Source organism: Staphylococcus schleiferi, from assembly GCF_025558325.1.
Lineage (GTDB): Bacteria > Bacillota > Bacilli > Staphylococcales > Staphylococcaceae > Staphylococcus > Staphylococcus schleiferi.
Genome location: NZ_CP094712.1, coordinates 1,095,758 through 1,211,100, shown reverse-complemented (window position 1 = coordinate 1,211,100; position 115,343 = coordinate 1,095,758). Strand labels below are relative to the sequence as shown.

General features: G+C 35.6%; 98 protein-coding genes, 4 pseudogenes, 1 riboswitch and 2 other annotated features (2 of these 105 running past the window's edge). Of the genes and pseudogenes, 20 read left to right on the top strand and 82 right to left on the bottom strand.

What is annotated here, in order from left to right; genetic code table 11:
- A protein-coding gene (gene mreC, locus MUA40_RS05645; protein WP_262570028.1) for a rod shape-determining protein MreC crosses the window boundary here: on the bottom strand, positions 1 to 566 show its 5' portion. The gene continues 271 nt to the left of window position 1, outside the view; the window shows 566 of its 837 coding nt (coding positions 1-566); it begins with the start codon at positions 564 to 566; its stop codon lies beyond the left edge, outside the window.
- 577 nt (positions 567 to 1,143) lie between these two features.
- On the opposite strand from mreC, the pseudogene MUA40_RS05640 reads away from it, so the two are divergent.
- Positions 1,144 to 1,380 (top strand): annotated as a pseudogene (locus MUA40_RS05640) (transposase); the annotation flags it as partial.
- A gap of 334 nt (positions 1,381 to 1,714) precedes the next feature.
- Here the strand turns inward: MUA40_RS05640 and MUA40_RS05635 are convergent.
- Positions 1,715 to 1,846 (bottom strand): hypothetical protein, encoded by a 132-nt coding sequence (locus MUA40_RS05635; protein WP_262570026.1) that lies wholly within the window; start codon positions 1,844 to 1,846, stop codon positions 1,715 to 1,717.
- 83 nt (positions 1,847 to 1,929) lie between these two features.
- A complete protein-coding gene (locus MUA40_RS05630) occupies positions 1,930 to 2,406 on the bottom strand; it encodes a DUF4930 family protein (protein WP_126496609.1) in 477 nt (158 codons plus the stop codon).
- Positions 2,407 to 2,578: 172 nt separating this feature from the next.
- Between MUA40_RS05630 and MUA40_RS05625 the strand changes: the two genes are divergently transcribed.
- Positions 2,579 to 2,740: a hypothetical protein gene (locus MUA40_RS05625; protein WP_016425284.1), complete on the top strand. Its 162-nt coding sequence runs from the start codon at positions 2,579 to 2,581 to the stop codon at positions 2,738 to 2,740.
- A gap of 161 nt (positions 2,741 to 2,901) precedes the next feature.
- Positions 2,902 to 3,363: an ISL3 family transposase gene (locus tag MUA40_RS05620; RefSeq protein WP_016426333.1), complete on the top strand. Its 462-nt coding sequence runs from the start codon at positions 2,902 to 2,904 to the stop codon at positions 3,361 to 3,363.
- 214 nt (positions 3,364 to 3,577) lie between these two features.
- Here the strand turns inward: MUA40_RS05620 and MUA40_RS05615 are convergent.
- The 11 genes and pseudogenes from MUA40_RS05615 to MUA40_RS05565 form a co-directional block, all read right to left on the bottom strand.
- Positions 3,578 to 3,718: pseudogene (locus MUA40_RS05615) on the bottom strand (JAB domain-containing protein); the annotation flags it as partial.
- A gap of 156 nt (positions 3,719 to 3,874) precedes the next feature.
- On the bottom strand, positions 3,875 to 4,492 hold the full coding sequence (locus MUA40_RS05610; protein ID WP_000562107.1) for a CadD family cadmium resistance transporter: 618 nt from the start codon (positions 4,490 to 4,492) through the stop codon (positions 3,875 to 3,877).
- Between the two features lie 80 nt (positions 4,493 to 4,572).
- Positions 4,573 to 6,987, bottom strand: a complete 2,415-nt coding sequence (locus tag MUA40_RS05605; RefSeq protein WP_262570023.1) for a cadmium-translocating P-type ATPase CadA — start codon at positions 6,985 to 6,987, stop codon at positions 4,573 to 4,575.
- On the bottom strand, positions 6,980 to 7,345 hold the full coding sequence (locus tag MUA40_RS05600) for an ArsR/SmtB family transcription factor (protein WP_029055691.1): 366 nt from the start codon (positions 7,343 to 7,345) through the stop codon (positions 6,980 to 6,982). The genes MUA40_RS05605 and MUA40_RS05600 overlap by 8 nt, the downstream gene beginning before the upstream one ends.
- 237 nt (positions 7,346 to 7,582) lie before the next feature.
- Positions 7,583 to 7,960, bottom strand: coding sequence for a DUF6262 family protein (locus tag MUA40_RS05595; protein WP_115855985.1), 378 nt, complete (start codon positions 7,958 to 7,960; stop codon positions 7,583 to 7,585).
- Positions 7,961 to 7,966: 6 nt separating this feature from the next.
- Positions 7,967 to 9,859 carry a site-specific integrase gene (locus tag MUA40_RS05590; RefSeq protein ID WP_029055690.1) on the bottom strand — a complete coding sequence of 631 codons (1,893 nt, stop codon included), beginning with the start codon at positions 9,857 to 9,859 and terminating at the stop codon, positions 7,967 to 7,969.
- Positions 9,856 to 10,941: a phage lytic cycle repressor MrpR family protein gene (locus tag MUA40_RS05585; RefSeq protein ID WP_029055689.1), complete on the bottom strand. Its 1,086-nt coding sequence runs from the start codon at positions 10,939 to 10,941 to the stop codon at positions 9,856 to 9,858. The genes MUA40_RS05590 and MUA40_RS05585 overlap by 4 nt, the downstream gene beginning before the upstream one ends.
- 118 nt (positions 10,942 to 11,059) lie before the next feature.
- Positions 11,060 to 11,620: a RadC family protein gene (radC, locus tag MUA40_RS05580; protein ID WP_228480297.1), complete on the bottom strand. Its 561-nt coding sequence runs from the start codon at positions 11,618 to 11,620 to the stop codon at positions 11,060 to 11,062.
- The gene (locus tag MUA40_RS05575) at positions 11,617 to 12,336 is read right to left on the bottom strand and encodes a prepilin peptidase (protein WP_016425286.1); all 720 of its coding nucleotides are present in this window, start codon (positions 12,334 to 12,336) and stop codon (positions 11,617 to 11,619) included. Before MUA40_RS05575 ends, radC begins: the two co-directional genes overlap by 4 nt.
- Positions 12,337 to 12,533: 197 nt before the next feature.
- Positions 12,534 to 13,802 (bottom strand): bifunctional folylpolyglutamate synthase/dihydrofolate synthase, encoded by a 1,269-nt coding sequence (locus tag MUA40_RS05570; protein WP_262570015.1) that lies wholly within the window; start codon positions 13,800 to 13,802, stop codon positions 12,534 to 12,536.
- 11 nt (positions 13,803 to 13,813) lie between these two features.
- Entirely contained in the window at positions 13,814 to 16,444 is a 2,631-nt protein-coding gene (locus MUA40_RS05565) for a valine--tRNA ligase (protein ID WP_016425288.1), read from the bottom strand.
- A 38-nt stretch (positions 16,445 to 16,482) separates the two neighbouring features.
- Positions 16,483 to 16,697 (bottom strand) — a binding site (T-box leader).
- A 58-nt stretch (positions 16,698 to 16,755) separates the two neighbouring features.
- Here MUA40_RS05565 and MUA40_RS05560 point away from each other — a divergent pair.
- A pseudogene (locus MUA40_RS05560) lies at positions 16,756 to 17,304 on the top strand (DNA-3-methyladenine glycosylase I).
- A 107-nt stretch (positions 17,305 to 17,411) separates the two neighbouring features.
- On the opposite strand, the gene MUA40_RS05555 reads toward MUA40_RS05560, so the two are convergent.
- From MUA40_RS05555 to MUA40_RS05380, 36 genes are all read right to left on the bottom strand, one after another.
- Positions 17,412 to 18,494, bottom strand: a complete 1,083-nt coding sequence (locus tag MUA40_RS05555) for an AbrB family transcriptional regulator (protein ID WP_262570013.1) — start codon at positions 18,492 to 18,494, stop codon at positions 17,412 to 17,414.
- 105 nt (positions 18,495 to 18,599) lie between these two features.
- Positions 18,600 to 19,895 (bottom strand): glutamate-1-semialdehyde 2,1-aminomutase, encoded by a 1,296-nt coding sequence (gene hemL, locus MUA40_RS05550; protein ID WP_016425291.1) that lies wholly within the window; start codon positions 19,893 to 19,895, stop codon positions 18,600 to 18,602.
- A 14-nt stretch (positions 19,896 to 19,909) separates the two neighbouring features.
- Positions 19,910 to 20,887 (bottom strand): porphobilinogen synthase, encoded by a 978-nt coding sequence (hemB, locus tag MUA40_RS05545; protein ID WP_016425292.1) that lies wholly within the window; start codon positions 20,885 to 20,887, stop codon positions 19,910 to 19,912.
- Positions 20,887 to 21,564 (bottom strand): uroporphyrinogen-III synthase, encoded by a 678-nt coding sequence (locus tag MUA40_RS05540; protein WP_016425293.1) that lies wholly within the window; start codon positions 21,562 to 21,564, stop codon positions 20,887 to 20,889. The genes hemB and MUA40_RS05540 overlap by 1 nt, the downstream gene beginning before the upstream one ends.
- A 14-nt stretch (positions 21,565 to 21,578) precedes the next feature.
- Positions 21,579 to 22,502 (bottom strand): hydroxymethylbilane synthase, encoded by a 924-nt coding sequence (gene hemC, locus MUA40_RS05535; RefSeq protein ID WP_016425294.1) that lies wholly within the window; start codon positions 22,500 to 22,502, stop codon positions 21,579 to 21,581.
- Positions 22,503 to 22,527: 25 nt separating this feature from the next.
- Positions 22,528 to 23,364 carry a cytochrome C assembly family protein gene (locus MUA40_RS05530; RefSeq protein ID WP_016425295.1) on the bottom strand — a complete coding sequence of 279 codons (837 nt, stop codon included), beginning with the start codon at positions 23,362 to 23,364 and terminating at the stop codon, positions 22,528 to 22,530.
- A 14-nt stretch (positions 23,365 to 23,378) separates the two neighbouring features.
- Positions 23,379 to 24,719, bottom strand: a complete 1,341-nt coding sequence (hemA, locus tag MUA40_RS05525) for a glutamyl-tRNA reductase (protein WP_167732799.1) — start codon at positions 24,717 to 24,719, stop codon at positions 23,379 to 23,381.
- A gap of 227 nt (positions 24,720 to 24,946) precedes the next feature.
- Complete coding sequence (yihA, locus tag MUA40_RS05520; protein WP_016425297.1) at positions 24,947 to 25,540, bottom strand: ribosome biogenesis GTP-binding protein YihA/YsxC; 594 nt, start codon at positions 25,538 to 25,540, stop codon at positions 24,947 to 24,949.
- A gap of 166 nt (positions 25,541 to 25,706) precedes the next feature.
- Complete coding sequence (gene clpX, locus MUA40_RS05515; RefSeq protein ID WP_016425298.1) at positions 25,707 to 26,969, bottom strand: ATP-dependent Clp protease ATP-binding subunit ClpX; 1,263 nt, start codon at positions 26,967 to 26,969, stop codon at positions 25,707 to 25,709.
- Positions 26,970 to 27,392: 423 nt separating this feature from the next.
- Positions 27,393 to 28,712, bottom strand: a complete 1,320-nt coding sequence (tig, locus tag MUA40_RS05510; protein WP_016425299.1) for a trigger factor — start codon at positions 28,710 to 28,712, stop codon at positions 27,393 to 27,395.
- A gap of 87 nt (positions 28,713 to 28,799) precedes the next feature.
- Positions 28,800 to 29,723, bottom strand: a complete 924-nt coding sequence (locus MUA40_RS05505; protein ID WP_262570009.1) for a hypothetical protein — start codon at positions 29,721 to 29,723, stop codon at positions 28,800 to 28,802.
- Positions 29,724 to 29,732: 9 nt separating this feature from the next.
- Positions 29,733 to 30,344 carry an NUDIX domain-containing protein gene (locus MUA40_RS05500; RefSeq protein ID WP_016425301.1) on the bottom strand — a complete coding sequence of 204 codons (612 nt, stop codon included), beginning with the start codon at positions 30,342 to 30,344 and terminating at the stop codon, positions 29,733 to 29,735.
- A 151-nt stretch (positions 30,345 to 30,495) separates the two neighbouring features.
- Entirely contained in the window at positions 30,496 to 30,852 is a 357-nt protein-coding gene (gene rplT, locus MUA40_RS05495) for a 50S ribosomal protein L20 (protein ID WP_016425302.1), read from the bottom strand.
- A 73-nt stretch (positions 30,853 to 30,925) separates the two neighbouring features.
- Positions 30,926 to 31,126: a 50S ribosomal protein L35 gene (rpmI, locus tag MUA40_RS05490; RefSeq protein ID WP_016425303.1), complete on the bottom strand. Its 201-nt coding sequence runs from the start codon at positions 31,124 to 31,126 to the stop codon at positions 30,926 to 30,928.
- Positions 31,127 to 31,151: 25 nt separating this feature from the next.
- Positions 31,152 to 31,679 (bottom strand): translation initiation factor IF-3, encoded by a 528-nt coding sequence (gene infC, locus MUA40_RS05485; protein WP_081635164.1) that lies wholly within the window; start codon positions 31,677 to 31,679, stop codon positions 31,152 to 31,154.
- 24 nt (positions 31,680 to 31,703) lie between these two features.
- Positions 31,704 to 31,840 (bottom strand) — a sequence feature (ribosomal protein L20 leader region).
- Between the two features lie 41 nt (positions 31,841 to 31,881).
- Positions 31,882 to 33,390: an amino acid permease gene (locus MUA40_RS05480; protein WP_016425305.1), complete on the bottom strand. Its 1,509-nt coding sequence runs from the start codon at positions 33,388 to 33,390 to the stop codon at positions 31,882 to 31,884.
- Positions 33,391 to 33,532: 142 nt separating this feature from the next.
- Positions 33,533 to 33,704, bottom strand: a riboswitch (Lysine riboswitch).
- 56 nt (positions 33,705 to 33,760) lie between these two features.
- A complete protein-coding gene (gene thrS, locus MUA40_RS05475; RefSeq protein ID WP_167732795.1) occupies positions 33,761 to 35,698 on the bottom strand; it encodes a threonine--tRNA ligase in 1,938 nt (645 codons plus the stop codon).
- Between the two features lie 314 nt (positions 35,699 to 36,012).
- Complete coding sequence (dnaI, locus tag MUA40_RS05470; RefSeq protein ID WP_262570006.1) at positions 36,013 to 36,936, bottom strand: primosomal protein DnaI; 924 nt, start codon at positions 36,934 to 36,936, stop codon at positions 36,013 to 36,015.
- The gene (locus tag MUA40_RS05465) at positions 36,936 to 38,315 is read right to left on the bottom strand and encodes a replicative helicase loading/DNA remodeling protein DnaB (RefSeq protein WP_126496236.1); all 1,380 of its coding nucleotides are present in this window, start codon (positions 38,313 to 38,315) and stop codon (positions 36,936 to 36,938) included. Before MUA40_RS05465 ends, dnaI begins: the two co-directional genes overlap by 1 nt.
- Positions 38,316 to 38,318: 3 nt before the next feature.
- Positions 38,319 to 38,786, bottom strand: a complete 468-nt coding sequence (gene nrdR, locus MUA40_RS05460; RefSeq protein WP_050330704.1) for a transcriptional regulator NrdR — start codon at positions 38,784 to 38,786, stop codon at positions 38,319 to 38,321.
- A 229-nt stretch (positions 38,787 to 39,015) separates the two neighbouring features.
- Positions 39,016 to 40,029 carry a glyceraldehyde-3-phosphate dehydrogenase gene (locus MUA40_RS05455; RefSeq protein ID WP_167732793.1) on the bottom strand — a complete coding sequence of 338 codons (1,014 nt, stop codon included), beginning with the start codon at positions 40,027 to 40,029 and terminating at the stop codon, positions 39,016 to 39,018.
- 350 nt (positions 40,030 to 40,379) lie between these two features.
- Positions 40,380 to 41,015 (bottom strand): dephospho-CoA kinase, encoded by a 636-nt coding sequence (coaE, locus tag MUA40_RS05450; protein WP_016425311.1) that lies wholly within the window; start codon positions 41,013 to 41,015, stop codon positions 40,380 to 40,382.
- Between the two features lie 14 nt (positions 41,016 to 41,029).
- Positions 41,030 to 41,902 (bottom strand): bifunctional DNA-formamidopyrimidine glycosylase/DNA-(apurinic or apyrimidinic site) lyase, encoded by an 873-nt coding sequence (mutM, locus tag MUA40_RS05445; protein WP_126496235.1) that lies wholly within the window; start codon positions 41,900 to 41,902, stop codon positions 41,030 to 41,032.
- A 19-nt stretch (positions 41,903 to 41,921) separates the two neighbouring features.
- Positions 41,922 to 44,549: a DNA polymerase I gene (gene polA, locus MUA40_RS05440; RefSeq protein WP_016425313.1), complete on the bottom strand. Its 2,628-nt coding sequence runs from the start codon at positions 44,547 to 44,549 to the stop codon at positions 41,922 to 41,924.
- Positions 44,550 to 44,843: 294 nt separating this feature from the next.
- A complete protein-coding gene (gene pnpS / locus MUA40_RS05435) occupies positions 44,844 to 46,544 on the bottom strand; it encodes a two-component system histidine kinase PnpS (RefSeq protein ID WP_016425314.1) in 1,701 nt (566 codons plus the stop codon).
- Complete coding sequence (locus MUA40_RS05430) at positions 46,545 to 47,249, bottom strand: response regulator transcription factor (protein WP_016425315.1); 705 nt, start codon at positions 47,247 to 47,249, stop codon at positions 46,545 to 46,547. It lies immediately after the preceding gene.
- Positions 47,250 to 47,599: 350 nt separating this feature from the next.
- Positions 47,600 to 48,862 (bottom strand): NADP-dependent isocitrate dehydrogenase, encoded by a 1,263-nt coding sequence (gene icd / locus MUA40_RS05425; protein ID WP_016425316.1) that lies wholly within the window; start codon positions 48,860 to 48,862, stop codon positions 47,600 to 47,602.
- 44 nt (positions 48,863 to 48,906) lie between these two features.
- A complete protein-coding gene (locus MUA40_RS05420) occupies positions 48,907 to 50,025 on the bottom strand; it encodes a citrate synthase (RefSeq protein ID WP_016425317.1) in 1,119 nt (372 codons plus the stop codon).
- A gap of 469 nt (positions 50,026 to 50,494) precedes the next feature.
- Positions 50,495 to 52,255, bottom strand: a complete 1,761-nt coding sequence (pyk, locus tag MUA40_RS05415; RefSeq protein WP_262570001.1) for a pyruvate kinase — start codon at positions 52,253 to 52,255, stop codon at positions 50,495 to 50,497.
- A gap of 19 nt (positions 52,256 to 52,274) precedes the next feature.
- The gene (gene pfkA, locus MUA40_RS05410; RefSeq protein WP_016425319.1) at positions 52,275 to 53,243 is read right to left on the bottom strand and encodes a 6-phosphofructokinase; all 969 of its coding nucleotides are present in this window, start codon (positions 53,241 to 53,243) and stop codon (positions 52,275 to 52,277) included.
- 595 nt (positions 53,244 to 53,838) lie between these two features.
- Complete coding sequence (locus tag MUA40_RS05405; protein WP_016425320.1) at positions 53,839 to 54,783, bottom strand: acetyl-CoA carboxylase carboxyltransferase subunit alpha; 945 nt, start codon at positions 54,781 to 54,783, stop codon at positions 53,839 to 53,841.
- The gene (gene accD / locus MUA40_RS05400; protein WP_016425321.1) at positions 54,783 to 55,643 is read right to left on the bottom strand and encodes an acetyl-CoA carboxylase, carboxyltransferase subunit beta; all 861 of its coding nucleotides are present in this window, start codon (positions 55,641 to 55,643) and stop codon (positions 54,783 to 54,785) included. The genes MUA40_RS05405 and accD overlap by 1 nt, the downstream gene beginning before the upstream one ends.
- Positions 55,644 to 55,681: 38 nt before the next feature.
- Complete coding sequence (ystJ, locus tag MUA40_RS05395; RefSeq protein ID WP_016425322.1) at positions 55,682 to 56,920, bottom strand: NADP-dependent malic enzyme; 1,239 nt, start codon at positions 56,918 to 56,920, stop codon at positions 55,682 to 55,684.
- A 149-nt stretch (positions 56,921 to 57,069) separates the two neighbouring features.
- Positions 57,070 to 60,258 (bottom strand): DNA polymerase III subunit alpha, encoded by a 3,189-nt coding sequence (locus MUA40_RS05390; RefSeq protein ID WP_167732792.1) that lies wholly within the window; start codon positions 60,256 to 60,258, stop codon positions 57,070 to 57,072.
- Positions 60,259 to 60,273: 15 nt separating this feature from the next.
- Positions 60,274 to 61,206 carry a DHH family phosphoesterase gene (locus MUA40_RS05385; protein WP_016425324.1) on the bottom strand — a complete coding sequence of 311 codons (933 nt, stop codon included), beginning with the start codon at positions 61,204 to 61,206 and terminating at the stop codon, positions 60,274 to 60,276.
- Between the two features lie 12 nt (positions 61,207 to 61,218).
- A complete protein-coding gene (locus MUA40_RS05380; protein WP_016425325.1) occupies positions 61,219 to 62,514 on the bottom strand; it encodes a DRTGG domain-containing protein in 1,296 nt (431 codons plus the stop codon).
- 320 nt (positions 62,515 to 62,834) lie between these two features.
- On the opposite strand from MUA40_RS05380, the gene MUA40_RS05375 reads away from it, so the two are divergent.
- Positions 62,835 to 63,248: a universal stress protein gene (locus MUA40_RS05375; protein WP_016425326.1), complete on the top strand. Its 414-nt coding sequence runs from the start codon at positions 62,835 to 62,837 to the stop codon at positions 63,246 to 63,248.
- Positions 63,249 to 63,388: 140 nt separating this feature from the next.
- Here the strand turns inward: MUA40_RS05375 and MUA40_RS05370 are convergent, their stop codons facing one another.
- Positions 63,389 to 64,078 carry a metal-dependent hydrolase gene (locus MUA40_RS05370; protein WP_016425327.1) on the bottom strand — a complete coding sequence of 230 codons (690 nt, stop codon included), beginning with the start codon at positions 64,076 to 64,078 and terminating at the stop codon, positions 63,389 to 63,391.
- 218 nt (positions 64,079 to 64,296) lie between these two features.
- On the opposite strand from MUA40_RS05370, the gene MUA40_RS05365 reads away from it, so the two are divergent.
- Together MUA40_RS05365 and MUA40_RS05360 are read left to right on the top strand one after the other, a co-directional pair.
- Positions 64,297 to 65,352: a M24 family metallopeptidase gene (locus tag MUA40_RS05365; protein WP_126496232.1), complete on the top strand. Its 1,056-nt coding sequence runs from the start codon at positions 64,297 to 64,299 to the stop codon at positions 65,350 to 65,352.
- Entirely contained in the window at positions 65,349 to 66,008 is a 660-nt protein-coding gene (locus MUA40_RS05360) for a copper homeostasis protein CutC (RefSeq protein ID WP_126496231.1), read from the top strand. Before MUA40_RS05365 ends, MUA40_RS05360 begins: the two co-directional genes overlap by 4 nt.
- A 113-nt stretch (positions 66,009 to 66,121) precedes the next feature.
- Here MUA40_RS05360 and ald read toward each other — a convergent pair whose 3' ends face one another.
- A complete protein-coding gene (gene ald, locus MUA40_RS05355; protein WP_016425330.1) occupies positions 66,122 to 67,246 on the bottom strand; it encodes an alanine dehydrogenase in 1,125 nt (374 codons plus the stop codon).
- 145 nt (positions 67,247 to 67,391) lie between these two features.
- Between ald and MUA40_RS05350 the strand changes: the two genes are divergently transcribed.
- The gene (locus MUA40_RS05350; protein ID WP_016425331.1) at positions 67,392 to 67,895 is read left to right on the top strand and encodes a universal stress protein; all 504 of its coding nucleotides are present in this window, start codon (positions 67,392 to 67,394) and stop codon (positions 67,893 to 67,895) included.
- Between the two features lie 317 nt (positions 67,896 to 68,212).
- Here the strand turns inward: MUA40_RS05350 and MUA40_RS05345 are convergent, their stop codons facing one another.
- From MUA40_RS05345 to ezrA, 9 genes are all read right to left on the bottom strand, one after another.
- Entirely contained in the window at positions 68,213 to 69,412 is a 1,200-nt protein-coding gene (locus MUA40_RS05345; RefSeq protein ID WP_167732789.1) for an acetate kinase, read from the bottom strand.
- Positions 69,413 to 69,490: 78 nt separating this feature from the next.
- Positions 69,491 to 70,438, bottom strand: a complete 948-nt coding sequence (locus tag MUA40_RS05340) for a class I SAM-dependent methyltransferase (RefSeq protein ID WP_016425333.1) — start codon at positions 70,436 to 70,438, stop codon at positions 69,491 to 69,493.
- A 107-nt stretch (positions 70,439 to 70,545) separates the two neighbouring features.
- Positions 70,546 to 71,040 carry a thiol peroxidase gene (gene tpx, locus MUA40_RS05335; protein WP_016425334.1) on the bottom strand — a complete coding sequence of 165 codons (495 nt, stop codon included), beginning with the start codon at positions 71,038 to 71,040 and terminating at the stop codon, positions 70,546 to 70,548.
- A 61-nt stretch (positions 71,041 to 71,101) separates the two neighbouring features.
- The gene (locus MUA40_RS05330; RefSeq protein ID WP_016425335.1) at positions 71,102 to 71,686 is read right to left on the bottom strand and encodes an RDD family protein; all 585 of its coding nucleotides are present in this window, start codon (positions 71,684 to 71,686) and stop codon (positions 71,102 to 71,104) included.
- Between the two features lie 8 nt (positions 71,687 to 71,694).
- Positions 71,695 to 72,684, bottom strand: a complete 990-nt coding sequence (gene sppA, locus MUA40_RS05325; RefSeq protein WP_167732788.1) for a signal peptide peptidase SppA — start codon at positions 72,682 to 72,684, stop codon at positions 71,695 to 71,697.
- Between the two features lie 152 nt (positions 72,685 to 72,836).
- Positions 72,837 to 73,613 carry a sulfite exporter TauE/SafE family protein gene (locus MUA40_RS05320; protein WP_016425337.1) on the bottom strand — a complete coding sequence of 259 codons (777 nt, stop codon included), beginning with the start codon at positions 73,611 to 73,613 and terminating at the stop codon, positions 72,837 to 72,839.
- A gap of 19 nt (positions 73,614 to 73,632) precedes the next feature.
- Positions 73,633 to 74,853: a tRNA uracil 4-sulfurtransferase ThiI gene (thiI, locus tag MUA40_RS05315; protein WP_126496542.1), complete on the bottom strand. Its 1,221-nt coding sequence runs from the start codon at positions 74,851 to 74,853 to the stop codon at positions 73,633 to 73,635.
- Positions 74,850 to 75,983, bottom strand: a complete 1,134-nt coding sequence (locus tag MUA40_RS05310; protein WP_016425339.1) for a cysteine desulfurase family protein — start codon at positions 75,981 to 75,983, stop codon at positions 74,850 to 74,852. The genes thiI and MUA40_RS05310 overlap by 4 nt, the downstream gene beginning before the upstream one ends.
- Before the next feature lie 182 nt (positions 75,984 to 76,165).
- Positions 76,166 to 77,866 (bottom strand): septation ring formation regulator EzrA, encoded by a 1,701-nt coding sequence (gene ezrA / locus MUA40_RS05305; protein ID WP_194513704.1) that lies wholly within the window; start codon positions 77,864 to 77,866, stop codon positions 76,166 to 76,168.
- 182 nt (positions 77,867 to 78,048) lie between these two features.
- Here ezrA and MUA40_RS05300 point away from each other — a divergent pair, with 182 nt between their 5' ends.
- Positions 78,049 to 78,504, top strand: a complete 456-nt coding sequence (locus MUA40_RS05300) for a GAF domain-containing protein (protein WP_016425341.1) — start codon at positions 78,049 to 78,051, stop codon at positions 78,502 to 78,504.
- A 232-nt stretch (positions 78,505 to 78,736) separates the two neighbouring features.
- Positions 78,737 to 79,339 carry a 30S ribosomal protein S4 gene (gene rpsD / locus MUA40_RS05295; protein ID WP_262569986.1) on the top strand — a complete coding sequence of 201 codons (603 nt, stop codon included), beginning with the start codon at positions 78,737 to 78,739 and terminating at the stop codon, positions 79,337 to 79,339.
- 387 nt (positions 79,340 to 79,726) lie between these two features.
- On the opposite strand, the gene MUA40_RS05290 is transcribed toward rpsD, so the two are convergent.
- Positions 79,727 to 80,059 (bottom strand): transposase family protein, encoded by a 333-nt coding sequence (locus tag MUA40_RS05290; RefSeq protein ID WP_167733123.1) that lies wholly within the window; start codon positions 80,057 to 80,059, stop codon positions 79,727 to 79,729.
- 421 nt (positions 80,060 to 80,480) lie between these two features.
- Between MUA40_RS05290 and MUA40_RS05285 the strand changes: the two genes are divergently transcribed.
- Positions 80,481 to 81,437 carry an ornithine cyclodeaminase family protein gene (locus MUA40_RS05285; protein WP_016425344.1) on the top strand — a complete coding sequence of 319 codons (957 nt, stop codon included), beginning with the start codon at positions 80,481 to 80,483 and terminating at the stop codon, positions 81,435 to 81,437.
- Between the two features lie 103 nt (positions 81,438 to 81,540).
- Here the strand turns inward: MUA40_RS05285 and MUA40_RS05280 are convergent, their stop codons facing one another.
- A complete protein-coding gene (locus MUA40_RS05280; RefSeq protein WP_155976456.1) occupies positions 81,541 to 82,284 on the bottom strand; it encodes a glycerophosphodiester phosphodiesterase in 744 nt (247 codons plus the stop codon).
- A gap of 76 nt (positions 82,285 to 82,360) precedes the next feature.
- Between MUA40_RS05280 and MUA40_RS05275 the strand changes: the two genes are divergently transcribed.
- The 3 genes from MUA40_RS05275 (at position 82,361) to serA (ending at position 85,828) form a co-directional block, all read left to right on the top strand.
- Complete coding sequence (locus MUA40_RS05275; RefSeq protein WP_167732993.1) at positions 82,361 to 82,858, top strand: SACOL1771 family peroxiredoxin; 498 nt, start codon at positions 82,361 to 82,363, stop codon at positions 82,856 to 82,858.
- Positions 82,859 to 83,079: 221 nt separating this feature from the next.
- Entirely contained in the window at positions 83,080 to 84,240 is a 1,161-nt protein-coding gene (locus MUA40_RS05270) for a pyridoxal-phosphate-dependent aminotransferase family protein (RefSeq protein WP_167732992.1), read from the top strand.
- Positions 84,230 to 85,828, top strand: coding sequence for a phosphoglycerate dehydrogenase (gene serA, locus MUA40_RS05265; protein ID WP_194369310.1), 1,599 nt, complete (start codon positions 84,230 to 84,232; stop codon positions 85,826 to 85,828). The genes MUA40_RS05270 and serA overlap by 11 nt, the downstream gene beginning before the upstream one ends.
- Before the next feature lie 450 nt (positions 85,829 to 86,278).
- Here the strand turns inward: serA and MUA40_RS05260 are convergent, their stop codons facing one another.
- Both MUA40_RS05260 and MUA40_RS05255 read right to left on the bottom strand, forming a co-directional pair.
- The gene (locus MUA40_RS05260) at positions 86,279 to 87,418 is read right to left on the bottom strand and encodes an HAD family hydrolase (protein WP_016425349.1); all 1,140 of its coding nucleotides are present in this window, start codon (positions 87,416 to 87,418) and stop codon (positions 86,279 to 86,281) included.
- A 169-nt stretch (positions 87,419 to 87,587) separates the two neighbouring features.
- Positions 87,588 to 88,205 carry a lysophospholipid acyltransferase family protein gene (locus MUA40_RS05255; RefSeq protein ID WP_016425350.1) on the bottom strand — a complete coding sequence of 206 codons (618 nt, stop codon included), beginning with the start codon at positions 88,203 to 88,205 and terminating at the stop codon, positions 87,588 to 87,590.
- Between the two features lie 154 nt (positions 88,206 to 88,359).
- Between MUA40_RS05255 and MUA40_RS05250 the strand changes: the two genes are divergently transcribed.
- Entirely contained in the window at positions 88,360 to 89,634 is a 1,275-nt protein-coding gene (locus MUA40_RS05250) for a S1C family serine protease (RefSeq protein ID WP_262569983.1), read from the top strand.
- Positions 89,635 to 90,013: 379 nt separating this feature from the next.
- Here MUA40_RS05250 and tyrS read toward each other — a convergent pair whose 3' ends face one another.
- On the bottom strand, positions 90,014 to 91,276 hold the full coding sequence (tyrS, locus tag MUA40_RS05245) for a tyrosine--tRNA ligase (protein WP_126496546.1): 1,263 nt from the start codon (positions 91,274 to 91,276) through the stop codon (positions 90,014 to 90,016).
- Between the two features lie 359 nt (positions 91,277 to 91,635).
- Between tyrS and MUA40_RS05240 the strand changes: the two genes are divergently transcribed.
- A complete protein-coding gene (locus tag MUA40_RS05240; RefSeq protein WP_167732988.1) occupies positions 91,636 to 92,538 on the top strand; it encodes a biosynthetic peptidoglycan transglycosylase in 903 nt (300 codons plus the stop codon).
- Between the two features lie 78 nt (positions 92,539 to 92,616).
- Here MUA40_RS05240 and MUA40_RS05235 read toward each other — a convergent pair whose 3' ends face one another.
- The gene (locus MUA40_RS05235; RefSeq protein ID WP_037559297.1) at positions 92,617 to 94,284 is read right to left on the bottom strand and encodes a formate--tetrahydrofolate ligase; all 1,668 of its coding nucleotides are present in this window, start codon (positions 94,282 to 94,284) and stop codon (positions 92,617 to 92,619) included.
- A 516-nt stretch (positions 94,285 to 94,800) separates the two neighbouring features.
- Positions 94,801 to 96,510 (bottom strand): acetate--CoA ligase, encoded by a 1,710-nt coding sequence (acsA, locus tag MUA40_RS05230; protein WP_126496547.1) that lies wholly within the window; start codon positions 96,508 to 96,510, stop codon positions 94,801 to 94,803.
- 155 nt (positions 96,511 to 96,665) lie between these two features.
- Between acsA and MUA40_RS05225 the strand changes: the two genes are divergently transcribed.
- Complete coding sequence (locus tag MUA40_RS05225) at positions 96,666 to 97,298, top strand: GNAT family protein (RefSeq protein WP_016425356.1); 633 nt, start codon at positions 96,666 to 96,668, stop codon at positions 97,296 to 97,298.
- A 12-nt stretch (positions 97,299 to 97,310) separates the two neighbouring features.
- Positions 97,311 to 98,465, top strand: coding sequence for an acetoin utilization protein AcuC (locus MUA40_RS05220; RefSeq protein WP_167732987.1), 1,155 nt, complete (start codon positions 97,311 to 97,313; stop codon positions 98,463 to 98,465).
- Positions 98,466 to 98,547: 82 nt separating this feature from the next.
- On the opposite strand, the gene ccpA is transcribed toward MUA40_RS05220, so the two are convergent.
- The 10 genes and pseudogenes from ccpA to MUA40_RS05170 form a co-directional block, all read right to left on the bottom strand.
- Positions 98,548 to 99,537, bottom strand: coding sequence for a catabolite control protein A (ccpA, locus tag MUA40_RS05215; protein ID WP_016425358.1), 990 nt, complete (start codon positions 99,535 to 99,537; stop codon positions 98,548 to 98,550).
- 359 nt (positions 99,538 to 99,896) lie between these two features.
- Positions 99,897 to 100,988, bottom strand: coding sequence for a bifunctional 3-deoxy-7-phosphoheptulonate synthase/chorismate mutase (locus tag MUA40_RS05210; RefSeq protein ID WP_016425359.1), 1,092 nt, complete (start codon positions 100,986 to 100,988; stop codon positions 99,897 to 99,899).
- Between the two features lie 488 nt (positions 100,989 to 101,476).
- Positions 101,477 to 102,358: a hypothetical protein gene (locus tag MUA40_RS05205; protein WP_016425361.1), complete on the bottom strand. Its 882-nt coding sequence runs from the start codon at positions 102,356 to 102,358 to the stop codon at positions 101,477 to 101,479.
- Between the two features lie 250 nt (positions 102,359 to 102,608).
- A pseudogene (locus MUA40_RS05200) lies at positions 102,609 to 103,070 on the bottom strand (DUF948 domain-containing protein); the annotation flags it as partial.
- 77 nt (positions 103,071 to 103,147) lie between these two features.
- A complete protein-coding gene (gene murC / locus MUA40_RS05195; protein ID WP_016425363.1) occupies positions 103,148 to 104,461 on the bottom strand; it encodes a UDP-N-acetylmuramate--L-alanine ligase in 1,314 nt (437 codons plus the stop codon).
- Positions 104,462 to 104,491: 30 nt separating this feature from the next.
- Positions 104,492 to 107,689: a DNA translocase FtsK gene (locus MUA40_RS05190; RefSeq protein WP_262569981.1), complete on the bottom strand. Its 3,198-nt coding sequence runs from the start codon at positions 107,687 to 107,689 to the stop codon at positions 104,492 to 104,494.
- 18 nt (positions 107,690 to 107,707) lie between these two features.
- On the bottom strand, positions 107,708 to 108,307 hold the full coding sequence (gene ytpR, locus MUA40_RS05185; protein ID WP_194369323.1) for a YtpR family tRNA-binding protein: 600 nt from the start codon (positions 108,305 to 108,307) through the stop codon (positions 107,708 to 107,710).
- A 5-nt stretch (positions 108,308 to 108,312) separates the two neighbouring features.
- Entirely contained in the window at positions 108,313 to 109,179 is an 867-nt protein-coding gene (locus tag MUA40_RS05180) for a DUF1444 domain-containing protein (RefSeq protein WP_016425366.1), read from the bottom strand.
- Positions 109,180 to 109,271: 92 nt separating this feature from the next.
- Entirely contained in the window at positions 109,272 to 109,580 is a 309-nt protein-coding gene (locus tag MUA40_RS05175; protein ID WP_016425367.1) for a thioredoxin family protein, read from the bottom strand.
- 11 nt (positions 109,581 to 109,591) lie between these two features.
- On the bottom strand, positions 109,592 to 110,659 hold the full coding sequence (locus MUA40_RS05170; protein WP_016425368.1) for a M42 family metallopeptidase: 1,068 nt from the start codon (positions 110,657 to 110,659) through the stop codon (positions 109,592 to 109,594).
- 94 nt (positions 110,660 to 110,753) lie between these two features.
- Between MUA40_RS05170 and MUA40_RS05165 the strand changes: the two genes are divergently transcribed.
- Positions 110,754 to 111,071, top strand: a complete 318-nt coding sequence (locus MUA40_RS05165) for a hypothetical protein (protein WP_016425369.1) — start codon at positions 110,754 to 110,756, stop codon at positions 111,069 to 111,071.
- 40 nt (positions 111,072 to 111,111) lie between these two features.
- Here the strand turns inward: MUA40_RS05165 and MUA40_RS05160 are convergent, their stop codons facing one another.
- Positions 111,112 to 111,933 carry a YtnP family quorum-quenching lactonase gene (locus MUA40_RS05160; RefSeq protein ID WP_262569980.1) on the bottom strand — a complete coding sequence of 274 codons (822 nt, stop codon included), beginning with the start codon at positions 111,931 to 111,933 and terminating at the stop codon, positions 111,112 to 111,114.
- A gap of 340 nt (positions 111,934 to 112,273) precedes the next feature.
- Between MUA40_RS05160 and MUA40_RS05155 the strand changes: the two genes are divergently transcribed.
- Positions 112,274 to 112,609, top strand: coding sequence for a hypothetical protein (locus MUA40_RS05155; RefSeq protein WP_262569979.1), 336 nt, complete (start codon positions 112,274 to 112,276; stop codon positions 112,607 to 112,609).
- A gap of 368 nt (positions 112,610 to 112,977) precedes the next feature.
- Here MUA40_RS05155 and trmB read toward each other — a convergent pair whose 3' ends face one another.
- From trmB to dat, 3 genes are all read right to left on the bottom strand, one after another.
- Positions 112,978 to 113,625 carry a tRNA (guanosine(46)-N7)-methyltransferase TrmB gene (trmB, locus tag MUA40_RS05150; protein ID WP_016425372.1) on the bottom strand — a complete coding sequence of 216 codons (648 nt, stop codon included), beginning with the start codon at positions 113,623 to 113,625 and terminating at the stop codon, positions 112,978 to 112,980.
- 12 nt (positions 113,626 to 113,637) lie between these two features.
- The gene (locus MUA40_RS05145; RefSeq protein ID WP_016425373.1) at positions 113,638 to 114,429 is read right to left on the bottom strand and encodes a phosphotransferase family protein; all 792 of its coding nucleotides are present in this window, start codon (positions 114,427 to 114,429) and stop codon (positions 113,638 to 113,640) included.
- A gap of 233 nt (positions 114,430 to 114,662) precedes the next feature.
- Positions 114,663 to 115,343: the 3' portion of a D-amino-acid transaminase gene (gene dat, locus MUA40_RS05140; protein ID WP_167733074.1), read on the bottom strand. The gene runs 168 nt beyond the window's last position; only the last 681 of its 849 coding nucleotides appear in the window; the start codon falls outside the window, past its right edge — the gene reads right to left on this strand; its stop codon occupies positions 114,663 to 114,665.

Sequence of the window (115,343 nt, the reverse complement as noted above, 5' to 3'; positions counted from 1 at the left end):
CGATCAATTAAACCAAACACTTCATCTGAACCATGTTGGATATTTACTGATAAACGGTTAGTACGTCCCTTAGTTGTAATTAAATTGATTTGTGACGAAAATTGATTCACTTTCGCAACACGGCCGACTAAACCATTGGCTGTCATAACAGCCATATTTTCTTTAATACCAGATTTTTTTCCTTTATCAATGACGACTGTATTTAACCATTGATCTGGTTGGCGTGCAATCACCCCTGCTGAAATAGGCGCATACTCTGAATTATCACTCATATCAAGTTCTTTTTTGAGTTTTTTATTTTCCGATTTAAGTCGTTCATTATCAGCTTGTAATTGTTTCTCTTTATTTGTAGGCGCTTCACTTTTATGGAATATGTCTGTAATAGTTCCCGCTACAAATTGGACTGGATAAGAGAAAATACGTTGCCCGAAGGAAATGGTATCACTCGCATATTGTTCAGGAACCGATTGGGTATTTGACCTGATAGATAATCCAACTAAAGCGATAAAAAGTATTAATGCACAAAACAACACAACGAGTTTGTTGTTTTTAAAAAAATTGGACAACCTCAACACCTCATATTATATGTAAATATATTACTGCTCCTATTTTATATTACTCTTGTTAGTAAATAAAGTACAAGGGTGTGTTGTAATGAGATCATAATGATTTTTGAAGATGATGACTTGAATGGTGCTATGACTTTTCAAATTTACATCGGCTAATATCAAGCAATTATCACGTGTATTTGTACGTCCCAAACATAAAAAGGTTCTTCATTTTTTATGGTGGGATGACATAAGTCATCCTGCTTTTTTGTACAAAAATAGCGCAAATGCCTCTATAAATTTAAGTGACTAAACCAAAAATAAAAGAGACATATTGCGCCTATGTGTAATGATATATTAAAGATAATAATATTAAAATCACTAAAGTTGAAGAAGATGTAGTTATTAGAGGTAAGAAATCTAACGTCATCTTTGGTACCCTTTCATACAAGCCTATGACTTGTCCTCACTGTTATCATACGAATCCAAACCGAATACACAAACACGGAATACGTTTATCGCGAATTACTTTTTTAAGATTCCAAGAGATAGCAGTGTATTTAAAACTGTTAAAACAATGTTTTAAATGTATGGATGGAAAGTGTTACGCTTCTACAGAAAGTATGAGGATATCATTGCTTATACGATTGGAACCCCTCAATTCAATAATGGAGCGATTGAAGGAATTAATCAAAAAGTTAAACTGATTAAAAGAGTTTCATATGGCTATCGCAACTTTTATAACTTCAAAAATCGCATTTTTATTATTTTTAGACTGTATAAAAGACCAAAGAAAAAAGCAATGCCACTTTTCAATAGTGAAATTGCTTAAATAGATTGCGTACCGAGTCGAGACTCCCGAGGCATAGAGCCGAAACCGAAAATCCATTTTGGCTTCTTATGAGCTACAATAAAAGCCAAAATTAGTTGAGGTAAGGCGCCTGGGAAAGCGAGACTCGAAGAAGCAATCGGAAGTTTGCGACTTAATTATTATAGACACATAACCACCATATAAAGTGTACAGCCCATAAAAAACGCCGAAAAAGTAAGGCATTAAGCTTACTCTTTCAGCGTAACTCTCAATTAGAATATGATCGCTTATCATTGAGTTATAAAATGATGGTTAAAATTCATGCCGTTAACTGACGATTAATCAGTAATTATTCTTAGTGACGTTGCCCTTTTGAATGTTGATCCTCTTGGTCTTCTTTGTAGAGGATTTCATCTTTACACCATTCAGAAAATAATCTTTGTGCTTTTCGCTGCTCGTTTTGCTGTTTCGCATGATTTGTTTTCATTTTTACCACTCCTCTATGAGATTCCACAATCACAGCCTAACGTAAATAGACTCTATTTTCAAACGTGCTACCATCGAGGACCTTTAATCGTCTTCATCTTGCTGATAAGCTTCTAACGGTTGCAAAGATATCGGGTGTCCAAGCTGATTTAAATCGTCATACAAATCGTGTTCCGTTGTGTAAATCCGCATATTCTTTTCACCGAAACGATACAGAATAAATTGAGAATCTCTTTCGGCTATTAAATATTCTTTATCATAACCAAGACGTGACATATCATTGACTTGCATAAATTCGTATTTATCTACCCAATTAAAAACATTCCTCATCTGACTTTTAGGAACATTTCTAAACATGTCATTTTCTTGTTGGACATACTTTCGGCCATTCACTGGGATTTCATATCCTTCATTATCAACCGCTTGATAAACTTCTTTATCTTTCATTGGATTCCACGGTTCATTTTTAATCTGAGGAAAATACTTTAATGCAGTAAATACGAGGGCTAAAAATAAAAAGACAACCATGAATAGTTTGAATAAGCTTTTAAAAATCCGCATGCATGCCCTCCACTATATTTTCATTATATTAATCTTAATTCATTCATTGTATTATCATTATAATGGCTTTATTATGTTTTAGCATCCATCTTAAGCATGAAATAAATATAACTTTAGAATGATGCGCTTTTCATACAAAACGATTATTATAGACATATAGGGAGTGACATTGATGAGTATTCTCACATTATTTTTAATTATATTATTAGTCGTTTTGCTATTCAGAGTCGGTATTACAATAATAAGATTTCTAATAAAAGTAGGATTAGTTGTATTAGCTTTATATTTATGTTATAAATTTGGTACGTGGCTTATTGGAAATTTTCAACTTTAGTAACAAAAGGTTCATGCAACATTGCATGGGCCTTTTGTTTTGGTTCTTCATTTTTTATGGTGGGATGACATAAGTCATCCTGCTTTTTTGTACAAAAATAGCGCAAATGCCTCTATAATTTTAAGTGACTAAACCAAAAATAAAGGAGACATATTGCGCCTATGTGTAATGATATATTAAAGTTACTAAAAATTAAAGATAATAATATTAAAATCACTAAAGTTGAAGAAGATGTAGTTATTAGAGGTAAGAAATCTAACGTCATCTTTGGTACCCTTTCATACAAGCCTATGACTTGTCCTCACTGTTATCATACGAATCCAAACCGAATACACAAACACGGAAAACGTTTATCGCGAATTACTTTTTTAAGATTCCAAGAGATAGCAGTGTATTTAAATCTGTTAAAACAACGTTTTAAATGTATGGTTTGTGGTCGGACTTTTACTTCTAAAACAAATGTTGTTGAGGATAACTGTTTTATCTCAAACCATGTTCAGAAAGCCATTATAGATAAAGCAACACAAGTTCGCTCAGAAACTGATATCGCAAGTGATTGTAACGTTTCTGCATCTTCTGTAAAACGTGTGATTCATAAAGTAAGCAATGCCACTTTTCAATAGTGAAATTGCTTAAATAGATTGCGTACCGAGTCGAGACTCCCGAGGCATAGAGCCGAAACCGAAAATCCATTTTGGCTTCTTATGAGCTACAATAAAAGCCAAAATTAGTTGAGGTAAGGCGCCTGGGAAAGCGAGACTCGAAGAAGCAATCGGAAGTTTGCGACTTAATTATTATAGACACATAACCACCATATAAAATGTACAGCCTTTGTTTTTATAAGTCAATCTCACTCAGAATAGATACATAGTTGCTATCCCCTACAATGATGTGATCAAGTACATCAATACCCATCGCTTCTCCACATACAATCAGTCTTTTAGTCGTTTCAATATCTGCTTTAGATGGCGTTGGGTCTTATCAAGAGTAAATTATGAAAAAATGGTTTAAATCAATGTTCTTACTTTAAGTACATGTGTTTAACGTAAATGATAATTAGTTAAATATAAAAAGGTTATCCCAATCAATAGGATAACCTCTTTATACTTTACTTTATGGTTTGGATTCGCCACTTCAAAGAAGAAATGAAATCAGAGCATTGAATGTTCCATTTTCAAACAATATATAAATACCTAGCCCAATGAATACAATTGGTACAATCCAACGTTCATATTTCTCAATTGTTTCCGATATAAAATCGAAGGAAGCTAGACGGTAACTGACATAGCACAAAACTCCAACCATAATTAGAAAGACAATAGTGACAATAAAGATTTCAGACATACTTAAGGTCGTGAAGTACGGTATATAAATGGAAAAGTCATCCGCACTGGAAGCCAATACGATGAAAATCATCGTCAAAAATAACTGATTAAATTTTCCAGAGGAGAATAAAGATAAAATGCTACTTTCATCTTCATCCTCTTCTCCTTTAATCCATATTTTCACGCCTAGGTAAAGTGGTAAAAGTCCAAGTAGTCCGATAACCCATTGCTGAGGAATTAAATTTACAACCCCCTGTGCAACTAAAAGACTTGCTCCTATCACAATTGCAGTCCCTATATATTGTCCTATCCAAATATGTTTTACCTGACCTTTTTTTACTTGCGAAAACAAAAGAATTAATATGACGAGATAATCAATTCCTGTTGCTACATATACCGCAGTAGCCGTCAGTATCGTCGCGATCATTTTATCATCTCCAAATATTTTAGGGATAGGACTTTTCTTCAAAATGAAAAGTCCTTCCGTAAATTGCACACATATAGTACCTATTTATCTTTCACTCTCATCAGTCGCAAACTATTTAATGCTACCAAAATAGTGGCTCCCATATCGGAAAGAATCGCAATCCAAAGGGTTAGCCAGCCTGGAATAACCAATAGTAAGGCAATTATCTTAATTCCGATGGCAAACGTGATGTTCGCTTTGATGATATTTAGCGTTTTCCTGCTAAGTCTTACTGCAAATGGAAGCTTACTTAAATCATCTCCCATTAATGCAATATCAGCTGTCTCGATGGCAGTATCTGTTCCAGCACCGCCCATTGCAATGCCAACAGTGGATGCAGCAAGTGCAGGAGCATCATTGACGCCATCGCCAATCATAGCTACATTACCATACTCGGCTTTCATTTTTTTAATATAGTCCAACTTATTCTGTGGCATCAATTCGGACTGAATATCAGAAACGCCTACATGAGCACCGATTGCTTCTGCGGTACCTTGATTATCACCTGTCAGCATAATTGTTTGCTTGATTCCTAACTGATGAAGTTTTTGAATCACATTTTTACTTGTTTCGCGGACCTCATCTGCTACAGCAATCACGCCGAGGATTGTTTGGTCCGTTCCAATAATCATGGCCGTTTTCCCTTGGTTTTGTAAAACTTTCACTTTATTTTCAAACTCAAGGCTAAAATCGGAAACATTTAATTCTTTAAAAAGCCTTGGACTGCCAATGTAATAGGTTGTTCCATCTATATTCCCTTGAATGCCCCGACCTGTAATAGAAGTGAAGTCCTCCACTCTAACATCGGAATAAGTAATATTATCTTGCTCTGCTTTCTTCATTATTGCTGAAGCAAGTGGATGTTGTGATCGATATTCTAAAGCTGTAATAATGGAAAACAGCTCTTTTTCTTCCACTTGATCATTTAACACTTTAAAATCTGTTACCACTGGTACACCTTTTGTCAGTGTTCCTGTTTTATCAAATGCGATTGCCTTAATGGCTCCTAATTCCTCTAGATAGACACCGCCTTTAATCAACACACCTTTTTTAGCTGCATTTCCAATTGCCGAGACAATCGAGATTGGAGTAGAAATAACTAATGCACACGGACATCCAACTACAAGTACCGCTAATCCTTGATAAACCCAAGTATCCCAACTTCCACCAAAGAATAAAGGTGGAACGACTGCAACGAGCGCCGCAATAACCATAATGATCGGCGTATAATATTTCGCAAATTTATCTACGAATGCTTGCGCTGGAGCGCGCTCCCCTTGTGCTTCCTCAACCAGATGAATAATCTTGGAGATAGTTGTATCCTCTACGTATTTGGTGATTTTTACTTCAAGTAGTCCCTCTTCGTTAAGCGTACCTGCAAATACTTCATCATCTACCGTTTTGGCAACAGGGACAGATTCTCCTGTTATAGCAGCCTGGTTGACAGCCGACACACCATTTATAATGATCCCATCCATGGCAATTTTCTCCCCTGGTTTGACGATCATAATATCACCCACGGCAATATCGTCCACATGGATCATTATTTCCTGACCATTCCGCCTAACAAGTGCTTCTTTTGGGGCAATATCCATCAATGAACGAATGGACTGTCTTGCTCTATCCATAGAAAAACGTTCAAGTGCTTCACTGATTGCAAAGAGAACGACAACAATGGATGCCTCTGCCCATTCACCAATGATGGCAGCTCCAATAACTGCTACGGTCATCAGGGTTTTCATGTCGAAATCAAAGCGTATCAAATTTTGAAAACCAACTTTAAATAGTGAATATCCGCCAATTACAATCGAACCTACAAATAACATGGAAGTTACAAGGTTATCTTCTCCATTTACAAAGTGAGAAAGGTAACCAAAAGCAATCAGTAATGTGGCAAACAGCAATGTGCTGTGTTTTTTATAAAACGGTATTTTCTCTTCTTTAGGAGCCTTAGTGTCTTCTTTGACCGCTTGCATCGATGAATTCGCTAGTTTTTCGGGAAATACCTTAAGATTCTCGAAAGCACCTGCTTTTTCAAGCTCTTGAACCGATGCATTTCCATATACATCAATTTTGGAAGCGCCAAAGTTCACTTTTGCATCCTGAACTCCAGCTAGTTGTTTTACATTTTTTTCAAACTTCCCAGCACAGTTTGCGCAGGAAAATCCCTCCACACGGTAAACATTTTTATCTTCTGTTACCACTGGTTCGACCCGTCTTCTAGCCTTCTCTGGTGCCACTTTAAGATTCTCGAAAGCATCAGCCTTTTCCAGATCTTCAACGGTTGCACTGCCAAAGACATCAATTTTGGAAGCTCCGAAATTGACTTTAGCATCATACACCCCTGGTAGTTCTTTCACATTTTTTTCAAACTTCCCAGCACAATTCGCACACGAGAAACCCTCCACACGGTAAACCTGTTTATCTTCTGTTAATGTTTTTGCTGAACTATCCAATACTAGCAACCTCCCTTTGATGCATGAAAGCTTTTTCTACAAGCTGTTTAACATGCTCATCATCTAGTGAATAATAGACTAATTTTCCTTCTTTACGGTATTTTGCTATACCTAAATTTTTCAATAATCTTAAATGATGGGATGCCGTAGCCGTTGAAGATTCAATGATATTAGCTACATCACAAACACATAACTCTCCCTCTAAAGACAAAACATAAGCAATTTTAACTCTTGTATCATCTGATAGAGCCTTAAAAACTTTCGCTACATCCATAGGATTCTGTTTAGCAAGGTCTTTTTTAGCCCTGTTTACCTTATCTTCATGAATATAGGTAACTTCACACATATCTTTTGTCATAATTATCCTCCTTATTCAAATGACTGTTTGTTTGATGATTATAATATATCCCACCATAAACAAATAGTCAAATGATTGTTTGAATGATATATAATTAATATTAAAAAGGATTGATTTCTAATGTTAGAAACCAATCCTTTCGGAGATTTTAACCAAATTTTAAAGTATCTTAAACATAACTGCCCCGTTAGTTTAACTGCATCCTTTCACAATCTGTCTACAGATTAATAATTAAAACTACTCTTTATTATACAGATCTCCATATAATTTTTGAATTTGGTTCTGTAATTTTTTATTTTCTTTTTCTAATTCCATAACTCTTCTTTTTAAGGTTTTTATAAGGATTTCCTCCGAACGAGAACTTTTCTTGGATTTTGAGACTACATTTGATGTTATTTGACGCTCACGAAGGGATTCGATTCTTTGCCTAATATCGTGTTCCTTATAAAGCCATGATTTAGAAACATTAGCTTCCTTTGCTATTGAATTAAAATTAATAGCTTTACCTTCAATCGAAAATTTAGAAATCGCTTTGTCTACTTTTTCCCTTGTCTTTTGTGATTTCTGCTTCGCCAAACGTACAATTTCTGTTGTATTTCTAACTTGTTTATCCATTGATAATTACCCCGTCAAACTTCCAATGATTTGTTCTAAACGCTCTTTAACACGGCTATTAGTCTCTATTTGTCTTTGCCATTGTTTATCCTTTGCTATGGTTAATAACTCTTCTGTACGCTCTAACTGTTCTTCATGCTGTGGTAAGAATTGCTTACTGGTACAGAAGTGAGTGCAATCTAAGCATGCATTCGCATGTGGACAACCACCTGCTATTACTGGCAATCTACAATAACCATTTGGAAGCACTTGTGCATTTATATTTTTCTTGAACCATTGAAGCTCTACATCATCGACTTCACTATCATCATCTAGATTGAGCACATCTCCATTATTGGTAACCAGTTTTTCTTGAAATTTAGTAAATTCATTTTTTAGAGTTTCATCAAAGATATGAGCGTATCTGCTTGTCATTTCTGGGCTTTCATGTCCCAAAAATTTCTGCACAATATGCTGGGGCACCCCGTTGTTAATCATTCTTGTTCCTACTGTATGGCGAAAGGCATGGGCATGGAATCTATAAATCTCGCCTGATTTATCCACTATATTTTGCTCATAAGCTAATTTATTTAACTCGCCTCTAAATGTTTCTTGTTTTAATGGCGATCCATCTTTTCTTGGAAAGAGGTATTCACTATCTGGAAATTCCTCTGAAACTTTATCTTCCCGAACTTTAATAAGTAAAGCTACCTCTTTAGATATTGGAACTATATGCTCCTTTTTCATTTTCCATTGATAATACTTTAAAAAGTAATCTCCATCTTTGTCCTCTAATAAACAGCCTTTTTTCAAGGTGCACAATTCACTTATCCTCATTCCACATTCTTGAACAATCATAGTCATCGTAGCTATATATTCGGGTAATTTATCAAGATGACTGTTCAATTGCTCTAGAACGAATTCGTCTATAAAGCGAGGTTTTGCTCTTGGTATTTTCGGATAGTCCTCGGGATAAATTAATAATTTGGAAGGAACATCATCCCATTCTAGCCTATGAAGGGTACTAAATAGTCCTTCCAATATAGAGATCCTCCCAGTTATTGTACTAGGTTTTATTCCCATCATGTTTAGTTCACTTAAATATGCTTCAATTTCCACTCTCGTTAATTGGTGTACTCTCTGAACGTGTTTAAACTTTATGTCCAGAAAATTAAAGAACTCTTTAAGTTTTTGGGCAATATCACTTACATAGGAAAAGCTATCCATGTTCAATCTTAACTTACAATATCTTTTTACAAGCTGTTTAAAATATGTATTCCGAAACCCTTTAAAGTTAATTGTATATTCATATTGTGTTGGGTTAACCTTATCATCTGGCAAAGGTAAGTTTCGTCTATCCCAAACGTCTTTATCCCACTCCTCTCCATCAAAATAAAAATCCTCATAAAACTCAATAAATTGTTTAAGATTAGTAACATAGTAAGAATTAGCTTTTACAGGTGTTTTTTCTTGATTAGCAGTAATCTTATAATTAGTGGTGGTAATTCTAACACCCTGTTTTGTCAAATATGTTCTATACTCCGTCATTGCTTTATCAATAGGAACTTCAGTAATTGAAGTAATGCTGGGATACTTTAAATCTAAAAAATCCAACATTTTATTAATTACTGTTCCTTTTCTAATCCAGACAGTTTTTGCATTCCATATTCCATTGTTTAAATGGTAAAAATAAAAATATTTCAATTCTGTTCTTAACCACAGATTTTTAACACGTTCAAAACGAACCCAACGATTTCTTAAAGCAGGATTCTTACTTAATTCTATGGCAGAAGGATGTGGACATTTTCTTATATCCCAACTATTATTAGCCCAAAACCCTTGCATTTCTTCATTCATTACAGCTATTTTTTTGCTGATCTCACTCTGACTGATAATTTTCCTTTTACTAGAAGCATTCATTTCTTATGCTCCTTTCTCTCAAGGTATTTATTAAACTCATTTTTCATATCCTGATCTGAAAGATGAACGTAGGTATTTAACGTTGTCTGAACATGTGCGTGACCTAATCTCTTTTGAACGAACGCAACATCCCATCCTTCCCTAATTAGCTGCGTTGCGTGAGTGTGGCGAAGCATATGCGATGTAAATTCTATTCCAGTCCTTTTAACTATTCTTCTAACTAGATCAAGAACACTTTGGTACTTTAGTGGTTTCCCAAAATAACCTTCTTTTAAGGAAATAAAAACATAGTCATGCTCCAATTCCTCACTATACTCATATACCAAGTAATCTGTATAAAGTGACATCAGTTCTTTACTCACATGTATTGTTCTTTCCTTCCTTAATTTAATATAAGCTTCATTAACATTAACATCTCTAGGTGTTAAATGGATTTGATTGTCCCAAGTGGCAATATCTTCAAGCCTAAGCGATAACACTTCACCGATTCTTAAACCACCTTCATACATAAGCATTAAAATTAACTTATCTCTTTTCGTATGACAAGCGTCAATAATTTGCTTAACTTCCTCTGCTGTCAATGTTCTTATCTGTTTCTTTTTAACCCTTAACTTTAAGACATTCTTTTGGTATCTACCCTTATTAACATGATGTAAAAATCCTTTGAAGTTTCTTCCCTTTGCTTGTTTAAATACATCAATTGATTTAAATTCTCCTAATCTACTTAAATAATCAAGAAAACTCATAACGGCATTTAAAATTGTATTCACTGTCGTTTCTTCTCTTATGGCTTCTTTTGGCTGAAGATCAATTACATTATTTGCTGTTGGATATCTCAACCAACCTACGAAGTCTGCTAACAACTCAAAGTTAATATCATTAAGAATAACGCCTCTCTGTTCCATGAACTCATACAGCAACTTTAAATGATAGCAGTATGCTTTAATGGTATTTGGAGACTTACCAGTGTTATCTAAGTATTTAATAAATTTCATTACTGGTTCAATTAGCTGGTATTCTTTATCTAGTAATAAATACAATGGATACGGCTTATTCTCCATTTCTATCCTTTGAACCCTCACACGCGCCCCCCTCTTTAAACACTTTAAGTACTACAAATTATAAACCTTGTTAATTTTTATTTAAAGTAAAATCTCCCTTTAACATCTCCTCCTGAACTACTTTAACTACTATTATTTATTATACTATGGTTAAAACATCTCCGGAAGGATGATTATGCAGTACAATAATGGCATGCGCCGACCATTTTAATGCTGTTTTAAAAATTTCTCTAGGATGAATGACCGCACTATTTAATGTACCGATAAACAAAGTTTGCTCGTGAATAATTTGATGTTTTGTATTTAATATAATAAGAACAAAATGCTCTTGATGACACCCATTAAACTTGGGATAAAAACGTTCCGCTATTTGTTGTGGTGTGTGTATGGGCTCCGACAGTGTGCGTGTTTTTTCTCGCGCTAACCGCTGGCATATTTCAAATACAGATAAAAGTGTAACGGCTTTATTTCTTCCAATCCCTTCAAATGATTCCAATTCTGCTAAAGATAAATTTTTGATTTGTGACAGTGATTGGCATTGAGACAACATATTAGAAGCAATATCTATACTAGAATGGCCCCTGCTCCCTGTATTAATCAAAATTGCTAGTAGTTCAGTGTTAGATAATGCTTGACTACCAAATTGTATTAAACGTTCTTTAGGTTTTTCATCAATTGATAAATCACGTATTCTGGTCATAGAATACCTCCGTAAAAGTTAATTAAGTGAGGATAAAACGAGGTGGTCAATATAAATGATACAAATATAGAAGGGACTAGTGGTATGCAATGTGTCATTTTTGATTTTAATAATCGTAAGAGCAAGTAAAAGAGACATCCGATTGGAAAAATCATTTCTAAAAACAAAAATAAAAAAGGCATTGGAAAGAAGAAAATCATCACAAGACATAATTTTATATCACCAAATCCAATTAAATGGTTTTGAATGAGGCCTATAAAAAAGAGTGATAAAAATAAAATAGCATGTTGTAAATCAACATAGAGGTGATGCGGAAAATAAAGCAGGAGAACAAAAAGTAAAACTAAAAAGCGATGTTGGACAATCATGCTACAGATATCAATCACCCCTATTGTTAAAAGCATCAATCCAACCGCATAAAATATTTCAGTTGATACATAAACAGGTAAAATCGTAGGATAGACTAGTAATGTCCCTCCCAATAATTCTCCAATTAAAAGTGATTTAGGAATTGGCTTGCTACAATAGCGGCAACGTCCACTGAAAAGCACGAAGCTAACTATCGGTATAAGATCTGTCAATTGAAGTTGATGAAAGCAATACTTGCATCGTGACCTTTTAACTAAATGCTTTATCTTCAGGTCAGGATGTTCGGCAAATTGAAGTAAAAAACTCATAGCAATACAACCAACAAAAAATAGCGCGCAATACTGCAAGTAAGCACCTCGTATCTAAGAATTTACGAAACGTGTCAACTCTAGGCGTCAACATTTGAGTGTCATCATTATAGCGTTTCATCATTTCAAGGGTCAAATTTGCAAAAATGACATATCGCGTACCAAAGCTATGCAAATTGAAAAAACCATTTCATAAACAGGTAATACACATTAACCTGCTATGAAATGGCTTATTTTTATGTATTAAATGCAATTTTAGATTTAATTTCACTAATGAAATAAAGGCTACCCGTAATAAGTAATGCTTCGCCTTTATATTCGCGAATAAATGCGACAAAGTCATCCACGATTGATTTGTTACCGAACTCAACTTCATCATATAATGTTTGTTTCGGTAAAGCTTTTGGAAAATCAAACCCTGTAACATAAATATGCTTAGCAATATTTTGAAAAGCGTCGAGCATATGATGGATGGGCTTACCTTCAATGGCAGCAAATAACACATCTACTTTTTCTAAATCATAATATTTTTCAATCGTATCGATCAATGCGTCCACACTTTCTTTATTGTGTGCACCGTCAATAATGATGAGTGGTTCTTCTGAAACTTGCTCAATGCGACCTGTCCAATAAGCTTGCTCAATACCATCAATCATTTTGTTGAAATCTAAATGGATGACATTTTGCTCATACAATTCTATCAAAGCTGTGATGACGAGTGAGGCATTTTCTTTTTGATGTTCCCCTAACATATGAAGCGCTAGATTTTCTAATTCATAGTCTTTATAGCGATAAGTAAATTCATCCCCTTCAGACTTAATTAAAATATCACGGTCAAATTCTAAAGCTTTTGCATTCAATCTCTCTGCTGTATCGCGAAAAAGCTTTAAAGCCTCTTCGTTTTTAATCGCATAAACAATTGGGGTGTTGGCTTTTATGATTGCAGATTTGTCTTTAGCAATGTCAAGATACGTTTGTCCAAGAATATCGGTGTGATCTAAACCAATACTCGTTAAAATACTAATAAGCGGTTGGATAACATTTGTAGAATCATTTTTAACACCTAAGCCTGCTTCCACAATAACAAAGTCGACAGGGTGCACTGCTCCGAAATATAAATACATCATCGTTGTAATAATTTCGAATTCAGTTGCTACTCCCAAATCCGTTTCTTTGTCCATCGCTTCACTCACAGGTTTAACACGTTCAACTAATGCTACAATTTCATCGTTCGTAATGGGCACACCATTTAAACTAATTCGTTCATTGAAAGTCTCTATATAAGGCGACGTAAATGTACCCACTTGGTAATCGTTTTTCATTAATGCTTCACGCATGTATGCTACAGTAGAGCCTTTACCATTAGTCCCACCAATATGAATGGCGTTAATACGGCGTTGAGGGTTTCCCAGTCTTTCGAGCATCCATTCCATGCGTTTTACGCCAGGCTTAATACCGAATTTAGTTCTTTCATGTATCCAATATAAACTGTCTAGATAATTCATAACTAAGACTCCTACGCTTTTAATTGTTCAATTCTAGCTTTAACACCATCATATTTTTCTTGGTATTTGACTTGTTTCTCTTTCTCTTCATTAATAATTTTTTCTGGTGCTTTTTTAACAAAGTTTTCATTTGCTAGTTTTTTATTGACACGATCTAATTCTTTTTGCCATTTTTCTAGGTCTTTTTCCAAACGCTCTAATTCTTTATCCATATCAATTAAACCTTCAATTGGTAAAATGACTTCACCAGCTGCAACAACAGATGTCATTGCTTTATCAGGAATTTCGATTTGAGTGGCAATCTCAAGTTCACTCGGATTACAGAAGCGTTCTAAATAGTGTTGGTTTGCTAACAACAACTGTTGAATTTTTTCATTTTTCGCTTTGATTTTAATCGGAATTTCTTTTGATAATGGTGTGTTTACTTCTAAACGAGACTGACGTACAGATTTAATAATTTCAACTAATTGTTCCATTACATCTTTACTCTCTTCGAAATTAAACGCATCATTAACTGTTGGCCACGCACTTGTCACAATAGACTCGCCTTCATGCGGCAAGTTTTGCCAAATATGTTCCGTTACGAATGGCATGAATGGATGCAATAGGCGCATCATGCGGTCTAAAGTATAACTTAACACTGAGCGTGTTACGTTTTTCTGTGCTTCATCGTCACCGTTCATTGGTATTTTACTCATTTCAATATACCAGTCACAAAACTCATCCCAAATAAAATTATACAATACACGGCCAACTTCGCCAAACTCGTATTTATCACTTAATTGCGTCACTGTTTCAATCGTTTCATTTAAACGTGTCAAAATCCACTGATCTGCTACTGATAGATTTTGAGATAAATCGATATCTTCAAAACGGAATGTTTCACCAATATTCATTAAGCTAAATCGAGCAGCATTCCATATCTTGTTAATAAAATTCCAAACTGACTCTACTTTTTCAGTTGAATAGCGTAAATCATGCCCCGGTGAAGATCCTGTGGCTAAGAAATAACGAAGACTGTCTGCACCATATTGATCAATGACATCCATAGGGTCAACACCATTACCTAGAGATTTACTCATTTTACGTCCGTCTTCTGCGCGTACTAACCCATGTAATAACACATCACTAAATGGCTTTTCACCTGTAAACTCTAAACCTTGGAAAATCATACGTGCTACCCAGAAGAAAATAATATCATAGCCTGTTACTAGCACTTGTGTTGGATAAAATCTTTGGTAATCTTCAGCTGTTTCATCAGGCCATCCAAGTGTAGAAAAAGGCCATAATGCACTAGAAAACCAAGTATCTAATACATCTTCATCTTGTGTCCAATTTTCAATGTCTTCAGGCTCATTTTCACCAACATAAATCTCACCTGTTTCATTGTGATACCAAGCAGGTATTTGATGTCCCCACCAAAGTTGACGAGAAATAGTCCAATCTCTTATTTCTTCCATCCAACGGTTAAAAGTTTTTTCAAATCGTGCAGGAACAAATTCGATACGTCCATCTGTTTTTTGGTTATTCAAAGCTTGTTCTGCTAACGGTGCCATTTTAACGAACCATTGTGTCGATAAATAAGGTTCAACAACAGCACCCGTACGTTCAGAATGTCCAACTGAATGAACGTGATCATCGATTTTAATTACAAGTCCTTGATCTAACAAATCTTTAACGAGTTGTTTACGACATTCAAAGCGATCTAGACCAGCGTATTTCCCTGCTTCTTGATTCATGCATCCAGATTCATCCATAACGACAATACGTTCTAAGTCATGACGATTGCCAATTTCAAAGTCATTTGGATCATGTGCAGGTGTCACTTTCATTGCCCCGCTTCCAAATTCTTGGTCAACATATTCATCAGCTAAAACAGGAATCTCACGGCCAACAATTGGTAAAATAACATTTTTACCGATAACTTCTTTGTAACGCGCATCTTCCGGATGTACAACAATTGCAGTATCACCTAGCATCGTTTCTGGACGTGTCGTTGCAATTTCAATATACCCTTCGCCATCCGCAAACGGATATTTAAAATGATAGAATTTGCCGTTAACATCTTCGTGAATGACTTCAATATCAGATAGTGCTGTTTTCGCTACAGGATCCCAGTTAATGATACGTTCACCACGGTAAATTAATCCTTTTTTATACATATCAACAAATACTTTACGTACTGCTTGACTTAAACCAGAGTCGAGTGTGAATCTTTCTCTTGAATAATCTAAGCCAAGTCCGAGTTTAGCCCATTGTTGACGAATAAAATCGGCATATTCTTCTTTCCAATCCCATGCTTTTTCTAAAAACTTTTCTCTACCAATATCATGTCTCGAAATGCCTTCTTCTCGCATTTTTGCTTCAACTTTTGCTTGTGTCGCAATACCAGCATGATCCATACCAGGTAAATAAAGTGTTTCATAACCTTGCATTCGTTTCATACGCGTTAAAATATCTTGCAATGTTGTATCCCAAGCATGCCCTAAATGTAATTTTCCAGTTACATTCGGCGGTGGAATAACAATTGTATATGTGGGTTGATCTGAATTTTGTTTAGGTTTGAATAACTCTTGTTCTACCCATTTTTGATATCGACCCGCCTCAACTTCTTGCGGATTATATTTTGGTTTCATTTCCATAAGAATCCTCCTTCAAATAAAAAAACATCCTGTCCTCATCATAGGACGGATGTTCCGCGGTACCACCTAAATTCAATAATGCATTCGCACTATTGCACTCTTACGATTAACGCTCATAACACGCTTTAACCTACTTTACTTTCAGCTAAAGTTCAACGTGGGCTACCTTCAATAACGCCTTTTATGTACTCTCAGCAAACGTACACTCTCTAAAAAAAGACAACCATCTACTCTTCCCAAATTCTACTATTAATTTAATTCTTATAGTATACTGAAACGACAATGAAGTCAATACAAGGAGGTATAAAAACGTGAATCCCTGTGCATTCGGTAGTCAAGATCCAGTATATATCGATTATCATGATCATTTTTGGGGAAAGCCATTATATGATTCTCGTGCGCTATTTGAACTTCTGGCATTAGAATCCCAACATGCTGGTTTATCTTGGCTAACGATACTCAAAAAGAAAGATGCTTACAAATCAGCATTTTATCAGTTTGATCCATATAAAATTGCACAAATGACATCATCAGATATCGATCAATTGATGACATTCCCTAATATTATACATCATCGCAAAAAGTTGTAAGCCATTGTTTCTCAAGCCAAAGGTTATATTGAAATTGAAAAAGACTATGAAAGCTTTAGTCATTTTATATGGTCATTTGTCGATGGTGCACCCATTGATTTTCAATACAAAACCGTTGAAGCGCGAATTACAGTGAACGATACAGCCAAGAAATTGTCAAAGTCACTGAAACAATACGGGTTTCAATTTATCGGTCCTATAACTGCATTTTCATTTATGGAAGCTGCGGGTCTTTATAATAGTCATTTGATTTCTTGTCCAAATCGTTAACACATGTATGAATACAATACCCAATAAAATACAAAAAAGGGATAGCAGTCACGTTAAAACGTTTGATTGCTGTCCCTTTTAAATGAATCAAAATGAATTATTTTACATTAAGACGTATTTCTTTTATTTTTCCGATCTTGATATTTAAAAATAAGGCTAATTAATGGTGCAATCAGAAAGAGTATGAAGAATATACGGAAAATATGATAGCTCGAAATCATAGCGACATCTCCACCGGTATCTAATGCGACCAATACAATTTGACTCATACCTCCAGGTGCTGCACTTAAAAATAGATTATTAATCGACGCTGGATTAAATAAATGAATCAAAATGACCATTAAAAGTGTACCAAATATAAGTAAAATATTTTGATAAGCAATTGCGACTGCAATTCTGCCCTTAAGTTGCTCAGTTAAATGCGCGATTTGAATACCTACACGAATCATATAGATAATTTGAGCACCTGCAATAATTGGCGCATCAAGCGTAAAAGTGCGTTCGGTTACCATATTCCAAACAATGAGCACTAAAATTGGCGCAAGTAACATTTTGGTTGGAAAGTGAATCCATTTCATCAAAATGTAAACGACACAAATACCTAGTCCAATGATTAAAATCTCCTTGAAAGTTAAAACTTCAGTTAATAGATGCATATGTTGCATTTCGGTTTGACTACCGTCTGCATCTTTAAAGAAATATGAGATAAACGGAACTAAAATAACAACAAATATAATACGGGACGTTTGCGTCAGGCTCACAACAAGTATATCTGCGCGCTTATTTTCTTCGGCCATCACAAGCATCTGACTTAATGCGCCTGGTATGACACTTAATAAAGCTGTTTCTCTATTGACCCTTGCAATTTTTCTAAAGCCGATAGAAACAATAAGAGATAATACAAGTAACAAGACGCTCACTAATATAATTGAAAACCAATCATTTTTAATATCATCGATTACATTTTTTGTAAAAGATGTTCCAATTTGAACGCCCAACATGATAAGACCAAGTTCACTTAGCCATTGTGGCCAATTCACTTCTAACTTCAAAACTTTAATCACAAATAAACTGGCAAGTATCGGTCCGAACATCCATGGCAGTATTAAATGAAGTCGTAATAATATAAGGCCAAAAATGATTGAGAGTCCAAGTACAATGAAACTATTAATGTGGTGTTTTCGTGTCATGGTCCCTCCTATCATTTACAGCACTTTTGTTTTTAATAATTATAAACAATAAAATTGGCATTTTATTCATTATAGTACTTTTAGTTGTGTAAAATAGTCAAATATTTATTGTGTTGCTTTTGTAATTCGCTCTAGAGCTGTATCAAATGCTTCTAAAGTTTGTTGAATATCATCTTTTGTATGAGCCGTTGACAAAAACATACCTTCAAATTGTGACGGAGGTAAAAAGATACCTTGTACTGCAAGCTCACGATAAAGAACGCGGAATAATTCATGATCTGAAGCATTTGCTTCTTTAAAATTCGTAACAGGACCTTCATTTAAGAAAAACCCTATCATTGAACCTGCTCGGTTGACAGTTAATGGAATACCATAGCGATTAAAGATTTTTTTAAGCCCGTCTTCTAACATATCACCTAATTGATTAAAGTAGTCATAACTTTCTGGTGTCAATTGGCTTAATGTCATGTAACCACTTGTCATTGCTAGAGGGTTTCCTGAGAGTGTCCCTGCTTGGTAAATATCACCACTTGGCGCGATATGATCCATAATCTCTTTACGACCACCAAATGCACCAACAGGTAAGCCACCACCGATGACCTTACCTAAACATGTTAAATCAGGTATGACATCAAAATAACCTTGCGCACAATTGTAACCTACTCTAAAGCCTGTCATGACTTCATCAAAAATAAGCAATGCATCATTTTCTTGTGTAATGTCACGTAAGCCTTGCAAGAAATTGTTAATAGGTGGCACTACGCCCATATTACCTGATACAGGTTCTACGATAACTGCCGCAATATCATCACCAAATTGTTCAAAAGCATAGCGTACTGCATCTAGATCATTATACGGAACGGTAATTGTATTTTTAGCTGTCCCTTCAGGCACCCCAGGAGAATCAGGCAAGCCAAGTGTGGCTACACCAGATCCTGCTTTGATTAACAGAGAATCACTATGTCCATGATAATTACCTTCAAACTTGATAATTTTATTTTTACCTGTATATCCACGTGCAAGTCGCAATGTATCTAACGTTGCTTCTGTACCAGAAGAAACCATGCGAACTTTTTCAATTGATGGTACACGTTCAATCACCAGTTCAGCAAGACGATTTTCTTCTAATGTCGAAGCGCCGAAACTTGTTCCACGATCAACGACTTTATGGATTTCTTCAATGACTTTTGGGTCGCGATGACCTAAAATTAATGGTCCCCAACTTAAAACGTAATCAATATATTCATTTCCGTCTATATCATAAATACGGCTTCCTTCACCGTGATCCATAAAAATAGCGGGTGTATCTACAGATTTAAAAGCACGAACTGGACTATTCACACCGCCTGGCATGAGTTTTTCTGCTTTTTCAAAAGCTTTAATGGATTCATTATAACGCATGATGTGACCTCCTTTTATTCCTTATCTAAATATTGACAGATATCTTTAGCGAAATAAGTGATAATCATATCAGCACCTGCACGCTTCATAGAAATCATTTGTTCCATAACGACTTTTTCTTCATCAATCCAACCATTCAAAGCTGCTGCCTTTGTCATACTGTACTCACCACTTACATTGTATGCCACAATTGGAACGTTGCTATGATTTCTAACATCTCGAATAATATCTAAATAGCTCAATGCGGGTTTAACAATCATCATATCGGCACCTTCTTTAAGGTCAGATTCCAATTCTCGAAGTGCCTCTAAGCGGTTGGCAGGATCCATTTGATATGTCTTTCTATCTCCAAAAGAAGGCGCTGATTCTGCAGCATCTCTAAATGGACCGAAAAAGCTAGATGCATATTTAATGCCATAACTCATAATTGGTATATTTTGGTATCCGGCTTCATCGAGCCCTTCACGTATAGCAATTACAAAACCATCCATCATATTGCTTGGTGCAATAATATCAGCGCCTGCTTCTACTTGAGAAATCGCAGTTTTCACTAATAAAGGTAAAGTTTTATCATTGTCTACATCGTGTGTATGAGGGTCAATTAAACCGCAGTGGCCATGATCCGTATACTCACATAGACAAGTATCTGCAAGTATTAATAAGTCTTTATACATTGATTTTGCAATTCGTGTCGCTTTTTGTATAACACCATCTTCTACATAAGCCCCTGTACCACAACTATCTTTTTCATTAGGGATGCCGAAAAACATGATTGCACGAATTCCTAAATCGTATGCAGCTTGAATTTCTTCATGCAATAAATTCAAACTAATTTGATAAACGCCAGGTAAAGATTTAATTTCTGTTTTAACATCATCTTTTTCGACAACAAAAATAGGATATATTAAATCTTCTTTTCTTAGATGTGTTTCTCTTACCATATCACGCATTGTACGTGATGATCTTAAACGTCTATGTCTATCAAATTCCATTATAAAACCCTCATTTCTATTATTTTATCCACAATTGATTCTAAAGTTTGGATTTGAGCAGTATAACAATTGTTGCCATAGTTTTTGATTGCATTAGCGGTTTGTTTGCCTATAGCAAAGTATTGGTCAAAATGACGAGGCTGGTACTGCTGAAAAAAAGCATTTACAGCTGAAGCACTTGCAAATGTCACTGCATCAACAGCATTTTTTTGAATACGATTATAAGCCTCATCAATATTCTGTTGTACCGGATGTGGTTGATAAAGATCAATTTTATGAACTTGACAACCTCTCATTTCAAGCGTTTGTTGCAGCAACGGTCGCGCTAACTTGCTGGACGGCAAAAGAATTTGAAGTTCACTATCTACCGAAAATTCTTTTAAAAAGCCTTCTTGAGAATAGTCAGATGGGTAAAAATGAACATCTAACTGATTAGATTCACAAAATGCTTTTGTTTTTTGTCCGATGACTGCAAGATGGCGATAATTTAATTGCTTCATATAAGGTAGAAAATATCGAACAGCATTTTGAGAAGTCAAAATGAGCCAGTCGTAGTGCGTATCTAACAGGCGCGTATCAAAAGATAAAGTTTGTATCTCTACAAATGGTAAATGTTGTATCTCAACACGTTCATCAACATACGGCTTTGTTTGTGTCATCACTATGACTGGCTTCATTTTATACACCTTCTTTATTCTTCGTTTAAAGCTGCTATAATTTGATCCGCACCTTGCGCTTTTAATGCTTGACTCACTTTATTCCCCAATTCAACAGGTTGGTCTCCCATTTCAGTGTGCTCAAAGCGTTGCGTACCATCTGGTGACATAATCAGACCTGTAAAATGGATACGTTGATTGTCATCTTTATAGGCATAGCCGCCAATAGGGACTTGGCAACTTCCATTCATCTCCTTCAAGAATGTACGTTCTGCAGCAACACAGTCAGCCACATCTTGATTATGTACCTTAGCAAGCAACGCCAATAATTCATAATCGTCTGAACGACACTCTATACCCAGTGCACCTTGACCAATCGCTGGAACAAGTTGTCCTTTATCAAGGTAAGACGTAACGATATCGTCAGACCAACCCATTCGTTTTAAACCTGCTGCAGCTAAGATTATCGCATCATAATCCTCTGAATGGAGTTTCTTTAATCGCGTATCGATATTACCTCGTATCCATTTAATCTCGAGTTTTGGGTATTTCGCTAAAATTTGTGCACCACGTCGTAGTGAACTTGTACCAACGATACTCCCATCAGGCAACGCATTGAGTGGCACATGATTTTTAGCGATATAGGCATCAAAAGGGTTCTCTCGATCTGGGATACACCCTAATGTAAGCCCTTCAGGTAATTCACTAGGTACATCTTTTAACGAATGTATCGCAAAGTCGATTTGATGATTAAATAATTCATTTTGAATTTCTTTTACAAATAAGCCTTTTCCGCCTACTTTCGATAATTGTCTATCGACTATTTGATCGCCTTTAGTTACAATTTCCTTAATTTCAATATCCAAATCAGGTTCAATTGCTTTTAAACGATCAATAAACTGTTGACTTTGGGTAAGCGCAAGTTGGCTTCTTCTTGAACCGACAATAAGTTTACGCATTAAGTTTTCCTCCAATAAAAATTCGTTACACACCCGTCCATTGATGGAACGTTGATAATTGAGTGACCACAATCAAGTTAAACATACAGCATAAAAATAACATAATGTTCAACTGAATTAAAAAGTATTGCTTAAATCGATGTGTGATTCGTAAAGCAATAAATATAGAATAAGCTACAAAAATAATTAATGATGAAATGACTTTCAAATCGGCGAAAATATGGAAGCCGATTGAATTCATTCCCCATAATATTCCTAATAACAAGCTTATAAACATAATGATTGTGCCAACAAGAGAACTGTAAAATACAATTTTTTCGAGTGTCCCGATACTGCTCATTCGAAAATAATTTTGATTAAATCGCTTTTGTTTTAAATTGCGATATTGAATCAAATAGATGATTGCATTTACAAATGCAACTGCAAAAATCACATAGCTTAGTAAAGCGAGTGATATATGGAAAACAAGGAGCTCATTCATAACTGTGAGTCGCGTTCCACCCATTTTAAATTGTTGTGGATGAAACGTATAAATAGTCATAAAGATAAAGCCAATTACATTTAAAAATGCAATCATAAAGTCAGATTGTCGCATCACTGACATGACAAAGGTAACTGTCAGTATTAACCACGTTAAAACATAAAAACTCTCCACTAGAGATGTTAACGGCAATTGTTTTTGCCACGTAATAAACATAGTTAAAGAGACTGTTTGACAAAACCAAACAATCCCTAATGCATAAAAACCAATATTTTGCACACGATAATTTTTTTGGAACACGTCTATAATTAAACAAATCATGCTCACTAAATAAATCAATAATATTATTTCATGAAACCGTATAAAAAAGGCCTCTTCCATAGCATCACCGCTTGTTAAGTTTCAAAATTAAGTAATCTCTCTCTTAAAAGTGTTCTTTTTTTCTCAATAGCTTGAGATTTATAATCCGCTTCAACTTCTAAATCAAAAATTTCTTTAAATAATTGAAGCTTAGCATCTGCGTTTCGATCGTCACTTATTTCTTTGGCTTGCTTGATTGGGTCTTTCAACATTTGATTAATAATACTTTTCGTATGTTTAGAAACAACTTTACGATCACGTTCAGACATATTAGGTAACTTACGATCGATGCTCTCCATCGTCTCTTGTTGAATTAACATTGCTTTTTCTCGTAAAGCACGAATAACAGGGACAACGCCTAACATTCTCACCCATTCGTTATGTTTTTCAATTTCAGACGGTATACGCGCTAGGATTTGGTCTGCCGCTTTACGACGTTCACGTAAATTGGCGTCAACGAGACCTTTTAAATCATCAACATCGTAAATAAACAACTCTGTATCATTTGCTTCAAATGGTTCGATATCTCTCGGAACAGCAATATCAATGAGTACTTTTTGAGCTGTTTTCGCCACAGCTTGACACATTTCTAACATGTCTTGCGTAATAATAAATTGTTCAGAACTTGTAGAACTAATGACGATATCTGATTTCACAAGAAAATCACCTAACGCATCCCATTCAGCATAATGAACCCCGTATTGATCTGCTAATGATTTTGCACGTGATAATGTACGATTAATTATCGTAATCTCACTTACGCCAGCACCTTTTAAATTAAGTAATGACAATTCTGCCATTTCACCAGCACCAATCACTAACGCATGCTTTTTATTAAGTTTACCGAACATCTTTTTCGCTAGTTCCACAGCACCGTATGACACGCTGATTGTGTTGTCTGCGATATCTGTTTCATGGTGTGCCTTTTTACTAAAAGTGATCGCTTGCTTAAACAACTCATTAAATATAGTGCCCGTAGTTCCTGCTTTTTGAGCTGTAAAGAAAGCATCTCTGATTTGACCTAGTATCTGAGTTTCTCCAAGCACAATAGAATCTAACCCAGAAGCAACTTTAAATAGATGTTCAATAGCCTCATTTTCTGTTTTAACCTCAGAAATGGCTTTAATCTCATCTACTTCAAAACTAAATTGTCTCGCCAAAAATCTTTGAATGTAATAACGGCCCGTATGAATTTGATCGACTACAGCATAGACTTCTGTGCGATTACAAGTTGATAATATCACGTTTTCTAATATAGACTTTGTTTCAAACAGTGATTTGTGGACGCTAAGCATATTTTCTTCTTTAAATGCTAGCTTCTCACGACATGTAACATCAGCTGTTCGATGATTTACACTTACTGCTATTAAATACATGTTTATGCCCCCATATAATCTACAATAACTACATTATAACATAGATTAGATTCATTCTAATTAAAAAAAGACACTTTAATATGATAATTTAAAAATTTATTAAAGAACGCGTGTCTTAGGATGAGAAAAGAATGATAAAATGCTTTCGTTGTAAAACCTCATCTTATGCTGTCCGTATGTGTATTGACATGCTTTAATAAAATAACATATGTACTTCGAAATCGTCTTTATGCTTCTAAAAATTCTTGAATTGTAGACCAAATTAAGTCTTGCTTCTTTTTCTCAATTGAAGAATAACTAATAATTTGATCCCCTTTTTCTAACTCTAGCTTTTCTTTAATGATTTTAATATGCTTTTGGACTTTGCCTTTTGGAATTTTATCTTCTTTAGTCGCAATGATTAATGTTGGGATGTCATAATACTTTAAAAAATCATACATGAGCACATCATCTTCTGTCGGCGGATGACGAAGGTCAACAAGTTGTATCACGAGTTTTAACTGTTCTCGTGTTGTGATATAAGTTTCTATCATTTTACCAAATGCTTCACGTTGTTTTTTACTTACTTTGGCATACCCGTAACCCGGCACATCGACAAAAATTAATTGCTCATCAATATTGAAAAAGTTGAGTGTTTGCGTTTTTCCTGGCTGTTGTGAAGTTCTCGCCATATTTTTGCGTCCAATCATACTATTGATAAATGTCGATTTACCTACGTTAGAGCGTCCGCTTAGTGCGACTTCAGGCAAACCGAGGTCGGGATATTGTTCTGGCTTTACTGCACTTATTAATATATCGACATGGTTTGGATTAATATTCATTTTAATTTCACCTCTTTTATTTTTATTATAAAAAAAGCTGAGACATAATCCATTTGATTATGAGACTCAGCTTTGTAACAATAGACAAAAAACATACGCAAACTGATAGAAGAGTTATCTTTCGAGCATTCTTTTATGCCATTATCCTCTTAAGTTTCCCTTTGATTTATGCAGAAGTTTTTGTCACGTTAACGAGATTACCTTCAGAATCATAGAGTTCTGGCTCAGTTTCATTAACAATTGTTTCTTTAGTAATAACAACCTTCACGACATCTTCAGTTGAAGGAATATCATACATGATATCAATCAACGCTTCTTCAATAATAGAACGTAGACCACGTGCACCTGTTTTACGTTCAATTGCTTTTTCACTTATTGCTGCTAATGCTTCTTCAGTAAACTCTAATGAAACACCATCTAATTCAAGCATTTTTGTATACTGTTTAACAAGTGCATTTTTAGGTTGCGTTAAAATATTTTTAAGCGCTTCGACATCTAATGTTTCAAGGTTGGCAACAATAGGTACACGACCAATAAACTCAGGAATTAAGCCATAAGTTTGTAAATCTTCTGGTCGAATTTGTTCGAGTAAACTTGCTTCATCATAATTTGAAACTTCATTACTTGCGAAACCGATAACCTTTTCACCTAAGCGGCGTTTAATGACTTCGTTAATACCATCAAATGCGCCACCTAAAATAAAGAGAATATTTGTTGTGTCGATTTGGATAAACTCTTGGTTCGGATGCTTACGTCCACCTTGTGGCGGCACGCTTGCAGTTGTACCTTCCAAGATTTTGAGTAATGCCTGTTGAACACCTTCACCAGAAACGTCACGTGTAATAGACGTATTCTCAGATTTACGTGCGATTTTATCAATTTCATCGACATAAATAATACCTTTTTCAGCTTTATCAATATCGAAATCAGCTGCTTGTATTAAACGTAACAAAATGTTTTCAACATCTTCACCTACATATCCAGCTTCTGTCAAACTTGTGGCATCTGCAATAGCGAACGGTACATTTAATGTACGAGCCAAAGTTTGTGCTAACAATGTTTTACCGCTACCTGTAGGCCCAATTAAAGCGACATTACTTTTTTGTAATTCTACATCGTCATCTTTAGGTCCTAATTGTTGAACACGTTTATAATGATTATAAACTGCGACAGCTAAAGATTTTTTAGCTTTTTCTTGGCCGATGACATAATTATTCAATTGCTCCATGATTTCTTTTGGTGTGGGTAGTTCTGTCAATTCTTCTGTATCTTGTTGACTTAATTCTTCTTCAACGATTTCAGAGCAGAGTTCGATACATTCATTACAAATATAGACACCGCTCCCTGCGACTAACTTTTTAACTTGATCCTGATCTTTACCACAGAAAGAACATTTTAAGTTTTCTTCATCTTCATTGAATTTAAACATACTTTATTACACCCCTGTTCTTTAACGACTATACTAGAATGCATTCTATTACGCAAATATAGTTTCTTTCAAGTTATTTGCATTACGTTGCATTATTGGACTAGTCATTAACTTCTTAGCCTTAACTGTAATGTGTTTTGTAAATAGCAAGAAACCATTAACAAGTGATGCTTACTACTTTATTATATACAATTCCCTTAGTTCTTTCATATCAATTGAAATTCTAATCGTTGATTCTTATATTGACTATGCATCTTATCGAATTTGAAATAGCCAATAAACGAAAATGAGAGTGGGATTATAGAAAACTTTGAGTTCAAGAATTCAATATCCCACCCCCTCAAGGGTCAATTTATTACAGTTGCGCTAGCCAACATTGAGTGAATGTTCGATCTAACCATCGTATCACTCAACATACTTTAATTAAGCTTCTTCGCTTGCTTCGTTATCTTCTTTTGCTTCAACTAATTTCGCTTCATCAACTAATAAATCAATTACTTTTTTCACACGTACATCATTTTTAACGATGTCAGTATTACCTAAAGTGTTTTTGATGTCTTCTACTGAAATGTTGAATTGTTCACTCATAGTTTGTAATTCTTTATCAACATCTTCTTCAGAAACTTCGATATTTTCAGCTTCAGCGATTGCTGCTAAAGTTAAGTTAGTTTTTACACGTTGTTCTGCATCGTCTTTCATTTGACCACGTAAGTCTTCTTCAGATTGACCAGAAATTTGGAAATAAGTTTCTAGGTTAAGACCTTGTTGTTGTAAACGTTGCGCAAATTCTTGAACCATACGATCTTCTTCTGTTTTAATCATTGCTTCAGGAATATCTACTGTAGCATTGTCAGTTGCTATTGTAATTGCTTCTTCTTTTTGTAAGTTTTCAGCATCTGTTTCTTTTTGTTCAGTTAATTGTTTACGTAAGTTTTCTTTGTATTGTTCAACGTTATCAGCTTCAGAATCAAGTTCATTTGCTAACTCGTCGTCTAACTCAGGCACTTCTTTAGTTTTGATTTCATTAATTTTTGTTTTAAATGTAGCTGGTTTACCCGCTAATTCTTCTGCGTGATATTCTTCAGGGAATGTCACTTCAACTTCTTTTTCTTCTCCTACTTTCAAACCAACAAGTTGTTCTTCGAAACCTGGGATAAACATACCTGAACCGATTTCTAAGTCGTAACCATCTGCTTGGCCACCTTCAAATTGTTCGCCGTCTACATAACCATCAAAGTCTAAGTTAACTGTATCGCCTTCTTCAACTTGACCGTCTTCTTTAATAACCATATCAGCCATAGCTTCTAAGCGTTGTTCAATTGTTTGTTCAAGCTCTTCATCAGTTAATTCAGTTTCTTGTTTTGTGATTTCTAATCCTTTGTAATCACCTAATTGAACTTCAGGTTCTACTGTAACAGTAGCATCGAAAGTAAATGGTTTACCTTTTTCGATTTGTGTTACTTCAATTTCAGGTTGATCAACTGGATTGATATCTGCTTCTACTACAGCCTCACTGTATGCTTTTGGTAACAAGATATCAACGGCATCTTGATAAAGTGCTTCTACACCAAAACGTTGTTCGAAAATTTGGCGTGGTACTTTACCTTTGCGGAAACCAGGTACATTGATTTGTTTAACTACTTTTTTGAACGCTTGATCTAACGCTTTATCTACTTCTTCTGCAGGTACAGTTACTTGTAGTAACCCTTGATTACCTTCTTTTTTTTCCCAAGTTGCTGTCATGTATAAAAACCTCCATGATTTTTCATTTTTAAAATTTTTCAACTTCTTTATTATAGCATAGGTTGTCAGTGTTTGAAATAATGATACCTATGTATTTAACGATTTTATCAAGTTAAATATTGCAGTTGTCGCGCCATCTGTTTCATATTCGAAACCCATTAACGCTTTAAAATAGTTCATATAGCCCTCAATCCATGTATCTATGGACGCCTCTTCCAAAATATCAACCGGATATAACGCGATATTATGCGTATGAAGGTGAACATAGTCTTCGTGAACAAAGGATGGCATTTCTGATTCTAAACGATGTATGATGCGGGGCAAAAGCTCAGTTTTGAATGTCGTTTGTTCAATGCCGCTCAGTTCACTTGGCTTTACTTTCAAATTGCAAAATGGTTTTTCCACTTGAACGCATTGATTGTAACGAGCAAAACGTAAATATTCAAGCATTAAATTTTGTATATTCATTGGCAAGGTTTCATTTTGCAAGAGATAGGCTATCGTTGACTGAAATTGATATGCGCTATCATCGATTAAACTTAAAAGCAGTTGTGTTTGTTCACTTTGATCCAAATAAGTGAAATTTTGCAAACGGTGTGCCATATAATCTTGTCGTTCGTCTAATTTGGATTGTGCTTGATCTTTAATCGGCAATAAAATGAGCCTTGTCTCATGTTCGCGCACTTCATCAATCACTTGTGTAATCATCTCAACTACCGAATGATAATGTCCTAATGCAAATAAACTTTTAATGTAATAAATCATCAACGTGTCATAAGGCTGAAAACCTTGCACCATTAAAATGTTAGATTCTTCTTTTAGCTCTAAATAAGCTTCGAGTTGCCATAGCACTTCACACTTCATTAAAGCAAGTTCTGGCGACAACTCGAAATGGCGTTCATATGCATTGAAAGCATCATAAGCACGTTCGTATTGTGCTTGCTTCATTGCCTCATCGATATCCTTCATAAGTTTGTTCTTCATTTTTGGAAAAGGAATAATGTCAGACATTGCATTCACCTATTTCATTTTTTCTAAAATCAGTGCACTCCATGATTCAAATATAGATAAATCTTGAATGTTCTCTAGTGATTGCCATTCTATTTTTAAAGTGTCTGTTTCTTGCACTTCTACTTCTTCTTGCTTTACATGCACTTTAAAAACAACACCTAAGTGTACACGGCCAACTTCATTATTATCATCGTTAATAAAACCGATAAAGTTAAGTTCCTTACTATCATCAACGGTTAAACCAACTTCTTCTTCAAGCTCACGGCTCGCATTGATTTTAATGACTTCTTCGATATTGTGTGCATCAGGCACATCGTTCATATGGCCACCAACACCAATTGAAGCACTGCCGTGTAAACGCGCTTCGCCGCCGCCTTCTAATCTTTCATAAACTAAAATTTCACCGTTTTCATTTTCTAATAGACAATAACTAATTAATTGCTTGAATGAAGGGTCTTCTTCCATATCACCGCGTCTTTTCACTTCATAATCGGCTAGCGTTTGATAAATAGACTGACCTTTGTTATCCGTACGAGGTAAAAAACCATTAAAGGCATTTTCTTCATTATTAAATAGTCGTATACGAGGCACAACAGTAATTTGCTCATCAAATTTTGACATGATTAACTCCTTTATGTTTTTTATATATCGTAACAAAATTTATAAAAAATGGTAAAGCCTTAAATAAAAAGACTCTCTTCAAAGTGGTTACTTAAGCAGTATCTACTTTGAAGAGAGTTTGCGATTTAGACGCTAACGCTTCTAAATATAATTATTTTAAAGCTGCTTTAGCTTGGTTCACTAATTCAGCAAATGCTTTTTCATCAGAAATTGCGATTTCTGATAACATTTTACGGTTAATGTCGATACCCGCTTGTTTTAAACCGTTCATTAAACGAGAGTAGCTCATATCATGTTGACGTGCAGCAGCATTGATACGTGTAATCCATAATTTACGGAAATCACGTTTTCTTTGACGACGGTCACGGAATGCATATTGACCTGATTTCATAACTTGTTGTTTTGCAACTTTATATAATGTGCTTTTCGCACCGAAGTAACCTTTAGCTAATTTGATTGTCTTTTTACGACGCGCTCTTGTTACCGTTCCACCTTTAACACGTGGCATAATAAATTCCTCCTTTTGTCTCTAGGGTATGCTCTGTCATACCTCATCTCAATCTTTTATTCTTTATTAAATATTATTTTACGTATGTTAATAATTGTTTAACGCGTTTTGCATCACTTTTTGAAACTAAAGAAGCTTTACGCAATTTACGTTTTTGCTTTGTAGATTTGTTTGCGAATAAGTGAGACGTATAAGCTCTAGAACGTTTAAGTTGACCAGATCCTGTTCTTTTTACACGTTTCGCAGCTCCGCGGTGGGTTTTCATTTTAGGCATGATGTTTTCCTCCTATAATCACTTTTTATTTTTCATTAATTGGGGCTAACATAAGGAACATTTGGCGACCTTCCATTTTAGGCTTTTGCTCTATTGTAGCAAGGTCTTTACACGCTTCAGCATATTTTTCTAAAACGCGTTGGCCAATTTCTTTATGTGTAATTGCACGCCCTCTGAAACGAATTGAAACTTTAACTTTATCACCTTTAGTTAAAAATTTACGTCCGTTTTTAAGCTTTGTATTGAAATCATGATCTTCAATAGTCGGGCTAAGACGTATTTCTTTAACATTGATGACTTTTTGTTTCTTTTTCATTTCTTTTTCTTTTTTCTGTTGCTCGAATTTGTATTTACCGTAATCCATAATACGAGCAACAGGTGGCTTAGCGTTTGGAGCGACAATTACGACATCTAAACCAAGTCGATCTGCCATCTCCAATGCTTCATTTTTAGATTTTACACCAATTTGATCACCATTTTGACCGATGACACGTAATTCTTTTGCGCGAATCTTTTCATTAACTTGCGTTTGATCCTTAGCTATTGTTGACACCTCCAAAAAATTTACGAATGGTCCAAGCACGAAAAAAAGCGAGGGTGCGTCACCCCCGCTCTTCACGTTAACATGAACATACTTCACATGTTTAATCGTTAACCTGCCAACAGCTTTTTGCGTCGCTACAGGTGAGAAGCGGGAAGCTTCTACTTGGTCCGTTTCGTATTCAACAGATACAATCATACCAACGTATTAAACTTTAGTCAATGTTTTTTTGGAAGTTTTTTTCAATTGTTTCAACATTTTTATCTAAGTTAACTTCTTTTACTGGAATTAGTTTCGTTTTATATTTCAGTTTATGATAAAAGAAAAAGATTAAGAATACCGGAATACCCATGTACGTAATTAAGAAACGGTTGAGATCAAAGCCGCCACCTTGAATTAAATCAACGTCCTGTCCAATAATGACAATGGTACAAAGAACACCAGCAAGAATTGGACCAAATGGGTATAACTTCGCTTTATATTTTAATTGATCGATATCGTAGTTTTGTGCGTGGAAAGCTTTTCTAAATCGGTAATGACTGATTGCAATACCGACCCATGCAATAAAGCCTGTTAGACCACTGGCAGCAACGATATATTCATAAGCGTTACCGCTAAGATGTTGTACTGTAAAGATCAAAATAACGATAGCAGCAGTAGAAAGCATAGAAATGATTGGCGTTCCATTTTTGTTCGTTTTACTAAACACTTTTGATGCTAAACCATCTTTACCCATTGAATAGAGCATACGCGTACTTGCGTACATACCGGAATTACCTGCAGATAATACTGACGTTAAAATGACAGCATTCATAAATGAAGCAGCGAAGGCTAAACCAGCATTTTTAAATACAAGTGTAAACGGTGAAGTTGCAATATCATCGCCACCACCCATAAGTGCTGGAGAGTTATAAGGAATCAACATACCGATAATGAAAATCGCAAAAATGTAAAATAATAATATTCTCCAAAAAACTTGTTTAACCGCTTTTGGTACTGCACGTTCAGGATTTTCAGATTCACCTGCTGTAATCCCAATTAATTCTGTCCCTTGAAATGAGAAACCTGCAATTAAAAATACACCAAAAATAGCAAGCAAGCTTCCACCTACACCATCACCTAATAATGGAGCATCACCTTGAGTAAATGTGTCAAAACCAACGGCTTTACCACCCATAATACCAAAGATAGTCAGCACACCTACAATAATGAAAATAATGACAGTTGCGACTTTAATAAATGCAAACCAATACTCACTTTCACCATAAACTTGCACAGATAAAGCATTAAGCCCAAAAATAATGACCATAAAGATACAGCTCCATGCCCATGCAGGTAAAAATTGTAATGGTGCCCAGTACTGAATGACTTGTGCAGCAATTGTGACATCTGCTGCAACAGTAATAACCCAGTTAAACCAATAGTTCCATCCTAAAGCGAAGCCTAAAGAAGGATCGACAAACCGTGTTGCATACGTACTAAATGAACCTGAAACGGGTAGATATGTCGCCATTTCTCCAAGTGAAGTCATCAAGAAAAACACCATAATCCCAATAATGGAATAGCCAAGCAAAGCCCCTAAAGGTCCTGCATCATGAATGGCACCACCAGAGGTCATAAACAAACCTGTACCAATCGCTCCACCTATAGCAATCATTGAAATATGTCGATCTTTCAAATGACGCTGGACTGTATTTTGATTTTCATTTTTTTCGTTACTCATTTTCCTAATCCTTTCCTAATTGCTTAGAGGTTTAGACAAATCTTGTGTCGCTAGATGAATTACGCAAATTAAAACGACCTTAATAGAAACGAAAACAGAGATTGCATCAAAAATTCCGGACGCAACCTCAGTTAATTTTATATTAATAGGTAGCGCATCACTGTTGTGACAGTCTAGTTCCTTTCGAATACTAGCCCAACAAGAAGTGTTGATGATCACTTCTCATTTCGGCGACTTTCCCTTTCATCTTATGGTGTCAGTATCATCAATACAAACCAAGGATTACTCTTTAAAATCGCGCCTCTAACTCAATCAAATAATATTTATATTTAGATTATACTATACATCAGTCTTCATATAGTAGCAATAATTATCTCTGTTTTTTTAATCGAATTTCGTCAATCAATTCCCACACAAATGTATCTTTTTCTACTGTTTTTTGATCTTTAGAACCATATTGACGAACATTGACTTCATTGTTTTCGATTTCCTTATCTCCAACTACTAATTGGTAAGGAATTTTTTTCATTTGTGCCTCTCTTATTTTATAACCCATTTTCTCATTACGATCGTCGATATGCACGCGCACACCTTGAGATTTCAACTCATCATGAACTTGACGTGCGTAATCATAATGTAAATCGTTGTTAACAGGAATAATTTCAACTTGTTGTGGTGCTAACCAAGTTGGGAATGCTCCTTTTGTTTCTTCAGTTAAAAAGGCAACAAAACGTTCCATTGTTGAAACGACACCACGATGAATGACTACAGGTTGGTGTTGTTCTCCATCTTGTCCAATGTAAGTTAAATCAAATCGTTTTGGCAATAAGAAATCGAGTTGTGCTGTTGATAAAGTTTCCTCTTTACCCATTGCAGTTTTAACTTGAACATCAAGTTTTGGACCATAAAATGCCGCTTCACCCAACGCTTCCTCATACGGTAAACCAAGTTCATCGACAGCTTCTTTCAACATTTTTTCTGCTCTATTCCACATATCGTCATCATCGAAATATTTTTCTTTGTCTTCAGGGTCGCGATAACTCAAACGGAATTTATAATCTTCAAAACCAAAATCTTCATAAACGTCTAAAATCATTTTTACAACGCGTTTGAATTCATCTTTAATTTGATCGGGTCTTACAAAAATATGTGCGTCGTTTAAAGTCATGCCTCGAACACGTTGGAGCCCTGAAACAGCACCACTTGCTTCATAACGATGCATTGTACCTAACTCAGCGATACGAATAGGTAATTCACGATATGAGTGTGGTTTGTTAGCGTAAATCATCATATGATGCGGACAGTTCATAGGTCTCAATACCATCGCTTCGTCTGCATCAAGTTGCATTGTTGGGAACATATCTTCTTGATAATGATCCCAATGGCCTGAAGTTTTATAAAGATCAACATTCGCCATTACAGGTGTGTATACGTGGTCATACCCAAGACTTACTTCTTTATCAACAATATAGCGTTCGATTTCACGACGAATAGTTGCGCCATTCGGTAACCATAGTGGTAAACCTGCACCTACAAGCGGATTATTCGTAAATAACTCCATTTCTTTACCAATACGTCTGTGATCACGTTCTTTTCGTTCTTCTAACATTTTCAAGTGGGCTTTCAAGTCTTTTTTATCAAAAAATGCTGTACCGTAAATACGTTGTAACATTTTATTATTGCTATCACCACGCCAGTAAGCGCCAGCAGTTGATAAAAGTTTGAAAGCTTTAATTTTTGATGTTGAAGGTACATGGACACCTCGACAAAGGTCAGTGAACTCACCTTGACTGTATAGTGTTACAGACTCATCTTCTGGAATGGCTTCTATTAATTCCAATTTGTACGGGTCGTTCGCAAAAAACGCTTTAGCTTCATCTCTTGAAACAACACGGCGTTCGATTTTTTGATTTTCATTAATGATTTGATTCATTGTTTTTTCAATTTTTTCAAAGTCATCACTCGAAACTTTTTCTTCCATATCAAAGTCATAATAAAAACCTTCATCGATTACAGGACCGACACCAAATTTAACGTCACCATATAAACGTTTTAAAGCTTGTGCCATCAAATGCGCTGTAGAATGTCTTAGTACTTCCAAAGCTTCTTCACTACCTGGTGTAATGATTTCAAGTGTTCCATCTTCTTCTAATGGACGAGTCAAATCCACCATCTGTTGATTATATTTACCAGCAACCGCTTTTTTTCTCAATCCTGGACTAATGGATTGTGCTATCTCTTCTGTAGTTATACCATGTTCGAAAGCTTTCTCACTTCCATCTGGAAAACGTACTTTAATTTCTGACATAATGTTCCTCCTATCATTGATTGTCGTTAAAGTTTTGAAAATAAAAAAGACCTCATCCCAACAAAGGGACGAGGTCTTCGTGTTACCACCCTAATTTGCCATATACATTACTGCAATGACATCTCTACATAAGATAACGGTCTTGAGCCGGGTATTCATTACAAACACCAATCTATAGAGGGAGTAACACAAAGGGTTATGCACTACATTCTCATCGCCAGTAGCTCTCTGTACCATAACTTCATTCGTATCGTATCCTCAAACTTTAAAATCAATATTTATTTATCCTTATTATAACGCTAAAATTTATTTTTTCAATGCTTTCTATAATTTTCTCCTTCTAATAAATACGCATCACTTAGAGTTTTGACACGCTCCATAATACGTTTCGCTTTCATCACATCTGTCCCATTTTTTGTAGTCGCCAAATGATCTTCTAATTCTTGTAAACTCATATTCGAACTGAAAAACGTTGGGAGTTCTTGAATCATTCGATAATGTAAAATAGGGCCTAAAACTTCATCACGTACCCAAGGTGTCATATCTTCTGCACCTAAATCATCTAAAAAAAGAACTCGCGCTTCACGCACTTGTTGAATACGTTTGGAAGTCGAACCGTCTTTAAAACCATTTTTTAATGTACGTATAAATTCAGGCACATAAATAATCATTGAAGGCACCCGGTTATCCTTTAATTCGTTCGCAATTGCACCCAAAATAAAGGACTTTCCTGTGCCGAACTCTCCGTATAAGTAGAGTCCTTTCACAGGCCGTTTATCAATCATCGCATCAATCAAATCATCTAGCCTCATAGCTAAATCCAAGCGATTACGTCTCGTCATATAAATATCTTTGATTTTAGCATTAAGTGTATCTGGATGCATATGGAAAGATGTAATCATACTTTTAGCATGTTGCTCTTCGTCATGTCTTATTTTGCACGGACAAGGGTAGTAACGAATTTTAATATGCTGGTTTTCAATATAAAGTTCAGGAATATGACCTTTTACAAAGTTTGGGCAGTTTTCGTACGTGTGCGAACCATCATAATGCTTTTGTTGATCTTTATACTCTTGAAGAATATTTAAATCTTCATCAATCATTCTGTTCGTTACTTCTGATTGATGTGCATTCAAGAAAGCTTTTACATCTGGATCATTTAATACTTGTCGTTTAATCTCTTGTATTTTTTGATCAAGTTTTTGATGGTTTCCCATAATACTATTGAAACTTTTCATTAATCTTCACCTGCCCGTCTTTTATTTTTTAGTTTATTAAGAAACGCCTCTCTATCTTTTGCTAACGCTTCTTGATCTTCTTCTTTTTGTTGATATTCTTCCGGGTGTGTAATCCAACGTGGTTGTTTTTCTGATGATGCTTGACGGTAGCCACGCTTTTGCTTTGGAGCAGTGGATTCAAAGCGTTTTTGATTTGCATTATCTTGATTTTTTTGAACTTCCATTGCTTTCTCATACGCTGTTCGTGCATCGGTTACACCACTTTTTTTCCAAGTCGATGCAACAGAATAAACATATTTTTCTGGTAAATTATTATCCGTCTTTTGCATCACAAACTGTAACAAAATATTAATAACACCAAAACTAAATCCTTCTCGCTGCATCAACTCCTCTATCATCTCTTTTTGATAGCGTGGAGGTTCAGATCCACCATAGGATGTCAGCATCACAATCGGACTTGTATGATCCATTAAATCAAACCATTCATCCCAGTTTGACACTACATTAGCTTCGGTTGACTGATTTGGTTCATCACTTGCGAGTTCAAGATTCTGTGCTTGTAACGCTGGCAATTCTTGCTGATGTTCCATAAGATAATAGCTTTGTGCCTGTTTTCTTAAGTTAGTAACTGACAATGATTGATCGGCATTGAGTGATTTTAAAATAATCGCTTTCATCACATCCGGTGATAGACGATATAATGTTGCCAGTTGGATAATTAAAGATTTCGTTGGCTCTGAAAGAATATTTTTACTTACATAATGAGATTGTAACATGTCGGCTAACAACTCAAAATCAAAGTAAACGTCTGTTAAGTCCAAACCTTCAAATTGCTGTTCTTTAAGATTTTCGTCTGGTGTCACCATTTGATATTTTGGTACTTTAAATACATCTGTAAATTTTTTAGTTACTTCTGTAAAGCCTGTTAAATCTTTAGATGTAGGTATAAATGCCTTTTTAATTTGGTGATAGCGTTGTTGACCAACTACTTCGTAAAAGTATATGGATAACATTGGATCATTAAAAAAGCGCTGTGCCGAAGGAGGTGGCAATAATTCATAAACGAACTGAGTTGTATTCTCAGATTGTTGAACAAACGTTTTTAATAGTCCTATTCCTTCAAGTAAATCTAAAAACTCTCTAAACTGTCTTAAGCCCATTTTTAATTCTGACATCATTGTATAATGGGTATAGCCCTCTTCAAAAGATACACCTTCAAATTGGTTTAAAAATTGATATACACCAATTGCTTCGGCACCAATTAAAGGTGTGAACAGACGGCTTAACACATCGTAATGCACCGCGTGAAAATGGAAACGGCGCATGACGATAAATCCATCGTGTGGACTTAATTGGCTTTGATAAATGAATTGACTCATTATTTATTCACTCCGCTTGTTTTCTTTCAAAATCCCCTGCATTGATTTCAATAACTGATCAACATCTTTAAACTCTCGATAAACGGATGCAAAACGTACATAAGAAACTTGGTCAACATGCATCAATAAATCCATCACGTGCTCCCCTATTTCTCGTGATGAAATTTCAGCAATACCCGATTCGCGTAATTTCCATTCAACTTGATTCGTAATTTCTTCGAGTTGTTGGAATCGGACGGGACGTTTTTCACATGAACGTACAAGTCCGTTTAAGATTTTCTCCCTATTAAATTGTTCTCTTGTACCATCTTTTTTCACAACAATGAGCGGACTCATTTCTATATGTTCAAAAGTAGTGAAACGTGTCCCACAATGTTCACATTCACGTCTTCTTCTAATAGCATTCATATCATCTGCATGTCTCGAATCTACAACTCGAGATTGCGTATGATTACATTTTGGACATTTCACGACTTTGTCACCCTCTTCATCTTAATTTTGTTTAATTATACTACAAACCTATTTATTTCAAAAGTTACGCCTATTTTAACGCAATTGAAATCGTAATTTTTCTTTTTTGCACAAAAAAAGCTGAGACAATTTCAAAATCGTCTCAACCTTTATATTGATATTAGTTAATATAAATATTTTGATGTGAAGTGTTCTCAGTCTCATGCTCGCTTATTGACACATTAGAATGTTATGCAACTTTAACTTTGAGTTGTGATGCGATTTGCTGTAATACATCGACAACTCTTGTGGAATAACCCCATTCGTTATCATACCATGCGAGTACTTTAACTTTTTTATCCCCCATTACAATCGTAGACTCAGCATCAATAATTGCAGAATGCGCATCTGTCGTAAAATCATCTGAAACCAATGGCTCATCAGAAATTGCAACAACTTGATCTAAATCATTCTCTCTAAAAACACGATTAATTTCTTCTTTTGTAACTGTTTGTTTTAAATCAACGACTAAATCGACTAAAGATACATTTTTGGTTGGTACACGAAGTGCCATACCATGTAATTTACCCTCTAACTCTGGCAAAACGAGTGATAATGCTTTGGCTGCACCCGTTGAAGTCGGAATAATGCTTTCAAAGGCAGCACGTGCGCGTCTTAAATCTTTATGCGGATTGTCCAAGTTATTTTGATCATTTGTCACAGCATGAACCGTTGTCATTAAACCATTTTCAATCCCAAAATGATCATTTAAAATTTTTGCGACAGGTGCTAAACAATTCGTTGTACATGAAGCATTACTGAACACATCATATTGCATGACGTCCAATTCATGATCATTTACACCTTTCACAATTGTCTGCACTTCTCCCCCTTTTGAAGGTCCCGTTAAAATTACTTTTTTCGCCCCTGCTTTGATATGAGCATTCGCTTTGTCACCATGATTAAATTTACCTGTTGCTTCCACTACGATATCAATATCAAGCGCACCCCATGGCAAATTTTCAGGATTACGATCTGAAACGAGTTTAATTTCTTTTCCATCTACTTTAATACCATTTTCAGTTGCTTCAACAGTCTGATTAAAACGACCGTGCGTTGTATCATATTTAAGAAGATGGGCTATCGTTTCAGGTGGATAACTTGCATTTAAAGCCACTACTTCAACATCTTCTCTATTCAATGCTACTCTTAAAACCATACGGCCAATTCGCCCTAAACCATTAATCGCAATCTTTGTCGTCATGATAAAAGCACTCCTTAATAATGTGTTATACTTATAGAAATTAGTATAGCATATTAAAGTCAATTTGAAACCGTTTTCTTTGATAATTTTTTCTTATTACTTTCAATAAATAACATTTGATGTATGTGTTTTTCACATATCGGCCAAATAGCATGATATATTAAAGACGAGCTATAGTGGAAAACCTATCGCTGAAACATTTTTCTTCACACTTAAATCGCTACTTATACTAGATTGTTTGTCACAACTTTCTAATAAAAACAACGCCCCGTTGTAACACATCACGTATGCCAAAAATGCTAAAAAATGTTTTGACATATGCTACCACAGGGCGTTGCTGAAAAATCATATTAAGTTATTTTATCGTTTTCATTAGAATCATCATTAGCATTTAAATAACCTTTTTCCGCTAAGACTTGTTCTAAATTTTGTTTTAATTCAAGCTTAGAGCCTAAGTTATCAATAACGACATCGGCCATTCTGCTCTTTTTATCAATGGAAATCTGACTGTATATACGTGCTTTAGCATCTTCAATTGATAACTGATTTCTTTCCATTAACCGATCTATTTGGATTGGCTCTGATGCATAGACAAGCCATACTTCGTCAACTGTATCTTCAAGTCCGTTTTCATACAATAACGGAATATCCATGACAACATCATAGCCTTCAGCTAAATAATGATCTCGCTCTTGTTGCATCAATTCACGCACAATCGGATGAACGATTTGATTCAGTTGTTTTCTTTTTTCATCATCAAAAAAAACTTGCTGCGCGATATAAGCGCGGTCCATTTCGCCATCTTCATTTATGGCTTCTTCGCCGAACTGTTCCTGTATTTGTCGTAAACCTTCAGAACCTTTTTCGACAGCTTTTCGAGATGCAAGATCTGCATCCACAATTTTAAATCCATGAACTTCTAATAACGCTGCAACTGTGGATTTGCCTGTTGCAATTCCACCTGTTAATCCAATTACTTTTGGCATAATCTCCCTCTTCCCTATCTTTGGCAAACCGGACAAAAATGTGTATTGCGCCCTGCAATAATCGCCGTTTCTATTGCCGAATCACAAGACGTGCAGTTTTTCTTCTTATAAACATTTAAATAATCTTGCATTGTTCCTTTTTGTCCATCTGCATGAACATAATCTGAGACGCTTGTCCCACCATTCAAAATACCCATATTAAGCACTTTCACAACACTATCGAATACTGCTGTTTTTTGTGTAGCTGATAACTGATTCACTTTCGTGTTAGGATTCAACTTCGCATCAAATAAAGCTTCACACGCATAAATATTACCACATCCGGCAATCACACGATGGTCTAAAATAAATGCCTTTATTGCCATCTTTGAGTATTTTCTTTCATTACTTTTAGACAGAAAATGTGCTAAAGCCTCATCTTCAAATGGCTCTGGTGCTATTTCTAATAAAGATGGATAATCCGTTAACGCTTCCACATTTCTAATTTCACCAAAGCGACGAATATCACTATACACCAGTTTCATACCATTTTCTAAATGAAAGACCACTTGCCAATGTTTTCGATAATTTAATATCGGTATATCACCGATTTCATTTACGATAAAAAATCCACCAGCCATGCCTAGATGAGATATTAAAATACGTTTTGATTGTTCATGTTGAATCTCAAATAAAATATATTTACTACGGCGCTGAATATTGGTAATCGTATAGTTCACTGTATATCGTTTAAAGTCATCAAGACTAATTCCTTTGATGATCGTTGCTTTTCCATTTTCTTTTCCTAAAATAACAGGTTGAGAAAAAGACACATCCGTAATCTTTTGGTTTAAAGCAAATGGTTTGATTCCTCTTGTGACGTGTTCAACTTCTGGTAATTCTGGCATTTTCGAACTGACCTACTTTCTATTTAGCATCATACCATGTACGTCCATAATCTGATTCTACACTTAATGGAACATCCAATTCTAACGCATTTGCCATAATATCTTCAACAAATTTACTAAATGCTTCCACTTCATCTTTCGGAACTTCAAAAATAAGCTCATCGTGCACTTGTAATAATAATTTGGCATTAAATTCAGTTTCACGAACTTTTTTATCAAAATTAACCATGGCCAATTTAATAATATCTGCCGCACTACCTTGAATTGGAGAGTTCATCGCAGTTCGTTCCGCGAAACCTCGCTTATTAAAGTTCCGACTCGTAATATCCGGAATATATCTTCTACGTTTTAGAAGCGTTTCTACGTAACCATTTTGTTTCGCATCTTGAACAATATTATCCATATAATCTTTCACGCCAGGAAAATGGTTCAAATAATCATCGATAAATCGTTGCGCTTCTTTTCGGCTAATACCCAAATTTTGACTTAAGCCGTAATCGCTAATGCCATAAACGATTCCAAAATTAACAGCTTTCGCTTGTCTTCTCATCATCGACGTTACTTGATCTGCATCCACATTAAACACTTTCATCGCTGTCGTCATATGAACATCTTCTTTATCGATAAATGCTTTTTGTAAAGTCGGATCTCCTGTAATATGTGCTAAAACACGTAATTCAATTTGAGAATAATCCGCTGCTAAAATAACGTAATCATCATGGGTCGATTTAAACGCTTTACGTATTTTTCGACCTTCTTCCAAGCGAATTGGAATATTTTGCAAGTTCGGATCGACAGATGACAGTCGACCTGTCTGTGCAAGTGTTTGATTAAAACGCGTATGAATTCTTTGATCATCCCAAATCACTTTTTGTAAACCTTCGACGTATGTCGACTGTAATTTAGAAAGTGTGCGATAAGTTAAAATATATTCGATAATCGGATGTTCACCTTGAAGCTTTTCAAGAACATCGACCGCTGTGGAATAACCTGTCTTCGTCTTTTTAATAATCGGTAACTTTAATTTTTCAAATAAAATGACACCTAACTGTTTGGGTGAATTAATATTAAAGGACTCACCTGCAAGGTCATGAATCGCTTGAATCAAATCATCCAATTGCGCTTGTAAATCTTGCTCCATATTTTTTAATGTTTCGACATCTGTATAAATCCCTACCGCTTCCATTTCACTTAATATTGAAGCGAGTGGGAGTTCAATTTCAGATAACAGTGCTGTTTGTTGGTGTGCCTCTAAAATTTCCATCATTTGAGGTTGGACTTCATGAATTGCATTTAAAATAGAAGCAATATGCGCATACAAAATTTCCTCTTCTGGTACGTGATATGATTTTCCTTTACCGTAAATAGCAATGTCGTCTTTTACATAAGTACGTTTAAAATGAGATACAACCGAAGCAATGTCATCTATCGTTCTAGAAGGATCAATGATATAACTTGCCAGCATCACATCAAAGCGAATATTTTGAATTGCAATCTCATTTCGTTTCATTGCGATATATGTTTTTTTCGCATCATAGACCCACTTTTCAGTCTCTTCATCTTCTAACCATTGGACTAAGTCTGAATGTTCTTTTAACTGATTAAATGGGATGACAAAATAATTTTGTCCATCAAATAAGCCAAATGTGAGTAAATCATCTTTTAAATAATTAGGCCCTGCAACCTCAACATGAATGGCCGCTTCTTTTAATCGAGCTAAATCTAATTTGGAAATATCTTGTGTGACTTTAAATTCTTTTGACGGAATAGCTTGAGTTGTTTCAATATCGATTTCTTCTAATAGTTGTCGAAATTCTAGTGTTTTAAATAGTGACACTTTTTCAGACTCGTCGATTTCTTGTGGTCGTTTGACATCATTTAATGTCACTGTAATCGGGCTTTCACAATTGATGGTTGCTAATTGCTTACTCATTAATGCATCTTCACGACTGTTTTCAAGTTTCTCTTTTAACTTTTTACCAGACACGTCATCAAGATGTGCATAAACACCTTCAACTGTATCGAATTGATTTAAAAGCTTGATTGCTGTTTTTTCACCTACACCAGCAACACCAGGAATATTATCTGATGTATCTCCCATCAATCCTTTTAAATCTATAATTTGCTTAGGCGTTAATCCATTATATTTTTCTGAAATAAAGGCCGGTGTATAGTGATCGACATCCGTAACCCCTTTTTTAGTATAGTAAATTGTGACATTCTCTGTCGCTAATTGAGTCAAATCGCGATCTCCTGTAATAATAATGGTTTGCATACCTGCTTCATCAGCAGCTTGACTCAAGGTACCGATAATATCATCAGCCTCGTAATTTTCTAACTCGTACCGCTTGATTTGATAGGCATCTAGCAGTTGACGAATATAAGGTAACTGTTCGCTGAGCTCAGGCGGTGTTTTTTGACGACCTCCTTTATATTCTTTATACGTGTCATGTCTAAATGTCGTTTTTCCAGCATCAAACGCAACTAAAAAATGAGTCGGCTGTTCTTCTTTTAAAATCTTTTCTAATAATCGTGCAAAGCCATAGACGGCATTTGTATGAATGCCAGCTTTATTTTTTAATAATGGCAAGGCATAAAATGCTCTAAAACTTAGACTATTACCATCTATTAATATGAGTTTATCCACGCAATTCCCTCCATTATCGTTTGTCTTTATTTTATCATATTCAGGCATAGAGATGTCATCTAACTCTTTTATTAGCAAACACCTCTTTCGATTAAAAAATATTCTGATTTGACGATCACATTAGCTATCAATACATAAAAAGAATGAGCGATGATAATTAAGATTTCGTTAAACCCTCCAGTTGGGCATTGATGAAATCTAATTGCCACTGTAACGTCAAAATTTAGCTTTGCTATTTTTCGTTACAGTTTCATCGTCTCATTCTCTCGTGATGCGGGATCTCTATTTTTAAGATTACTCAGGCAAAACAACTTTAAATTTCGAGCCTTTACCTAATTCTGACTCTACTTCAATACTTCCTTGATAGGATTCAACAATGTGTTTAGTAATCGACAGTCCTAAACCTGTGCCACCGGACTCTCGACTACGCGCTTTATCGACGCGATAAAATCTTTCAAAAATACGATATTTTTCTTCTTCACCAATTCCAATACCTTGATCAATGACTTCGATAACCGGATGCATGTCATCTTGATAGACTAATAATCTCACAGTACTGTCTTCTGGAGAATAATTGACGGCATTTGTCATTAAATTGACAATCACTTGTGAAATTTTACCTTCATCTGCCATCGCAAAAATATGTGGTTCAATTTCATCAACTAAGCGTATCGATTTTTCATTGGCAATATGTTCTATAACAGAAAAAGAAGACTTTGCGACTTCAGAAAGATCAATTCGATGTTTTTCTATCGTCGTATTTTGCTCAATTTTAGATAAATCAAGTAAATCTTCGACTAAAGATTGAATTCGATTTGACTCTTTCAAAATAATATTGAGAAACATATCCAAAGATGCTTCATCATTTTTCGCGCCTTCAATCAATGTCTCTGTAAAACCTTTCATAGACGTGATCGGTGTTTTGAGTTCATGGGATACATTGGCTACGAAGTCTCTTCTTAAATTTTCAAGTTTCTTGAGCTGCGTAATATCATGAAGTACAATAACCATCCCTTGTAAATGTTTTTTTGTTCGAGACAAAATAGGCACGCATGAAGTATCGAAAAATTTCTGATGAATATGATTGATTAAGATTTCAACTTGTTTATATACCGCTTTTTCAGTTCGAAAACCCTCTACAACGAGTTTTTTCAATGTTGGATGTAGATATTTCTCATAATCTTGGTTTTCAACATTATGTGACTCATTAAAAATTGTATAGTAGGTTTGATTGGCTACCACAATTTTCCCGCTTTTATCTATCATTAAAACTGCACTCGGGATATTTTCGAGCGTTGTAACTAAACGATTGCGTTGAATCTTTTGATCACTGTTCAGTTGTTCTAATCTTCGTGCTAAAACATTAATTGTTACATAAAGCTCTCTCATTTCTTTAACACTACTCTCAGGCACTCTCACTCGATAGTTACCGTCAGTGAGAAGTGAAGCAGCATACGAGACTTCATTAATCGGTTGGATATACGTCCGGTTGATATAACGTACTGTAAAAAAGAGGAGTGCAATGATCAACATACCAACCAAAATTAAATACTTCCAAAATTGTAATTGTAATTCGTAAACCATGTCAAAAGTGCCATTAATCAATAACGTCGTATCATCTTTACGATAACCAAACCAATATTTTTTTGTTTTAGCATCCAATTCATACGCATTATTGTCACTTTTTAATTGTTGTAAAACTTGTTTTTCTTTTTGTGAATCTATTTTATCGTGATTCGTCTTGAATTCCGTTCTTTGCCCTTTTTCAATAATCAGCATGTTCGTATCATAAATACGTGCCAGTTCTTGGATACGTTGGGGGTTGTTTTCTTTATTTAAAGTGATAATTTGCTTCGCTTCTTTTATTAAAGACTTTTTCTCATACTCTACTGACTTTGAATAAATGCTATTATGCACGATAAATCCTAATAAAAGAAAACTTACAACAGTGATTGTTGTAAGTATAATTAAAAGCTTGTGATAAAATTTTATCATTTATTTTGGTCGCTCCAATTTATACCCTAAACCACGTACCGTTTTAATCAACTGGGGCTGTTTCGGATTTTCTTCAAGCTTATCACGTAAATGACTAATATGGACATCGACAATTCTAGAATCACCCGCAAACTCATAATTCCAAACTGAATTCAGCATATGTTCACGTGTAATGACACGGCCTTGTCGTTCGACTAAATATAATAATAATTCAAATTCCTTAGGTGTTAACTCTAGTAATGTATCATTACGATAAACTTCAAAAAAGTCTGGACGAATTCTAATATTTCCAATGACAATATCTTCATCATCGTCTTCATTTTTTACGGAATCAACGACAGATGAACGACGCAAAATCGCTTTGACACGCGCAACAACTTCTCTTGGTGAAAATGGTTTGGTCATATAATCATCTGCACCTAATTCGAGACCAAGCACACGATCAAATTCGTCATCTTTAGCAGTTAACATTAAAATAGGAACTTGATTTTTATCTGATCGAATCGTTTTGCAGACTTCTATACCGTCTTTTTTAGGTAACATGACATCTAAAACAATTAAATCGGGCTTTTTTTCTTTTTCTTTTTGCAATGCTTCCTCACCATCTTGGGCAATCTCTACCACATACCCCGCTTGCTCAAGATTATATTTTAATAATGTTACGATTGATTGTTCATCATCAACGACAAGCACTCTTTGAGCCATACATCTACCTCCTTATGATATTAATTTCATTATAACTTAAAATGAACTTAAAAATAATATATAGTTAAGTAACTTTACAATAACTTAATATAACGTTAATAATTTCAATATAAAAGCACTTCGTTATACATGAATCAATTATATAGAGATTCTTATAGTTTACAATAAGCGTGAATAATGAAACTTACTTTCGCTATACAAATGCTTTAGTGAAATAGTGATGATGGCATTGAAGCGAGATAGAGTATTTCATTAAAGGGTGAATTCGAGTCACTAAAAAAGGAATCAAACGAGATTTTCAATATGACATTGAAGCTCGGTTTGATTCCCATTGTATATCATCTTAATGATTAAAGATTTTTAATTAATTCGTCTGCAAATTCAGATGTTTTAACTTCAGTTGCACCTTCCATTAAGCGTGCAAAATCATAAGTTACAACTTTAGAAGCAATTGTTTTTTCAACTGCTTGTGTAATTAAATCCGCAGCTTCTTGCCAACCTAAATGTTCTAACATTAATACACCTGATAATAATACAGAAGAAGGATTAACTTTATCTAAGTCTGCATATTTTGGCGCTGTTCCGTGCGTTGCTTCGAAAATAGCGTGACCAGATTCATAGTTGATGTTTGCGCCTGGCGCAATACCGATACCTCCAACTTGTGCAGCAAGCGCATCAGAAATATAGTCCCCATTTAAATTCATTGTTGCCACAACATCATGGTCAGCTGGACGTGTTAAAATTTGTTGTAAGAAAATGTCTGCAATAGAGTCTTTAATAATAATTTTACCGTCTTTTTCAGCTTGATCTTGAATACGATTAGCTTCATCTTTACCTTTTTCATCAACTAAGCGGTCATATTGTTGCCATGTGAAGACTTGATCACCAAATTCTTTTTCTGCCAAATCGTAACCCCATTGTTTAAAGGCACCTTCAGTAAATTTCATAATGTTCCCTTTATGCACAAGTGTTACAGATTTGCGTTGATTGTCCAAAGCGTATTGAATCGCAGCACGTACTAAACGTTCAGTTCCTTCTTTTGATACAGGCTTAATACCAATACCAGAAGTTTCAGGGAAGCGAATATTTTTTGCACCCATTTCATTTTGTAAGAAATCAATTACTTTTTTAACTTCATCTGTACCTTCTTTGAATTCGATACCTGCATAAATATCTTCAGTGTTTTCACGGAAGATGACCATGTCTGTATCTTGTGGACGTTTCACTGGTGATGGCACGCCTTGGAACCAACGTACTGGGCGTAGACATGTAAATAAATCTAATTCTTGACGTAATGCAACATTCAATGAACGGATACCACCGCCGATTGGTGTTGTTAAAGGTCCTTTAATCGCTATCAAGTATTCTTTGATTGTATCGAGCGTTTCAGAAGGTAACCATTCTCCTGTTTGATCATATGCTTTTTGACCTGCGAGCACTTCTTTCCATGAAATTGATTTTTCTCCAGAATATGCTTTTTCTACAGCTGCATCAATCACACGACTCGCTGCTTTCCAAATATCAGGTCCGATACCGTCACCAATAATAAATGGAATGATAGGTTGATTAGGAACTTGTAAACCATTATCCGTTTTTACGATCTTTTCACTCATTGTTATATACCTCCGATTTTTAAATCATCTTAAATGCAATAGATTTAGCGTTCTTGAATTGGAACATATTTACGATCAACTTCACCAACATAAGTTGCACGTGGACGCATAATTCTATTATCTCTAAGTTGTTCTAAAATATGTGCAGTCCACCCTGAAGTACGACTGACTGCAAAGATAGGTGTAAAGAGATCATGTTCTATCCCCATACTATGATAAACAGTCGCACTATAGAAGTCTACATTTGGGAGAAGGCCTTTTTCTTCTTTCATAATATCAGCAATTTTAACTGACATTTTGTAAAGATCACTTTGGCCTGTTTCGTCGGTAATTTTTCGACTCATTTCTTTTAAATATTTGGCACGTGGATCACCATTTTTATAAACACGATGACCAAATCCCATAATTTTATCTTTGTTTTTAAATGCTTTTTCTAAATAAGGTTCCACATTATCGATAGAGCCGATTTCTGTTAACATCTTCATTACACGTTCATTCGCTCCACCGTGTAAAGGTCCTTTAAGTGAACCAACTGCTGCAGTGATACCTGAATACATATCAGATAATGATGATACGGCACATCGCGCTGTGAAAGCAGACGCATTTAATTCGTGATCAGCGTGTAAAATTAACGCTTTATTGAAACCTTCAACTTCAACATCTGTTGGTTTTTCACCGCGTAACATGTATAAAAAGTTTGCCGCATAGCTTAACGATGCATCCGGTTTTACAGGTTGTTTCCCATCTCTTACTCGAGCAAATGATGCAACAAGTGACGCAATTTTTGCTTGAATTCGAATCGCTCTTTCTTGTAATGCTTCTTCCCCATTATCGTCCGCATTTTCATCAAAATGAGCGAGATAAGAAACTGATGTGCGCAATGCCGTCATTGGATGTACTTCATCTGTTGTATATTCTTCAAAATGACTGTACATTCTTGGATTTAAAGTCATATACTTAAATAACTTTTCTTTTAATTCAGATAATTCTTGTTCTGTAGGTAATCGATAATTCCACAATAAGAAAACAACCTCTTCAAATTGTGCGTTTTCTGTCAGGTCATCAATATCATAACCTGCATAAGTTAATTGACTGTCAATAATTGAGCTGATTTTTGTTTCAGCAGCGATTACCCCTTCAAGACCTCTCATTAATTCTGCCATATGAATTTCCCCTTTACTTTATATTCGTTCTTTGTAATGGCTTTCATATATTATTATAGCCAATATGAAGCAATTTGTGAACATTTTAAGAACGGTCGTATGTAAAAATAATCTTATTTCAAACTCAGAAATATATATTTCATATTTTTCGAAAACGCTGATATAAAGCGTTTTCTTTTGTCTTTTCATTCTTAATCATAGCACCATTGTATAATTATTTGCATTCTTTATCATTCATAATAAAAAGATTTGATGACTCGGATTTATTAAAATTTCGCGCCTTAAGTGTAATAACGCTTTTTATGTAACTATTTTATAAAAACAAAAGGACGAAACTACGGCCTAAATTTTACATTTAGACACCCTAGTTTCGCCCCCACACAAACACTCGAAATCATTAAAATCGGTTATCGATTTAAAAATCATCTCGCTGTGTTCCGTTCTTCCTTATTGCGAATTCTATTTAATTTTAAAGTACGTTAGCATAACCTTCGTAAACTTTACCTTGTGCAGCATCCACTGTTACTAAAATACCACTTGGAATGTTTTTAGTTACGTCTTCAACGCCTACGACAGTTGGAATACCTTTTTCTAAACCTAAAATCGCGCTTGAAGATGTTAAACCTGCTTCTTCTGTAACGAGTGCGACTGCTTGATCTAAATAAGGTACCATTTTTTCATCAACTGAAGGTGTTACGATAACAGCTTGCTCAAGATTTTCTCCCTCTAATTCTGATGCATCATTCACAACTACTGTTCTTCCTACAGCTGAGTTGCGTCCGATACCTTGCCCGTTTGCTAAATCTTCACCGATGAGGTGTAATTTCATTAAGTTTGTAGTTCCTGATTCACCTGTTGGCACACCAGCTGTGATGATAATTAAATCGCCTTTTTCAACACGTTCTGTTTCAATGGCTGTTGCAACCGCATTGTTTAATAATTCATCAGTTGTGTAGTTACCTTCATGTACAACAGGGTAAACACCCCAAACAAGTGTACATTGACGTGCTGTTGTCGCAAGTGGTGTCACTGCAATAATGTCTGATTTTGGTCTGTATTTAGAAATTGTACGTGCAGTTGTACCACTTTCAGTTGCAGCAACGATTGCATTGACTTTTAAGTTCAATGCTGTGTGTGCAGCAGAAACACCAATTGCATTTACAAGTGAAGTTTCTACAAGTTTAGTACGATCTGATAAGAGCTTTTTATAATCTTGTGCTTGTTCCGCAGCATATGCAATGTTATTCATCGCTTTAACTGCTTCTTCTGGATAAGCACCTGCAGCTGTTTCACCAGATAACATAACCGCATCTGTACCATCATAAATGGCATTGGCAACGTCAGAAGCTTCCGCTCTTGTCGCACGTGGATTACGTTGCATTGAATCCAACATTTGCGTTGCAGTGATAACAGGTTTACCTAATTTATTACATTTACGGATTAAGTCTTTTTGAACAATTGGTACAGTTTCTGGTGGAATTTCAACACCCATGTCACCTCTGGCAACCATTAAACCGTCAGAAACTTCAAGAATTTCATCTATGTTATCAATACCTTCTTGGTTTTCAATTTTAGGAATAATACTGATTGTATCGTTTTTCACTTCTTCTAAAATTCTACGGATTTCTAAAACGTCACTTGCACGTCTGACGAAACTTGCAGCAATAAAGTCAACTTCTTGGTCAATACCAAAGCGGATGTCTTCTTCATCTTTTTCAGTAATACCTGGCAAGTTCACACTCACGCCCGGTAGGTTCACACCTTTTTTGTTTTTAAGTTCACCTGTGTTAAGAACTTTACAGTGTACTTCACCCGCAGCATGATCTATTGATTCAACTTCTAATTCAATTAATCCGTCATCTAATAGAATAAATGAACCGATTTCAATATCATTGATTAATTCTTCATATGTGACAGAGAACTTTTCCGGTGTACCTTCTACTTCATGCATACTTACTGTAACATGTGAACCTTTTTCTAAAGTAATCGCACCATTTTTCATATTGTGCGTACGAATTTCAGGTCCTTTCGTATCAAGTAAAATACCAATATTTTTTTCTAACTTTTTCGCTACTTTACGAATTGAACGGATACGTGCTGCATGCTCATCATGAGAGCCATGAGAAAAGTTTAAACGTGCCACATTCATGCCGGCTTTCATTAACTTTTCTAACATATCTTCTGATTCTGATGCTGGTCCAATCGTACAAACGATTTTAGTTTTTTTCATTTGGAAATGCCTCCTAAAATTAAATAGATAATTCTTTAGTTAATTCTAACATGTGTTGATTAATTTGATGCTCAGTTGAATTGAAAATTGTATCAAAATCTGTCGCTGTAAGGCGGTTATCTTTAATACCAACGCCTTTCGCTGTTTCACCATCCATAAGAAGCTCAACAGCAAAGCCACCTAATCTAGAAGCGAGTACACGGTCAACACCGGTAGGGCTACCCCCACGTTGAATGTGTCCTAATACAGATACACGTGCGTCTACATTGATGAATTTTGTCAATTCACCAGCACATGCTTGGCCTGTCATACAACCTTCTGCAACAATGATAATGGAATGCTTTTTACCTCTATCGATCCCTTTTTGGATTTTTTCAGCAATGTCTTGAATATCAACTTTTGTTTCAGGTAAGATAATTGTTTCAGCCCCTACTGCTAATCCAGACCATAAAGCAAGGTCACCACAATTTCGTCCCATAACTTCTATGATAAATGTACGCGCATGACTTGAAGCGGTATCACGAATCTTATCGACAGACTCTATAATAGTATTTAGTGCTGTATCAAATCCAATTGTAAAGTCAGTACCATTAATGTCATTATCAATCGTACCTGGAATTCCAATCGTTTGGATTTCTTTACATTCTTCACTAATACGTTGCGCACCACGGTAACTACCATCACCGCCAATGACAACAAGCCCTTCAATGCCTCGTTTTTTAAGATTCTCAATTCCTTTTTGACGTACTTCTTTTTCTTTAAATTCTGGGCAACGTGCTGAATATAAGAAAGTTCCACCACGTTGAATTGTATCACCCACAGTACCAAGCTCTAGTTTGCGAATATCATCATTGATAAGGCCTTGATATCCTTGATAAACACCATACACTTCAATATCATGATAAATCGCTTTTCTTACTACAGCACGAATTGCTGCATTCATCCCTGGAGAATCTCCACCACTCGTTAAAACTGCAATTTTTTTCATGTAGACATACCCTTTCTTGCATAGTTGTTAAGTTAAAAATACCATAATTTGATGATGCATTCCATCAAAAATAGGTGCAAATAAAAATGAAAACGGTTTTTTAATATGAATTCATGAATCCGCCACAAATGGCGTTTTCATAACATTTTCATATAAAAATTAACCAAGTTATAATTCTATTTTATTTTATATCATGACTTAATTTTTGGTATTGTCAATTTAACGTTTAGTCGATGCAATTACTGTTGACTTTAAAATAAAAAGCATCTTTTAGAGAGCTGTCTAGGCTTATCAAAATGAAAATAAGTATTTCAGAATATCTCATTTGCCCCTATGACATCTCCTTTTGGCATGAATAACCGTACCGTCCAATAGTGTAACTTTTTTAAATGAAGGCTTCAAATAATAAATATAATTAAGCAAAACAAAAGTAGAACGGAATATTTACTTTAAAAAGCTAAAACCCGAGATTTTTTAAAACAATCATCTCGGGTTTTAGCTCAGATTTATCTTATTCAAAATTTCTACAATGGCACTATCATTATACAAATTTCATGTCATCTGCATATTTGAAGTTCAATTTAAACGATAGATTTTATTCTACAAAAGAACCAATATTTCGGAACTTCTCAAAACGATCCTCTTTAATCGCTTCAGATGTCATATTTTCAAATGCCTTTAAATGGCGCGTGAATTTTTCTTTAATGCTTTTACCTAAGGCTTCTGCATCATGATGCGCACCACCAAGAGGTTCTTTGACCACTTCATCGATTATATTAAGCTCTAATAAATCATAGGCTGTAATTTTCATTGTTTCCGCCGCAATTTTTGCTAAAGCACTATCTTTCCATAAAATGCCTGCTGCACCTTCAGGAGATATAACAGAGTATGTACTATTTTCTAACATTAATAATCGGTTACTCACACCTAAACCTAGTGCACCCCCACTTCCTCCTTCTCCAATAACAATAGAGATTACAGGAACAGTGAGCCCCGCCATATCGACGAGATTTCGTGCGATGGATTCACTTTGACCGCGTTCTTCGGCAGCTTTACCTGGATAAGCACCTTTCGTATCGATAAATGTAAAAATAGGGCGGTTGAACTTTTCCGCTTCTTTCATCAATCTCAAAGCCTTACGGTATCCTTCTGGATGAGCCATACCGAAGTTACGATAAATATTATCTTTCGTATCTTTCCCGCGTTGATGCCCAATTACTGTTACTGGACGGCCGTCTAAATATGCTAATCCACCGATAATCGCAGGATCATCTCTGAAGTTTCGATCGCCGTGTAGTTCTATAAAATCATCAAAGATAAATGGAATATAGTCCAAAACAGTAGGTCTTTCAGGTAATCTTGCTATTTGTACACGATCCCAAGGCTTCAAAGATGTATAAATTTTTTCTTTTTCTGTTTGTAATGCTGCTTCAAGAATCTCAATTTCATCAGACAAATCAACATCATTTTTTGCCTGAGTCTCCTGTAAAGATTCAATTTTATTCATAATATCTTGAATTGGCTTTTCAAAATCAAGCATTACTTTTTCACCTCACGATGCATATCAAATAATGTAGCAAGTGTTTTTTTCATTTCGCTACGGTGTACAACCTTATCCAATTGGCCATGCTCCAATAAAAATTCAGCGGTTTGAAAATCATCCGGTAATTTTTCGTTAATCGTTTGTTCAATCACACGTCGACCTGCAAAGCCAATCAGAGCTTTTGGCTCAGCAAGATTGATATCTCCAATAGAAGCGAAACTAGCAGAAACTCCACCAGTTGTTGGATGTGTCATATAAGAAATAAATAATAAGCCAGCATTTGAATGCTTTTCTAAAGATACACTCGTTTTAGCCATTTGCATCAACGAAATAATACCTTCTTGCATACGTGCACCACCAGAAGCCGTGAATAAAACAAACGGCAAACGTTCTTCAGTACAATGGTCAACGATACGACAAATTTTTTCCCCGACAACTGAACCCATACTCCCCATTCTGAATCTTGGGTCCATGACACCTACACCAAACTTATTCCCATTAAGTTCGGCAGTGCCTGTTACGATTGCTTCATTTAATCCTGTTTTTTCTTGGTCTTTTTCAAGTTTTTCTTCATAGCCAGGAAAGTTTAATGGATTTGCAGAGGTCATCCCCTTATCAAATTCTTCAAAAGTTCCTTCATCCGAAATGGCATCAATTCGATCATATGCAGAAAGTTGTATATGATGATCACAATTAAAACAAACATTTAAGTTTTCAGTTAGCTCTTTTGTATACATTATCTTTTTACAGTTAGGACATTTTGTCATGATGCCTTCTGGAACTTCATTCTGTTTTGAATCTTGAACCGTAACATATTTCTTCTTTTTAGAATTACGATTAAAAAAATCTTTGAACATCTCTATTACCTCCACATAACCATCGGCTATCAATCAGCTTATTTTGACTTATTTAAATCAGTAAGTGATAACGTTTTTTCGTATACCGCTTCTGGATCAACTTCGATTCTTGCGACACCTGATTCCATTGCAGCACGTGCAACTTCTCTTGCAACAGAAGGTGCTACACGATAATCAAATGGTCCTGGAATCACATAATCAGCATTTCTTTCTTCATCTGTTATTAAGTTCGCAATCGCTTCAACAGCGGCTTGTTTCATATCTTCATTGATATGTGTTGCGCGAACATCTAACGCACCACGGAATATACCCGGAAATGCGAGTACGTTATTGATTTGATTTGGAAAATCAGAACGGCCTGTACCGATAACTTTAGCCCCTGCATTTTTAGCTTTATCTGGTGTGATTTCTGGATTTGGATTCGCCATCGCAAAAATGATAGCATCTTCATTCATTGATTTCACCATGTCTTCTGAAAGCGCATCTGCAACTGATACACCAATGAAGACATCTGAGTCTTTAATCACGTCTTCTAATTTACCTTCTTGCTTGTCTTTATTTGTCCATTTCGCAACAGTTTCTTTAGTAGAATTCATACCATATGATCTACCTTCAAAAATGGCACCTTTAGAGTCACACATAATCATATTTCGAACACCATAAGAATATAATAATTTAACAATAGCAATACCTGCTGCGCCTGCACCATTTAAAATCACTTTAATGTCTGCTAAGTCTTTGTTAACAATTCTAAGCGCATTAATAAGTCCAGCAACAGTTACAATTGCTGTCCCATGTTGATCATCATGAAAAACAGGGATTTTTGTTTCTTTTTTCAAACGTTCTTCAATTTCAAAACAACGCGGTGCAGAAATATCTTCTAAATTGACGCCACCAAAATTAGGTTCTAAAAGTTTAACAGTACGAATAATTTCTTCTGTATCATTCGTTGATAGAGATAACGGAATTGCATCGACACCCGCAAAACTTTTAAATAATACGGCTTTACCTTCCATAACAGGAATACTTGCTTCAGCACCAATGTTTCCTAATCCTAGAACAGCTGTCCCATCTGAAATGACAGCTACAGTATTACTTTTCATCGTGTAATCATAGACACGGCTTGGTCGTTCATGAATATCTTTACAGGGTTCTGCTACCCCAGGTGAATAGGCCAAACTAAGTTCTTCTTTATTTGTTACTTTAACCTTTGGACAAACAGCTAGTTTACCTTGATTTTCTTTATGCATATGCAATGCATCGTCTCTTAAAGACATTCACCATCATCTCCAATTATAATATAAATTCATTTTTTATGAATAAGTCCTTATTTTATCGCCATTATAATATAGCACATTCTAAAAACATGTCAAAGTAACCTTCTGACAGCAAGTACATAGAAGATACCCTACAAAATTATATACCATTATAACAAACGAATATGTTGTGGTTCAATCGCTTTTAATAACTGCGTCAGTTGCTCAGAGTTCTTTTCAATATCACCTATAGGCTGAAATTGATTCGATGATTCGTTGTAGAAATAGACCGGCACTGTCGTTTTCGATTTTGCTGAAAACAGTTGATTTTGTAACCCTTCCGGTACTGTTTCCCTAATCACAATTCGATTTACAGCGTTCTTCTTTTCCTCTTCATATTGTTCAAGCGGCGTTATCTTTTGAATTATCATCTGCATCTTTTCATTTCTTTTTTCAAATTTACCCCAAACAATATAATAAGCATTTTCTTGAATAAGTTCCGCGAAACTTTGAAAGACTTTTGGAAAGATGACACCATCTACAGTGTGTTCCCCATCATTCAACTCAACGAAAGCCATTTGTTGCCCTTGTTTTGTTCGGATAACACGAATCGCATCCATTGTTACTAAAATAGGTTGATTGATTAATTTGCTATTCAATTGGTAAATGCCGAGATATTGCTTTTTCACAAATTGTTTCTCCACTGGATGCATCGAAACGTAAAAGCCGAGATATTGCTTTTCATAGTCACTTAACTGTTGTTCTGGCATTTCTTCTGTTTCAAGGTAATCTCTTTTAATTGTTGCAAACGTATCTACAAAACTTTGATCAATATCACTGTTAGAGTCGGTTACTTTGTCAATGGACTGTAAAAGTGTCGCTCTATTCTTGTCGAAACAATCTAAAGCCCCAGTTAAAATAAGTGCTTCAAGTAAGCGTCTCGTTCGTATTCGATTAGGGATACGATCACAAAAATCAAAAAAGTCTTTAAAAGGCCCGTGCTCGATGCGCTCTGACACAATAGCTTGTACACTTTGATATCCGATTCCTTTGATAGCACCTAATGAGATATAAACACCTTTTTGTGTGGCGACATAGCGCCATTGACTCCAGTTAATATGCGGGCCATGAATTTTAATCTGCTGTTGTTTAGCTTCTTGAATCATTAATTGTGTCTTTGCTTCGTTTCCAATGACATTACTCAATATGTTGGCATAAAAATAAGTTGGATAGTGCACTTTCAAATAAGTCATGATATAAGCAATTTTCGAATAGCTCACGGCATGGGCTCTAGGAAAACCGTAATCAGCAAATTTCAATATTAAATCAAAAATTTGACTGCTCAACGCATTAGCATAGCCCTTCTTCATTGCACCATCCATAAAATGCTGGCGTTCATTTTCCAATACTTCTCTATTCTTTTTGCTCATTGCACGTCTTAAAATATCAGCTTCACCATATGAAAAACCTGCAAATTGACTCGCAATTTGCATAATCTGTTCTTGATATATAATCACGCCGTAAGTCCTTTTTAGAATCGGTTCTAAATCTGGATGTAAATATTGAACTTGCGAAGGATCATGACGTCGTCGAATATATGTTGGAATTTCTTCCATCGGGCCAGGTCGATATAAAGAGGTCACAGCTACTATATCTTCAAAATGCTCAGGCTGTAGTTTTTGCAATACACGGCGAACCCCGTCAGACTCTAATTGGAAAATACCTGTCGTTTCGCCTTTTGAAAGAAGTCGAAATACTTCCTTGTCATCAAAAGGAATCTCCTCAATATTTAAATCGATTTTCATATCATGTTTAATTTGTTTAATGATTTGATGAATGATTGTGAGATTACGTAATCCTAAGAAATCAATTTTTAATAAACCGATTTTTTCAGCCTCAGTCATCGTCCACTGTGTTAAAAGTCCTGTGTCACCTTCAGTAAGCGGAATGGATTCGTATAATGGCTGGTCATTGACAATTACACCCGCTGCGTGCGTAGATGTGTTCCGAGGTAAACCTTCAAGTTTTTTACAAAATTCGAACCAACGTTCATTTCTATGATTTCGATGCACAAATGCTTTAAAATTCTCTTGTGCATAAGCTTCATCAAGGGTCACACCTAATTTACTAGGAATAAGTTTAGAAGCTTCACTCAACGTTGTTTCATCAAATCCCATCACTCGCCCCACATCTCTTGCCACTGCTTTAGCAAGTAAATGACCAAAAGTGACAATACCTGCCACACGATAATCACCATATTTGTTTTGTACATATTGGATGACTTTTTCTCTCTGTGTATCTTCAAAGTCGATATCAATATCTGGCATTGTGACACGCTCAGGGTTGAGAAAGCGCTCAAAAAGTAAGTCATACTTCAAGGGGTCAATGGTCGTAATATTGAGTAAATAACTGACCAAAGACCCTGCTGATGAACCCCGACCCGGTCCTACCATGACACCATTTGATTTGGCATAACGGATTAAGTCACTCACTATGAGAAAATAATCGGCATAACCCATTTTAGTGATGACTTGATATTCATATTTTAACCGTTCCATATAATCCGGTTTTGATAACCCCATATTTTGTAACGACTGTTCCAATACCCGCCATAAATAATGATCAGCAGAGCTACCATCAGGTGTTTGAAACTCTGGAAGCAGTGCTTGATGATATTCAAGTTTTGCCTCACATAAATCTGCCACCTCATCCGTAGCGTTCACATATTGTGCATTGATTTCAGCTTCACTTAGTTCGTTTATGGTAAACATATGACGTGAAGGTCCATCTTCGTTGTCTACAAAATTCACTTTTGTATTATCACGAATGGCATTTAAGACTTTTAATGTATCTTTATCTTCGGGTTTTAAATAAAAAGCACTTTCCAAATAAACACGAGGTATCGCACGGTCTACAACGGAATGATGATTCACATAATATGAACTTTCTATAGGTATTTCGTCTAACCAATGCAATGTTTGCTCAGTCATATTTTTAAAAATAACGACATTATGTTGTAGATACGCTTGAATATCGTAAATCGATACTTGTTCCCGTTGGTTGACTTGAATATCTGTTGACAATTGAAAAAGATTTTTCAAACCTTCGTTATTTTTAGCGATGAGAACCACTTCTAAAACGTTCAGTTGATCTGTGATATATACCGTCATCCCAAGCAACGGTTTAATGCCTTTTTTAGTACACTCGTCATAAAACTGAGGCACACCATACATGACATTTAAATCTGTAATCGCAATAGCTGAGTAGCCTAATTCAATCGCACGCGCAATTGCCCCTTTAATTGTTATACTTGAATTTAAAAGTTCATATGAAGTATGAATATTTAAATGGGCAACCATCGTAGACACCTTCTTTTACAATTTATTTTTTAATTTCGTGGCAAGCGTTTCAAATTCATCCCAAGAATGTACAGAAGCACCTGCTGCGTTGGGGTGCCCCCCGCCACCAAATTGTGCAGCGACATCGTTAATCGTTATTTGTTTAGAACGAATGCGACAGCGTATTTCTTTACCTTCATCAACAGCAAATACCCATATTTTTAATCCTTTTAAATCAGCAACCGCATTGACATAGAGTGATGCTTCATTCGGTTGAATTTGGTATTTTTCTAATACATCTGCCGTGATTTTAACTTTACAAAAACCTTTTTCATCTAATTCAAAATTTTGGAGCACGTACCCATGAAATGGCATTAAACGGGGTTCTTTTTCACCCAATTGATTGAGTAATTGATCATGCCCGATATCATATTTTAAAAGTTCACTTGCGATTTCCATCGTTTTAGGAGACGTATTACTGAAGAAGAAACGTCCCGTGTCTCCAACAATTCCAAGATATAACGATGATGCGATGGCTTTATTTAAAATTTCAAGATCTCCAGAATGTCGAATGATATCAAAGATGATTTCGCTCGTAGACGAAGCATCGACATCGACATAATTAATGTCACCATAATCATCTACCGGTGGATGATGATCGATTTTGATTAACGCTTGACCTTCGCTGTACCGTGCACCATCAATACGCGGTGCATTTGCAGTATCACATACAATGACAAGTGCATCTTGATATTGTTCACTTTCTACTTGGTCTAAATCGCTCATAAACGCAAGTGAAGGTTCTACTTGTCCCACTGCAAAAACCAATTTTTCAGGATATTTTGCTTTCAAATAATATTTTAATCCCATTTGTGATCCCATCGCATCTGGATCGGGTCTCACATGGCGATGAATAATAATCGTATCAAATGCCTGAATTTTATTTTGAATTTCTTCTATTAATTTCATAATATTCACTCCCTAATGGTCTAGTAGTTGACACATAATTAAAGCTTTAGCCACAGGTTGTTTTGCACTTTCCATTGAAACTTCAACTTTAGCAAAATTTCTTCCCATGTCTAAAATGGTATAGAGGACTTCAACTTCGCTTTCAATCTGTACCGTACGAATATAAAAAATGTTCAAACTTTCAATCATAACCTCTAATTTTTTATGTTTTCGCATAACTGACTTAATTGTTTCTTCAATAATTGCCACTGTGACAGATTTACTTAAAGTTCCGAATTGATTGGTTAATTGAGGTGTAACTTCTACTACAATTTGATTGTTTCTAATTTCGATATGTTTAGCAACCTGATCGTTTATTGTTTCACCCACTTGCGGTTGCCGTCCAACAATTTGCATTGCTTTCAAGACATCTTCCCTTGAAATGACACCTATTAATCGTTTTTGTGCATTAATAACGGGTAGCAATTCGATTCCTTCCCAAATCATTAAATGTGCACAACTTGCAACTGTAGTATTTAATTGTACACTAATCGCTGGTTTTTTCATGACTTTATGTAATTTTTCTTCAGGATTTTTACCAATAATATCCTTACTTGTAATAAGTCCGGCTAATTTTTCATAGCGATCCACTACTGGAAAACGTGAGTGTGAAGACTCATGAGACTTTTTCCCAACATCGGCAACAGTCATTTCATCATACAAATAAGATGTTTCTTCAATTGGAATCACAATATCCTCAACAACCATAATTTCTTTCTTTATCATTTGATTATACATTGCTCTATTAATTATATTGGCTACCATAAAAGTATCATAATTTGATGAAATAATAGGCAGATTTTGATCATTTGCCATCGTTTTAATTTCATCTGTTGTATCAAAACCACCTGTAATGAGTATTGCACTCCCCTTTTCAAGTGCCGCTTTTTGCACATCGAGACGATTTCCGACAATGAGCAATGTGTTTTTCGATACATAATTTACGACATTATCCACTTCCATTGCACCAATCGCAAATTTTGTTAAAGAGTTAAATTGACCGCCTCTGCCAGCAATCAAATGGCCATCCACAATTTTGGCAATTTCTCTAAACGTCAAATGATCTACTTTTGCTCTTGTTTTTTTCTCTATTCTCACTGTTCCAACACGGTCAATCGTTGCAACCAAGCCGCGTTGATTTGCATCTTTTATGGCACGATACGCCGTTCCTTCCGACACATCTAAGTCTTTTGCAATTTTGCGTACGGATATCTTTTGGCCCACTGATAACGATTCTATATGTTTAATAATTTGCTCATGCTTTGTCATGTGTCTCCCTCGATTTGATTAAATTTTATATGATTCTACATTTGTCACGACAATATGAAAAGTTTCAACCAGCATACACACCTCGTGACTATAAAAAAGAATTAGTCATTCATCTGTCGTCTGACATCCAAACGAAAGTGTGTTTATTTTTTTTACTTTTCGGCTTTATCTTTTAATTTTATTCATACATTTTGGATTACTTGTATATTATAACGTTTTTCAAATTGTATTGCGAAGTTATCGTCATGCATATTCATACTTATAAAAGATGGCATTTCATTTTAATTTTGTTTAGACTGGATATAAGGAGGATGATAGAGATGCATAAAAATATTTTACTGGCAGTTGACACAGATTTAAAAAACACAAAAGCATTGCAAGAAGTTGTGAAACTTTCAGGTAAGACGACAACTGTAACAATGCTCAATATCATCGCAGAACAGGACGCCCAAGCCTCAGTAAAAATGGGGACACATATTGATGAGCTCAAACATATTCGCCATACACAAATGGCCCCTACACGAGAAACATTAGAAGAACATGGTATTCAATATGAAGAAGTGATTGAGCGCGGCAATCCAAAAGAAAAAATCGTGACATATGCGAATAGTGGTCAATATGATATTGTTGTGCTCAGTAATCGCAAAGCAGAAGCAGCTCAAAAATTCGTCTTAGGCAGTGTGAGTCATAAAGTAGCAAAACGTGCTAAAATCCCAGTCCTTATCGTTAAATAATCGTTTGTAAATGCGTTTGTGGTAACCATACAAAAACGATAGACACCTCAACTGTTTTAATAACTACAAACAAAAAGACAAGGATATGAGCAATAGAAATCAAAAGTGATTCTATTCTCAAGTTCCTTGTCTTTATTTGATTAAAATTCGACAACTTCACCTGGTTTTAAGATTTGAACGCGACCTTCATAAACCGCTTCTTTAAATTTAACCGGGTCTTGTTCATTTAAAGGAAACGTATTGTAATGAATCGGTACTGTGAGTTTCGGTTTAATTAAATGATTGATTGCATAACTTGCGTCTTCAATTCCCATTGTGAAATTATCTCCAATAGGCACGAAACAAACATCAACAGGGTGTCGTTCTGCGATTAATTTCATATCACTGAATAAACCTGTATCTCCTGCGTGATATATCGTTTTTCCATCTAATTCTAATATCACACCCATTGGCATGCCTAAATAGATTGGAATACCTTCATCGTTCGTTAAACTTGAACTATGAAAAGCTTGTACAAATTTTACAACACCAAAATCAAATTCCCATTTTCCACCAATATTCATAGGATGTACATTTTCAATACCTTTGGCCGTAGATAAATAATTAGCTACTTCAGCACTACCGATCACAGTGGCATGATTGCGATTGGCAAGTTCAACTGTGTCACCAAAATGATCTTCATGTCCATGTGTGAGTATAATATAATCCACTTTTAAATCTTCAACATTTAAATCTGATAAGTCATTACCTGTAATAAAAGGATCTATAATACCTGACTTCCCATTCGCTTCAAAATAAACCGTTGATTGACCATGAAATGATAACTTCATGTTTGTATCCTCCTTTTAACCATCTTTGCCTCTTTATAGCTATACCTCAATATTAACAAGTTAATCCTTTGAAATCTAAATTTTATTGTTCTACTTCGGCTATTTTTTATTTTATCTTCTTTATGCTGCAATTCATAAACGAAAAAACGATACCCTCTATTTTGCATTCTTTGATGAGCTAGAATAAAATAGAAGAAAAGATATAAGGAGGCGCTTTTATGTCAAAGTTAGATCAACTCGTACAAGCATTAAAAGAAAATGAAGCGGATGCCGCATGGATTTCACATCCTATCAACATTTTCTATTTTACAGGATATAAATCAGATCCTCATGAACGCTTATTTGCATTGCTTGTTAGAAAAGAGGGTGAACCTATTTTGTTCTGTCCACAACTCGAAGTGGAAGAAGTTAAAAATTCACCTTTTGAAGGTCAAATTATTGGTTATTTAGATACTGAAAATCCATTTGATAAGCACCCAAATCATTATGACAAATTGTTGATAGAAGAAAGTCATTTAACAGTTCAAAGATATCATGCTTTGAAAGAGGCGTTTGGCACAAAAACATTTGCGCCAATTGATCAAACAATCAAGCAATTACGTAATGTTAAAACAGATGATGAAATTAAAGCGTTAGCAGAAGCTGCACACCTGGCTGACAAATGTATGGAAATTGGTAAAGCCTTTTTAAAAGAAGGTGTAACCGAACGTGAAGTTGTCAATCATATCGAAAACGAGATTAAACATTACGGGGTATCAGAAATGAGTTTTGATACTATGGTTCTTTTTGGTGACCATGCTGCTGCACCACATGGTACACCTGGTGACAGAAAACTAAAAAATGATGAATACGTGTTATTCGATTTGGGTGTCATTTACAACCATTATTGCAGTGATATTACCCGCACGATTCCATTTGGCAATCCAGACCAAAAAGCACAAGAAATCTATCAAATTGTATTACAAGCTGAGACAGAAGCAATCGAACTCATTCAACCGGGCGTTAAAATTAGCGACCTTGATCGCAAAGCACGGGGTATTATTGAAAACGCAGGGTTTGGAGAATACTTCCCGCATCGTCTTGGACATGGTTTAGGACTTGAAGCGCATGAGTATCAAGACATTTCTCATACAAACGATCATTTATTAGAAGCAGGTATGGTTTTAACAATTGAACCAGGAATTTATGTTCCTGGCGTTGCAGGCGTTAGAATTGAAGATGATATTCTCGTTACTGAAAATGGTCATGTCCGCTTATCGAATTATCCAAAATGATAAAGGAAGCTGTCGCATCGTCGTTACGTGAAGTAGAGGCGAAGTTAAAAGCAGGTGCACATCGAATTGAGCTTTGTGACAACATGACTCAATTGGGAACGACACCGAGTTACGGTATGGTGAAAATTGCAAGTGAAATGTGTCGACTTCATGGTGCAGAACTCGCAGTCATGATTCGACCACGAGGTGGTGACTTTTGTTACAACTGGTATGAATTTGAAGCGATGCAAGCAGATATTCAACTGTTGAAGTCACTTTCCGTCGATGCCTTTGTTTTCGGTTGTTTAACGCCCGATCAAACTTTAAATACATTTCAAATGAAAACACTCATATCACTTGCACATCCAATCCCTACTGTCTGTCATATGGCTTTTGATTATATATATCCAGCAGGACAAACAAAAGCATTACAAGAGCTAATAGACCTTGGTGTACAAAGATTACTGACTCACGGCGGACTACCTGATACTGATTTAATTGATAACTTACCACGCATCGCAAAATTTGTGACACAATCAAAAGGAAGAATAGAAATCATGCCTGGTGGCGGTATCAACTATCAAAACTTACCCCACCTTTTAGAGCTGTTTCCATTCCAAGAAGTACACGGTAGCGCGATTGTAAATGAAGATTATGAGACACCATTAGATCAGTAATCTGTTAAAGCAAATAAATTATTAAACAAAAACCTAAGTGGAAAGATTCATACAAATAAGGAAGCGGAACAGCATCGATTAAATCGCTGTTCCGCTTCTTACTTTATCAAATATTATACTGTCTCTTTTAATGCATCACTTACAGACGTATAACTGTAATTAAATGCATCAGCAACAGCTTTATTTGTAATTTGGCCAGCAAACACATTCAATCCATGTGAGAGTGGTTCATTCTCTATGAGTGCACGTTGATAACCTTTATTCGCAAGCTGCAACGCATACGGTAAGGTCGCGTTGTTTAAGCCAATTGTCGATGTACGTGGTACTGCACCTGGCATATTTGCGACAGCATAATGGACAACATCATGTTTAATATAAGTTGGATTATCATGCGTTGTGATACGATCTGTCGTTTCAAAAATACCACCTTGATCAATGGCAATGTCAACAACAACTGAGCCAGGTTTCATCTTTTTAATCATCGCTTCAGTAACTAACTTAGGTGCTTTTGCTCCTGGAATTAAGACAGCACCAATCACTAAGTCACTTTCGATAACATGTGCCTCGATATTTAATGGATTAGACATGATGGTTTGAACACGACCATCAAATAAATCTTCAAGCTCTTGTAAACGTTTTGGATTTACATCAAGGATGGTAACATCTGCGCCAAGACCTAACGCGATTCTTGCAGCATTAGTCCCTGCTTGGCCCCCACCAATAATTGTTACCTTACCTTTTTGTACACCGGGGATACCCCCTAATAAAATACCCATGCCACCGTTAAAACGTTGTAAAAATTGCGCCCCTATTTGAGTCGACATCCGTCCTGCAACCTCACTCATTGGTGTAAGAAGTGGTAATGTTCGATCAGCTAATTGCACTGTTTCATATGCAATGGCTACCACTTTTTTATCGATGAGTGCTTGAGTTAATTCTGGTTCATTCGCTAAATGAAGATAAGTAAACAGAATGAGACCTTCTTTAAAATAAGCATATTCCTCTGATAATGGTTCCTTTACTTTAATGACCATATCTACGTCCCAAACTTGTGATTGACTATCGCTGATTTCAGCCCCCGCTTGAACGTAGTCAATATCCTCGAAATAAGACCCCTCACCGGCACGTGTTTCTACAAGGACTTCATGTCCTGCCTCAACTAAAGCGTGCACACCGCTTGGTGATAAACCTACACGATTTTCATTATTTTTAATTTCTCTTGGAATTCCAATTCTCATACTCCTTGCACCTCCAAACTCATGATAACGCATACATTATGTAAGCGCAATCATTAAATTTTTGTAAAATCAACACATTTAAAATCCGATTCATTTGCAAAATTTTATGATATAATAAAAGTGAAATAAGAAAGGGGTTTTCGCTATGTTTATGTACAAAAATATTTTGATTGCTGTTGATGGTTCTCATGAAGCAGAATGGGCGTTCAATAAAGCACTTGCCGTTGCAAAACGTAACGATGCAAAGTTAACAGTAGTGAATGTCATTGATTCTAGAACTTACACATCATTTGAAGTATATGATTCACATTTTACTGAAAAATCAAAATCATTTGCCGAAAAATTATTGGACGGCTACCGTCAAGTTGCCGAAGATGAAGGGGTTCATAATGTTGAAACACGTTTAGAATTCGGATCTCCAAAATCAATTATTCCTAAGTTAGCAAGTGAAGACGAATCAGGCGTAGACTTAGTCATGTGTGGGACTTCAGGGCTTAATGCTGTTGAACGCTTTATTGTCGGCTCAGTATCTGAAGCGATTGTTCGCCATGCAACTTGTGACGTACTTGTCGTTCGTACTGAACAAATCCCAGAAAACTTTGAACCAAAAGTTGCGACTGAAGAATTTTTGAAAGACTTTAGCATTTAAACCTAATCTTAATAAAGTGAATTATATTTAAAGATGTCATATTTTTAGAGCACATCTTTTATGCAGTGAGCGAATTAATAGTCGCTCACTGTTTTATTTTAATAATTAAATGCATTCAAAAACCTCTTCGCCCCCCTCTCCTAAAACAGAAAAGGTAGAGCTAAAATCGTTTTGATTTCAGTTCTACCTCAATCAGATGACGCGCGTGACTAAACACGTTTCACGAACCCTTACGTCATCCTTATTATGTGATTTCATAGTTTGAATTCTTTATAACTTAAGTCGCTTATACGATGTAAACTAATTTTTCCAACAAATTAAGCTAACTCACCAAAAGTCATTACATCTCGTGCAATCATTACTTCTTCATTCGTTGGAATCACTAACACTTTAACCGGTGAATGTGGGTAGTTTAATTCAGCTTCTTTACCACGTAATCCTTCGTTTTTACGAGGATCCCAATAAACGCCCATAAATTCTAATCCTTCTAATACACGCGCACGTACTGTATCAGAGTTTTCACCCACACCAGCAGTGAAGATAATTACATCAACGCCATGCATACGTGTCGCATATGATCCCATGTATTTATGGATACGTGAAGCGAATACTTCTAATGCAAGTTCTGCACGTTCGTTGCCTTCTTTTGCATCACCTTCAATATCACGTAAATCAGAAGAAGTGCCTGTAATACCTAATAAACCAGACTCTTTATTTAAAATATTTAATACTTCATCTGCAGTTTTACCTGTTTTTTCCATGATGAATGGAATAAGTGCTGGGTCGATATTACCTGAACGTGTTCCCATTGTCACACCTGCTAATGGCGTGAATCCCATTGAGGTATCAATTGATTTTCCACCATCAATCGCAGCAATTGAAGCACCGTTACCAATGTGACATGAAATGATGCGCAATTCTTCAACAGGTTTATTTAAAATTTCTGCTGCACGTTGTGATACATATTTGTGACTTGTACCGTGGAAGCCATATTTACGAATACCATATTTTTTATAGTAATCATAAGGTAAACTATAAAGGTACGCAGATTCAGGCATTGTTTGATGGAAAGATGTATCAAACACAGCCACATGCGGAATATTTGGTAAAAGCTTTCTAAAAGCTAAAATACCCATTAAATTCGCTGGATTATGAAGTGGTGCCAAATCTGTTAAGCTTTCAATATCACTTACAACTTGGTCATTAACAAGCGCTGATTGAGGGAAAACTTCTCCACCATGAACCACACGATGACCTGTACCGTCAATGTCATTAATATCATTGATGATACCATGTTTTTGTAAGCTTTCTAACATAATGTTAACAGCTTGTTCATGGTCTTTAATATCTTCTACCTCTTTAAATTTTTCGCCATTGAATTCAATGGTAAAAATTGAATCTTTTAAACCAATACGCTCGATTAAACCTTTTGTGATAAGTTTTTCTTCTGGCATTTCAATTAATTGAAATTTCAATGATGAGCTACCAGCGTTAATCGCCAAAATTAACTTTGACATGTAAACGGCCTCCAATATTTTTAATTTATTTAAATCTATTTAACCATTAATACAGTTTGATTTCAAGAGTGCAACAGCTTAATTTTTAGGGTGATTTTGTGACAACCAAGCCGTTAGTTCAGATAAAAATTGTTGAAAATTTTGTGGATTTTTAAAATCTGGAATATTTGCGAGTAAAACTTCTGCAGGCGTTGTGACGTGTTGTTCCTTACGTTGTAAAATTAAGATTGATTTTTGCGCACGCTCATTTTTGAATAAATTCTTTGGTAAATTAAGAAACGCTTGCATTTCTGTTTCTGTTGCAATGAAATTTTCTAACTGTTTCACATGCTCGCCTTCAAAAATTAGGCTTGGCACAACTAAGAAAACGTATCCTGATGGCTTAACCGCGTGAACCGCTTGCTCAATAAATAGATAATGTGAGAAACTGTGTCCCTCTTCAAAGCCTAACTGTAACTGTTCGCTTCGACTATCATTCGGATAATAACCAATAGGCAAATCTCCTACAACAACATCTGCATCTTCAAAAGGTAAAGGCATAATTGCATCTTGTGGATATACATCAAAAGGAATTTCTAGGAAGTTAGCCAGGTGCACACTGACTCTTGAAAGCACGGGGTCTACTTCAACAAGATGATGCATCAATGTATAATCCGTCATCACCTCATGAATTGTCGCACTTAGATGACCTGCACCGCTACCTAAATCAGCAATGTGCAACTCGGACTGGTCTTGTTGAAATTGAGAAACTAAGAAACCTAAAATCAATCCAATAGAGTCAGGCGTAATCTGATGATTCGCTTGAACTTCTTCTTTTTGCAACTGATTTAAGTATGCAAATTGAAAAGCTTTTCTTCTATCTTGTAATGTCGCTTGCTCTAACAATTCGCGTTGCGATGTATAAATACGTTCCATCGCTAAACCTAAATTTTCGATAAAGCTTTGACCATTTTCTTCATTTAATTGTTGCGTCAATTCATCGATTTGTTGGAACAATTTTTCCATTATCGATTTTGATTCTGTCATCAAATCATCCTTTCACAAAAACAGGGGACGAATCAGAAGTCTATCCATACAATTGGGACTTCTTCATCTCCCCCAATAATGACTATGATTGCCCTAATAATACCAGTTTAAACGTTTCGATAAGCTTCAAGTGCCGCTTCGAAATTCGGAAAATCTGTGCCTTCAGGTACAATTTCTTTATAAACCACTTTATTGTTTTCATCTAAAACAAACACAGAGCGTGCTAGTAATTGTAAACCTTCCATGATTAAACCATAATTTTCACCAAATGAATGGTTTTGGTAATCACTTAATGTAATCACATTATCTAAGCCCGTCGATGCACACCATCTTTGTTGTGCAAACGGCAAGTCAACCGAAATTGTTAAAACATAACCGTCTTCTGTGCTTGCTTCTTCGTTAAATTTACGTGTTTGTTGATCACAAACACCTGTGTCAAGAGATGGTACGACATTAATCATTTTTTTCTTCCCATCATATTGAGAGAGAGACACACCTTGTAAACTGTTATCAACGACAGTAAAATCTGGTGCCTGATCGCCTACGTTAACCTCTTTACCTAATAATTGAATAGGATTTTGTTTAAATGTAATTTGTGTCATTTATTGTGCCTCCTTAAAAGATTACTTTTTTATTATATCGTCTTGCTATGATGTTATCACGTCAGACACCTTCATTTTCTTTAATGTAATGAAGATATTTATTCTTTACGACCACCGTATTGGCAAAGTAATCATGTATACCGATATGCTTCGGTGTAAATATCACCGCAAGATAAGGCAAACCGAACAAGACATTTGAAATCAGTCTACCAATCCATTCTCTAAAAAGAACATCCGTCCAATTAGGTTGATGAATATCGACCGTATATACTTTTAGCCCCATAATCATCTTTCCAACTGTTTGTTGAAAGAAATAGGTCATTAAGACGAAGTAACCAAAGTATATCAATGCATCCAAAATATGACCTACACTAAAATAGTCAATCCATAATTTCCATTCATCGATACCCGTCAGTGCATAGAGTGGATTGAGGACAATTTGTGTTATCCCCCACAATATTCCTAAATCTATCAAATAACTGATGAAACGTCTCCAAAACCCTGCATAAAAGAAGGCGTTTAATTCATATTGATATTGTTCTATCGTTTTTTTAGCACGTTGATTGCCATGTTGAAACTGCTGACTATTCATATCATGATAGTTTGGTTGCGAAGGATTATAGTTTTGCTGTATTGATCTGTCCATCATACGACCTACCCTTCATATTTATACATCGGTCTCGTTTGAGCTTCATTGTTCAAGATTTGTTTGATATTTTGAACATCTGAGCGTAAACCATTCACAAATGATTTCATACCTAGAAAACTTGTTAAATCACTTGAGTTTTGATCAAAAGTGATGATTTGTGGATCATCTGCTTTAATGGCTTTCTCTAAGTCTTTTAACGTTTGATCTTTATACGCAATTTGATCTATTAGACCATTTGCTTTTGCTTGTTGTGCACTATAAATACGACCATCAGCGAGCTTTCTCACTTTCGCTTCTGACATGTGACGCCCTTTTTTAACAACATCAACAAATTGATCAAAACTATCTTTATTAATTGACTGAAGAATTTGTCTCTCTTCATCTGTCATTTTACGAGAGCCACTTAAAATATCTTTATGTGCACCTGATTTAATCGTATTGGTCTTAATACCTAGATCATCCAATAATTTTGAATAATCTTTTGACTCAGAAATTACACCAATAGATCCTGTCAATGTTTGAGGTCCTGCATAAATTTTATCTGCTGGTGCCGAAATATAATAACCACCAGAAGCTGCTAAAGTTTCCATTTGTACGTAAATCTTTTTACCCGCATCTTTAACTGCTTTCAATTTATGATAAAACTCATCACTTTCGTATGTACCGCCACCTGGGCTGTTCACATTTAACAATACACCTTTTATTGAATCATCATTTTTAATTGTTTCAAGTTGATTTAAAGCTACTTGGTGATTATACTCACCGCCGCCACCAAATAAGCTGGGTGCACCTGTATCTTGTATTGCACCATTGACTGTAATTTCTGCAATTTGATTTGACTTGTCGCCTTCTTGTACAACTGTACTTGGGGCTTCAGCATTAATATTTACTTCTCCATTAAAAAAAGAAGAAACAATTGAGGTCAATGCACTGGTAAGAATTCCTCCTATTATGATGACACTCGCTAAAATTATTGCAATAATTCTTTTCGACATTTTTGACGTCCTTTCCTTTAGGTTACGTTCATCATAACAAATATAAGTTTTTTTCGCGATATTTCTTAAAATGATTATTTGTAATGCTGAATTTTTGTTAAAACCTTTACTTTCTCTTCACATTTTTACTTTATTGATGAACGTGTTCACTGTTATAAATATCTCTGAAAATAATCGAATGCATTTTTTAAGATTAAAACGAGCGTGATCACAATAAATAAGACTTTGACATAGCCTACACCTTTTTTAATAGCAAACCATGCACCACAATATGAACCCGCAATCATACTTATCGCCATAATCAAGCCATAAACATAATCTACACGGTCAAGAAATATAAAGAGCAATAATGCGCCTAAATTGGATGCAAAATTTAATACTTTAGCATTGCCTGCTGCACTTAAGAAATCAAAACCAAATAATAAAAATACAAATAATAAGAAGGAGCCTGTTCCGCCTCCTAAAAATCCATCATAAAAACCGATAATTGTAATCAAACCAATCAATAGCAGAACTTTGAAGGGCGTTAGCGTTTCGTATGTCCGAATACTGCCCCAATCTTTTTTTAAAAGTGTGTACAATAAAACAACCGTTAAAATGAAAATTACTAAAGGTTTGAGCAAATTTGCTGGTAAAAACACAGCGAGGCATGCGCCAATAATGGCCGCAATAAATGAAAGAGGAAATAATTTAAGTACAATATTTAAATCTACTTTTCCAGAACGAATAAAGCGAATCGCACTGGTCAAAGAACCAAATGCGCTCGCCAGTTTGTTAGTTCCAAGGGCCATGGCTGGTGGCATACCAATGGCTAACAAGGCAGGGATTGAAATCAAGCCCCCACCACCGACCACAGCATCAATAAATGCAGCCAAAAACCCTAATAAAATCACAATTAAAATCAATGTCCCATCCACTTCGAATATCATCGTCAAGCCCCCTTAATTACTAGAACAAATCGCCATCCCATGCTTCTTGTTCTGCTTGATATGCATTGTAATTTTTATCGACAACGATTGTCTCAATGTTTTCAACAGCTTTATTGATCATATCTTCAAAATCAAATCCTGATTCATATTGAACCACTTTATCAAATTGTGGCTCTGTAATCGGATTTTTAGGCGTAAAAATCGTACAGCAATCTTCGTAAGGTTGAATTGAAGTCTCAAATGTACCGATTGCTTTCGCTTTTTTAATAATTTCTTCTTTGTCTAAAGTGAGCAAAGGTCTCAATATCGGTGTGTTTGTTACCGCGTTAATGGCATACATACTTTTGAGTGTTTGGCTCGCCACTTGGCCTAAATTTTCACCATTGACTATCGCATCTGCACCAATGTTATGAACGACTTTATCTGCAATTCTTAACATCATTCTGCGTGTAGAAGTCATCGTATAGCGTTCATTTACGACTTTATGAATTTGTTTTTGTACCTCTGTAAATGGCACGATATGCAATTTAATCGTACCTACCCTTTCAGCCATAATTCTTGTCAATTCAATAACTTTTTCTTTCGCTTTTTCACTTGTAAAAGGCGGACTATGGAAATGAATTGCTTCAATTGTGACACCACGTCGCATCACTTCCATACCTGCAACTGGAGAATCAATACCTCCCGATAACATTAGTAAAGTTTTTCCACCTGTGCCTACAGGAAGACCGCCAATAGCGGGGATAATGCGATCATACATATAGATGGCATCTTTTCTGACTTCTATCTTAATTTCATGCTTCGGGTTTCTTACATCCACTTTTAATTGCGGTGCACTTTTGAGTACTGCACCACCTACCATACGTTGAATTGCAAACGTTTCATGTTCGAACGTTTTATCAGAGCGTTTCACATCAATTTTGAATGTGTCGCCTTCTTGATAACTTTCTGCAAAAAGCTTCGCATGCTGATAAACCGTATCCATTGATTTTTCAATTTTTAAAACAGGGCTGATCGAATGGACACCGAACACTTTAGAAATTCGTGACATCATTTCTTCTATATCTGCATTCGGTTCTAATTGTATATACATCCGGTCACGATTCGCTTTAACGTCATACCCTTGTAACGGCATGAGCGCACGTTTTACATTTGAACGTAATTGGCTTACGAATGTTTTTCGATTTCCTCCTTTTAATGTTAATTCGCCATATCTGACTAAAATATGATCATAAATCATTTTAACAACTCCTTAACTTCCCGATATACCAGATCAAAAATAGATTTAAATTGCTCAATGTCTTCATCACGTGTATGTTGATCAAAAGACAGACGAATACTTCCTAAAATACGATCAACAGAAATATTCATCGCTTGCAATACTTCGTTGATGTTTGAATGTTTAGAAGAGCAAGCACTTGTCGTTGAAATCATGACACCATGCTTAGAAAATGCGTTCACGAGTACTTCTCCACGTACACCTGGAAAAGCTAAATTCAATATATGAGGAGATGCATCATGAGGTGAATTAATATAGACACCCTCATAATCTTTTAACCAATCTCTTAATGATTGATTCACGCTTTCAAGTGATTGCATTGTGTCTTGTTGTTTTTCAATAGCTAACCGAATAGCCTTAGCTAAAGCAACATTATTTGCCACATTGACAGTACCGCTTCTCAAACCAAATTCTTGCCCACCACCCTGTATTGTTGGATAGATGTGATGAACATTCTTTAATACAAGGAGCCCTTGTCCTTTAAGTCCGTTAAACTTGTGACCACTAATAGAGAGGCTATCAATCCCTTCCATTTGAATAGGATACTTTCCTACTGCTTGAACAGCATCGACGTGAAAATGAACTTTTGGATAATCTGTTAAAGCATCTATTATTTCTTTGATCGGTTGCACTTGTCCCATGATGTTATTGACTTGCATACATGTAACCAAAATGACGTCATTAGAAAGTAAAGATTTCAAATGATCAATATTGATTTTACCTTCCCCAGTCACTTTGACATACTTTAAATTAAACCCTTCTTTTTCAAGTTCACGCATCACTTCTAATACGGAAGGATGTTCGAGCACTGAAGTAATAATCGTATTGCCAAACGCTCTTTTTTGGTAAGCAGCGCCTTTGAGTGCCATATTATTAGATTCAGTCGCACCACTTGTAAAAATGAGTACTTCATTTTTCAACTGTAAAGACGCTTTAATTTGTTCTCTCGCATTTTCTAATAAACGACCGGCCTCTAAACCTTTATCGTGAGGACTATTGGGATTGAAGTAAAATTGTTCATTGACCTTAACAAAGCTCGACAACACAGAAGCATCGGGTTTCGTCGTTGCTGCGTTATCAAAATATAACATGTTATAAACTCCCTCTCTTTAAATATCATGTTTCATTGTACTACAACTCAACCGTTACATGTAAAATACAATCGCTATTTTCTAAAATTTATTGATTAAGGTCAAGTCCTGCACTCAAAAAAACCGAGTGAACCTATTTTAAATCGTTCACTCGGTTTTAAACCCTATTGTTTGATTACATTTTAAGGTTGTTGCTCTAAAACTTCTCTTTCAATATGTTGCGCGATACCTGGTTCTAACAATTCAAGCGCTTGTTCAGAAATTTCACTTGAACGTTTATAACGATTATTTTTAAAGAGTCTTTCTGCTTCATTAAGACTTTTATCTAAATCGTGATTATCTTTTCGATAACGGTTACCATATTGAATTAAACGTTCAGCATAGACAGCGTTGATTAATACGTCATTCGCCTCATCTTCAAATTTATTCATTTGAAGAACGACTTTATTCACTTTGTCTTTTAACTGTTGAACATTAATTGGGCGCTCACTAAAGCGTTTATTTACATCTCTCACTTCGTAATCAATTTCATTTTTCAAAATGATAAAGCGTTCTGGAACACTTGTGAGGTTAGAAGCAAGTAATCGTCGATAGATTTCTTCCTTTTTACCTTGTACACGTAAAATATGCTCTTCTGCTTCCGCCTCATCTTCACGTAATGAAACTAAGTGATTTTGTAACTTTTCTTGTTTTTCATTAATGACCTCAACGTGATCTTCGATATATTTTAAGTTATCTTGTACTTCACTATATCTCACTGCTGATTTAGCCATTTCTGATAAAATCTCATCGTAAACTGAAATTAAATTTTGAATTTCATTTTCAAATTGGCGAACACTTTGAACATCGCTCTCATTTATGTAATAGTTTTCGCGCACATATTCTATTTCAGTTTGTAATGTATAGTTCATATCTTTAGCATGAAATAAATCGCTTGTAATACGTTCTTTTGATTCTTCAACTGCATTTTTTGATTTAACTTCATGCTCGATTAAGTCATACATTTCATCAAGTTGGTCGTTGATTTCAACGAGTTTATCATTGGCTTCATCAAGTTCTAGACGGCTTATCATAGGTTCGACAAAGCTCAGCTCAGTTTTCAAACTTTGGAGTGTGCTGTCCACCTTCACATGATCTAAGTCATAACCTTCTACTTTTAAATCACGTACACCATATTTAAGATCTTGAAATTGTCCTGGCAACTCTTTTTGTGCTTCTCTGATTAAATCAGGAATTTCAGCCATATCTTCTTTTAAATAAGAAATATCTTGATCTAATGCTTTAATATGCGAATGCGCTTCTTGATAATTGCCTTCTTCTTTAAGCGATTCATAAACTTCAAATTCAGGTTCAAACGCTTCAATTTCTTTTTCTAATAGTCCTGCTGCTTCACCATATTGATGACGATTGGCTAAAACATCTCTTTTTAATTTGCGATGCTCATCTTTTGCTTTCTCATAAATGGTATCGCTTTCCTGATGTGTTTGAAAAACTTTGTCTGCTTTTCCGATTAACTCCTGATGTCTCGCTTCATATTGATCCATTAATGCATGGGCATCATCGATATCAGTTTGAGCCAATGAAAATTTGAATTTATCAAGATTAACTTCCGCTTCATGAATCTTTTCATCTACAGGAACTAAAAATTCAGTCGAACTTTCTGTCCAATTTTGGTTTAAAGCGTCAAACTGTGTTTTAGTCTCCCCAGATAAATGTAATGTCTGTAATTTTTCTAAACTTTCGTCATAAGACAATGCATTCAATTTTTCGCGTCGCTCTTCAGCAGACTGAATAATCGATCTTTTATTTGAACGCATATAAAATAAGATTCCGATTGCAGTCAAAATAATGATGATAATCGCTAGTATAATATATAGTGCCATGTCCACTCGTCTCCTCCTAAATACATAAAACCATTATAACGTAATTTCATGGCGCATTAAAATAAAATCTCAAAATATATAGACATTTTCCAAATTTTTATTTTAATCGTATTAGAAAATTGCGCACTCGCATTGAGATAGCTATAATATTGATAAAATTTGATTGAAAGCGAGTGAAAAAAATGACACAGTCTACTGATTATCAATTGTTAGCTAGACAATTGGATGCGCTTCTAGAAGGAGAAACGGATTTAATTGCCAATTTAAGTAATACTTCGGCTTTACTCAATGAAAATTTAGACCAAATTAACTGGGTTGGTTTTTATTTAATGAAAGAAGGTGCGCTGATTCTTGGACCATTTCAAGGGAAAACAGCATGCGTTCATATACAAGTGGGACAAGGAGTTTGTGGCACAGCTGTACAAGAAGGTAAAACACAACGCGTTGAAGATGTTCATGCTTTTCCAGGACACATAGCATGTGATGCGAATAGCCAATCAGAAATAGTTATTCCATTACATAAAAATGGTGAAGTTGTCGGCGTGTTAGATATTGACGCCCCTATCCAAAATCGTTTTAGTGCAGATGATGAAGCAGGACTTGAAAACATCGTTCACGTCTTAGAATCACACTTGTAAATTGATTTAATTTTATGTTTGACATTTCCTATCAAAATGGTACAATGAATTTTGTGTGAATTAACGAAAATAGCAGTTGTATATTAATAGGCACTATAATGTTCCCGAAGCGGACGTGCCGTGTAACCGGAGCTATGAGGCGAGGACACATAAAACATTATATCCTATTGAGCATTCAACACTCTTTTTTGTTTTTTCATAACAACAAAAAAGAAAAAGGAGGAGTCACATTATGGCTCGATTCAGAGGTTCTAGCTGGAAAAAATCTCGTCGTTTAGGTATCTCATTATCAGGTACTGGTAAAGAATTAGAAAAACGTCCTTACGCACCAGGACAACACGGTCCAACTCAACGTAAAAAATTATCTGAGTATGGATTACAATTACGTGAAAAACAAAAATTACGTTACTTATATGGAATGACTGAACGTCAATTCCGTAACACTTTTGAAACTGCTGGTAAACAAGGCGGTATCCATGGTGAAAACTTCATGATCTTACTTGCTAGCCGTTTAGATGCAGTTGTATATTCTTTAGGTTTAGCACGTACACGTCGTCAAGCACGTCAATTAGTTTGTCACGGTCATGTTGAAGTAGATGGTAAACGTGTAGATATCCCATCATATACTTTAAAACCTGGTCAAGTGATTTCAGTACGTGAAAAATCACAAAAATTAGCTATCATCGAAGAATCAGTTGAAATTAACAATTTCGTACCTGATTACTTAGACTTTGATGCTGATAGCTTAAAAGGTACTTTCGTTCGTCTTCCAGAGCGTAGCGAATTACCTGCAGAAATCAACGAGCAATTAATCGTTGAGTACTACTCACGTTAATCGTTAGCTTATATGACACCAAGTATGAATTCATACTTGGTGTTTTTTTATTCAGAGCTTGAGACGACAATTATGACTTCTCCTTCCAAGGTGCATGCCCCAGCCTGTAAGCTTCAGCTCGTCCAGTTCCCTCAGACATCTCTTCATCAACACTTCGTTGAGTGGTCCCTTATTTTAAAAGGCTGTACACTTTATATGGTGGTTATGTGTCTATAATAATTAAGTCGCAAACTTCCGATTGCTTCTTCGAGTCTCGCTTTCCCAGGCGCCTTACCTCAACTAATTTTGGCTTTTATTGTAGCTCATAAGAAGCCAAAATGGATTTTCGGTTTCGGCTCTATGCCTCGGGAGTCTCGACTCGGTACGCAATCTATTTAAGCAATTTCACTATTGAAAAGTGGCATTGCTTACTTTATGAATCACACGTTTTACAGAAGATGCAGAAACGTTACAATCACTTGCGATATCAGTTTCTGAGCGAACTTGTGTTGCTTTATCTATAATGGCTTTCTGAACATGGTTTGAGATAAAACAGTTATCCTCAACAACATTTGTTTTAGAAGTAAAAGTCCGACCACAAACCATACATTTAAAACGTTGTTTTAACAGATTTAAATACACTGCTATCTCTTGGAATCTTAAAAAAGTAATTCGCGATAAACGTTTTCCGTATTTGTGTATTCGGTTTGGATTCGTATGATAACAGTGAGGACAAGTCATAGGCTTGTATGAAAGGGTACCAAAGATGACGTTAGATTTCTTACCTCTAATAACTACATCTTCTTTAACTTTAGTGATTTTAATATTATTATCTTTAATATATCATTACACATAGGCGCAATATGTCTCCTTTATTTTTGGTTTAGTCACTTAAAATTATAGAGGCATTTGCGCTATTTTTGTACAAAAAAGCAGGATGACTTATGTCATCCCACCATAAAAAATGAAGAACCTTTTAAAATCATGGTTTGTCCCCTCTTCTGTTCCAAAATTTTGGTCAATTAAATTTTCGTAAAAAGAGACATAAATTTGTTATTTTCCTATACACGCACTCATCAACTGTATCGCTTTTATTATTTCACATCGTTTCTTCTTTATTTTATACTTTGAGATAGAAACATAAACTGAGGAGGTACGATTTATGCAAGTTTTTAATGAGGAAGCAGTTAAAAATGCTTATCATATTGGAGATGCGATTCAAGATATTGAGGCATTATTTAAAGATATGGAGGGCGTTCGTCAAGCACAAAGAATTGTAATTCCTACAGGTGAAGGTGCGAAATCAATGCTCTATATGCCTTGTATCCACTTGAACAGACAACTAGGTATTATTAAAATTACTTCTATTACACCTGAAAATCCAGACCATGATCGTCCAACGACACAAGGGACAATCATTGTAACGGATTTAAAAACGGGTGAACATGTTGCGAGTATCGATGGAAGTTATTTAACACGCTTAAGAACGGGCGCGTTAAGTGGTATTGCCACACAATATTTAAGTCAAGAAAATGCACAGACGATTGGCATGATTGGTACAGGCGGCATGGCTTTTGAACAATTAATTGCAAATCTTGAAGTAAGACCCATTCAACGTATTTTGCTTTATAATCAATCCAAAGATAAAGCAGAAGATTTAAAAGCACGTATTTTGAAAACGTATTCAGATTATGAAGTTGAAATCGTTGATGATGTGGAAACGTTAGTAACACAATCTGATATTATCAATTGTCAAACCTCTTCAGCTGAGCCTGTTTTTGATGCGGATACTGTTAAACCGGGGACACATATTAATGGCATCGGCTCATATCGTCCAGATATGAAAGAAATTGATAATCGTATCTTACCTAAAGCAGATAAAGTCATTTTTGATGATGTCGAAGGCGTTAAAAAAGAAGCAGGTGAAATCATCGAAGCAAATGAAAAAGGTATTTTTAAATTTGAAGATTATGATGGTGATTTAAAATCATTGTCACTTAATGGTACATTGCAACGCTCAAATGATGAGAGTATCACTGTTTTTAAATGTGTCGGTGCCGCATACTTTGATCTTGCGGTTGCTTTAGGCGCATATGAACGTCTAACAAAAAAACAGTAACGACCGACATTTTCACTTTATCCATGATTAAAAGGAGCAGGAGAGCAACAGAAGTCCACTCGACCGCTGTCACTCTTCTGCTCCTTTTTATCTATAAGCATACTTATACTTTAAATAACTCATTAGGTGCATCAGAAATTATCCCATCAACACCAAGCTGTATCAATCTCTTTGCATCTTCCATACGATTAACAGTGTACGGTATAACCTTTAAGTGATGTTGATGCGCTTTTGAGATAAATTTTTTATTCACCAATTTGAAGTTAGGATTCGCAAAATCTGCAAATTGAGCAAGCTCTTGAAATGCTGGTTGTTTTAACCAATACTTTCTTTTACTTAATAACACGCCTAATTGAATGTAAGGCGCTAAGTCATGCAATTTTTGAATACTTTTCTGATCAAAAGACTGTATGATAATACGATTAAAAGGAAAATTATGTTTTTTAATGGTTTGCACGATTGCCTCTTCAATACCTGGATAGAGATGAGGCTTTTTAATTTCAATCAACAACGTTTTCGAAAAATTTTTAGCGAGTGTCAAAACCTCATCAAACGTCATTATTTCTTCTTTCTTACTCCCCGCTTTCCAACTTCCAAAGTCAAATTCTCGTAATGCATCTAAAGTATAGGATTTAATTTCACCCGTATGATCCGATGTACGATCAATCGTATCATCATGAATAGAGACGAGCACATCATCTTTTGTCATATGCAAATCAATTTCTAACATTTGAATATGTCTGCCAAGTGCAGCTTGATATGCTGATTTCGTATTTTCAGGGTACATTTTTGAAAAACCTCTGTGCGCTACGATTTGAAAATGTTTGGGTGGTTGAATCAATTTCATACAATGAGTCTTCCTTTCAATTCTATCTATATTCTACTACACTTAACTTAACATATTTTTATAAGGAGTGAGACATTTGGCACATCATCAATTTCCAGTTCAAGTGAAGTGGACTGGTGGACGCGATAGTGTTGGAGAAGTAACAGGAAATCATATCCAACATAAGATTTCTATCCCAAGTGAACTTGGAGGTGTCGGTATTGGCACAAATCCTGATGAGCTTTTAGTCAGTGCAGCCGCAAGTTGTATGACAATTTCTTTAGCTGCAACTTTAGAGCGTGCGCATCTAACACCGATAGCAATTAATATGCAGAGTTACGGTGAAGCACAATTTGAACAACAACGATTTAAAATGGTCAAAATCATACATAAACCTGAAATTATTGTTGACCAACTATCCAAGAAGGATCAAATAGAAAAACGGTTGTCTCAATTGATTAAAATTGCAGATCAAAATTGTATGATTTCAAATAGTGTAAGAGGTAACGTTGCGGTTGAAACTGAACCAATAATTAAAATTCAATCTTCTCAGTCATCTTCAAATTCTAACCATCTAATTAAGAAATCAAAATAATAAATAAGTTATACAACGGTGCGATTAGATAATGTATTACAACTATTTTATCTATATTTTCCAAAACCGCATTTATCCTTGTCGGGATGCGGTAAGAGCTTCCATTCGATCTCATTCCACATCCCCTTTCAGCACCAACAAATCCAAAATTTTGTATTGATACCTGTTAATATGTCAGAAAATTTGATAAAATTAAAAAATATTATTAAGGGAGGTTCTCTATGTATACACATCATTCTTTACTTTTAACACCCGGTCCTACCCCAGTACCCCAACGTATCCAAGCACAAATGAACTTACCTATGGTCGGTCACCGGTCAACTGAATTTGAAACAATCGCTGAAGCAGCATTTTCGTCACTTAAACAAGTATTCGGAAGCACAAATGACGTTATGATTTTAACTTCAAGCGGTACAAGTGCACTTGAAGCAAGCATGTTAAATATTGTAAATCCAGATGATACAGTAGTTATCATTGTTTCGGGCGCATTTGGTAACCGTTACAAACAAATTGCTGAAACTTATTTTAATCATGTTCACGTCTATGAAGTCGAATGGGGAAAATCTTTTGAAGTCGATGGTGTCATCGAATTTATTAAAAATATAGAGACACCTGTGAATGCCGTTTTTACACAATATTGCGAAACCTCTACCGCTGTATTACACCCTGTTGCTGAACTCGGCCATGCCCTTAAAGCACACGATCCAAATATATACTATGTTGTTGATGGTGTGAGCTGTATTGGTGCAGTCGATGTTGATTTAACACGCGACGATATTGATGTCCTCGTTTCAGGAAGCCAAAAAGCGTTAATGTTGCCACCCGGCATTGCTTTTGTTGCATACAACGATCGCGCATTGGAACGCTTCAAATCAGTAAAAACGCCACGCTTTTATTTGGATTTAGCCAAGCATCACAATGCTCTCGAAAAACATTCCACACCTTTTACGCCTAATGTTTCGACATTTAGAGGGGTCATCGAATTTCAAAAAATGATATCTGAAGAAGGTTTTGTCAACGTCATTCGCCGTCATTCAACAATTAGAGATGCTGTATGCGCAGCATTAAAAAAATTGGATTTACCTCTTTTGGTTGAAGATCAATATGCGTCACCAACCGTTACTGCTTTTGTACCTAAAGATGAAGCAGAAGTGAAGCACATTAAATCACAATTAGAATCACAGTTTAATATTACAATTGCTGGAGGTCAAGGCCATCTAAAAGGAAAAATTTTGAGAGTCGGGCATATGGGCTTCATCTCACCTTTCGATTTATTACCTTTTATTGCAGGGTTAGAAATGATTTTAACAAAATACCGAAATCAATCTTATATCGGTATAGCAACACAAGCATTTTTGGAGGTTGTTCATAATGAAATATAAAGTTTTAGTCGCAGATCCAATCGCAGAAGAAGGTCTTAAAAGTTTAAATGAGGACCCAGAATTTGAAGTGATACATCAGACCGCATTAACTGAAGAAGCATTGATAAATGAAATCAAAGATTACGATGCTTTAATCGTGCGTAGTCAAACAACAGTATCAGCCGGGGTATTAAAGGCTGGCTCTAGATTAAAAGTAGTCGCTCGTGCTGGTGTAGGTGTTGATAATATTGATATCGATACTGCTACAAAAGAAGGTATTATTGTTATCAATGCACCTGACGGTAACACGATATCCGCTACTGAACACTCAGTTGCAATGTTGTTAAGTATGGCGCGAAATATCCCTCAAGCCCATCAGTCATTGAGTCATGGGACGTGGGATAGAAAAACATTCAGAGGAACAGAATTGTATCGAAAAACACTCGGTGTCATTGGAACAGGGCGCATTGGAACGGGTGTTGCGAAACGATTGCAAAGTTTCGGTATGAAAGTTTTGGCTTATGATCCTTACTTAAGTGAAGAAAAAGCAAAAGAACTTGAATTTACACGCGCATCAATTGACGAAATCGCGCAGCATGCTGACTTTATTACTGTACATACGCCCCTTACAGAAAAAACAAAAGGTATTATTAATCAATCTTTCTTTAATCAAGCAAAACCGAACCTGCAAATTATTAATGTTGCGCGTGGGGGCATCATTGATGAGAAAGCTTTGATTGAAGCATTAGATGACAATAAAATTACAGCAGCAGCGCTTGATGTTTTCGAAAGTGAACCTGCGCATCAATCCGCAGTTGTGAAACATCCAAAAATTATTGTGACACCTCATTTAGGTGCGTCGACAATCGAAGCCCAAGAAAAAGTTGCCGTCTCTGTCGCGGAAGAGATTATCGACATTTTGAAAAATGGGAATGTCAAACATGCAGTTAATGCACCTAAAGGCGTCTTTAATGAAGATGAAGAGTTAAAACCTTTTGTAGAACTTGCTAAAATTACAGGTCAAGTCGGTATTCAAATATTACCTAAAGCACCAAGAACACTTAAAATAACATACGCCGGTGATATCGCATTAGACGATACGAGTCTCATCACTCGAAATCTTGTCACTGGGGTTTTACAACAAGATATGGGTGATCATGTTAACTTGATAAACGCTTTAGTTTTACTTAATGAACAAAACGTTACTTATACGATTGAAAAGACGAAAAAGAAAAAAGGATTTAGCAATTATATTGAGCTTGAATTAATCAATAAAGCGGATAGTTTAAAAATTGGTGCCACAGTTTTAAATGGTTTTGGTCCAAGAATTGTGCGCATTAATGACTATCCTGTTGACTTTAAGCCTGAACAATATCAATTAATTATTAATCACTTTGACCGTCCAGGCATCGTTGGTAAAACAGGTCAAATACTAGGCGAACATGGCGTCAATATCGCTTCTATGCATTTAGGACGTACTCAACTCGGTGGTGACGCGATGATGATTCTTTCTATTGACCATCCGATTAATGATGATGTCCGTAAAGCCTTATTAGAAATTGATGGCTTTCAAAATGTAGTTCAAGTTATTTTAGATCCTTCCAATTAATATGATTCTTAAAAACAAAATATGGGGCATTCTGGACATAAAGTTTTTGATACCCTTGCCTCAATGCACATACTTGCAATGGGTATAAAGTCTTAAATCTATGTTGACTCAACGTCGCAAATGCGAACTTGAGCGTATGTAAAGTCAGACAACCACTACGCGAAGAATGAGGCATAATTAAGCGAAGTCATACAATACGCGGTCTTATAAAAAAGAAGTGTTAAGACGATTTTCTGTTGATAGTCATCTTAGCACTTTTTACGTTGGGATTAATGGCCCAATCCCTCCTTTCATATGCACTATAAACTTCTCAAATTAACTTGATAGTCATAGGGCAAAAAAACGAATCAGGAGAAGCTATCCTGACTCGTTCTTGGTTCTTGCGATCATTTAATTAATCTTTTTTATCGTCTCTTCAATCAACTTATATCGTATTTTAAGCATTGATTATTAATGTGATGATGTTAATAAATATGGTCGTATATCAAGGACATTGTCAACAAGTATCTCTGCCCCATGTTGCTTGAGTTCATCTGCTGCCTTTTGGCCTTTTAAGCCAGTTAATGTCCCTATAAATCTTGCGTTAAGCACTTTAGCACTCAATAAATCCGCTAAGGAATCACCTACGATTGTGACATAGTCTGGATGCATACGTCCTTCTTGTTCTGTTGCATAATCAAAATAATTTTCAAGCTGATTCCCTTCATATGTAGCGATATAACTAAAAGGGTTAGGCTTTCCAAGTGGTTTTAAATCAGGGAACATTTTTTCCGCTTCTAAAACTTCGCTTGCCGAAACAATATGTTGTGGATCAAATAAATCTAACAAGCCAAGTGCCTCAAAAGGAACAATCGTTTCTGTACGTGGTCTTCCCGTTGCAATTGCAATGAGATAACCTGCTTGTTTTAAATCTGTTAATAATGTTTTAATCGGCTCAATAGGTGCGAGTGCAATTTCGTGATATATGTATCCTTTTTTATATTGTGTTTTAGGCACTTTATGCTCGACTTTTTCATATAATTCATGACCTAAATACCATTCTTGATAAAGCTCTTGTGCCAAATGCCACAATGGACTTTTCATATCAAAAAGAGACGTTTGATTTGTATTAAGTTGTTCTTTCGCATGACTTTGTAAAGCTTCATAAATATGATTTTTACCAGGCTCAACATTTTCAATAAATGCCAATGGTTGTTCAAAAGAAATGTGGAAATCTGGCTTTATCTTCCCAACAGCACATAATGCATCAGCAGTCCATGTCTCACTTTGCAAAAATGCTTCCCTTTCTTTTGGCGCTAATTGTTTAAGATAGTCGATAAGATGAATTGAAAAAACGACAAATAACATATCCCAGTTTGAGTTAATACCAAGTGATTTTAATTGATTAAGAATTTGATCATTCTTAAATATTTGAGTTCTAATGTTCGCTATTGTTTCATCCGTCAATTGACTCAAATCTGTGTTGCGTTCATTTAACCCTAAATATGAAGAATGATAAAGTAATTCATAGACTGTCAATGCCGAAACATCAAAACAGCGAGATTCATCTAAAAATACACCATCGACATCAAATAATACAGCTTTTACCAATCCTACCCCTCCTCTAACTGAAAATTCTGACAAAACTATTATAACATGATTTTCTTTTAGGAAAATCCCCGTGTATCAATCTGGCTATAATTAAACCTGTTAATAGGCACTACTTTAAATAGAAACAACAGAAAAGCATCTCTTTATACTTTTCCGTTGATTTTAAAACCTATTTTTGGTTAACATATGCGTTTAATTCATCTTGCAATTGTTTTGTACGCGCGCTGATTTGCTGTGTAATATAATCAACCTTTTCTTGGCGATTTAATTCTTTAGGGATATCCGTAGTACTAATCGGTTCACCAAATTTAATATAAGCTTTTTTAGTAAATAACCCTCTAATTTGAGTAGGTCCTACATATGCTGCAGGTAATATAGGCTGTTTAGCAAGCATCGCAATCGTAGATGCCCCACGCTTTAAAGGTACTTCTTCACTCGTACGGTGACCAGATGGAAAAATTCCAACCGTTTTATTCTCTTTCAATAATTTTACGGGGATTTTTAACGTGCTCGGTCCCGGATTTTCACGATTAACTGGAAATGCATTTAACTGTGTTAAAAACTTACCAAACCATTTATTTTGAAATAGTTCTTGCTTAGCCATAAAGTGAATCTGATTCGGTAATAAAGCTACACCCAGTAAAATGATTTCATTGTAACTTTCATGATTGCATGTCACCACATACTGATTGTTTGCGGGTTGATTTTCTTTTCCTAACACCTCTAAATTTCTCAATACTTTCACAATAATGAAATCAATCACATTACCTATAATTTTATATAACATTCTCACACCTGCTTTATCATTTTTTAACCCTTTAAATTCTATCACTTCGATTGTGATTCAACAACCATTCCATAAGATACATCTAAAGTCTGATAACATCATACTGGTAATATAGATTGAAAACAATCATAATATGAATTAAAGGAGGAATTTTATGCGAGATTTTGATAATGAACAACAAAATCATGGGACACCACATGAAAACGAAAATCTAAATCAAAGAAGCAGTGATCAACGCTTCTCTTCAACTCACAGTTATAATCCACCTCCTCCACGAAAACCGAAACTGCCTTGGCTCAAAATCGTTTTGATTTCTTTAATCGCAGGATTGTTAGGCGGTTTAATAGTATTAGGCGTGGCAGGACTTTTTTCAAACGGCTCACTATTCGAAGGTCATAATGGCTCGCAAGTAAATGTGGCCAAAAATGATAATGGTGGCAATACGTTAGATGGAAAGAGCAACAAATACAAATCTGTGAATGAAATGATAAAAGATCAATCCCCTGCAATTGTAGGTGTGATCAATGAACAACAAGCACAAAGTCTTGAAGATCTGTTAAGAGGCAAATCGACTAAAGCCGAACCGACAGGAATTGGTTCAGGTGTCATTTATCAAAAAAATAATGGGGATGCATTTATTGTCACTAATAACCATGTGATTGAGGGCGCTTCTTCAATTAAAGTGCAATTACATAATTCTAAACAAGTAGATGCTAAATTAGTTGGAACAGACCCATTAACTGACATTGCTGTGCTTAAAATTAAAGACCGAGATGATATTAAGGCAATCACTTTCGCTGATTCATCAAAAGTTAAAACTGGGGATAGCGTGTTTGCAATGGGTAACCCATTAGGCTTAGAATTTTCAAATACAGTCACTTCAGGTATTATTTCTGCAAATGAACGAACAATTGAGGCTAACACTTCGGCAGGGCCAAATAAAGTCACAGTGCTTCAAACAGATGCTGCGATAAATCCTGGTAACTCTGGTGGCGCAATGGTTGATATTAACGGAAACTTAGTCGGCATTAACTCGATGAAAATTTCTGCACCTCAAGTTGAAGGCATTGGTTTTGTAATCCCAAGTAATGAAGTGAAACTTGTGATTGAAGAATTAGTTAAGCATGGCGAAGTGAAACGACCATCTATCGGTATAATCAATATTTCAGAAATACCTCAACAATATCGCAATAGTATTCACTCTGATTCTGGTATTTATGTTGCTGAAGTTCAACGTCGTGATATTGATATCAAAAAAGGTGATATCATAACAGGAATTGATGGCAAAAAGGTAGATAGTGACACAGATTTAAGATCCTATCTGTATAAAAACAAAAAACCAGGCGAACATATCACGTTAAAAATTAATCGTGACGGCAAAACTAAAGATGTGGATGTTAAATTATCTGAGTCAAATAAAACTTCATAAATGAGCTATACCCAGTCTTTACAAAAGAGCTTGGCGTAAAAACAGTTTAATCATCGGCATCATCCGAGGTTTTCGTAAAATATCACGAAAATCTCGGATTTTTTCTTGAACAGTTCCTTATTTATTTTAAAGTTAATTCAAAACTTGCTACCCAGATGATTGAAATGATACAAGCGTTGAAGTTGTCTAGTTAAGAAAAAAATCATCCCATTCAACCTAAAAGACATCAAAAAAAGCGCTACGACGGTTTTATTAAAAACCATCTTAGCGCTATTGAGTTTGGGTTTTATATCGAAATGCTTATTTATAATGCATCATATCAAAGTCAATTAAAAACGATAAGCATTAGCGAATAATGAGCCTATTTAGTTGATTTCAATTACTCAAAATTCACCATAAAGTATTTTTTCTTACCACGGCGAATAATTGTAAATGTATCATCGTAACGATCTGATTCAGATAATGTATAATCTAAAGCTTGCTGTCTTTCCCCGTTAATGTAAATTGCACCATTATTAACATCTTCACGTGCTTGACGCTTAGATGGTGAAATTTTAGTTTCTACAAGCGCGTCCACGATGTTTGTCGTTTCACGAGATAAAGTCACTTGAGGTACATCTTTAAATCCGGCTTTGATTTCTTGTGAAGTTAATGCTTTAAGGTCCCCTTTAAATAAGGCTTGAGAAATGCGTTTCGCTTCCTCTAAAGCATCCTCACCATGAATGAAGCGTGTTACACTTTCCGCTAATGTTGTTTGTGCTTTTCTCAAATGCGGTTCTGTTTGAACAGAAACCTCTAAGTCAGCGATTTCATCTTGAGATAAAAATGTAAAATATTTCAAGAACTTGATGACATCTTCATCTGTAGTGTTAATCCAAAATTGATAAAATTCATATGGGCTTGTCTTTTCTTTATCCAACCATACTGTTCCTGATTCAGATTTACCAAATTTTTTCCCATCTGCTTTAGTGACTAATGGGATAGTAAGGCCATAGACATCATTCACACCAAACATACGGCGCATTAATTCAATACCACTTGTAATGTTTCCCCATTGATCAGAGCCACCAATTTGAATTCGACAGTCATATTCACGGTTTAAATGACCAAAATCAATGGCTTGAAGAATCGTATACGTGAATTCAGTATATGAAATACCACGTTCGAGTCGTGATTGGATAGAATCTTTAGCAAGCATGTAATTGACACCCACATGTTTACCGTAATCACGTAAAAATGTTAACAATGAAATTTGTCCTAACCAGTCTTTATTGTTTACTAAAATAGGACCATTTTCAGTATTGAAATCAAACAATTGCTCCATTTGTTTCTTTATTCCTTGAACATTTCGTTCAACTTGTTCTTCAGTTTGTAATAAACGTTCTTCAGATTTACCAGATGGGTCTCCTACCATACCAGTAGCGCCACCGACAAGGACAATCGGTCTATGACCCGCATCTTGAAATCGACGTAAAGTAAGATAAGGTAAGAGATGCCCGATATGCAAACTATCAGCAGTTGGATCTGCACCACAATATAATTTGACTTTCTCTTTATTTAAAAGCGCTTCTATACCTTCTTCATCTGTTTGTTGATAAATTAAACCTCTCCAGCTTAATTCTTCTAATAATGCATTTGTCATAAAAATAACCTCCCTAATTAAAATTATCAAAAATAAAAAGCACCGCTTACATGCAAACTGTAAGGGCGCTTTGAAGCACGTTACCACCATACTTGGAACTCTTACAATGATACGTTCATTGCCAAACGATGAAATTCAATTAAGAGGTGTATTCATTAATGTATTATAATCAGTTTGCACCACCCACTGACTCTCTTGATATAATTACAAAAATTACTTGTCCTCAATTTCAATACGTTATGTAATTGCATTTTATTATATAACCTTCCAAAATCGATGTCAAATACAACTTAAAAGTGACTTCGGACACCTTTTTTAAAATATGCTATACTTTGATTAATATATGGAGGTCATGGCGTATGAAGTTAACAACAAATTATCCAAATCAAGCGACTTCATTTCTAGAGCGGTATGATTATTATTTTAAAAGAATCAAACAGACAATTTTTTCCTTTATTATATTTATATTATTAGGTCTGATTTTTCTATCCGGCCTTACTCTAGGTTACTTTGCAAGTATTGTCTCAGATGCAAAGTCGATTGATAACCATGAATTGATGCGTCAAATTACACGCCTTCCAGAACTGAACTTGGCGCATCCCGAAAAGGAGAATTTAATTGCAGTCTACAATCAACAAGAACCACCTCTAATTGCAGGTCCAGCCGAGGTGTCCCCTTATGTAACAAAAGCATTAGTCGCTTCTGAAGATGCAGATTTTTATACACATAATGGTATTCTACCGAAAGCGATATTACGTGCAATGTATCAAGATATTTTTGACACTAAATTTGCGACAGGTGGGAGCACCATTACCCAGCAACTTGTAAAAAATCAAGTACTCACGAATGAACGCACCTACGATAGAAAAGCAAAAGAAATTATGTATGCGTTGCGAATTGAGCATATTATGACCAAGCAAGAAATCATTTATACTTATTTAAATCTTGTTCCCTTTGGCTTAGATACACACGGTCAAAACATTACAGGAATTACATCTGCTTCATACGGTATTTTTGGCAAACCACCCCATGACCTTAACATCGCTGAATCAGCTTATATTACAGGGTTACTACAAAGCCCTTATGTATATACCCCTTTCACTAAAGATGGCCAGTTGAAAGATAAGCAAGCAGTTAATCTTTCTATTAACAGACAACATTATGTACTCAAACGCATGCGTGTCGAAAAAATGATTTCATCTCAACAATATCAACGCGCCCTATCCTATGATATATACAACCACCTCTATCGAACACAGTAAAAGGCAGAAATCGAAGTCAAACCCTTCTGATTCCTGCCTTATTTTTATTTAATTTAACTATTGCTTTTGCACATCCATTTAGAACAAGCCAATGGCATGGCCGTCATCTGTCACATCCATATTTAATGCGGCAGGTTTTTTAGGTAATCCTGGCATCGTCATAATCGCACCCGTTAATGCAACAATGAAACCAGCACCCGTTTTCGCCTCTAATTCACGAATTGTAATTTCAAACCCAGTCGGTGCACCTAATCGTGTTTGATCATCTGAGAAAGAATATTGTGTCTTTGCCATACATACTGGATAGTGATCCCAACCATTTTCTTTAAATTGTTGTAATTGTTTTTGTGCTTTTGAAGAAAATGTCACTTTAGAACCACCATATATTTCCTTAACGATTTTTTCGATTTTTTCTTCAAGCGGTGACTCCAATTCATAAAGTCGTTTAAAGTCATTTGGCGTATTGACGACTTCTAACACTTTTTCTGCTAAATCAACGCCACCTTTACCGCCTTTTTCCCACACTTCAGTCAGAGAAAGACGTACATTGTTCGCTTTAGCCCATTGTTCAACATACTCAAATTCGGCTTCTGTGTCGTGGATAAACGCATTCAAAGCTACAACGGGTTCCACACCAAATTTACGAATATTGTTAACATGACGCTCTAAATTTTGAATACCTGCTTTTAATGCATCTACATTTTCTTCTTTTAGTTGATCTTTCGCTACACCACCATGCATTTTTAGCGCACGTATTGTTGCAACAACGACAACTGCATCAGGTTCAAAGCCAGCTTTTCTTGATTTAATGTTAATAAACTTTTCAGCACCTAAGTCTGAACCAAAACCTGCTTCTGTGACGACGATATCAGCTAAGTCACGTGCTGTTTCAGTTGCGATGATAGAGTTACAACCATGTGCAATATTCGCGAATGGTCCACCATGTACCAATGCAGGTGTTCCTTCAATTGTTTGAACAAGGTTTGGCTTAATCGCATCTTTTAAAATCATCGCTAAAGCACCTTCAACTTCTAAATCTCTAACAGTGACAGGTTGACGATCACGTGTATAGCCAATTGTAATCTTAGCAATATTTTCTTTTAAATCTTTTATTCCTGTGCTTAAGCATAATATTGCCATAATTTCAGAAGCCACCGTAATATTAAAACCATCTTCACGTGGTACCCCTTGCGTTGGACCACCAAGACCAACAATGACTTGACGTAATGCTCTATCGTTCATGTCCAACACACGTTTCCATTCAATACGTCGTTGATCAATACCTAATGCGTTTCCTTGATGAATGTGATTATCAATAAATGCAGATAAAGCATTATTGGCTGTAGTAATCGCATGAAAATCGCCATTAAAATGAAGGTTAATGTCTTCCATCGGCAACACCTGTGCGTATCCGCCTCCTGTTGCGCCGCCTTTAATACCAAATGTCGGACCTAAGGCAGGTTCACGTAAAGCAACCATGACATTTTGATTAATTTGCTTAAATGCATCAGCAAGACCAACCGTTACAGTTGATTTACCTTCACCAGCTGGTGTAGGACTCATCGCAGTCACTAAGACTACTTTACCTTTCGTCCCCTTCGTTGCTACTTTAGAAATGTCAATTTTTGCTTTATAATGCCCATATTGTTCTAAGGCATCCTCAGAAATACCTGCACGTTCAGCAATTTCTTGAATTGGTCTTAATGTCGATTGGTTCGCAATTTCCAAATCTGATAAATGACTCACCATAGTCAACCCCTTTAAAAATTTAGTGTTAGTATGTAAATCAATGTTTAGAAACAGAACAGCATGTGAAAAATTGAACTCAACGCGAATATTCAATCTACATCACTTAACTGTAAGAAAGAGAGTGTGTATATATTACCCGCCCTTTATCACTCATCATAACGGACAATGATGACAATGTCGAACAAAATATCAAACATATTTTGGAAAACCTCACACTTAAATCCTTGTATTTTTATTCGGCAATAATGTTTTTTTAATCCCTTATAATACTAAGCCTAATCAATCAGTCCCCTTAAAATATAAAAATAAAGTAAATCGTCTTTAAAAAATGAAAAAATCTTTAAACAGCGTCTTGATTGACAATATCATTTTATTGTCCTCCCCAAAATAAAGATGACTAGAATTGAGCAAAGCTTTAACTATCCAAGCCTTGCACAATCTAGACATCTTTATGCATTTCATGCTGCTATTGATTTAAATTTATAAAGTTCGATGAATTTTTCAATAAACACTTTAATCTTCCATTGTGCTTAAATCACCAGTTGGCAAATCTAATTCCCAAGCTTTAAGCACACGACGCATAATTTTACCTGATCGCGTTTTAGGCAGTTTTTCCTTAAATTCGATTTCTCTCGGTGCAGCATGTGCAGCAAGCCCTTCTTTAACAAATTTCCGAATATCTTCTTTCAATGCGTCAGAAGGTTCGTATCCTTGACGAAGTGCAACAAAAGCCTTGATAATCTCTCCACGTACAGGATCGGGCTTCCCAATAACACCCGCTTCAGCAACAGCTTCATGCTCGACTAACTTAGATTCAACTTCAAATGGGCCCACTCTTTCACCAGCTGTCATGATGACATCGTCAACACGACCTTGGAACCAGAAATAACCATCTTCATCTTGATATGCGGAATCACCCGAAACATACCAATCACCAATAAAGTAAGAGCGATATTTCTCAGGATTTTTCCAAATTTCACGCATCATTGACGGCCAACCTTTTTTTATCGCCAAATTCCCCATGCGATTTGGTGGTAAGATATGACCTTCGTTATCGATAATTGCAGCTTCAATACCTGGTAACGGTTTACCCATCGAACCTAATTTAATATCCATATTGCGATAATTAACAATCATGTGACCACCAGTCTCTGTCATCCACCATGTATCTAAAACACGTTTATGATAAACTTTTTTAGCCCATTTAATGACCTCAGGATTCAAAGGTTCACCTACAGATAAAATACTTTTAACAGAGGAAAGATCATATTTTGCCACCAAATCATCGCCAGCACTCATTAACATTCTTAAAGCAGTCGGTGCTGTATACCAAATGGTCACATTGAAATCCTCAATCATGCTGTACCAACCCTCAGGTGAAAAGCGGCCACCAGCAATACAGTTTGTGACACCATTTAACCACGGTGCAAAAATACCGTAAGATGTACCAGTAACCCAACCTGGATCAGCAGTACACCAATAAATATCATCTTCATGAAAGTCTAAAACATAACGACCTGAAATATAATGTAACAACATTGCGTTCTGAACATGTAATACACCTTTTGGTTGACCTGTCGATCCCGATGTATAATGTAATATTAAACCATCTTCACGGTTTAACCATTCGATGTCGAATGACGTATCCGCCTCGGCCAATGCTTGATTAAAATCGACATAATCAGCTTCAACGTGGTCATCTACAACCACAATTGTTTCTAAATGCGGCAGTTGGTCTTTAGGAATTCGAGATAATAGTTGATTCGTTGTAATAATAACCTTAGCGTCACTATTTTCTAAACGATCCTTCACTGCTTTTTCCATAAATGCTTCAAATAACGGTCCAACAATTGCACCTATCTTAAGAATACCAAAGAAAGCGAAATAGAGTTCAGGCGTTCTTGGCATAAAAATAAAAACGCGATCTCCTTTTTGAACATGCGCTTGTTCTTTGAGCACATTTGCGGCTTGATTTGTTTTATCTTGCATTTCTTTAAATGTGTAGCTTTCTTTTCGATTCTCATCTTTATAATTTAAAGCAATTTTATCCGCTTTACCTTCATTCACATGGCGATCGATACATTCATATGCCATATTGACCTTTCCAGTTTCATACCACGAAAAAGCTTTTTCGACTTCTTTCCAATCGAAATTTTGATATGTTTCTTGATAATTCGTTAGGTTGAAATCTCCTTGTTCCCCTTTGTATACTTCGACTTTCATCACGAGTACCCCCTTTTGTAATCGCTTTCAAAAATATTATAGCGTACTCGACTATTGTTTTCAAAATATTATACTTATTCTGACTACAAGATGAAAATTCACAAAAGTTACATTATAATAAATGTAGTGTAATACGTAAGAAAGGAGCTACCGTCATGTCTCATGTAAAAACATACGAATTTGAAAGTTACGAAAAAGCTGGTCAAACCTTTGTGATTGAAGGTCCTGTTTCAAAAGATTATCTACAAACAATGACATTTGACGAAGGACTTGATGCGTTTCGTATACCCATTGCGCAATTCGAAGCCATCCAAGATATAAGTACTTTAGACGAAGGTCGCATTTATATCATTAGAAAAGCCCAGCATATTATTGGTTATGTCACTTATTTATATCCTGATCCAATGGAAAGATGGTCAACAGGAAATCTCCCTTATTTACTTGAATTAGGTGCTATAGAAATTAGCCTACCCTATCGTGGTCTAGGATTAGGAAACGCGTTATTAAAAGTCAGTACACGCAGTCCTGAATTTGAGGATTACATTGTCATCACAACTGAATATTATTGGCATTGGGATTTGAAAAATTCTGGTTTAGATGTTTTTGAATATAAAAAACTGATGCAAGCAATGATGTCGCATGGCGGATTGGAAGTATTTGCTACAGATGACCCTGAAATTACGAGTCATCCTGCAAACTGCTTAATGGCTCGAATTGGCAAAAATATAACAGTCGATCAAATGACAGAATTCGACAATATACGGTTTATGAATCGTTTCTTTTTCTAGGGGGTGTGTGGCATGAAAGAACAGTCACAACAAACAGGTTATGTCTATTCAGACGCGCTTTTACGGTATCGCTTCCATAATAAACATCCATTTAATCAAATGCGTGTTAAGTTAACCACCGAATTATTAAAAGCAACGGGTTACTTGTCAGATTCACAGATTATTAAGCCAAGACAAGCCACAACAAATGAGATTGCAACCGTTCATAATTATGACTATATTGAAGCCGTAAAACGTGGGGAAAAGAATATTTTAACTATTGACGAACAACAAAAATATGGTTTAGGGGATGAGGATACACATATATTTTCAACGATTCATCGTAGCACAGCTACCATTATCGGAGGCGGATTGAATCTGGTTGATGCCATCATGACAGGCCAGTTTAGAAATGGTTGTCATCTTGCTGGAGGGCTTCATCATGCACACGAAGGACGAGCAAGTGGTTTTTGTGTTTATAATGATGCAGCCATTTACATGAAATATCTCAATGAACGATACCATCAACGCGTATTGTACATTGATACTGATGCGCATCATGGGGATGGTGTGCAATGGCGTTTTTTTACTTCAAATCAAATTATGAATTATTCAATTCATGAAACAGGAAAATTTTTATTTCCTGGTTCAGGACACTACACTGAGAGAGGCACCGATCAAGGTTTTGGCTATTGTATCAACGTGCCTTTAGAACCTTATACAGAGCATGATTCTTTTATCGATGTCTTTAAAAAAACAGTAGGAAAGGTTGCAGAAGCATTTCAACCTGATTTCATTGTGAGTGTCAATGGTTCAGATATTCATTATTTAGATCCACTGACACATATGAGTTGCAACTTAAATACACTTTATGAAATCCCTTATATTATTACGGATTTAGCAGAAAAATATTGTGACGGAAAGCAAATCATGTTAGGCGGTGGTGGTTATAATATTTGGCGTGTCGTACCTAGAGCTTGGAGTCATATTTATTTAAGCTTAATACACCAACCACCGTTATCAGGAAAATTACCAGAAGCTTGGCTGAACAAGTGGCGCCATTATAGTCCTGTTCCAATTCCTGAATACTGGGAGGAACAGTTTGAAGATTATCAAGAAATTCCAAGAAGAGAAGCCATCACGAAACAGAATGAACAAGTGGCCTCTAACATTTTAAGCTGGTTTTAATAACCAAAATCTTAAAAAAATAGCTGTGAAGAAATCTATTTTCATAAATGTCTTCACAGCTTCTTTGAGTTTGAATTGAATATTAGCGTGTCGTACCACGATATTGAATTTTATGTGGCAAAATAACGTTATGATCTTCAATATCTTCGTTATTCATATATTTAGTAAGTAAACGCATCCCTACCGCACCAATATCGTATAAAGGTTGAATGACGCTTGATAATTGTGGCCGTACCATTTCAACTAAGCGTGTATTGTTAAAGCTAACAACTTGAATATCTTTAGGTACTTCTAGACCATAATCTAAAGCGGCGTGAACAATGCCTATTGCTTGTTCATCACTAATAGACAACACAACATCTGGACGATATTCACTTAATTTCTCAAATGCGCGTAACCCATCTTTATAAGTTTCATTTCCTACATATAACAGATGTTGATCCACAGATAAATTATGTTTTTCTAACGCCTTTTTAAGTCCATCATATGCATCTTCTTGTGCTTTTTTTGAATAGCCTCCACCCACAAAAGCAAATTTCGTTGCACCTGATTGAACAAGCTTTTCAGTGACTTCTTCACTTGCTTTAACAAAATCAATATTAACTGAAGCAATACCGTCGTCTTTACCATTCGTACCAGAAACCACAACCGGTATTGAAGCGCGGCTAATTTGTTCTTTAATATCTTCCGTTAAAGTGCCCCCAAGAAAGATAATACCATCTACTTGTTTACTTAATAAATTATTAAAAATCTCTTTTTCCTTTTCAGGATCGTTATCAGAGTTTGATATGATTGTATGATATTTATACATCGTTGCAATATCTTCTAGACCTCGCGCTAATTGAGAGTAATAGATATTAGAAATATCAGGGATGATAACGCCAACTGTCGTCGTACGCTTACTTGCTAAACCTCTCGCAACGGCATTAGGTCTATAGTTTAAACGTTTAATAACCTCGTTTACTTTATCTCTTGTTTCAGGTTTTACATTTTGATTCCCATTCACAACTCTTGACACTGTTGCCATCGAGACACGTGCTTCTCGAGCAACATCATAAATGGTTACAGTCATATTGAAAGTCCCTCCTCGAAAACGCTTTATTGTTTATTTTAATACGTTTTCATGTCATTTTCAAAGTTTATCATAAATTGACAAATTTAGAAATCTAAAACGCTTTCTTGTCAAATTTTTGTCATATTTAAAAATAATATTATAACGTAATTATTGTCAAAATGATATATATACTCATTGTTTTATTGATATCTTATTTTCTTTTCTATCAATATATATAATGGAAATAATTATTTTAAATATAAAGCACCAAAAGCGACGAAACCATTCATCAAAAAATAGCTTCGCCGCTTAGGAAAAATCATATTGAATTTTAGCTTGGTTTGTCTTGGTTTTTTATAAAGGTTGTTACACAAAAATTATTTAATCTTTTGTTGATTATATAAATCTGACAGCGGTTTGAGTACATTGTAGAATGCATCAAATTCATTTAAATCCATTTGCTGACCACTATCACTTAACGCAACAGAAGGTTCAGGGTGTACCTCAGCCATAACACCATCCGCACCTACAGCTAATGCTGCCTTAGCAGTTGGTAACATAATGTCTTTTCTTCCTGTACTATGTGTCACGTCAACCATAACTGGTAAATGTGTGCCTTGCTTCAAAATTGGAACAGCAGAAATATCTAAAGTGTTACGCGTTGCTTTTTCGTATGTACGAATACCACGTTCACATAAAATAATATTTTGGTTACCTTCTGAAGCAATGTATTCAGCTGCATAAACAAATTCTTCAATTGTTGCGGATAATCCACGTTTTAACAAAATTGGTTTTTTCGTACGACCAGCTTCTTTTAACAATTCGAAGTTTTGCATATTTCGTGCACCGATTTGAAATACATCTAAATATTGATCTGCAATTTCAAAATCGTTTGGATGTACAATTTCACTGACAACATTTAAATCATATTTATCTTTAATTTGTTTTAATATTTTAAGGCCTTCTTCTCCTAATCCTTGGAAATCATACGGAGATGTACGTGGTTTAAATGCACCACCACGAATGAATTTTTCACCTTTGGCGTGTAAATTCTTAGCAACAGCTTCAACTTGTTCATATGATTCTACAGAACAAGGGCCAAATACAAATGATTTTACACCTTCTCCTATAATGCCACCATTATCAAAATGAACAATGGTATCTTCAGGTTTCAGTTTACGAGAAACATAGAGGTGCTTTTCATTATCTGACTTTTGTAAATCTGTTGAGGCTTTAAATATTTCTTTAAACAGTTGTTTAATTACATTATCATTAAATGGACCTTGGTTTTTATCAATTAATGTATTGAGCATTTCTTTTTCACGTTGCGGATCATAAACTACTGTGCTTTGTTTACGTTTTTCCTCACCGATTTTTTGAGCAAGCTCTCCACGTTTTGATAATAAATCTAAAATTTGTCCATTGATATCTTCAATCTGCTTTCTGTATGCTTCTAATTTACTTGTCATATCTTTCACCTCAACCAATCATTTTCTAACTTGCTTTAAAGCAATAAAACTTCAAGTGGATATTGAGTATATTATCAATAATATCCCTTAATTTCAACCCATTCTCCACAATAATATATAAACATAAACTACTAATTATTAAAACTGTAGAATATATTGCGCAGTAAGTCAATGTATTTTGACAGAAAATTTAAAATTTAATATCAATTATACCATTTTCTAGTTTTATTATAAACTTTTCTTGCATCAGAGAAAACGATTCAGATTTGTGGGCACATTTTAGTTGAGTTGAGGATATTGAATGGCTTAAACAATGAGCAATAAGCCTAATTTAAAATAGAATTAGCGGAAACGACAAATTGAGGCTGTTGCATCTCATAAAGTGAAGTCATATCATAAAAAAGCGCTAAAACGATTTTCTATTAAAAATCATCTTAGCGCTATTATTTTTGAGATTAATGTCTCATTTTCGTTATTTTAAATTGATGTTATTTATTGTTGAAAGTATGTTTGTCTACTTTACTATTTGTTTTTTTAGCTTCTTCAGATACAGCTTGATTATGTTCAGATGAAAGTTTAAAGTCATCTTTTTGTTTGTTCTCTTTATGAGAAGTATCATGCGTAATCACACCATTTTCAAATTGTGCTTCACTATGCGGTTGCGGTTTATTTGATGATTGTGCTGTAGCATGTGCCTGGCTATCTGATTTTTGACCTTTATCATCTACTTGTGCTTTACCATTGTTTTGATCAGCAGCTTGACCCGCTAAACGATCTGAATCGACTTCATTACGAATCGCGCGTTGTTGTGCTGCAACGGTATCATCTTGTACAGCTTGTTTGTTTTGCGTTTTTGTAGCTGTTGATGATTGAGAATTTTCTTGTTGAACAGGCGTAGCAGCCGCTGTTGCTACACTTTCATTTTTATGATTTTTTAGGTCAGTAGACTTTGTTGATTGATCATGATTACGCGTAGGTTGTTCTAAACGATCTGAATCCACTTCGCTTCGAATCGCACGACGTTGCGCTTCTAGTTCTGAAGACGTTACGTTCTCTTTATTTTCAGGTTTTTGTGTAGCACTTGCTTTTTCATCTCTAATTTGTCTTGCTTGCGCTTTAAGTGCTTCTGCTTTACGTTGTGCTTCTTCTCTCAATTGTACAGATTGTTCGTTGACGTTCACAGTTTGATTGCGATTTTTATTCTTTCTTTGTGCTGATCCTGGTTTTAAAACAATACCTAACGCACTTCCTAAAATAGCACCTGCTACAAAGCCGAATACGAAATCTAAACCTTTGTTTCCTTCTTCATAATGAGGCACTTCATAACTTTCTAAACCTTTAGTGTATAAGTCTCGATTATATTTTTCCATCCAATCGTCCCCTCCTATTAATAAATGCACTTAAATCAAGTATTAAACTCATTTAAGTGCATTCTGTTTAAAGCCTATTCAAAATCTGAACTTATTATTTGTGTTTAGAATCAGAGTCATTTAAAGTCGTATACTTTGTATTTACTGATTCTGGGTCAGTTGAGAAATCGTTTAAGTCTTTATTTTTATATTCATTATTCACTAATTCATCGTTAGATAAAGAATGTGAATGTTGATGACCTTGGCCACGATTTGCATCATCTGCTACGTTGTTCGTTTTATAAGCTGCACTTCCACGGCGGCTTTTTCTATTTTGCCATTTATCAGCAATTTCCATTGCAACATTAGACCATTGAACAACTTGTGAAATTTTGTCTTCGTTCTGTGAAATGTTATGTGTAATTGAGTGAGTTACACGATCCACTGAACCGTTTAATGTTTGCACTGAATCACCAATACCTTTTACTGCGTCAACCACAGAGTTTAAGCGATTTGCTTTGTCTTGGATATCTTCAGTTAAACGATTTGCTTTGTGTAGCAGGTCAGTTGATTCACGTGTAATCCCTTGAATTTGACCTTCAACACCATCAAGTGTTTTAGCCACATGGTCCAAGTTCTTTTTAACAGAAACCAATACAGCTACGATACCAATACACAAGATTAAAAATGCAATTGCTGCGATGATTCCTGCAATAGGTAAAATCCATTCCATTCGTAAACGCCTCCTAATGACATTAAATAATATGCTATTTATTTTACTTTAATACCCAACCTCTTGAAACTCAAACATTAAAACCCATGTTCAACACTAACTTTTTCCATGTATGCTTTGAGAATCTTTTGAATGTCTCCTGCACCCATAAAAAGAAGTACAGCATCGTCATGTTTCTCTAATTGGTCAACATTATCTTCTGAAATCAAGTGTGCCCCATCAATCCGTTGTAATAAGTCTTCAATTGACAATTCACCTTGATTTTCACGAATGGAACCAAAAATATCACACAAATAAGTTTGATCTGCATCACTTAACACATCTGCAAACTCTTGTAAAAATGCTTTTGTTCGAGAGAAAGTATGTGGTTGAAAAATCGCAACCACTTCTTTATTAGGATATTTTTTTCTAGCTGTCTCAATTGTAGCACTAATTTCTCTTGGATGGTGGGCATAATCGTCTACTAATACTTGATTTTGTACAAATGTTTCATTAAAGCGACGTTTTACACCACCGAAAGTAATCAACGCTTCTTTAATATTGTCTACATCTAACTTTTCAAGGTAACTTACAGTTAATACAGCCAAGGCATTTAAAATATTGTGATCACCATATTGTGGTGAGACAAAATGATCATAATACTCACCTTTAATATAAACATCGAATGCTGTTCCTTTATCTGTAACTTCGATATTTTGTGCAGAAACATCCATTGATGGATCGAAGCCATAATAATAAACTGGAATATTCACATTAATTTCTTTAACGTAAGGATCATCACCCCATGCGATAATCGCCTTTTTAACATTGTTTGCCATCCCTTGGAAAGCATTAATGACATCATCCACATCTTTGAAATAATCTGGATGATCAAAATCGATATTCGTGATAATCGCATAGTCTGGTTGATAACTTAGAAAATGACGTCGGTATTCACAAGCTTCAAAAGCGAAATACTCACTTTGAGGCAGCCCCATACCTGTACCGTCACCAATTAAAAATGACGTCTTTTTATCACCATTCATTACATGAGACAACAAACCAGTCGTTGAAGTTTTGCCGTGCGCACCTGTCACTGCAACGGATATGTACTGGTTGATGACTTCGCTTAAAAAATCGTGATAACGAATCACTTTTAAACCGAGTTCATGTGCACGAGCGATTTCTTCATGTGAATCATTAAATGCATTACCTTGAATAATGGTTAACCCCTCAGTAATATTATCCGCGGTAAATGGTAATATTTTAATCCCCTTATTTTTTAATGCAATTTCAGTAAAAACGTACTGGTCTATATCTGATCCTTGAACATCATAGCCCAAATCATAAATAATTTGCGCTAATGAGCTCATCCCAGCACCTTTAATACCAACAAAATGGTATTTCGTCATTGTTTCATCGCTCCTTTCTCTTTTTCCACACTAAAGCTCATTTAATTCAGACTCTGTAAGATATACATCACGTGGTTTTGATCCATTTGCCCCAGAGATAAAACCCAGTTGTTCTAATTGATCAATGATACGTGCTGCTCGATTATAACCGATTTGAAAATGGCGTTGTATTAAGGAAGTTGAAATATGGTTTTCTCGTACCATAAATGCGCATACGTCATCGAATAATTCATCCTTAACAGGTGCTTCCGTTTTTTGTAATAACTCTTGCTCTTGGAATAAATATTCAGGCTCTCGTTGTGATTTAATAAAATCAACCACAGCATCAATTTCATCATCTGACACAAAAGTTCCTTGAACACGTATCGGCTTATTCATGCCACCACCAAGATACAACATGTCCCCATAACCAAGAAGGCGTTCGGCGCCACCACTATCTAAAATGGTTCTAGAATCCACACTCGATGATACCATAAATGCAATTCGAGTAGGTATATTTGCTTTAATCAATCCCGTAATGACATTGACTGATGGTCTTTGTGTTGCCACTAACATATGAATACCACATGCACGTGCTTTTTGTGCCAATCGTGCAATAGATTGCTCTACATCTTGAGGCGCCATCATCATTAAATCTGCAAGCTCATCTATGACAATCACAATTTTAGGAATGCGTTGATCATAGGACACTTTTTTGTTGAATGCTGATATGTTACGGACATGTGCTTGTGCAAAAAGCTTATAACGTCTTTCCATTTCATCCACAGCCCACTTCAAACTTTGCGTCGCAGCTTTTACATCTGTAATGACTGGTGCAACGAGATGTGGTAAATCATTATAAGGTGCAAGTTCAACCATTTTAGGGTCAATTAAAAGTAGTTTTAATTCTTCTGGATGGTTTCTATACAACAATGAAATTAAAATACTGTTAATAGAGACAGATTTACCTGAACCCGTGGCACCTGCTATTAAAGCATGCGGTGTTTTAGCTATATCCATAAGTAACGGTTCGTTATTGATTCGATTTCCCATTGCAACTGTTAATTTTGATTCCGCATTTTTAAATACTTGTGTATCGATAATCGATCTTAAATTAACTTTTGTCGCATGTTGATTAGGGACTTCTATACCTACCAAACTTGTACCCGGTATAGGGGCTTCAATACGTATATCTTTCGCTGCAAGCGCCATTTTAATATCATCTTGCAAAGCAGTGATTCTTGAAACCTTTACCCCTCTTTCAACAGATAATTCAAAACGTGTCACACTTGGACCTTCGATAACATTGACAACTTCTGCTGGAACATTGAAATAATAAAAGGCATCGTTTAACTCTTGTTTTTTCTCAGAAATCCAGGCTTCATCACGTTCTTGAATTTCAGGCTCATCCAGTAGTGCAATACTTGGCAAATTCAAATTAGGCCCACGTCGAACAACCTTTTCTTCTTGTTTTGATGCTGTAGATTGGGTATCTTCAACAAAATTTTGATTATGTACCGTCGTCATTGAAGATTCAACTTCTCGTTGCTCTGACGTAGTAGACAAATCTTCATTAACAGATGTTTGTTGCGTTGGATTGTCAGCAATTACTGCACCTTGTGTATTTTCATTTGAAATTGCATCTTCCGCTTGTGATGATTGTTGATGTCTATCATCTTTCACTTCGTTATGACTTGGATTGAACTGTTGGATTTTCTTTTGTCGATCCATAATTCTTTTTTTATCTGACGGTGTCATAACAACATTAAAAGGCTTGCTTCCTTTACGTATCGGCGTGATAGTCGGTTTTGTTTGCTTTTTATCAGTTGTCGCATTGACTTTATCGTCATTTGATTGACTTTCTTCATCATTAGAATCTGTCGTTTTTTGGACCTCTACATGATTGGATTCATTCGTTTTATCACGATGAAGCTCTGGTTTTAGCACAGGTTCTAACTGGACGGTATCTTTAGCTTTTACATCCTTATCCTCAAAGCTCGCCACAGTGTTTTCATTTTCTTCATTATCCTCATTGTCAGAGGCATTACTCATATCTGTGGCATTACTATCCATTGCATCATTCTCATTTTCTTGATGCCATTCACTTTCAAAATTGTCTTCATAGTCTTCTAATGCCGTATTATCAGTCGTTTCCTCAGATGTTTGTAATTCTCGCGGTTGTTGTACTGACAAGTCCTCAGCTGTCTCTACACTTGCAGAAGATGGCTCATCAAATTGTGCCAAATCAACTTCTTCATACGTATAATCATGATTCTGATCTTGTGATTCAGTTTCTTCAACATTTAATTGTGGCGTATCTTCAGCCGTTGTAGGAACGTCATCATCGGCGTCCTCTATAGATGTATCATATTGCTCACCTAATAACTGACGTGCTTGTGCCGAATGCATATCGTCAATCGCTTTTTGCAGCTCATTTTGTGTATCATTCGCTTGATGTTCACGTTTTTTCTTAAGTTCCTCTTGAAAACGTTTCTTTTGTAGCACTTTTTTCTCGCGTTCACGACGAATTTCTTCAACAATTTGAGACGCATAAATATTTTCAATATTAACGGTGTTACTTCTTGGACCAGAAGGTGTACCTTTTTGAGAATTTTGTGCTTTGCTATTTGATTGAGTTTCGTTTTTATTGCTTGAACTTGTTGATTTGACCTTTGATGCTTCATGCGTATCTTCAGCATGACGCGTGCCAGGTGGTTGCTTTAATCCACTATTTTCAATTTTCTTATGTTGTTTTGTTCCAAATATCGCTGAAGGTACCTCACTTGCTCTAAATTCCTTCTGGTGATAATTTGGCTTTTCAGGAAAATGATTTTTAGCATGGCGTGTATATTGCGATCCGACATGCTGATTTTTATGATAACGCTGATTGTTGGAATATTGAATGTTATCTTGTTTAGATACTTGTTCAGAGGCTTGCGATGGTTGCTGATGCATACCGCGATGACGACGCTGTTTACGATCTGTAATTAAAGTGTGTGGTGTATGTTGTGACACGTTTTCTTTATGTTGTTTAGCTGTTGCAGTATGATCTTGTGTTGGCTCTCTATGTTGCTCATACATATGAATTGGAAAGCGGAATTTACCTCTTGGTCTTTGGTAAATATCGTTACTTTGCGGTACAAGATCACTTTTAATTTGACTTTTCTGTTGCTCGCTTTTTCTTCGTTTTGAACGTTGTGATGAATAGCTTTTATCATCTTCACCAAATAATTGATCAAACCAGCTCATTGATTTCACAACCTTCCTTTATTCATCGAAAAATGGTTGACCTACTTTATAACTATCTTCTAAAACCATGATTCCTTTCTCTTGCGGCGCATTAGGCAAGTTCAGTTCTTTCATTGAACAAACCATACCACTTGAAGCGACACCTCTTAGCTCAGCGTCTTTAATAATCATACCACTTGGCATTACAGCTCCAACTTTGGCAACAACAACTTTTTGACCTTGCTCAATGTTTGGTGCACCACAGACGATTTGTAACGTTTCAGAACCCACATCAATTTGACAAACGCTCAGTTTATCAGCATCTGGGTGCTTTTCTTTTGATTGTACATAACCTACTACAAATTTCGGAGATAAATCCGCTTCAAGTTGATAATCCAAATCTGTTTCATCAATCATTTTTTGAATGTCATCAATATGTGATGCCGTCAATTTAATATGACCTTTTCCAGAAAGGCTCAAGTGATTTGTCGCATTGAAAAGGTTAAAGCCGACGATCTCACCTTCTTTTTTTATTGCAACGACATCTCCATAACTTTCATATTCAAATGGTCCTTCCACTTGATCAATTTGTAAAAATGCAACGTTTCCAACTCCTGTTGGGTTATAAAATAAATTCATATTCATTACTCCTCATTTTGATTATCATTATCTTTAGTTGCGCGTAAGTGATGTACGACATTAGGATGTGCTTGATTTTTAGGCTTATTATTTTTACCTAAAATGAAGATAGGTTCGAAGTGCCCCTCTTGATAAGCAAACGAAAGTGAGGTTATCGGAACTAATCCTTTAGCAAAAAAGTCCATAGTAATATGTGCCATCACGTCATAACCTGTTTTGTTCCGTATATCTGCAATAATGAGCACATCTTGATGTGGAACGGCGACTAACATTTCACCCTGGCATCGTTCTTCAAATTCACTTAATAGCTTTGCGTTCATGATGCGACTTGCATCATAGCCATCATTTTGATTAATAAAATAAAAGATATTCCCTTTTACTTCATCTGTCGTAAACGTATTATCAAGTTTACGTACGTTAAACATCGCCATTTCTTTAATTTGTTGTTTGGACAACTTTAAAGATGTCATAAGTGTTTCATCAATGAGACGATACGATTTTCCTAGATCAAGAGCAAAATAAATACGTGTTTCAGCAGTATGCGGTTCAGTAATAAACACTTTTCCATCATCTGTTTTCTCATTAAAACTTGTCGAACGTATGACAGGCATCACACGTATTTCATCTAATGCTTTATAGGATTCATCTTTCATTTGATGAATGGTTTCTTCAATGTAATAAATAATTTCATCAACAATATTTTCTTGCCCTTTGTTGAATTTAGCAACAATTGGGGAAAGTTTAACTGTTAAGCCTTTATGATTATCAGTTCGATAAATTCTCAAAGATTCTTCTTTACGATTAAATTGATATTGAACCTCTAAATCTTCTAATCGTGACTTAATCAAATCTCTCATTTTAAAGACATTCATTTTTTCACTCCTAATTTCATGCCTTTTATTAGTTTACAATAAATATACCCTTAGGACTAGAGAAAAACTATGTCCCAAGGGTTAAAATCTATTTAAAATTGACTCAAAAATTCATCGATTTGTTCTACTGTTTTTCGTTCTTTTCCAATATAAGAACCCACTTGCTTACCATTTTGATAAACTAAGAAACTTGGAATGCCCATAATACCGTGCTCAATCGCTAAATCAATGAATTGATCTCGATCCACTTTTACAAAGTCAAATTGTTGGTACTTTTCTTCCAGTCCAGGTAAACCCGGCTCAATGACATGACAATCTGGACACCAACCTGCACTAAATAAGAAAACGGTATTTTTTTGCGCAAATGCATTAAATTGTTGTTCACTTTCTAATTGAATCATCACTATCACTCCTATTGATATTGTAATCGTTCTATCGTTTCATCATCTAATTGACGGATAGACGCCGTTAACCATGCATTCGCTGCTTGATAATCACGAATATCAAAAACAGCATCCACACTATGAATATATCTTGCACACACGCCAATCACAGCAGTTGGCACACCAATATTCGATTTATGAATTACACCGCCGTCAGTACCACCAGGTGAGATATAATGTTGATATTGAATCTGGTGTTCTGCTGCAATTTGTTGTAAATAAGATTTAAAGGCTGGTTTGAGTAGCATCGTACCATCTTTAATTCGTAACAGCGCCCCTTCTCCTAGTACACCCGAAAGACCTTGTCGCCCTTTCATATCGTTAGCAGGTGAGCAATCAACAACAAAAGCGACATCTGGATTAATCAGACGAGCAGCCGCTTCAGCACCTCGTAAACCTACTTCTTCTTGTACATTCGCGCCAACATATAAATCAAAATCTAATTCAACGTCTTTAAGTTGTTCGAGTAATTCTAGACCGATGACACAGCCGTATCGGTTATCCCATGCTTTTGCTGCATATCGGTGTTCAGACAACTGTAATAATTCTGTGTGCGGTACAATAGGGTCTCCTAATTGTACGCCTCGCTTTAAAACATCCTCTTTAGAACTTTCTCCAATATCTAAAAGTAAATCTTCAATGCGTGGCGCGCCTTCTTGTCCTGTTCTAAAGTGGCTTGGTATATTCGCCACTACACCGATGATTTCTTCATTTTGTTGTGTCAAAATTTTAAGACGTTGCCCTTGCCAAATATCATTTGCCACTCCACCAAGGGCCGTAAATTTAATCAAACCTTGTGCGGTTACTTCTGTGATCATAAATCCAATCTCATCCATATGGGCTGCAACCATTACACGTTTCGCATTTTTATTTTTACTTTTCTTTACACCGTAAAATCCGCCCATTCGATCATATACAAATGTATCAACATAAGGTGTCATACTCGCTTTCATATATTCACGTACGCGATGTTCAAAATTAGGAGCACCGTGTAGTTCCGTTAAAGTCTTAATTTTTTCAATCGTACTTGTTGTCATATCGCACACTCCTTATTTTTTTAGTCTCTTTATTTAGTATATCATCTCTACTGTGGTAAACTAGAATTAAGTCTTCAACAAGGAGATGTGAATTATGTTATCGAAAAAAAACTGGCCTTTATTGATACCAATCACAATCGGCGTGGTTCTTGCAGGAAGTTATTTTTATGTGCTGAATATGAATAAACAGAAATATATCCCAGCCAATAAAGTCATAGATTCTGTTAAAAGCTACTTTAAACATGTCACAGGGTCTTATATCCTTTATGAACCGACAACATATCGTAAATTTGGTATCGAATATGAGGTATACAAAGGGGGCATCAGTGCTGAGCGCAATGGTAAAATTTACCATTATGAATTTATCGCTGACGCATATGATGGCCAAATCATTGACATTATAGAAATATAGCTGAGGGGATTGGACACAATTTAATGTCCACCCTTTTTTATTATCTCAAGATTTGCGCTTTAATGTTTTTTAAGTCATCACTTAATTGTACCGCAAAAAATTCAACATCATGATAAAACAAAAACCAATATTCGTTTGCCGCATAGTAACGTGTTAAGCGCTCTTTTTCTCTAATCGATTGCATCGGATAATCATCATAGGCAGTCACCCAAAGTGGATTACGATGTGCCGCTGTGCTAAAAATATCTGCCATGTGTACAGCTTTTTCATTATCACTTTCTATTTCAATTAAAACATGGCCATAGCTATGTCCGCCGGTATGTTTCATCTTTATGCCCGGATAGGGTTCAATCGTATCTTCAAATAAAATCATTCGATCTTCATACGTACCTCTATTACTTGGCCAATATGTTGCTCGGCTTCTGATATTAGGTGCTATAAATTCATGCCACTCATCTTGTTGTATATAATGGCGCGCATTTGGAAACTGTGCATTCCCCTCAGCGTCAGTAAGCCCTGTCGCATGATCAAAGTGCATATGTGTCATTAAGACAAGATCTATTTCCTCAGGTGTTAATGAAAAACACGCTAATCCTTCCTTAATACGAGACTCATTGATTACACCATAATTACGTAATTGCTTCTCAGTTAATTTATGATTGCCAATACCTGCATCAATTAAAATATTACAATCGCCTGTCCGAATTAGAATAGGATGCGTGACTAACGGAACTTGATTTTTATCATTCACTGCATATTGTTTTTCCCATAATGGTTTAGGTACAACACCAAAAATGGCCCCACCATCCATTTGTGTAAAGCCACCATCTAATGCATCAACTTTAAATTTACCAATATCCATGTTACCACTCCTTAATATATTAATTGTAAGACGCTCAGACAGTTCAATGCAACGAATTGCAAGATAAAAGACAATCATTTATAAACACACACGACGATAGAATCAATCTCGATATCAACTGGTAAACTATCAAGTTTTACTAATACACAATATTTATAGTTAACATCATCATACGCAAACTCATTGGCTACTTCCTTAAAAAGCCAGTAAAAGCAAAAAAGGTTCTTCATTTTTTATGGTGGGATGACATAAGTCATCCTGCTTTTTTGTACAAAAATAGCGCAAATGCCTCTATAATTTTAAGTGACTAAACCAAAAATAAAGGAGACATATTGCGCCTATGTGTAATGATATATTAAAAGATAATAATATTAAAATCACTAAAGTTGAAGAAGATGTAGTTATTAGAGGTCAGAAATCTAACGTCATCTTTGGTACCCTTTCATATAAGCCTATGACTTGTCCTCACTGTTATCATTCGAATCCAAACCGAATACACAAACACGGAAAACGTTTATCGCGAATTACTTTTTTAAGATTCCAAGAGATAGCAGTGTATTTAAATCTGTTAAAACAATGTTTAAATGTAGGGTTTGTGGTCGGACTTTTACTTCTAAAACAAATGTTGTTGAGGATAACTGTTTTATCTCAAACCATGTTCAGAAAGCCATTTTAGATAAAGCAACACAAGTTCGCTCAGAAACTGATATCGCAAGTGATTGTAACGTTTCTGCATCTTCTGTAAAACGTGTGATTCATAAAGTAAGCAATGCCACTTTTCAATAGTGAAATTGCTTAAATAGATTGCGTACCGAGTCGAGACTCCCGAGGCATAGAGCCGAAACCGAAAATCCATTTTGGCTTCTTATGAGCTACAATAAAAGCCAAAATTAGTTGAGGTAAGGCGCCTGGGAAAGCGAGACTCGAAGAAGCAATCGGAAGTTTGCGACTTAATTATTATAGACACATAACCACCATATAAAGTGTACAGCCGCAAAAAATCGGATTGATAAACATTGACATGCTTATCAGCCCGATCCTTCATCATTGATTTTTATTGTGAAACTTGGCTTCCATGCGATAAATTCTAGAGCCTTTTTCAGCAAATTTATGTTCGTATTCTGTTGGTATATTGTCACCTTCATCTTCTTGATGTAGGTTTAAATTGATTTTAGTAAAGTACATGCCATATTGCGACATACTTTCTAAACTATATGCAAATAATCCACGGTTATCGGTTTTGAAATGAAGCTCCCCATCATTTTTCAAGATTTGCTCGTAGATTTCTAAAAATGTTGGGTAAGTTAAACGTCGTTTAGCATGGCGTTTTTTAGGCCATGGGTCAGAAAAGTTAAGATAGATTCTATCAACTTCATCATTTTTAAAATAATCTGTTAGCTTTATCGCATCATTACACAATAATTTGATATTCGTCAGTTTCAACGCATTGACTTTATCTAACACACGAATCATCACATTTTTATCTCGCTCAATCGCTACATAATTAATATTCGGATTTTGACTTGCAAGTGTCGTGATGAATTTACCCATGCCCGAGCCCACTTCAATATGAATAGGCTGTGACTTTTCAAACCAGTTACTGACTTCTTGTGCGTGTGAACCGTCCAAATCGACAATATCACTATGCTCAATCAGATAGGACTCAGCCCACGGTTTATTTCTCATTCTCATGATTCGTTCTCCTTATATAAAAACGTTACTTCCCATCACTTGATTTAAAAATTTAAGCCACGTGTTCATATCTTTATAACGTTTATGTTCTTCGTTCCACTGAACCATACCGATAGATTGAATGACGGTATACCATTTCATTCGTTTTTTTAAATTTAAGGTTTCTTTTACCTCGTATATATCAAACCATTCAGACCATTGGGTTTCAGGTACGTAGTTGTAGAGCAACATTCCGATGTCAATCGCTGGATCGGCAATCATCGCACCTTCCCAGTCAACTAAGAAAAGTTCATCTGTATCCGATAATAACCAGTTATTGTGGTTAACATCACCATGGACCACCGTATAAAAACGTGGATCATATTCAGGCATATGCTCTTCTAAATAAGTCAAAGCCTTACGAATGACATGATGTGTCAATACTTCTCTCGATAAAGAAGCATTAATTTTATTCAGCATGATTTCAGGCGTGATAGGTGCCATTTCCATACGTTTTAACATCGTTAATAGTGGTTTTGACTGGTGGATTTTTCTTAATAAATAGGCCACTCTATCTTGAGCCATTTCATTTGAAGTTAATTCACGCCCATTTTTCCAATGTTGCGCAGTGACTACTTCACCCGTTTCAATCCGCTTCGTCCAAACCAATTTTGGAACAATACCTTCAGCTGATAATGCTGCAATAAACGGATTCGAATTTCGTTTCAAAAACAGTTTTTGCCCATCTTGCTCAGCCATATAAGCTTCCCCTGATGCCCCGCCAGCAGAGTCAAGCGTCCATCCTAACTGATAAAACTGCTCCACAACTCACTCACCTCACTTTCCAATTAGAAAAGGCTCATGAAAAATTATTCAAGAGCCATATTTACATCATCAATTTTCAATGATTTTATTTCTGTTCACGTTTTGCACTCAAGTTAAATTTTATAATTATTGGCCTTTTTTTTCAACCAAAAATGGGACACAAAATGTGACTTTTTACCTTTGTGCAACACAAAATTTCATAAAAATATCATAAATTAAATTAGATTTATTTTTTAATGTGAATGTGAACGGATATAACGTTCGAAACCTTTTTGTAATTGGCGTGTGATTGGGCCAACCTTCCCATCGTTTACAGCTTCACCATCTAAAGTGACAATCGGCATTACTTCTACAGAGGTACTTGAAATGATAACTTCATCAGCCTCTTTCAAAAATGCGACCGTAAAAGGTTCCTCTTTCATTGTAATGTTTTCATCTTCACAAACCCATTTAATCACTTGTCGTGTAATCCCATTCAAAATAAGATGACTTACTGGGTGTGTATAAACAACGTTATCTTTAATCGCATAGACGTTACTTGATGCACCTTCTGTTACAACACCATCACGATGTTGAATGGCTTCAATTGCATTATATTTCGAAGCATATTCTTTAGCTAATACATTACCTAAAAGATTTAAGCTCTTAATGTCACATCTTAACCAACGAATATCTTCTGTAGTGACTGCAGAGACACCTTCATCAAGTGCTTCATAGGGACGATCGTAGTGTTTAGCAAAACCTGTGATAACGGGTTCAACAGGTGGCGTAGGAAACGCGTGATCACGAGGTGCAACACCACGTGTCACTTGTATATAAATGCCACCATTAACAACTTGATTCACTTCAGCTAATTCACGTACAAGCTCTGTTAAAGATTCAACAGTATGATTTAAATCAAGACCAATTTCAGC

Bases quoted from the DNA above. Each gene is read 5' to 3' on its own strand.
- MUA40_RS05635 (WP_262570026.1), bottom strand. From the start codon at position 1,846: ATGAAAACAAATCATGCGAAACAGCAAAACGAGCAGCGAAAAGCACAA.
- MUA40_RS05630 (WP_126496609.1), bottom strand. From the start codon at position 2,406: ATGCGGATTTTTAAAAGCTTATTCAAACTATTCATGGTTGTCTTTTTA.
- MUA40_RS05625 (WP_016425284.1), top strand. From the start codon at position 2,579: ATGAGTATTCTCACATTATTTTTAATTATATTATTAGTCGTTTTGCTA.
- MUA40_RS05620 (WP_016426333.1), top strand. From the start codon at position 2,902: ATGTGTAATGATATATTAAAGTTACTAAAAATTAAAGATAATAATATT.
- MUA40_RS05610 (WP_000562107.1), bottom strand. From the start codon at position 4,492: ATGATCGCGACGATACTGACGGCTACTGCGGTATATGTAGCAACAGGA.
- MUA40_RS05600 (WP_029055691.1), bottom strand. From the start codon at position 7,345: ATGACAAAAGATATGTGTGAAGTTACCTATATTCATGAAGATAAGGTA.
- MUA40_RS05595 (WP_115855985.1), bottom strand. From the start codon at position 7,960: ATGGATAAACAAGTTAGAAATACAACAGAAATTGTACGTTTGGCGAAG.
- MUA40_RS05590 (WP_029055690.1), bottom strand. From the start codon at position 9,859: ATGAATGCTTCTAGTAAAAGGAAAATTATCAGTCAGAGTGAGATCAGC.
- radC (WP_228480297.1), bottom strand. From the start codon at position 11,620: ATGACCAGAATACGTGATTTATCAATTGATGAAAAACCTAAAGAACGT.
- MUA40_RS05570 (WP_262570015.1), bottom strand. From the start codon at position 13,802: ATGAATTATCTAGACAGTTTATATTGGATACATGAAAGAACTAAATTC.
- MUA40_RS05565 (WP_016425288.1), bottom strand. From the start codon at position 16,444: ATGGAAATGAAACCAAAATATAATCCGCAAGAAGTTGAGGCGGGTCGA.
- MUA40_RS05555 (WP_262570013.1), bottom strand. From the start codon at position 18,494: ATGACACGAAAACACCACATTAATAGTTTCATTGTACTTGGACTCTCA.
- hemL (WP_016425291.1), bottom strand. From the start codon at position 19,895: ATGCGTTATAATGAATCCATTAAAGCTTTTGAAAAAGCAGAAAAACTC.
- hemB (WP_016425292.1), bottom strand. From the start codon at position 20,887: ATGGAATTTGATAGACATAGACGTTTAAGATCATCACGTACAATGCGT.
- MUA40_RS05540 (WP_016425293.1), bottom strand. From the start codon at position 21,564: ATGAAGCCAGTCATAGTGATGACACAAACAAAGCCGTATGTTGATGAA.
- hemC (WP_016425294.1), bottom strand. From the start codon at position 22,502: ATGCGTAAACTTATTGTCGGTTCAAGAAGAAGCCAACTTGCGCTTACC.
- MUA40_RS05530 (WP_016425295.1), bottom strand. From the start codon at position 23,364: ATGGAAGAGGCCTTTTTTATACGGTTTCATGAAATAATATTATTGATT.
- hemA (WP_167732799.1), bottom strand. From the start codon at position 24,719: ATGTATTTAATAGCAGTAAGTGTAAATCATCGAACAGCTGATGTTACA.
- yihA (WP_016425297.1), bottom strand. From the start codon at position 25,540: ATGAATATTAATCCAAACCATGTCGATATATTAATAAGTGCAGTAAAG.
- clpX (WP_016425298.1), bottom strand. From the start codon at position 26,969: ATGTTTAAATTCAATGAAGATGAAGAAAACTTAAAATGTTCTTTCTGT.
- tig (WP_016425299.1), bottom strand. From the start codon at position 28,712: ATGACAGCAACTTGGGAAAAAAAAGAAGGTAATCAAGGGTTACTACAA.
- MUA40_RS05505 (WP_262570009.1), bottom strand. From the start codon at position 29,723: ATGTCTGACATTATTCCTTTTCCAAAAATGAAGAACAAACTTATGAAG.
- MUA40_RS05500 (WP_016425301.1), bottom strand. From the start codon at position 30,344: ATGTCAAAATTTGATGAGCAAATTACTGTTGTGCCTCGTATACGACTA.
- rplT (WP_016425302.1), bottom strand. From the start codon at position 30,852: ATGCCACGTGTTAAAGGTGGAACGGTAACAAGAGCGCGTCGTAAAAAG.
- rpmI (WP_016425303.1), bottom strand. From the start codon at position 31,126: ATGCCTAAAATGAAAACCCACCGCGGAGCTGCGAAACGTGTAAAAAGA.
- MUA40_RS05480 (WP_016425305.1), bottom strand. From the start codon at position 33,390: ATGAGTAACGAAAAAAATGAAAATCAAAATACAGTCCAGCGTCATTTG.
- thrS (WP_167732795.1), bottom strand. From the start codon at position 35,698: ATGTCAGAAATTAAAGTACGTTTTCCAGATGGAAGTGAGAAAGCTTTC.
- dnaI (WP_262570006.1), bottom strand. From the start codon at position 36,936: ATGAAAAGTTTCAATAGTATTATGGGAAACCATCAAAAACTTGATCAA.
- MUA40_RS05465 (WP_126496236.1), bottom strand. From the start codon at position 38,315: ATGAGTCAATTCATTTATCAAAGCCAATTAAGTCCACACGATGGATTT.
- MUA40_RS05455 (WP_167732793.1), bottom strand. From the start codon at position 40,029: ATGACGACAAAGATTGCGATTAATGGTTTAGGGCGAATTGGCCGTATG.
- coaE (WP_016425311.1), bottom strand. From the start codon at position 41,015: ATGCCAAAAGTAATTGGATTAACAGGTGGAATTGCAACAGGCAAATCC.
- mutM (WP_126496235.1), bottom strand. From the start codon at position 41,902: ATGCCAGAATTACCAGAAGTTGAACACGTCACAAGAGGAATCAAACCA.
- pnpS (WP_016425314.1), bottom strand. From the start codon at position 46,544: ATGATAAAATTTTATCACAAGCTTTTAATTATACTTACAACAATCACT.
- MUA40_RS05430 (WP_016425315.1), bottom strand. From the start codon at position 47,249: ATGGCTCAAAGAGTGCTTGTCGTTGATGATGAACAATCAATCGTAACA.
- icd (WP_016425316.1), bottom strand. From the start codon at position 48,862: ATGAGTGAAAAGATCGTAAAAACGGATAATGGTTTACAAGTTCCTAAT.
- MUA40_RS05420 (WP_016425317.1), bottom strand. From the start codon at position 50,025: ATGGCAGAATTAATGAGAGGTCTTGAAGGGGTAATCGCTGCTGAAACA.
- pyk (WP_262570001.1), bottom strand. From the start codon at position 52,255: ATGAAAAAAACTAAAATCGTTTGTACGATTGGACCAGCATCAGAATCA.
- pfkA (WP_016425319.1), bottom strand. From the start codon at position 53,243: ATGAAAAAAATTGCAGTTTTAACGAGTGGTGGAGATTCTCCAGGGATG.
- MUA40_RS05405 (WP_016425320.1), bottom strand. From the start codon at position 54,783: ATGCTTGATTTTGAAAAGCCAATTCAAGATATTATGAATAAAATTGAA.
- accD (WP_016425321.1), bottom strand. From the start codon at position 55,643: ATGTTCAAAGATTTTTTTAATCGTAATTCTAAAAAGAAGAAATATGTT.
- ystJ (WP_016425322.1), bottom strand. From the start codon at position 56,920: ATGTCTTTAAGAGACGATGCATTGCATATGCATAAAGAAAATCAAGGT.
- MUA40_RS05390 (WP_167732792.1), bottom strand. From the start codon at position 60,258: ATGGTTGCCCATTTAAATATTCATACTTCATATGAACTTTTAAATTCA.
- MUA40_RS05385 (WP_016425324.1), bottom strand. From the start codon at position 61,206: ATGAAATTAATAGAAGAAATTCAAAATAAAATTCAGGCATTTGATACG.
- MUA40_RS05380 (WP_016425325.1), bottom strand. From the start codon at position 62,514: ATGACAAAGCATGAGCAAATTATTAAACATATAGAATCGTTATCAGTG.
- MUA40_RS05375 (WP_016425326.1), top strand. From the start codon at position 62,835: ATGCATAAAAATATTTTACTGGCAGTTGACACAGATTTAAAAAACACA.
- MUA40_RS05370 (WP_016425327.1), bottom strand. From the start codon at position 64,078: ATGAAGTTATCATTTCATGGTCAATCAACGGTTTATTTTGAAGCGAAT.
- MUA40_RS05365 (WP_126496232.1), top strand. From the start codon at position 64,297: ATGTCAAAGTTAGATCAACTCGTACAAGCATTAAAAGAAAATGAAGCG.
- MUA40_RS05360 (WP_126496231.1), top strand. From the start codon at position 65,349: ATGATAAAGGAAGCTGTCGCATCGTCGTTACGTGAAGTAGAGGCGAAG.
- ald (WP_016425330.1), bottom strand. From the start codon at position 67,246: ATGAGAATTGGAATTCCAAGAGAAATTAAAAATAATGAAAATCGTGTA.
- MUA40_RS05350 (WP_016425331.1), top strand. From the start codon at position 67,392: ATGTTTATGTACAAAAATATTTTGATTGCTGTTGATGGTTCTCATGAA.
- MUA40_RS05345 (WP_167732789.1), bottom strand. From the start codon at position 69,412: ATGTCAAAGTTAATTTTGGCGATTAACGCTGGTAGCTCATCATTGAAA.
- MUA40_RS05340 (WP_016425333.1), bottom strand. From the start codon at position 70,438: ATGACAGAATCAAAATCGATAATGGAAAAATTGTTCCAACAAATCGAT.
- tpx (WP_016425334.1), bottom strand. From the start codon at position 71,040: ATGACACAAATTACATTTAAACAAAATCCTATTCAATTATTAGGTAAA.
- MUA40_RS05330 (WP_016425335.1), bottom strand. From the start codon at position 71,686: ATGGACAGATCAATACAGCAAAACTATAATCCTTCGCAACCAAACTAT.
- sppA (WP_167732788.1), bottom strand. From the start codon at position 72,684: ATGTCGAAAAGAATTATTGCAATAATTTTAGCGAGTGTCATCATAATA.
- MUA40_RS05320 (WP_016425337.1), bottom strand. From the start codon at position 73,613: ATGATATTCGAAGTGGATGGGACATTGATTTTAATTGTGATTTTATTA.
- thiI (WP_126496542.1), bottom strand. From the start codon at position 74,853: ATGATTTATGATCATATTTTAGTCAGATATGGCGAATTAACATTAAAA.
- MUA40_RS05310 (WP_016425339.1), bottom strand. From the start codon at position 75,983: ATGTTATATTTTGATAACGCAGCAACGACGAAACCCGATGCTTCTGTG.
- ezrA (WP_194513704.1), bottom strand. From the start codon at position 77,866: ATGGCACTATATATTATACTAGCGATTATCATCATTATTTTGACTGCA.
- MUA40_RS05300 (WP_016425341.1), top strand. From the start codon at position 78,049: ATGACACAGTCTACTGATTATCAATTGTTAGCTAGACAATTGGATGCG.
- rpsD (WP_262569986.1), top strand. From the start codon at position 78,737: ATGGCTCGATTCAGAGGTTCTAGCTGGAAAAAATCTCGTCGTTTAGGT.
- MUA40_RS05290 (WP_167733123.1), bottom strand. From the start codon at position 80,059: ATGACTTGTCCTCACTGTTATCATACGAATCCAAACCGAATACACAAA.
- MUA40_RS05285 (WP_016425344.1), top strand. From the start codon at position 80,481: ATGCAAGTTTTTAATGAGGAAGCAGTTAAAAATGCTTATCATATTGGA.
- MUA40_RS05280 (WP_155976456.1), bottom strand. From the start codon at position 82,284: ATGAAATTGATTCAACCACCCAAACATTTTCAAATCGTAGCGCACAGA.
- MUA40_RS05270 (WP_167732992.1), top strand. From the start codon at position 83,080: ATGTATACACATCATTCTTTACTTTTAACACCCGGTCCTACCCCAGTA.
- serA (WP_194369310.1), top strand. From the start codon at position 84,230: ATGAAATATAAAGTTTTAGTCGCAGATCCAATCGCAGAAGAAGGTCTT.
- MUA40_RS05255 (WP_016425350.1), bottom strand. From the start codon at position 88,205: ATGTTATATAAAATTATAGGTAATGTGATTGATTTCATTATTGTGAAA.
- MUA40_RS05250 (WP_262569983.1), top strand. From the start codon at position 88,360: ATGCGAGATTTTGATAATGAACAACAAAATCATGGGACACCACATGAA.
- tyrS (WP_126496546.1), bottom strand. From the start codon at position 91,276: ATGACAAATGCATTATTAGAAGAATTAAGCTGGAGAGGTTTAATTTAT.
- MUA40_RS05240 (WP_167732988.1), top strand. From the start codon at position 91,636: ATGAAGTTAACAACAAATTATCCAAATCAAGCGACTTCATTTCTAGAG.
- acsA (WP_126496547.1), bottom strand. From the start codon at position 96,510: ATGAAAGTCGAAGTATACAAAGGGGAACAAGGAGATTTCAACCTAACG.
- MUA40_RS05225 (WP_016425356.1), top strand. From the start codon at position 96,666: ATGTCTCATGTAAAAACATACGAATTTGAAAGTTACGAAAAAGCTGGT.
- MUA40_RS05220 (WP_167732987.1), top strand. From the start codon at position 97,311: ATGAAAGAACAGTCACAACAAACAGGTTATGTCTATTCAGACGCGCTT.
- ccpA (WP_016425358.1), bottom strand. From the start codon at position 99,537: ATGACTGTAACCATTTATGATGTTGCTCGAGAAGCACGTGTCTCGATG.
- MUA40_RS05210 (WP_016425359.1), bottom strand. From the start codon at position 100,988: ATGACAAGTAAATTAGAAGCATACAGAAAGCAGATTGAAGATATCAAT.
- MUA40_RS05205 (WP_016425361.1), bottom strand. From the start codon at position 102,358: ATGGAAAAATATAATCGAGACTTATACACTAAAGGTTTAGAAAGTTAT.
- murC (WP_016425363.1), bottom strand. From the start codon at position 104,461: ATGACGAAATACCATTTTGTTGGTATTAAAGGTGCTGGGATGAGCTCA.
- MUA40_RS05190 (WP_262569981.1), bottom strand. From the start codon at position 107,689: ATGAGCTGGTTTGATCAATTATTTGGTGAAGATGATAAAAGCTATTCA.
- ytpR (WP_194369323.1), bottom strand. From the start codon at position 108,307: ATGAATTTATTTTATAACCCAACAGGAGTTGGAAACGTTGCATTTTTA.
- MUA40_RS05180 (WP_016425366.1), bottom strand. From the start codon at position 109,179: ATGAATGTCTTTAAAATGAGAGATTTGATTAAGTCACGATTAGAAGAT.
- MUA40_RS05175 (WP_016425367.1), bottom strand. From the start codon at position 109,580: ATGATTCAATTAGAAAGTGAACAACAATTTAATGCATTTGCGCAAAAA.
- MUA40_RS05170 (WP_016425368.1), bottom strand. From the start codon at position 110,659: ATGACAACAAGTACGATTGAAAAAATTAAGACTTTAACGGAACTACAC.
- MUA40_RS05165 (WP_016425369.1), top strand. From the start codon at position 110,754: ATGTTATCGAAAAAAAACTGGCCTTTATTGATACCAATCACAATCGGC.
- MUA40_RS05160 (WP_262569980.1), bottom strand. From the start codon at position 111,933: ATGGATATTGGTAAATTTAAAGTTGATGCATTAGATGGTGGCTTTACA.
- MUA40_RS05155 (WP_262569979.1), top strand. From the start codon at position 112,274: ATGTGTAATGATATATTAAAAGATAATAATATTAAAATCACTAAAGTT.
- trmB (WP_016425372.1), bottom strand. From the start codon at position 113,625: ATGAGAATGAGAAATAAACCGTGGGCTGAGTCCTATCTGATTGAGCAT.